General features: G+C 67.3%; 102 protein-coding genes and 2 pseudogenes (1 of these 104 only partly in view). 45 read left to right on the top strand and 59 right to left on the bottom strand.

Annotated elements, in window-relative coordinates:
- From ASD42_RS34815 to ASD42_RS32265, 4 genes and pseudogenes are all read left to right on the top strand, one after another.
- Positions 1 to 282, top strand: a pseudogene (locus ASD42_RS34815) (mammalian cell entry protein); the annotation flags it as partial.
- 8 nt (positions 283 to 290) lie between these two features.
- Complete coding sequence (locus tag ASD42_RS32275) at positions 291 to 1,379, top strand: MCE family protein (RefSeq protein ID WP_056824133.1); 1,089 nt, start codon at positions 291 to 293, stop codon at positions 1,377 to 1,379.
- On the top strand, positions 1,376 to 2,554 hold the full coding sequence (locus ASD42_RS32270) for an MlaD family protein (protein WP_056824130.1): 1,179 nt from the start codon (positions 1,376 to 1,378) through the stop codon (positions 2,552 to 2,554). Before ASD42_RS32275 ends, ASD42_RS32270 begins: the two co-directional genes overlap by 4 nt.
- A 129-nt stretch (positions 2,555 to 2,683) precedes the next feature.
- The gene (locus tag ASD42_RS32265) at positions 2,684 to 3,454 is read left to right on the top strand and encodes a hypothetical protein (RefSeq protein WP_056824127.1); all 771 of its coding nucleotides are present in this window, start codon (positions 2,684 to 2,686) and stop codon (positions 3,452 to 3,454) included.
- A gap of 92 nt (positions 3,455 to 3,546) precedes the next feature.
- On the opposite strand, the gene ASD42_RS32260 is transcribed toward ASD42_RS32265, so the two are convergent.
- The 6 genes from ASD42_RS32260 to ASD42_RS32235 all read right to left on the bottom strand — a co-directional run bounded on the left by ASD42_RS32260 (position 3,547) and on the right by ASD42_RS32235 (position 9,537).
- Positions 3,547 to 4,194 (bottom strand): ribonuclease H family protein, encoded by a 648-nt coding sequence (locus ASD42_RS32260; protein WP_084787392.1) that lies wholly within the window; start codon positions 4,192 to 4,194, stop codon positions 3,547 to 3,549.
- Positions 4,195 to 4,204: 10 nt separating this feature from the next.
- A complete protein-coding gene (locus tag ASD42_RS32255) occupies positions 4,205 to 4,678 on the bottom strand; it encodes an SRPBCC family protein (protein WP_056824125.1) in 474 nt (157 codons plus the stop codon).
- A gap of 71 nt (positions 4,679 to 4,749) precedes the next feature.
- Complete coding sequence (gene lhgO / locus ASD42_RS32250; RefSeq protein ID WP_056824122.1) at positions 4,750 to 5,970, bottom strand: L-2-hydroxyglutarate oxidase; 1,221 nt, start codon at positions 5,968 to 5,970, stop codon at positions 4,750 to 4,752.
- On the bottom strand, positions 5,967 to 6,683 hold the full coding sequence (locus ASD42_RS32245; RefSeq protein WP_131816808.1) for a hypothetical protein: 717 nt from the start codon (positions 6,681 to 6,683) through the stop codon (positions 5,967 to 5,969). The genes lhgO and ASD42_RS32245 overlap by 4 nt, the downstream gene beginning before the upstream one ends.
- A gap of 600 nt (positions 6,684 to 7,283) precedes the next feature.
- Positions 7,284 to 8,075 carry a TIGR03084 family metal-binding protein gene (locus tag ASD42_RS32240; protein ID WP_056824117.1) on the bottom strand — a complete coding sequence of 264 codons (792 nt, stop codon included), beginning with the start codon at positions 8,073 to 8,075 and terminating at the stop codon, positions 7,284 to 7,286.
- A 106-nt stretch (positions 8,076 to 8,181) separates the two neighbouring features.
- On the bottom strand, positions 8,182 to 9,537 hold the full coding sequence (locus tag ASD42_RS32235; RefSeq protein ID WP_056824112.1) for a hypothetical protein: 1,356 nt from the start codon (positions 9,535 to 9,537) through the stop codon (positions 8,182 to 8,184).
- 198 nt (positions 9,538 to 9,735) lie between these two features.
- Between ASD42_RS32235 and ASD42_RS32230 the strand changes: the two genes are divergently transcribed.
- Together ASD42_RS32230 and ASD42_RS32225 are read left to right on the top strand one after the other, a co-directional pair.
- A complete protein-coding gene (locus tag ASD42_RS32230) occupies positions 9,736 to 10,611 on the top strand; it encodes a 3-hydroxyacyl-CoA dehydrogenase family protein (RefSeq protein WP_056824110.1) in 876 nt (291 codons plus the stop codon).
- Between the two features lie 4 nt (positions 10,612 to 10,615).
- Positions 10,616 to 11,512 (top strand): hypothetical protein, encoded by an 897-nt coding sequence (locus ASD42_RS32225; RefSeq protein ID WP_056824107.1) that lies wholly within the window; start codon positions 10,616 to 10,618, stop codon positions 11,510 to 11,512.
- A 70-nt stretch (positions 11,513 to 11,582) separates the two neighbouring features.
- On the opposite strand, the gene ASD42_RS32220 is transcribed toward ASD42_RS32225, so the two are convergent.
- Positions 11,583 to 11,918, bottom strand: coding sequence for a hypothetical protein (locus tag ASD42_RS32220; RefSeq protein ID WP_056824104.1), 336 nt, complete (start codon positions 11,916 to 11,918; stop codon positions 11,583 to 11,585).
- Positions 11,919 to 12,038: 120 nt separating this feature from the next.
- Here ASD42_RS32220 and ASD42_RS32215 point away from each other — a divergent pair, with 120 nt between their 5' ends.
- The 4 genes from ASD42_RS32215 to ASD42_RS32200 all read left to right on the top strand — a co-directional run bounded on the left by ASD42_RS32215 (position 12,039) and on the right by ASD42_RS32200 (position 21,497).
- The gene (locus ASD42_RS32215) at positions 12,039 to 14,831 is read left to right on the top strand and encodes an ATP-binding protein (RefSeq protein ID WP_056824102.1); all 2,793 of its coding nucleotides are present in this window, start codon (positions 12,039 to 12,041) and stop codon (positions 14,829 to 14,831) included.
- A gap of 243 nt (positions 14,832 to 15,074) precedes the next feature.
- Positions 15,075 to 16,871: an HSP90 family protein gene (locus ASD42_RS32210; RefSeq protein ID WP_056824247.1), complete on the top strand. Its 1,797-nt coding sequence runs from the start codon at positions 15,075 to 15,077 to the stop codon at positions 16,869 to 16,871.
- Positions 16,871 to 19,705: a hypothetical protein gene (locus tag ASD42_RS32205; protein WP_056824099.1), complete on the top strand. Its 2,835-nt coding sequence runs from the start codon at positions 16,871 to 16,873 to the stop codon at positions 19,703 to 19,705. The genes ASD42_RS32210 and ASD42_RS32205 overlap by 1 nt, the downstream gene beginning before the upstream one ends.
- Positions 19,706 to 19,724: 19 nt before the next feature.
- Complete coding sequence (locus ASD42_RS32200) at positions 19,725 to 21,497, top strand: serine/threonine-protein kinase (RefSeq protein ID WP_056824096.1); 1,773 nt, start codon at positions 19,725 to 19,727, stop codon at positions 21,495 to 21,497.
- A gap of 317 nt (positions 21,498 to 21,814) precedes the next feature.
- Here the strand turns inward: ASD42_RS32200 and ASD42_RS32195 are convergent, their stop codons facing one another.
- The gene (locus tag ASD42_RS32195; protein WP_056824093.1) at positions 21,815 to 22,432 is read right to left on the bottom strand and encodes a TetR/AcrR family transcriptional regulator; all 618 of its coding nucleotides are present in this window, start codon (positions 22,430 to 22,432) and stop codon (positions 21,815 to 21,817) included.
- Positions 22,433 to 22,515: 83 nt separating this feature from the next.
- Here ASD42_RS32195 and ASD42_RS32190 point away from each other — a divergent pair, with 83 nt between their 5' ends.
- Genes ASD42_RS32190 through ASD42_RS32185 form a run of 3 tightly spaced genes read left to right on the top strand, consistent with a single transcriptional unit; the run spans position 22,516 to position 24,569 of the window.
- Positions 22,516 to 23,295 carry an Rv1157c family protein gene (locus tag ASD42_RS32190; protein WP_056824092.1) on the top strand — a complete coding sequence of 260 codons (780 nt, stop codon included), beginning with the start codon at positions 22,516 to 22,518 and terminating at the stop codon, positions 23,293 to 23,295.
- Between the two features lie 30 nt (positions 23,296 to 23,325).
- On the top strand, positions 23,326 to 23,496 hold the full coding sequence (locus ASD42_RS34135; protein ID WP_082844323.1) for a DUF2613 domain-containing protein: 171 nt from the start codon (positions 23,326 to 23,328) through the stop codon (positions 23,494 to 23,496).
- The gene (locus ASD42_RS32185; protein WP_056824089.1) at positions 23,493 to 24,569 is read left to right on the top strand and encodes a DUF3068 domain-containing protein; all 1,077 of its coding nucleotides are present in this window, start codon (positions 23,493 to 23,495) and stop codon (positions 24,567 to 24,569) included. Before ASD42_RS34135 ends, ASD42_RS32185 begins: the two co-directional genes overlap by 4 nt.
- A gap of 70 nt (positions 24,570 to 24,639) precedes the next feature.
- On the opposite strand, the gene ASD42_RS32180 is transcribed toward ASD42_RS32185, so the two are convergent.
- The 3 genes from ASD42_RS32180 to ASD42_RS32170 are packed head-to-tail and all read right to left on the bottom strand — an operon-like array spanning position 24,640 to position 27,202.
- Complete coding sequence (locus tag ASD42_RS32180) at positions 24,640 to 25,902, bottom strand: acyl-CoA dehydrogenase family protein (protein ID WP_056824086.1); 1,263 nt, start codon at positions 25,900 to 25,902, stop codon at positions 24,640 to 24,642.
- A gap of 8 nt (positions 25,903 to 25,910) precedes the next feature.
- Positions 25,911 to 26,915 carry a phosphotransferase gene (locus tag ASD42_RS32175; protein WP_056824084.1) on the bottom strand — a complete coding sequence of 335 codons (1,005 nt, stop codon included), beginning with the start codon at positions 26,913 to 26,915 and terminating at the stop codon, positions 25,911 to 25,913.
- The gene (locus tag ASD42_RS32170; protein WP_056824244.1) at positions 26,912 to 27,202 is read right to left on the bottom strand and encodes a DUF6285 domain-containing protein; all 291 of its coding nucleotides are present in this window, start codon (positions 27,200 to 27,202) and stop codon (positions 26,912 to 26,914) included. The genes ASD42_RS32175 and ASD42_RS32170 overlap by 4 nt, the downstream gene beginning before the upstream one ends.
- Positions 27,203 to 27,371: 169 nt before the next feature.
- Here ASD42_RS32170 and ASD42_RS32165 point away from each other — a divergent pair, with 169 nt between their 5' ends.
- Together ASD42_RS32165 and ASD42_RS32160 are read left to right on the top strand one after the other, a co-directional pair.
- Positions 27,372 to 28,661 carry a hypothetical protein gene (locus tag ASD42_RS32165; RefSeq protein ID WP_156677659.1) on the top strand — a complete coding sequence of 430 codons (1,290 nt, stop codon included), beginning with the start codon at positions 27,372 to 27,374 and terminating at the stop codon, positions 28,659 to 28,661.
- Positions 28,658 to 29,425 carry a hypothetical protein gene (locus ASD42_RS32160; protein ID WP_056824077.1) on the top strand — a complete coding sequence of 256 codons (768 nt, stop codon included), beginning with the start codon at positions 28,658 to 28,660 and terminating at the stop codon, positions 29,423 to 29,425. The genes ASD42_RS32165 and ASD42_RS32160 overlap by 4 nt, the downstream gene beginning before the upstream one ends.
- Positions 29,426 to 29,438: 13 nt before the next feature.
- On the opposite strand, the gene ASD42_RS32155 is transcribed toward ASD42_RS32160, so the two are convergent.
- From ASD42_RS32155 to ASD42_RS32145, 3 genes are read right to left on the bottom strand one after another with little or no spacing between them, the layout of a single operon-like run.
- A complete protein-coding gene (locus tag ASD42_RS32155; RefSeq protein WP_056824074.1) occupies positions 29,439 to 30,578 on the bottom strand; it encodes an RNA polymerase sigma factor in 1,140 nt (379 codons plus the stop codon).
- Complete coding sequence (locus ASD42_RS32150; protein ID WP_056824071.1) at positions 30,575 to 30,982, bottom strand: YciI family protein; 408 nt, start codon at positions 30,980 to 30,982, stop codon at positions 30,575 to 30,577. Before ASD42_RS32150 ends, ASD42_RS32155 begins: the two co-directional genes overlap by 4 nt.
- Positions 30,983 to 31,032: 50 nt before the next feature.
- A complete protein-coding gene (locus ASD42_RS32145) occupies positions 31,033 to 31,530 on the bottom strand; it encodes a pyridoxamine 5'-phosphate oxidase family protein (RefSeq protein WP_056824069.1) in 498 nt (165 codons plus the stop codon).
- A 196-nt stretch (positions 31,531 to 31,726) separates the two neighbouring features.
- On the opposite strand from ASD42_RS32145, the gene lon reads away from it, so the two are divergent.
- Complete coding sequence (gene lon, locus ASD42_RS32140; RefSeq protein ID WP_056824066.1) at positions 31,727 to 34,168, top strand: endopeptidase La; 2,442 nt, start codon at positions 31,727 to 31,729, stop codon at positions 34,166 to 34,168.
- Positions 34,169 to 34,410: 242 nt separating this feature from the next.
- Here lon and ASD42_RS32135 read toward each other — a convergent pair.
- A pseudogene (locus ASD42_RS32135) lies at positions 34,411 to 34,818 on the bottom strand (PaaI family thioesterase); the annotation flags it as partial.
- Positions 34,819 to 34,922: 104 nt separating this feature from the next.
- Here ASD42_RS32135 and ASD42_RS32130 point away from each other — a divergent pair.
- Together ASD42_RS32130 and ASD42_RS32125 are read left to right on the top strand one after the other, a co-directional pair.
- A complete protein-coding gene (locus ASD42_RS32130; protein ID WP_063057077.1) occupies positions 34,923 to 35,990 on the top strand; it encodes a DNA polymerase IV in 1,068 nt (355 codons plus the stop codon).
- Positions 35,991 to 36,042: 52 nt separating this feature from the next.
- Entirely contained in the window at positions 36,043 to 37,038 is a 996-nt protein-coding gene (locus ASD42_RS32125; protein WP_056824057.1) for an acrylyl-CoA reductase family protein, read from the top strand.
- 18 nt (positions 37,039 to 37,056) lie between these two features.
- On the opposite strand, the gene ASD42_RS32120 is transcribed toward ASD42_RS32125, so the two are convergent.
- Genes ASD42_RS32120 through ASD42_RS32090 form a run of 7 tightly spaced genes read right to left on the bottom strand, consistent with a single transcriptional unit; the run spans position 37,057 to position 45,086 of the window.
- Positions 37,057 to 38,523, bottom strand: coding sequence for a chlorohydrolase family protein (locus ASD42_RS32120; RefSeq protein ID WP_056824054.1), 1,467 nt, complete (start codon positions 38,521 to 38,523; stop codon positions 37,057 to 37,059).
- Between the two features lie 2 nt (positions 38,524 to 38,525).
- Complete coding sequence (locus ASD42_RS32115) at positions 38,526 to 39,779, bottom strand: amidohydrolase family protein (RefSeq protein ID WP_056824051.1); 1,254 nt, start codon at positions 39,777 to 39,779, stop codon at positions 38,526 to 38,528.
- A 4-nt stretch (positions 39,780 to 39,783) separates the two neighbouring features.
- Positions 39,784 to 41,313: an ABC transporter substrate-binding protein gene (locus ASD42_RS32110; protein WP_056824049.1), complete on the bottom strand. Its 1,530-nt coding sequence runs from the start codon at positions 41,311 to 41,313 to the stop codon at positions 39,784 to 39,786.
- Positions 41,313 to 42,308: an ABC transporter ATP-binding protein gene (locus ASD42_RS32105; protein ID WP_056824045.1), complete on the bottom strand. Its 996-nt coding sequence runs from the start codon at positions 42,306 to 42,308 to the stop codon at positions 41,313 to 41,315. Before ASD42_RS32105 ends, ASD42_RS32110 begins: the two co-directional genes overlap by 1 nt.
- Positions 42,305 to 43,300, bottom strand: coding sequence for an ABC transporter ATP-binding protein (locus tag ASD42_RS32100; RefSeq protein ID WP_056824042.1), 996 nt, complete (start codon positions 43,298 to 43,300; stop codon positions 42,305 to 42,307). Before ASD42_RS32100 ends, ASD42_RS32105 begins: the two co-directional genes overlap by 4 nt.
- Positions 43,297 to 44,169 (bottom strand): ABC transporter permease, encoded by an 873-nt coding sequence (locus tag ASD42_RS32095; RefSeq protein WP_056824039.1) that lies wholly within the window; start codon positions 44,167 to 44,169, stop codon positions 43,297 to 43,299. Before ASD42_RS32095 ends, ASD42_RS32100 begins: the two co-directional genes overlap by 4 nt.
- Positions 44,166 to 45,086, bottom strand: coding sequence for an ABC transporter permease (locus ASD42_RS32090; protein ID WP_063893795.1), 921 nt, complete (start codon positions 45,084 to 45,086; stop codon positions 44,166 to 44,168). Before ASD42_RS32090 ends, ASD42_RS32095 begins: the two co-directional genes overlap by 4 nt.
- 285 nt (positions 45,087 to 45,371) lie before the next feature.
- Here ASD42_RS32090 and ASD42_RS32085 point away from each other — a divergent pair, with 285 nt between their 5' ends.
- Positions 45,372 to 46,085 carry a GntR family transcriptional regulator gene (locus tag ASD42_RS32085; RefSeq protein WP_056824033.1) on the top strand — a complete coding sequence of 238 codons (714 nt, stop codon included), beginning with the start codon at positions 45,372 to 45,374 and terminating at the stop codon, positions 46,083 to 46,085.
- 80 nt (positions 46,086 to 46,165) lie between these two features.
- Here the strand turns inward: ASD42_RS32085 and ASD42_RS32080 are convergent, their stop codons facing one another.
- Entirely contained in the window at positions 46,166 to 48,049 is a 1,884-nt protein-coding gene (locus tag ASD42_RS32080; protein ID WP_056824029.1) for an ABC transporter ATP-binding protein, read from the bottom strand.
- A gap of 239 nt (positions 48,050 to 48,288) precedes the next feature.
- Here ASD42_RS32080 and ASD42_RS32075 point away from each other — a divergent pair, with 239 nt between their 5' ends.
- Together ASD42_RS32075 and ASD42_RS32070 are read left to right on the top strand one after the other, a co-directional pair.
- On the top strand, positions 48,289 to 51,081 hold the full coding sequence (locus tag ASD42_RS32075; RefSeq protein ID WP_056824241.1) for an FAD-binding and (Fe-S)-binding domain-containing protein: 2,793 nt from the start codon (positions 48,289 to 48,291) through the stop codon (positions 51,079 to 51,081).
- A gap of 27 nt (positions 51,082 to 51,108) precedes the next feature.
- On the top strand, positions 51,109 to 52,056 hold the full coding sequence (locus ASD42_RS32070) for a DNA-3-methyladenine glycosylase family protein (protein WP_056824026.1): 948 nt from the start codon (positions 51,109 to 51,111) through the stop codon (positions 52,054 to 52,056).
- Positions 52,057 to 52,116: 60 nt separating this feature from the next.
- Here the strand turns inward: ASD42_RS32070 and ASD42_RS32065 are convergent, their stop codons facing one another.
- Positions 52,117 to 52,323: a hypothetical protein gene (locus tag ASD42_RS32065; protein ID WP_056824023.1), complete on the bottom strand. Its 207-nt coding sequence runs from the start codon at positions 52,321 to 52,323 to the stop codon at positions 52,117 to 52,119.
- Between the two features lie 182 nt (positions 52,324 to 52,505).
- Between ASD42_RS32065 and ASD42_RS32060 the strand changes: the two genes are divergently transcribed.
- From ASD42_RS32060 to ASD42_RS32050, 3 genes are read left to right on the top strand one after another with little or no spacing between them, the layout of a single operon-like run.
- Positions 52,506 to 53,411, top strand: coding sequence for a helix-turn-helix domain-containing protein (locus ASD42_RS32060; RefSeq protein WP_056824020.1), 906 nt, complete (start codon positions 52,506 to 52,508; stop codon positions 53,409 to 53,411).
- A complete protein-coding gene (locus tag ASD42_RS32055) occupies positions 53,408 to 53,608 on the top strand; it encodes a DUF397 domain-containing protein (RefSeq protein ID WP_056824017.1) in 201 nt (66 codons plus the stop codon). Before ASD42_RS32060 ends, ASD42_RS32055 begins: the two co-directional genes overlap by 4 nt.
- Positions 53,605 to 53,814 carry a DUF397 domain-containing protein gene (locus tag ASD42_RS32050; RefSeq protein ID WP_056824014.1) on the top strand — a complete coding sequence of 70 codons (210 nt, stop codon included), beginning with the start codon at positions 53,605 to 53,607 and terminating at the stop codon, positions 53,812 to 53,814. Before ASD42_RS32055 ends, ASD42_RS32050 begins: the two co-directional genes overlap by 4 nt.
- Before the next feature lie 321 nt (positions 53,815 to 54,135).
- Here ASD42_RS32050 and ASD42_RS32040 read toward each other — a convergent pair whose 3' ends face one another.
- From ASD42_RS32040 to ASD42_RS32030, 3 genes are read right to left on the bottom strand one after another with little or no spacing between them, the layout of a single operon-like run.
- Complete coding sequence (locus ASD42_RS32040; RefSeq protein ID WP_056824009.1) at positions 54,136 to 54,882, bottom strand: succinate dehydrogenase/fumarate reductase iron-sulfur subunit; 747 nt, start codon at positions 54,880 to 54,882, stop codon at positions 54,136 to 54,138.
- Positions 54,883 to 54,884: 2 nt separating this feature from the next.
- Positions 54,885 to 56,807 (bottom strand): fumarate reductase/succinate dehydrogenase flavoprotein subunit, encoded by a 1,923-nt coding sequence (locus tag ASD42_RS32035; protein WP_056824007.1) that lies wholly within the window; start codon positions 56,805 to 56,807, stop codon positions 54,885 to 54,887.
- A gap of 30 nt (positions 56,808 to 56,837) precedes the next feature.
- Complete coding sequence (locus ASD42_RS32030; protein WP_200950551.1) at positions 56,838 to 57,677, bottom strand: hypothetical protein; 840 nt, start codon at positions 57,675 to 57,677, stop codon at positions 56,838 to 56,840.
- Between the two features lie 248 nt (positions 57,678 to 57,925).
- Between ASD42_RS32030 and ASD42_RS32025 the strand changes: the two genes are divergently transcribed.
- Positions 57,926 to 59,104, top strand: a complete 1,179-nt coding sequence (locus tag ASD42_RS32025; RefSeq protein WP_082844325.1) for an acetyl-CoA acetyltransferase — start codon at positions 57,926 to 57,928, stop codon at positions 59,102 to 59,104.
- Positions 59,105 to 59,292: 188 nt separating this feature from the next.
- Here the strand turns inward: ASD42_RS32025 and ASD42_RS32020 are convergent, their stop codons facing one another.
- The 3 genes from ASD42_RS32020 to ASD42_RS32010 all read right to left on the bottom strand — a co-directional run bounded on the left by ASD42_RS32020 (position 59,293) and on the right by ASD42_RS32010 (position 62,172).
- On the bottom strand, positions 59,293 to 59,583 hold the full coding sequence (locus ASD42_RS32020) for a hypothetical protein (protein ID WP_056824003.1): 291 nt from the start codon (positions 59,581 to 59,583) through the stop codon (positions 59,293 to 59,295).
- Positions 59,584 to 59,774: 191 nt separating this feature from the next.
- A complete protein-coding gene (locus ASD42_RS32015) occupies positions 59,775 to 60,725 on the bottom strand; it encodes an alpha/beta fold hydrolase (protein WP_056823999.1) in 951 nt (316 codons plus the stop codon).
- A 265-nt stretch (positions 60,726 to 60,990) separates the two neighbouring features.
- Entirely contained in the window at positions 60,991 to 62,172 is a 1,182-nt protein-coding gene (locus tag ASD42_RS32010; RefSeq protein ID WP_056823995.1) for an ATP-binding protein, read from the bottom strand.
- A 109-nt stretch (positions 62,173 to 62,281) separates the two neighbouring features.
- On the opposite strand from ASD42_RS32010, the gene ASD42_RS32005 reads away from it, so the two are divergent.
- The 4 genes from ASD42_RS32005 (at position 62,282) to ASD42_RS31990 (ending at position 64,853) form a co-directional block, all read left to right on the top strand.
- A complete protein-coding gene (locus ASD42_RS32005) occupies positions 62,282 to 62,533 on the top strand; it encodes a hypothetical protein (protein WP_056823993.1) in 252 nt (83 codons plus the stop codon).
- Between the two features lie 330 nt (positions 62,534 to 62,863).
- On the top strand, positions 62,864 to 63,430 hold the full coding sequence (locus ASD42_RS32000; protein WP_056823990.1) for a C40 family peptidase: 567 nt from the start codon (positions 62,864 to 62,866) through the stop codon (positions 63,428 to 63,430).
- Between the two features lie 3 nt (positions 63,431 to 63,433).
- A complete protein-coding gene (locus ASD42_RS31995; protein WP_056823987.1) occupies positions 63,434 to 63,820 on the top strand; it encodes an RNA-binding S4 domain-containing protein in 387 nt (128 codons plus the stop codon).
- Positions 63,821 to 63,911: 91 nt separating this feature from the next.
- The gene (locus tag ASD42_RS31990; protein WP_056823984.1) at positions 63,912 to 64,853 is read left to right on the top strand and encodes an MBL fold metallo-hydrolase; all 942 of its coding nucleotides are present in this window, start codon (positions 63,912 to 63,914) and stop codon (positions 64,851 to 64,853) included.
- A gap of 36 nt (positions 64,854 to 64,889) precedes the next feature.
- Here ASD42_RS31990 and ASD42_RS31985 read toward each other — a convergent pair whose 3' ends face one another.
- Positions 64,890 to 65,816 carry an NAD-dependent epimerase/dehydratase family protein gene (locus ASD42_RS31985; protein WP_056823982.1) on the bottom strand — a complete coding sequence of 309 codons (927 nt, stop codon included), beginning with the start codon at positions 65,814 to 65,816 and terminating at the stop codon, positions 64,890 to 64,892.
- 162 nt (positions 65,817 to 65,978) lie between these two features.
- Here ASD42_RS31985 and ASD42_RS31980 point away from each other — a divergent pair, with 162 nt between their 5' ends.
- A complete protein-coding gene (locus ASD42_RS31980; RefSeq protein WP_056824232.1) occupies positions 65,979 to 68,351 on the top strand; it encodes a lysylphosphatidylglycerol synthase transmembrane domain-containing protein in 2,373 nt (790 codons plus the stop codon).
- Positions 68,352 to 68,434: 83 nt separating this feature from the next.
- Here ASD42_RS31980 and ASD42_RS31975 read toward each other — a convergent pair whose 3' ends face one another.
- Positions 68,435 to 69,259, bottom strand: a complete 825-nt coding sequence (locus ASD42_RS31975) for a hypothetical protein (RefSeq protein ID WP_156677658.1) — start codon at positions 69,257 to 69,259, stop codon at positions 68,435 to 68,437.
- Between the two features lie 297 nt (positions 69,260 to 69,556).
- Here ASD42_RS31975 and ASD42_RS31970 point away from each other — a divergent pair, with 297 nt between their 5' ends.
- Positions 69,557 to 70,330 carry a GntR family transcriptional regulator gene (locus ASD42_RS31970; protein WP_056823973.1) on the top strand — a complete coding sequence of 258 codons (774 nt, stop codon included), beginning with the start codon at positions 69,557 to 69,559 and terminating at the stop codon, positions 70,328 to 70,330.
- 9 nt (positions 70,331 to 70,339) lie between these two features.
- Here ASD42_RS31970 and ASD42_RS31965 read toward each other — a convergent pair whose 3' ends face one another.
- The 5 genes from ASD42_RS31965 to ASD42_RS31945 all read right to left on the bottom strand — a co-directional run bounded on the left by ASD42_RS31965 (position 70,340) and on the right by ASD42_RS31945 (position 76,227).
- Positions 70,340 to 71,776 (bottom strand): threonine/serine ThrE exporter family protein, encoded by a 1,437-nt coding sequence (locus ASD42_RS31965; protein ID WP_056823970.1) that lies wholly within the window; start codon positions 71,774 to 71,776, stop codon positions 70,340 to 70,342.
- A gap of 262 nt (positions 71,777 to 72,038) precedes the next feature.
- Positions 72,039 to 73,157 (bottom strand): NAD(P)H-dependent flavin oxidoreductase, encoded by a 1,119-nt coding sequence (locus ASD42_RS31960; RefSeq protein ID WP_056823967.1) that lies wholly within the window; start codon positions 73,155 to 73,157, stop codon positions 72,039 to 72,041.
- A gap of 44 nt (positions 73,158 to 73,201) precedes the next feature.
- Entirely contained in the window at positions 73,202 to 74,554 is a 1,353-nt protein-coding gene (locus ASD42_RS31955; protein ID WP_056823964.1) for a WS/DGAT/MGAT family O-acyltransferase, read from the bottom strand.
- Positions 74,555 to 74,825: 271 nt separating this feature from the next.
- Complete coding sequence (locus ASD42_RS31950; RefSeq protein ID WP_056823962.1) at positions 74,826 to 75,710, bottom strand: hypothetical protein; 885 nt, start codon at positions 75,708 to 75,710, stop codon at positions 74,826 to 74,828.
- A gap of 67 nt (positions 75,711 to 75,777) precedes the next feature.
- Positions 75,778 to 76,227: a MarR family winged helix-turn-helix transcriptional regulator gene (locus ASD42_RS31945; RefSeq protein ID WP_056823959.1), complete on the bottom strand. Its 450-nt coding sequence runs from the start codon at positions 76,225 to 76,227 to the stop codon at positions 75,778 to 75,780.
- 106 nt (positions 76,228 to 76,333) lie between these two features.
- On the opposite strand from ASD42_RS31945, the gene ASD42_RS31940 reads away from it, so the two are divergent.
- On the top strand, positions 76,334 to 77,512 hold the full coding sequence (locus tag ASD42_RS31940) for an MFS transporter (protein ID WP_056823956.1): 1,179 nt from the start codon (positions 76,334 to 76,336) through the stop codon (positions 77,510 to 77,512).
- A 63-nt stretch (positions 77,513 to 77,575) separates the two neighbouring features.
- Here the strand turns inward: ASD42_RS31940 and ASD42_RS31935 are convergent, their stop codons facing one another.
- The 5 genes from ASD42_RS31935 to ASD42_RS31915 form a co-directional block, all read right to left on the bottom strand.
- The gene (locus ASD42_RS31935; RefSeq protein WP_056823953.1) at positions 77,576 to 79,267 is read right to left on the bottom strand and encodes a cutinase family protein; all 1,692 of its coding nucleotides are present in this window, start codon (positions 79,265 to 79,267) and stop codon (positions 77,576 to 77,578) included.
- A gap of 117 nt (positions 79,268 to 79,384) precedes the next feature.
- On the bottom strand, positions 79,385 to 80,530 hold the full coding sequence (locus tag ASD42_RS31930; protein WP_056823950.1) for a cation:proton antiporter: 1,146 nt from the start codon (positions 80,528 to 80,530) through the stop codon (positions 79,385 to 79,387).
- Entirely contained in the window at positions 80,527 to 80,904 is a 378-nt protein-coding gene (locus tag ASD42_RS31925) for a hypothetical protein (RefSeq protein ID WP_056824229.1), read from the bottom strand. The genes ASD42_RS31930 and ASD42_RS31925 overlap by 4 nt, the downstream gene beginning before the upstream one ends.
- Before the next feature lie 111 nt (positions 80,905 to 81,015).
- Positions 81,016 to 81,543: a hypothetical protein gene (locus tag ASD42_RS31920; RefSeq protein WP_056823948.1), complete on the bottom strand. Its 528-nt coding sequence runs from the start codon at positions 81,541 to 81,543 to the stop codon at positions 81,016 to 81,018.
- Positions 81,544 to 81,640: 97 nt separating this feature from the next.
- The gene (locus ASD42_RS31915; protein WP_131816811.1) at positions 81,641 to 82,576 is read right to left on the bottom strand and encodes a LysR family transcriptional regulator; all 936 of its coding nucleotides are present in this window, start codon (positions 82,574 to 82,576) and stop codon (positions 81,641 to 81,643) included.
- 110 nt (positions 82,577 to 82,686) lie between these two features.
- Here ASD42_RS31915 and ASD42_RS31910 point away from each other — a divergent pair, with 110 nt between their 5' ends.
- Positions 82,687 to 83,568: an NAD(P)H-binding protein gene (locus tag ASD42_RS31910; protein WP_056823942.1), complete on the top strand. Its 882-nt coding sequence runs from the start codon at positions 82,687 to 82,689 to the stop codon at positions 83,566 to 83,568.
- Between the two features lie 29 nt (positions 83,569 to 83,597).
- Positions 83,598 to 83,963 carry a darcynin family protein gene (locus ASD42_RS31905; RefSeq protein WP_056823939.1) on the top strand — a complete coding sequence of 122 codons (366 nt, stop codon included), beginning with the start codon at positions 83,598 to 83,600 and terminating at the stop codon, positions 83,961 to 83,963.
- Positions 83,964 to 83,970: 7 nt separating this feature from the next.
- Here the strand turns inward: ASD42_RS31905 and dnaB are convergent, their stop codons facing one another.
- From dnaB to rpsF, 5 genes are all read right to left on the bottom strand, one after another.
- Positions 83,971 to 85,353 (bottom strand): replicative DNA helicase, encoded by a 1,383-nt coding sequence (gene dnaB / locus ASD42_RS31900; RefSeq protein ID WP_174552012.1) that lies wholly within the window; start codon positions 85,351 to 85,353, stop codon positions 83,971 to 83,973.
- A gap of 584 nt (positions 85,354 to 85,937) precedes the next feature.
- Entirely contained in the window at positions 85,938 to 86,390 is a 453-nt protein-coding gene (gene rplI, locus ASD42_RS31895) for a 50S ribosomal protein L9 (RefSeq protein WP_056823936.1), read from the bottom strand.
- Between the two features lie 17 nt (positions 86,391 to 86,407).
- Positions 86,408 to 86,659, bottom strand: coding sequence for a 30S ribosomal protein S18 (gene rpsR, locus ASD42_RS31890; protein ID WP_056823934.1), 252 nt, complete (start codon positions 86,657 to 86,659; stop codon positions 86,408 to 86,410).
- 32 nt (positions 86,660 to 86,691) lie between these two features.
- Entirely contained in the window at positions 86,692 to 87,267 is a 576-nt protein-coding gene (locus tag ASD42_RS31885; protein WP_056823931.1) for a single-stranded DNA-binding protein, read from the bottom strand.
- 97 nt (positions 87,268 to 87,364) lie between these two features.
- Entirely contained in the window at positions 87,365 to 87,652 is a 288-nt protein-coding gene (rpsF, locus tag ASD42_RS31880; protein WP_056823926.1) for a 30S ribosomal protein S6, read from the bottom strand.
- A gap of 170 nt (positions 87,653 to 87,822) precedes the next feature.
- Between rpsF and ASD42_RS31875 the strand changes: the two genes are divergently transcribed.
- Entirely contained in the window at positions 87,823 to 89,199 is a 1,377-nt protein-coding gene (locus ASD42_RS31875) for a DUF2029 domain-containing protein (protein WP_056824221.1), read from the top strand.
- A 60-nt stretch (positions 89,200 to 89,259) separates the two neighbouring features.
- Here the strand turns inward: ASD42_RS31875 and ASD42_RS31870 are convergent, their stop codons facing one another.
- Positions 89,260 to 90,369 (bottom strand): DUF475 domain-containing protein, encoded by a 1,110-nt coding sequence (locus tag ASD42_RS31870; protein ID WP_056823923.1) that lies wholly within the window; start codon positions 90,367 to 90,369, stop codon positions 89,260 to 89,262.
- A gap of 69 nt (positions 90,370 to 90,438) precedes the next feature.
- A complete protein-coding gene (locus ASD42_RS31865; protein ID WP_056823921.1) occupies positions 90,439 to 91,014 on the bottom strand; it encodes a TerD family protein in 576 nt (191 codons plus the stop codon).
- Positions 91,015 to 91,301: 287 nt separating this feature from the next.
- Here ASD42_RS31865 and ASD42_RS31860 point away from each other — a divergent pair, with 287 nt between their 5' ends.
- Genes ASD42_RS31860 through ASD42_RS31845 form a run of 4 tightly spaced genes read left to right on the top strand, consistent with a single transcriptional unit; the run spans position 91,302 to position 97,021 of the window.
- The gene (locus ASD42_RS31860; protein ID WP_056823917.1) at positions 91,302 to 92,420 is read left to right on the top strand and encodes a hypothetical protein; all 1,119 of its coding nucleotides are present in this window, start codon (positions 91,302 to 91,304) and stop codon (positions 92,418 to 92,420) included.
- 34 nt (positions 92,421 to 92,454) lie between these two features.
- On the top strand, positions 92,455 to 93,666 hold the full coding sequence (locus ASD42_RS31855) for an HpcH/HpaI aldolase/citrate lyase family protein (RefSeq protein WP_082844328.1): 1,212 nt from the start codon (positions 92,455 to 92,457) through the stop codon (positions 93,664 to 93,666).
- Complete coding sequence (locus ASD42_RS31850; protein ID WP_084465868.1) at positions 93,663 to 96,185, top strand: phosphoribosyltransferase; 2,523 nt, start codon at positions 93,663 to 93,665, stop codon at positions 96,183 to 96,185. Before ASD42_RS31855 ends, ASD42_RS31850 begins: the two co-directional genes overlap by 4 nt.
- Positions 96,186 to 96,223: 38 nt before the next feature.
- Positions 96,224 to 97,021 carry a hypothetical protein gene (locus ASD42_RS31845; protein WP_056824213.1) on the top strand — a complete coding sequence of 266 codons (798 nt, stop codon included), beginning with the start codon at positions 96,224 to 96,226 and terminating at the stop codon, positions 97,019 to 97,021.
- A 45-nt stretch (positions 97,022 to 97,066) separates the two neighbouring features.
- On the opposite strand, the gene ASD42_RS31840 is transcribed toward ASD42_RS31845, so the two are convergent.
- Genes ASD42_RS31840 through ASD42_RS31830 form a run of 3 tightly spaced genes read right to left on the bottom strand, consistent with a single transcriptional unit; the run spans position 97,067 to position 99,169 of the window.
- Positions 97,067 to 97,831, bottom strand: a complete 765-nt coding sequence (locus tag ASD42_RS31840) for an AIM24 family protein (protein ID WP_056823915.1) — start codon at positions 97,829 to 97,831, stop codon at positions 97,067 to 97,069.
- Between the two features lie 4 nt (positions 97,832 to 97,835).
- Positions 97,836 to 98,537: an AIM24 family protein gene (locus ASD42_RS31835; RefSeq protein ID WP_056823912.1), complete on the bottom strand. Its 702-nt coding sequence runs from the start codon at positions 98,535 to 98,537 to the stop codon at positions 97,836 to 97,838.
- An 8-nt stretch (positions 98,538 to 98,545) separates the two neighbouring features.
- Positions 98,546 to 99,169, bottom strand: a complete 624-nt coding sequence (locus ASD42_RS31830) for an AIM24 family protein (RefSeq protein WP_056823909.1) — start codon at positions 99,167 to 99,169, stop codon at positions 98,546 to 98,548.
- Positions 99,170 to 99,374: 205 nt separating this feature from the next.
- On the opposite strand from ASD42_RS31830, the gene ASD42_RS31825 reads away from it, so the two are divergent.
- Both ASD42_RS31825 and ASD42_RS31820 read left to right on the top strand, forming a co-directional pair.
- Positions 99,375 to 100,730 (top strand): TerD family protein, encoded by a 1,356-nt coding sequence (locus tag ASD42_RS31825; protein WP_056823905.1) that lies wholly within the window; start codon positions 99,375 to 99,377, stop codon positions 100,728 to 100,730.
- A 27-nt stretch (positions 100,731 to 100,757) separates the two neighbouring features.
- Complete coding sequence (locus tag ASD42_RS31820; RefSeq protein WP_056823902.1) at positions 100,758 to 102,311, top strand: TerD family protein; 1,554 nt, start codon at positions 100,758 to 100,760, stop codon at positions 102,309 to 102,311.
- 29 nt (positions 102,312 to 102,340) lie between these two features.
- Here the strand turns inward: ASD42_RS31820 and ASD42_RS31815 are convergent, their stop codons facing one another.
- From ASD42_RS31815 to ASD42_RS31805, 3 genes are all read right to left on the bottom strand, one after another.
- On the bottom strand, positions 102,341 to 104,077 hold the full coding sequence (locus tag ASD42_RS31815; RefSeq protein WP_063893788.1) for a glycosyltransferase family 87 protein: 1,737 nt from the start codon (positions 104,075 to 104,077) through the stop codon (positions 102,341 to 102,343).
- A 21-nt stretch (positions 104,078 to 104,098) separates the two neighbouring features.
- A complete protein-coding gene (locus tag ASD42_RS31810; protein ID WP_082844403.1) occupies positions 104,099 to 106,276 on the bottom strand; it encodes a transglycosylase domain-containing protein in 2,178 nt (725 codons plus the stop codon).
- 924 nt (positions 106,277 to 107,200) lie between these two features.
- Positions 107,201 to 107,617, bottom strand: coding sequence for a DUF5318 domain-containing protein (locus ASD42_RS31805; protein WP_170112103.1), 417 nt, complete (start codon positions 107,615 to 107,617; stop codon positions 107,201 to 107,203).
- Positions 107,618 to 107,740: 123 nt separating this feature from the next.
- Between ASD42_RS31805 and ASD42_RS31800 the strand changes: the two genes are divergently transcribed.
- From ASD42_RS31800 to ASD42_RS31785, 4 genes are all read left to right on the top strand, one after another.
- Entirely contained in the window at positions 107,741 to 108,811 is a 1,071-nt protein-coding gene (locus tag ASD42_RS31800) for a DUF1707 SHOCT-like domain-containing protein (protein ID WP_056823896.1), read from the top strand.
- 7 nt (positions 108,812 to 108,818) lie between these two features.
- A complete protein-coding gene (locus ASD42_RS31795) occupies positions 108,819 to 109,610 on the top strand; it encodes a DUF1707 SHOCT-like domain-containing protein (protein WP_056823893.1) in 792 nt (263 codons plus the stop codon).
- A gap of 154 nt (positions 109,611 to 109,764) precedes the next feature.
- Positions 109,765 to 110,322 (top strand): PadR family transcriptional regulator, encoded by a 558-nt coding sequence (locus ASD42_RS31790; protein ID WP_056823890.1) that lies wholly within the window; start codon positions 109,765 to 109,767, stop codon positions 110,320 to 110,322.
- On the top strand, positions 110,315 to 111,424 hold the full coding sequence (locus ASD42_RS31785; RefSeq protein ID WP_056823887.1) for an inositol-3-phosphate synthase: 1,110 nt from the start codon (positions 110,315 to 110,317) through the stop codon (positions 111,422 to 111,424). The genes ASD42_RS31790 and ASD42_RS31785 overlap by 8 nt, the downstream gene beginning before the upstream one ends.
- A 92-nt stretch (positions 111,425 to 111,516) precedes the next feature.
- Here the strand turns inward: ASD42_RS31785 and ASD42_RS31780 are convergent, their stop codons facing one another.
- From ASD42_RS31780 to ASD42_RS31765, 4 genes are all read right to left on the bottom strand, one after another.
- The gene (locus ASD42_RS31780; RefSeq protein WP_235569908.1) at positions 111,517 to 111,948 is read right to left on the bottom strand and encodes a GyrI-like domain-containing protein; all 432 of its coding nucleotides are present in this window, start codon (positions 111,946 to 111,948) and stop codon (positions 111,517 to 111,519) included.
- Complete coding sequence (locus ASD42_RS31775) at positions 111,948 to 112,403, bottom strand: GyrI-like domain-containing protein (RefSeq protein ID WP_056823884.1); 456 nt, start codon at positions 112,401 to 112,403, stop codon at positions 111,948 to 111,950. Before ASD42_RS31775 ends, ASD42_RS31780 begins: the two co-directional genes overlap by 1 nt.
- Positions 112,404 to 112,580: 177 nt before the next feature.
- Positions 112,581 to 114,902, bottom strand: coding sequence for a transglycosylase domain-containing protein (locus ASD42_RS31770; RefSeq protein ID WP_056823882.1), 2,322 nt, complete (start codon positions 114,900 to 114,902; stop codon positions 112,581 to 112,583).
- Between the two features lie 97 nt (positions 114,903 to 114,999).
- A protein-coding gene (locus tag ASD42_RS31765; RefSeq protein WP_235569907.1) for a carbohydrate ABC transporter permease crosses the window boundary here: on the bottom strand, positions 115,000 to 115,269 show its end. 618 nt of this gene lie beyond the right edge of the window; the window shows 270 of its 888 coding nt (coding positions 619-888); the start codon falls outside the window, past its right edge; its stop codon occupies positions 115,000 to 115,002.

Here is a 115,269-nt window from a genome sequence, read left to right as displayed (position 1 = left end):
CTGACCACGGTCACCAACCAGTTGCGTGCCAACTCGGGCGCGATGATCGAGATCGTCGACGTGGTGCCGCTGCTCATGGAGAACATCGACGGCGCCATCAACAAGGAAAAGGGCTTCGTCCGCCTGCAGGGCCTGGTCGGTACCGCTCTCTCGGGCGAGATCGTCAGCGTGTTCTGTGAGCGGATCCAGATGCGGCCCGATGGTTGCCGCACCACCGGGAACGTCCAGGACTTCGGCCCCGACTACGGGCTCACCGCCGCACTGCTCGGACTGACGAAATGAACCGACGAATGACGATGAAGGCCCGCCGCGCGCTGCTCTCCGCAGCCGCATTGGCCACGGTCGCGATCACGACCGGCTGTGGCTTCACCGTGGAGGATCTGCCGTTGCCCAAGCCGGGCACCGGCGGCGAGACCTACACCCTGCACGCGAAGTTCGAGAACGCCCTGAACCTGCCCGATCAGGCCAAGGTGAAGGTCGGTGGTTCCGATGTCGGCGTCGTGTCGGCGATCACGACCAAGAACTTCGAGGCCATGGTCGACATGGAGATCAACGTCGATTACAAGCTGCCGAAGGGCAGCACCGCGGAGTTGCGCCAGGCCACTCCCCTCGGCGACGTCTTCATCGCGCTGAGCAGCCCGAAGAACGCCGCGGGCGGGCCCGACATGGCCGCGGGTGACACGTTCACCCTGGAAGCCACCTCGGCCGGCGCCACGGTGGAAGAGCTGCTGGTCTCGGTGTCGATGCTGTTCAACGGCGGCGGCGTCGCCAGCCTGAGCAGGCTCGGTACCGAACTCGGCTCGATCCTCAACGGGCACGGCGGTGAACTCGGCCACCTGATCTACGAGATGACAGGCGTCATCGGCGAGTTGAACAACAACAGCGCCAAGGTCGACTCGGTACTGACGGAGTTCAACACCCTCGCCAACACCATCGAGGCCAACAAGGGCCAGCTCGGCCAGGTGGCCGACACGCTGCCCCAGGCCATCGGCGCGATCGCCGAGAACAACAAGGCGATCGGTGACCTGCTCACCAAGCTGGCCACGGCTACCGCCGCCCTCGGCGACTACTCCAACACCACCGGTGATCAGCTCTCCGACCTGCTCACCAATCTCGACAATCTGATGAACGCGCTGGCCGCGACCGGCAACGACTTCGGATATGTGATGGATCAGTTGCACGCGATCCGTCCCGGCGCCAACCAGACGTTCCTCGGTAAGGGTCTGGCGCCGTACGCGACGCTGACCAACCTCGATGTGGGCGCGCTGACCGACCCGGCGAACAGCAAGCTCTGGGACATGAAAGATGTGAACGATTTCGTCGGCAGCTTCATCCAGGTGCTGCAGATCGTTCAGGGCCGAGTGGGAGGCCACCGATGAGCAGGCTGAAGAAGTTCGCCGGCAGCAAGATCCTGCTGGCCAACAGCGCGCTCGTAGTCGTGCTGTTGCTCGGCGGGACGTACCTGCTGGTCAACGTGATGCGGGTCAATCCGCTGCGATCCGAGTACGACGTCACCGTGAACCTGGACCGCTCCGGTGGTCTGCAGCCGGGCAACGACGTGACCATGCGTGGTTTCCGGATCGGCAAGGTCACCTCGATCGAACTGATCAACGACGGCGAGGCGATCGCCGCCAAGACGCAGATCGACAAGGATTTCAAGATCCCGGTCGACACCATGATCCAGGTGGCGGCGCTGTCGGCGGCGGGTGAGCAGTACATCGACTTCCGTCCGAAGAGCGATGTCGGCCCGTTCCTCAGCGACGGCGCGGTGATCAAGTACAGCCCGGAGCAGATCCAGACGCCGGTTCCGGTGTGGGCCGTGCTCGATGACACGAGCGCGCTGATCGCCCAGGTGGATCCGAAGCAGTTCGACGTGATCCTCGACGAGCTCGATATCGCGCTCGGTGCCGGTCCCGACCAGCTGCGCAGCATGATCAACGGCGTCAGCCTGGTGGTCGCCGGTCTGGACAACCTGCTTCCGCAGACGGTGAACCTCATCGCCAACCTGCGGGTGATCGCCGAGACCACCTCGAACGCTCAGCCGGATCTGCAGACGCTCACCCGTAATTCGGGCGCGCTGCTCACCCAGTTCAACAACGCCAACGCCGAGCTGCAGGGCGTGCTCGACAACGCGCCCGCGCAGTTCGAAACCCTCGGTGCGGTGCTGGACTCGACGGCTGATCCGATCAGCTCGCTGGCGGCCAACTTCGTGGCCATCACCAAGGCGGCGCAGTTGCGTCAGCCCGCCCTGCGACTGCTGTTCCCGTCGCTGGCGCTGGGCCTCGGGTCGATCGGCGCCCCGGCGCACGAAGGCGAATTCCACACCATCATCGATATCTGGCCACGTCCGACGTGTAACTACGACACCGAGTACCGGCGCAACGAAGAGGTCCAGGACGGCAGCATTCCGAAGTGGAATTACTGCACCAACCCGACCTCTGACCTGCAGATCCGTGGTTCGGCCAACGCCCCGCGCCCGAACGTGCCCAATAACGGCGCGCAGATGCCGCCCGGTGTCGACCCGAAGGAGCGGACACCTATTCCCGCCAAGTGAGATGGTGCCCGGCCAGGCTGTTCACAGCTTGACCGGGCATACTCGCGGGGAAGAAGTGTGGCCCGGCTCACGGACCACAATCGGAAATCGGTGCGATCATGTGCGCCGGGAAAGAGCAGGATTGATTCGATGACCAGCGACGATGCCCAGAGCAAGTCCGATGCTGCCGCGGCAGACAAGCCCGATCTGGCGAAGACCGACGACACCGTGAAGGGTGCGGCGGCCACTCCCGAGGTCGATCAGCCGACTGTCAAGGCGCAAACCGTGACCGAGGCGCCGGCTCCGGCCGCTGCCCCGACCGCGACATCGAGCTCGACGGGCTGGATCGCCGCAGGTGTGGCCGGTGTGGTCGCAGTCGGCGCGATCACCGCGGGTGTGGTGTTCTTCCTGCAGAACAACAACAAGGCCGAAAAGCTCGACGCTATCGCCGAGTCCACCAAGGCAGCCTGCGATTACGGCGCCATCCTGGCCAACTACGACTACTCCAAGGATCTCGACGGCTATATCGCGTCGATGAAGGCGGGCGCCACCGGCGACTACCTCAAGGAGTTCAGCGATGCCAGCGAGGCGCTCAAGGGCGCGATGGTGCAGGCCCAGGTCAAGTCGACCGGCGAAGACGTGCAGTGCGCCTACATGTCGGGCAGCACCGACGACGTCAAGGCCATGGTCACCATGACCCAGTACCGCACCAACTTCACCCAGACCCAGCCCGATCGGATGATGTTCGCGATCGAGATGAGCCTCGAGCGCTCCGGCGACAAGTGGCTGGTCAGCAAGCTGGACTCGCCGCTGCTCAAGAACGGCGGCGGCGCCGCGGCCGGTGGCGGCGGCACGGCTCCCGGTCAGGCGGTTCCGGCACCGGCTCCCGCTCCGGCGCCCGCCCCGACACCTGGGAACTGAGCACGTCAGGAAACTGAGCCAACCGAAACGCCGCGGGCAGATTCATCGCCCGCGGCGTTTCGTTGTCCGGTCCCACTCCGGTCGCACCGCACCTAGAACAGGGTGAGAGTCCCTGCCACCGGCGCGTCAGCTGCGACCGACTTCCCTGTGGAGACCGTATTATTTGCGGCTGGTGCCGCGGGTTCTCGGCCCCGAAGCCTCGATTCTTCCCTCCCGCCGGGCACTCCTTCGTCGCACCCTCTGGTCAGTCCAGAATCAAGGCGGCCGAGAACCGGGTCCGGGGCGGCTGGCGCCGCAGGTATCAGTACACCGTCGCGGACTGCCCGCGCGGCCTCGCCTGCCAGTTTGTCGGCTTCTTCGTTGAAGTAGTTGCCCACGTGCCCGCGCACCCAGCGGAAACGCACCGGCCCTTCGCGGCCGGTGATGGCCCGGTCGATCTGCTTGATGATCTCTACGTTCTTCACCGCGCCGCCGGTGGAGGTGCGCCAGCCGTTGCGTCGCCAGCTGGTGATCCATTCCGAGGCGCACTTGATGGCGTACTGGGAGTCGCTCTCGATGAGCATCGGCTCGGCGCCGGGGTGGGCGAGGATGGCTTCCAGCACGCCGCGGAGCTCGGCGATCTGGTTGGTGCCGCTGGCGGCACCGCCGCTGTCGGCGGGCCCGGAATGATTCACCCATGCCCAGCCGATGGCACCACCGGGATTACGCAGGCAGGACCCGTCGGTGCTCACGATGATCATGACCGCCACCCTAGGCGATGCGGCCGACAAGATCGGTACCGTGGAATGCCTCTATCTCCCTTCGCAACCGCGATTCCGTTCGGCGCAGTGCCGATTTCGCGGCCGCGTCGACGAGGCCGTGGCACAGGCGGCCGAACATGCCGCGTGGTGGTGGATAGTCGGCTTCGGAGGTCAGTACCGACCGTTCGTAGCCGAGTGGATCGAAGCGTAGGGTAACGGTTCCGTATACCCGCCCACGCAGGGTATACCCGATAACGGCATTGCGCCGATATTCGGTGATCTCCACCGATGATCGCAGCGGAATCACTCCGAACAACCGGACTTTCACCGCGAAAGCGGCACCGAGCCCCTGATCCGGTTCGCCGAGCGGCGTCACTTCGGTGACGCCGAACATCCACTGCTGCCCGTGGCGGAAATCCTCGGTATAGGCGAAGGCGGCGTCTACCGTCGCGCCGACGTCACTCGCAAACCTGATGTGGCCCATCGGCCCTCCCTGATCCGGATGGGTTTCCTCGCCCACGCGTACAGGAGCCAAAAGTACTACAAATCTCCGGTTTATTTAGCGGAATAGACTTGTTCGACCAGGTATTCCGCGATCGGCATCGCCGACGTGGCGGCCGGGGAGGGCGCGTTGAGTACGTGGATCGAGCGGGGCGTGCGTTCGATGAGGAAGTCGTGCACCAGGGTGCCGTCGCGGAGCACCGCCTGGGCCCGGATACCCGCGCGGTGAGCGAGCAGGTCGTCGGTGGTGAGTTCGGGGCAGTATTTGCGGCATTCGGCGAGGTAGCCGCGCTTGAACACCGAATTGCGGAGCTCGCGCACCCCCGTGGCGAGATGGTCGCGGGCCACCCGGCGCACGCCGGCGAAGCTCAGCACGTCGATGGCGTCGCGTCGGTTCACGCTGCCCTTGCGGTAGCCCTCCCGCGACAGGCCGAGTACCGCGTTCGGGCCGACGGTGAGTTCGCCGTCGATGGTGGGACTCAGGTGTACGCCGAGGAACGGCAGCGCGGGGTCGGGCACCGGGTAGATCAGCGTGCGTACCAGGTCCGATCGCTCAGCGGGGAGTCGGTAGTACTCGCCGCGGAACGGCACGATACGAAAATCGGTGTCTATCCCGGCCTTTCGCGCCATCCGGTCGGCTTGCAAGCCCGCGCAGACGATCAGCGTGCCCGCGGTGACCGAGCCCCTCGGACCCGAAACCGTGACAGCTGAGGCGCTCTCGGTGATCGCGTCGACAGCGGTGCCGAGCAGGATCTCCCCGCCCATCGCCTCGACCTCGACGGCGAGCGCGGCGGTGATCTTCGTGTAGTCGATGATGCCGGTGGCAGGCACGAACAGCGCGCCGACGCCGCTGATCCGTGGTTCGCGCCGCCTCAGCTCGGCCGCATCGATCGCCTCGACCTCCACACCGTTGGCGATCGAGCGCTCGTAGAGCGCGAGCATCCGCTCGTGTTCGGCGGAATCGGTGGCTACCAGCAACTTTCCGCATTCACGGAACGGAATGTCGTGGGCCGCGGCGAATTCCTTCGTCCACCGCGCACCGGCCCGGCACAGCCGCGCCTTCAAACTGTCCGGGGGGTAATAGATCCCGGAGTGGATGACGCCGCTGTTGTGCCCGGTCTGATGCGCGCCGAGCGCGGCTTCCTTCTCGATGAGGACCAGGCTCGCATCGGCATACTCGGTCAGCAGCCGATGCGCGGTGGCCACGCCGACGATGCCGCCGCCGACCACGCAGAAGTCGTACGCACCGCTCGAGGTGCCGTGAGGAGGAGTCACACGCCGACGGTAGCCGGGGTGTCCTCGATCGAGGACCGCGGTGCTTCGGCGTCGCCGTCGTCGTCGCCCGATTCCGTAGTAGTGCCGGGGGTCTCGGCGCTGGGGGTCTCGGCTGGTTCGGTGCCCGTTCCCTCGACCCGCAGCGTGTGGCTGCCGAGGCCGGGGTCCGACAATACGAACACCAATTCCCCACGGCGCGCGTCGAATTCGGTGTGCAATGCGGTCACAGCAGCCGGATCCGGGGTCAGGCCGAGGTATTTCGCCGCCACCGTCACGAGGTTCGTGTCCACGGTGAACGACACGCTGTCGCTGCGCGGCGGCGCCACCTGCGCGCCGACATAGGTGCCGCCGATACCCACCCGTCCGGTCAGCGGCGAATTGGCCGGTCGCGCACCGACTCCGGACTGCTGGGCAGTGATCGGCGTGCGCGTGGCGGCGGGTTCCGAGCGCTCGGTGGTCAGCGTCGGCGCCCCGAAAGACATGGCCAGCTCGACGCCGGCGTGTGGTGCGGAGTCCTCGAGCGAGAAGGGGCGATGAGGGCCGGGGTTCGGCGTCGCGGTCGGTTCCGCCTGATCGTGCGCGGGTGGCGGGCCGAGCTCCGGCATGTGATTGACGATGTAGGCGCCCGCGGCGAAGGTGAGGCAGAGGCTGGCTGCGCCGGAGATCACGATCGCGGACAGGCGCACGATCTGAGCAGGCCGATGTGCGGTCACGATGCGGTTCCCTCCTGTGGCTGTGGGTATACCCGAGTTGAACGGGCCCGCATCGTTGAAAGCCACGTGCTGATTCCACGTTACGTGTTGAGCCGCACAGTAACCGCTCCACCGCAGTGAGATCAGAGCCACATCCGAAACGATGCCGTATCACTCCTAGTCGGGGCGGATTTTCGCATGGGCAAGTGTTTCTCACACCGCGTATCGGGTATCTGATGGAAGCAGGCGAGCGTCATTCACGACTGCCACGGTGGTCACCCCCGGCCAATGAAGTCCGGGGCAGTCGGCACGAATGGCGCTCAGGGACTGGCGCTCGCCTGTTCGGGGGATGGGTGGGCGTGACGGCGAGTCAGGTGTTCGGTAGTCCAGGACGGTTTGACGCTGTGTTTGTTGGCGCGCTGGCGCGCGCGTGTCCGCGGCCACCACGGGCCGCCGGTTAGACGCCGTTGCTTGCTCCTTCGTCGCGTACGCAACGGCGTCTAACCGGCGACCCGGCCGCGGACCGGCCACTTCGTGGCCGCCGCTCCCTAGGGGTCGCGGGTGCGGGGCTGGGAGTGCGGTCATGGCGGATTTGGGGTTTGCCGACGTGGGGTTCGGTGGTTAGGCGAACTGGCCTGCTTCGCGGCCTTGGCCGGGCGGGCCTGCGAAGGCTTGGGCGATGCCGAGCCAGTGGTCGGCGTCGGGGCCTTCGGTGATCAGGGCGGTGTCTTCGCGGTGGCGGCGTTGGGTGGCCACGAGGCAGAAGTCGAGGGCGGGGCCGGTGACGCGCTGGGGGGCGTTTTCGGGGCCCCAGGTCCAGGGGGTGCCGTCGGGGGCGGTGAGTTCTACGCGGAATTCTTCGGTGGGGCCGGATTCGCCGTTGACCAGGTAGGCGTAGTTCCTGGCGCGCACGCTGATGTGGGCGACGGTGCGCAGGCGGGCCGTGGGGACTCGGGTTACCTCGAGGGCGTCGGCGACGTCCTGGCCGTGGGCCCAGGTTTCCATGATGCGGGCCGAGATCATCGACGCGGCGCTCATCGGCGGGCCGAACCACGGCAGTTTGGTGCCGGGAGGCACGGCGGCCAGTGCGGCGATAAGCTGCTCGCGGCCTGCGCGCCAGCGGACCAGCAGCTCGGCGGGTGGTGTCTGCGCGATTTCCTCGGCGCCTTCGTCGACGAGGGTGAATGCTCGCGACGCGGCCTCGGTGAGGAACGCGGTGAAGGCATCGGCGTCGGTCGCGGCCAGCACCGACACCTCGTCGGTCCAGGTCAGATGGGCGATCTGGGTGGCGATGTCCCAGCGTGGCGCGGGCGTCGGCGTCTTCCACCGCTCGGGGGTCAGTGGTGCGACCAGGTTTTCCAGATCCGCGCATTCGGCGGCGAAATCGTCGAGCAGCGCTGCGAGGTCAGCCATGGAGTTCCCTTGCCGATCATGGCGCGACCCGGTAGCGGCGCGCCGTCGTCACCAAGAGTCGCAGCGACCGCCAAAAAATGCAAGCACGCGTGCTTGTTATTGAGAACTACCAACCGAAGGTGACGAGGTGGAGTGCGCCGACACCGATACCCAGCGCCCCACCGTGCAGATACAGCAACCACGCGTCCTGTTCGACCGACGCGTAGAACATCTCCATGAACTCGCCGGGCGTCAGAGTCCGCAGCTTGCGCGCCGCGAAGTCGTCGATCTTCTTCGCCTGTTCCAGCACGAACTGTTCGTCCTCGATCATCGTGCGCGCCGAGAGCACCCCGGCACCGGCGCCGGAGACCGCCAGGTTCTCGAACTGCTTCTTGCCGAGCGCGGCACGCACCACGAACGCGGTCGCACCGAGCTGCTTGTGGATCTCCTCCGACACCACCCGCTCGATGAGCTGACGGGTCTTGTCCCCGTTCGGCCCTTCCAAGAGCTCGACCGACAGGTTCTCCACGGTCAGCACCTGGTAGGCCAGGATGTGCGCGAGGTCGGTGGCGGCCTGGGGCTGACGCTTGGCCAGCAGCGCCTGGCGCCACAGGTACTTGTAGCGCGGCTGCGGATCGCCGGGTTCGAACACCATCTTGATCGCGATCACGTTCACCGTCACGCCGATCATGGCCGAGGCGAACAGCACGATCACCCAGGCCGGGATCGCGCCGAAGTAGGGGATCTTCGAGTGCACGTGCAGGTACAGCGCCAGAATCAGGCCGAACGGCGCGCCGAGCAGGCCGATCCGCGCCATGAACTTGAGCTCGGGCGCGGCGATGGTGGTGGTCAGGTCCTTGAGGATGGCCGGGTTCTTCTCCAGATACCGGATCACGAAGTTCTTCACGTCGAGCAGCTGGTCGATATTGTCACCGAGAGTCTCGAACGCGCGCCGGCACAGCGCGGGCAACTGCCGGTCGATCCGCTGGTAGATGGCCTGTTTCACCGGTCGAGGCAGCGAGCGCCACAGGTCGGGGTTCTCCCGGGACATGATCTCGTCGACGATCGGCTGCACCTGATCGCGCGCCCGTTCGGCGAGATAGTCGCCGATCCCGTCGAGGTCGAGTTCGTGGATGAAGTCGCGCGGGCTGCCGATCCGCAACAGCGCCGAGTCCACGCAGATGCTCGCCATCTTCTCCGCGCGTGCCGGGATGAAGCCCTGGAAGCCGAGCTGGCGCCCGTCACCGGAGAACGTGGGCAACACCTGCACGCGCCGAGGTAGGTAGGGATACAGCACGTGCAGCAGCGGGACCCGGAAGCCCTTGAAGTACAGCGGCCAGAACAACATCAGCACGCCGGTCCAGTTGGTGAGCCAGCCTGCGAGCGCGCTGAAGATCGGAAAACTGATCAGCTCCACGACGAACTTCGACTGCCCCGTCAGCTCTTCCCAATCGATGAACAGTCCGGAGGCCAGTGTGGTCATCGAAGAGCCCCCTAGTGCTGACGCGCGAAATACGTGAAGAACGTGAGGATAAGGCAACCACATTCTGCCCGGTGGTGACGGGGTGTCACGCAAGCGGGTGCGTCCCACAGCCTGGTGATCCGCTGTCGGCGCTAGGCTGGCAAGGCTGTCGTATGCGTCACCGAGTTCATCCCCGTCGCCTGTGCAAAGGGAGTCGCCGTGAGCATTGTTCCGAAGAATCATTTCGCGCGTCCGGTCGCTGTGATCGGCGGTGGCACGCTGGGCAGACGGATCGCCCTGATGTTCGCCACCAGGGGCGGCGAGGTCCGCATCATCGATCCCGACGGCGAGGTCGGCAACGCGGCCGTGGCCTTCGTGGAGAAACAGCTGCCCGAGGTGGCCGCCACGGTGCCCGACGGCAAGCCGGGCACCGCCGAGTACGTGCCGGATCAGGCCATCGGCGTGAAGGGCGCGTGGCTGGTGGTCGAGGCCGTTCCGGAGAACCTCGATCTGAAGAAGAAGGTCTTCGCCCAGCTCGATGCCGACGCCGACGCCGACGCGATCGTCGCCTCGAACTCCTCGTCGTACGCGAGCCGACTGTTCACCGAGGGCTTGAAGACCAACGACCGCATGCTCAACACCCACTTCTACATGCCGCCGCAGTCGACGGTGCTCGACGTGATGTCGGACGGCAAGACGTCCGAGGAAATTCTCGACTTCGTCCTGAAGACCTTCCCGGAATACGGCGTGCACCCGTTCCTGGTGCACAAGGAGTCGACCGGCTTCATCTTCAACCGCATCTGGGCCGCCATCAAGCGTGAGTCGCTCGAGGTGGTCTACGAGGGTGTGTCGACACCGCACGACGTCGACGAGATGTTCGCGCGCAACTTCGGAACGAAGGCGGGTCCGTTCCGGATGATGGACCAGGTGGGTCTGGATGTGGTGCTCGATATCGAGGAGCACTACGAGCAGGAGAATCCGAATCTGCCGAAGGGTCCGGTCGAGCTGCTGAAGAAATATGTCGACGCGGGCAAACTCGGCGTGAAAACCGGTGCGGGTTTCTACGACGATTACCCGAAGCCGAAGCAGGGCTGAGTCGATGACCGAAATAGTGGCGCTGGATCTCGAAGCGGCGGCGATGCACGCTATTTCACTCGACGGTAAACAGGTGCGCACCGTGGTCGACGGCCTCGATCGGTTTCCCGACGGTGTTGTCGTCGACAAACTGCGCGGCCATATCTATTGGACCAATATGGGCACACCCGACGCGCGACCCGAGCGCGGCGTCGAGCCGGAGTTCTTCTCCCGCAACGGTTCCATCGAGCGGGTCGACCTCGACGGCGGCAATCGCACCACGATCGTCCCGATCGGCGCCTTCACCACCGGCAAGCAACTCGCCGCCGATTTCGAAGCGGGACGGTTGTATTGGTGTGATCGCGAAGGGATGCAGGTCCTCACCTGCGACCTGCGCGGGGACGACCTGCACGCCCTCGTGATCACCGGCAAGGGCGAGGTCGACGCCGATATCGCCCGCAACTGGTGCGTCGGCATCTGTCTCGACCTCGACCGCCGCCTGCTCTACTGGACCCAGAAGGGCGCGGCCAAAGCCGGCGACGGCCGGATCTTCCGCGTTCCCATGGACCTGCCGCCCGGCGCGGATCCCGCCGCCCGCACCGATATCGAACTGCTCTGGGAGAACCTGCCGGAGCCGATCGATGTCGAACTCCACGGTGTCGGCGATCTCGTCTGGACCGACCGCGGCGCCGCGCCCCACGGCAACGCGCTCTACGCGGCCAAGGTCCAGCCGGAGGTGGGGACCCCGACGATCATCTCCACCGGCTACCACGAGGCGATCGGCGTGACCGGTTTCGATTCCCGCTTCTATGTGAGCGATCTCGCCGGCACGATCCGCCTGGTCCACGTCGGCACCGGCTTCGATACCGACCTGGTCCGGATCGGCAGCCCGCTCACGGGCATCGCGCTGGCCGACCTGTAGCGCAGGACGGCTTGCACGGCCAGGCCCACACACCGGCCGATCGGCATCCGGCCACCCAGCACGATCAGGTTCATGACATGGCCCCCTCCGCGTAGATGGCGGCGCGGTCGCGATGGGTGAGCACCGGGCAGATCTCCACCCGGTCGGGGCCGGGCAGCAAGGCGGGGTCCTCCCCCGGCAGCAGTTCGGTGGCCAGGATCGCCTCGCGCACCGCGTGCAGCGCCTCCTCGGTCTCGGCGATGCCGATCACCAGGCCGGAACCGTCGGCGCGGCGCAGTTCGTAGAAGTCGAGCAGGCCCGGCACGGTGGCGACGGCGGGCTCGATGCGGTTGGCATCGGCGAAGTCGACGGCGGCCAGTTCGGCGGCAGTGCGTGGCTGGTCGAACCAAATGAGGTGTGCGTACATGATTTCAGCTCCTGACCTGGTGAATCGGACAGATCAAGCCTCGCGCCGATCGGCGGCGCGCGGATCAGTGCCGGTACGTATTCGCAGTACTGAACTCACGTCCGCGCGCGATACTTAGGCGTGCAGACTCCGGCCGTCGGACGGCATGAGGAGCTCGCCCGCCTGCGCGCCGCGGTGGTGGCCGCGGCCTCGGGTGCGGGCCGGTTCGTGCTGGTCAGCGGTCCGGCGGGGATCGGCAAATCCTGGTTGGCCGAGTGTGTCGCCACGCTGGCGGTCGAGGCGGGCTTGCGGGTCGCCCGCGGCAACGCCCTCGACGACGCGGGGATGCCACCGCTGTGGCCGTGGCGCCGCGCGGCCCGCGAGCTCCCCGAACTGGCCGCCGCCCTCGACACCGTCACCGAACCGGGCGGTGGGCCCGCCGCCCAGCGTTTCCGCATGTTCACCGAGGTCGCCGATGTCCTCACCGCGGCTGCCGCGCCGTCGGGGCTGCTGCTGGTCCTCGAGGATCTGCACTGGTCCGACCCCACCTCGCTGGCCCTGCTCACCCATGTGGCCACCGAGACGCCGCGCACCAAGGTGCTCATCGTTGGCACCGCTCGCGAACCGATGGGCGAGACCCTGCTCGCCGACCAGCCCGATTGGCTGCGCCTGCCTCACTTCCAATCCTTGCCGGTACCAGGACTTTCCGAACACGAGGTTCGCTACTGGCTCGAACAGCGTGGCCGCACGACCGATCTCGCACAGCGCGTGCACGAGCGCACCGACGGCACTCCCCTGCTCGTTCGCCTCGTCATCGAATCCGGCACGGATCTCGGAGACGACCCCTTGCTCTCGGTCCCCGGAATCCGCCGCCTGATCCTCGCGCGGCTCGACCGCTTCGACCCTGCCGAGGTCGAGATCCTCGGTGCGGCCAGTGTTCTCGGCGAGCGTATCGATGCCGATCTACTCGCGCGGGTGTACACCTCGGTGTCGGAGCACGCCCCGAGCAGTGATGATCAGGTGTCGAAGGCGCTCGATACGGCGACCACGGCGGGCATTGTTCGTCGCTTCGCCGACGAGACAACGGGTTTCACGCACGCCTTGGTGCGCGATGCCGTGTACGCCGATCTCGTCCCCTCGCGGCGAGCCGCCTACCACCGCGCGGCGGCCGAGGCATTGGCCGCGCGCGGTGGACCGGATTCGGCAGTGGCGGGCGCGATCGCGACCCACTGGCGCCACGCCTGCGCCCGCGCCGACTCGCCGCAGGCCCGCCACTGGTCACGTCGAGCCGCGCGGTCGGCGCGGGCGAGCGCCGCGTACGCCGAGGCAATTCGATTCGGCCAGTGGGCAATCGACGCCGCGGGTACCGCCACGTCCGATGCCGAACGCGCACAGTTGCTGATCGAACTGGCCCGTGACGAGTTCGCCGCGGGCCGGGTCGCCACCAGCCTCGACCACTGTGTCGAGGCGGGCGCCCTCGCTGAACGGGCCGATCGCCCTGACCTTCTCGCCGAGGCGGGCCTCGTCGTCCAGGGCGTCACCACCCCGGCGGTGATGACGCAATTGGACCTGCTCTGCGGCAAGGCATTACGCCTGCTCGACCCCGACGAATATCCCGACTCGATCGCCCGGATTCTCGCCCAGCGCGCCCTGTCCGCCGCCGACCGAGGCGCGGGTATCCAGGCCAGAGAACTCTCCGACCAGGCCATGCGCGCCGCCGAACGGTCCACCGACCCCGATGTCGTCCTCGACGCGATCCACGCCCGCCATCTCTCCCTTGCCGCCCTCGAGTTCCTCACCGAGCGCAGCGAGCTCGCGGCACAGGCGATCGAGATCGCGGTCGACGCCGAACAGCCACTCGCGCAACTCTGGGGATACGTGTGGACAACTGACGCGTCCCTGCAACGCGGCGACCTGTCCGCCTTCGACGACGCCCTCGACCACATCGAGCTCCTCGCCGATCGCCGCCGCCTGCCGATCGCCCGCTGGCATCTGCTGCGCCTTCGTGCCACTCGCGCGGCGCTGATCGGCGACTTCCCCGCCGCCCTCGACTTCGACACCGCCGCCTACGAGCTGGCAGCCGGCATCGGTGACTACTCCCTCGCGGGCCTGCACCATGCCTTCCGCGGCATGCACGCCGTGATCGTCGGACACATCGACCGCGAGGAGCTCACCGCGGCGCTGGCTTCGCTGGCCTTCGCCCCGAAGATCACGATCGCCCAGCTGTTCGCGCCGATGATGCACGCCTTGGCTGGCGATCTCGACGAGGCAAGGGCGCTGTTCGCGCCGTTCCGCCTGCTGCCCGACACCCTCGAGATCGGCCCGCGCTGGTCCGGCACCGTGTATTCGGTGGGCGTCGTGGCCGAGCTCCTCGACGACGCCGAGACCGCCGACCGCGTCTACCGCGCCTTCGACGGCCGCGAGCACCACTATGCCGCCGACGGCACCGGCGCGCTCTTCTGCGTCGGCTCGATCGCCCGCATCCGCGCCGACAACGCCCGCGTGGCAGGCCACCTCGAGGCCGCAGTCGACCTCTACCGCCAGGGCCTGGCCATGGACACCGAGATCGGCGCCCGCCCCGCCATCGCCCTCGGCCACCTCGGCCTGGCCCGTACCCTCCTCGCCCGTGGCGATCTCCGTGCCGCCCGCACCGCCGCCGAACAAGCCGCCACCGCTTTCCGCCGCCTCGACATGCCATACCGCCTGCGATCCGCCGACGCTCTGCTCGCCGAGATCACCACGGCCACCCGCACCGCCGACCCGCTCACCCGCCGCGAACGCGAAGTACACGACCTCGTCGCCACCGGCCTGACCAACCGGGAAATAGCGACCCACCTGGTCCTTTCCGAACGCACGGTGGAAACCCACGTCCGCAACATCCTCGCCAAACTCGCCATCACCAACCGCACCGAGATCACCCGAGGCCCCCGCTGACCCGAACCCCGTCGCTGTCTTTCCGCCAGTCCTGATCAGCAGTCTCCGTGTTCTCGGCGCGCCTCCGCCGATGGACTGACCGAAGGGTGCGACGAAGGAGTGCCCGTAGGGAGGGAAGAGGTGGAGTCAAGCGCCGAGAACTGCGGCGCCAGCCGCATATAGACACAGAGAACTGCGACGCCAGCCGCCGCAGATCCAGTTACAGTGACCCAGCAGAAGGTCAGCTTTTGGGAGGGAAACCCGGTGGAGCAGGTATTTCAGGTCGACTTGCGGGGCATCGTCGACCTGCTCAGTCATCACCTGTACGGCAGTCCACGGGTCTACGTCCGCGAGTTGCTGCAGAACGCGGTCGACGCCATCACCGCCCGCCGCGCCCTCGACCCGCAGGCACGCGCACAGGTCAGGATCGAGACGCCCGCGAGTACCGGTGACGGCACCATTCGCGTCCACGACAGCGGTGTCGGCCTGACCGAGACCGAGGTGCACACCTTCCTCGCCACGATCGGCCGCAGCGGCAAGCGCGACGACCTCGGCTTCGCCCGGCACGAGTTCCTCGGCCAGTTCGGCATCGGTCTGCTGTCGTGCTTCCTCGTCGCCGACGAGGCCCAGGTGCTCACCCGGTCGGCCCGCGGCGGCCCGACCGTGCGCTGGACCGGTTTCGCCGACGGTCGCTACCGCGTCGAGCCCGCCGCGCAGGAACGCGACGAACCAGGCACCACCGTGATTCTCGCGCCCCGCCGCGGCGCCGAGCAGTGGCTCACCCCGACTACCGTCGTCGAGCTGGCACGGCTGTTCGGTAGCTTGCTGCCCGTCGAGGTCACCGTCGACGGGCAGTCGATCACCGAGCCCGAAGTACCGTGGCGCGCCACCCATCCCACTCCCGCCGACCGCTCGACCGCGCTCGCCGCCTACGCCGAGGACACCTTCGGGTTCACCCCCTTCGCCACCTTCGATCTCGCCAGTGCCGAATCCGGCGTCACCGGTGTGGCTTTCGTGCTCCCGCAACCGGTGAACCCGGCGGCCAAGGCGGGCCATCGCGTGTATTTGAAGCGAATGCTGCTGGCGGAGAGCGTCACCGGGCTGCTGCCCGACTGGGCCTTCTTCGTCCGCTGCGTCGTCGACACCACCGAACTGCGCCCGACCGCGAGCCGCGAAGCCCTCTACGAGGACGACCTGCTGGAGAGCACAAGGGAAGCGCTCGGCGCCCGGATCAGGGACTGGCTGGTGGAACTGTCCACCTCCGATCCGGCCGCGCTGCACCGCTTCCTGCGCATTCACGACCTCGGTGTGAAGGCCCTCGCCCTGCACGACGACGACATGTTGCGCTTGGTGGACCGCTGGTTGCCGGTGGAGACCAATGCGGGCCAGATCCCGCTGGCCGAATTCCGCCGTCGCTTCGGCGTCGTCCGCTACACCCCGTCGGTGGAGGAGTTCCGTCAGCTCGCCGCGGTGGCGAGTGCCGCGGGCATCGGCCTGGTGAACGGCGGCTACTCCTATATCACCGATATTCTCGAGCGCCTGCCCGCGATCGATCCCGAAATCCGGGTGCTCCGTTTGGATCCCGCCGAGCTGGCCACCCATTTCGACCTCGTTGACCCGGCCACCGAACTCGCACTTCGGCCCTTCCTCACCACCGCCCAGCGCGTGCTCGACCGCCTCGAATGCGAAGTGGTGCTGCGTACTTTCGACCCACCGTCGCTGGCCGCGCTGTATCTGCTCGACCGCGATGCCCAGCACCGCGCCGAACTGCGCGCCACCCGCGAGGTCGCCGACGAACTGTGGGCCGATGTCCTCGGCGCCTTCGACACCGAGCAGGCGGGCGACCGTCCGCAGTTGGTCCTCAACTACCGCAACCCGTTGGTACGCCGTATCACCGGGCTCGCGGATGCTCGCTTGGTGACGACGGCGGTCGAGGCGCTCTACAGCCAGGCGCTGCTGCTCGGCCAGCACCCGATGCGCCCGGTCGACACCGCGCTGCTGAACAAATCATTCGTCGGGTTGCTCGACTGGGCGGTTCACGATCCCCGGGGAGAGCTCTGATGTCGGAAGCCGCCAACACCCCCGACGACCTACAGCGGCTGCTGTTCCAGGCCTACGATCTGCCCTACGGTGACGCCAAAGACGCACTGCTGGAACAGGTCCTGCGCCACGCCGAGGCGGGCGGGCACACTCAGCTCGCGTTCCACATCCGGATGGCGATGATCGACGCGTACGGCCACGGGATGAGCCCGGCCAAGTTGTTCGTCCCGTTCGCCCGTTGCCTGGCCGAATACGATCGCGACCCCGGCGCCCACGAGTCGTGGGTGGCGCCGTCGCTGCGGTGGAAGTTCAAGACCGCGGTGGGCGCGATGACGAAATTCCCCGAGGTGCCCAAGGATCGGGCGCTGGCGGCGCTCGATCAGATGGAACGGCGCTACCGGGTCGAGGGCCAGAGCTTGAACGCGGTCTACGGCCGCAGGCACCGGGTGGCCGAACACATCGGCGACCTCGCTGCGGCCGCCGAATGGTACGAAAGATGGTGCACCACACCGCGCGACGAGAATTCGGACTGTGAGGGCTGCGATCCGACCAACCGCGTGGCCTGGCTCGCGAGCCAGGGCCGCGACGTCGAAGCCGTGGAGCTGGCCGCCCCGGTCCTCGGCGGTGAACTCGGCTGTTCCGAGCAACCGCAGCTGATCCTCACCGAACTCCTGCTGCCCTACCTGCGTACGGGGCAACTCGACGAGGCGCGCAGCGCGCATCGTCGCTCCTACCGCCTGCTGCGCACCAAACCCCAGGACCTCGCCGCGATCGGCGACCACCTCGAGTTCTGCGCCCTGTCCGGCAATCAGGTGCGCGGCCTGGAACTGCTCGACCGCCACTTCTCCTGGCTCGATCGCGCGCCGAGTCCGAAAGACGCGCTCACCTTCCTCTCCTCCGCGGCACTGCTCCTGCGCACCCTCGTCGACAAGGGTCACGGTGACACCGAGCTGCGACGCCCTGCCAACGCCGACCGGCCCGCCGTCGAATCGAACGCGCGCGCACTGCAAGTGGAGCTCACCGACGAGGCACTCGCCATCGCCGCCCGCTTCGACCGGCGCAACGGCACCGACCACCAGACCGCGTTGGTCCACGCGAAGCTGGCGAGCACGCCGATTGTCGACTACCTGCCGTTGTCCGCGGCCACCGCGCACCGGGTGCCGGTCGAGCCGGGTGCGACAGCAGCGGCGGTCGAGATCCCCCAGCTCACCACCATCGAACTGATCGAACGCGCCGAGCACGCGAACAAGCAGCACGCCTTCGCCGAATTGCGGGCGTTGGCACAGCGGCTGGCAGACGAGCCCGAGCCGAACGAGCCGAGCCTGGCAGGCAGACGCCTCTCCGCGATGGCAGGCAGTTCCTTGCAGACGACTGATCGCATCGGCGCGGAATCGCTATTGCGTCGGGCGGCAGAGCATTTCGCCGCAGCAGGTGAGGAAGACCGTCGCCAGACCGATCTGGGTCGCCTCGGCCTGTTACTCAGTAGGCACGGCGACGCGACGGAAGCCGTTGGGCTGCTTCGAGATTCTCTGTCTCACCTGGAGAGCTCGTCCGAACCGCACATCAGAGCGACTGCGACGCTACGGCTTTCCGGCGGTCTGCTCGCACTGTTCGATCGAGGCGAGCTGTCGAGTGACGATGCTGCCGAGCTGCCGAGCTTGCTCGATCGGGCCGCGGTCGACGCCGCCGAGGCAGCCGAGGACAGCTTGCTCGGCGATGTGGCCAGGCACCGAATGTATCTGCACCAGAACAACGCTGAACTCGCCGAGGCCGCGACGGCCGGACACGCGGCGGTCGCGGCGTATCGCCGGGCCGGTCGGGCGTGGCGGGTGGCCGATGCGGCCCAATACCTTTCCGGAATTCTCAGTGACGCAGGCGATGCGGCCGCGGCGCTGGAAATGATCGATGAGGCAGTGGGTCTGGTCGACGCCGACCTTCCCGACAGCTTGCGCCTTGTCGTACACGCGCGGCGCGGCGCCCTGCTCATCCACCTGGGCAGGCACGAGGAGGCGGTCAGCGAGCTGCTCACCGCGATCGCGATCGGCACCGCGGCAGGTAGTGCGCAAGTGCCGTACGTGCAGTGGGATCTGGCTGTCGCCTACCGCGCCATCGGCCAATTCCTCGACGCCGCCGACCAGGCCGAAGACACCATCGCCGGGCTGGAGCGGGCAGGGGCCGACGAGCAAGCCCGGAACTGCCGCTTCCTGCTGGTCGGTCTGCATCGCGAGCTGGACGAGGACGAAGCAGCACTCACCGTCCTCGACGAGATCATCGAATTCGATCGCGCCACCGGCAATCTCGTCGGCGAGTCCTATTCTCTCGTCGAGACCGCCGATCTACTCGACACGCTCGATCGCGACGCCGAGGCCGCCGAGCGCTACGCGCTGGCCGCCGAGACCGCCGAGCGGCACGGCGACCCGATCCGCGTCGCCTACTCCCGCTACAGCGCCGCGCTGTCACTGCACTGGACCGGCGACTCCGCCGCCGCGGTCGCGGCCATCGCGGCGGCCGACGCGGCGATCGCGCAGCTCGCCACCGCCCACCCCGACACCGAACTCCTCACCTGGCACACGGCCCGGCACAACCACAATGCCGCCCGAATCCTGCGCCGTGCCGAACGTTGCGCCGAGGCGCTCCCGCGCGCCGAGGCCGCTGCCATCGGCTTCCGCGCCATCGATGCCACCGACCAAGCCACCCGCGCCGACTACGAGCGTGCCGTGCTCCTGATCGACCTGAACCGCCCGACCGAAGCCGAGAAGATCCTCACCGAGGCCGTCGCCGCACTGGCCGAGGATCACGCGGCCAGACCGATGCTGTCGGAGCTACTGGCCGAAACCCGAGCCCAGCTCACCTGATTCGAAGGAACCACCCGCGATGCAACCGCTCGACCCGAACGATCCTCGGCGGATCGGCGACTACCGACTGCTGGGCGTGCTCGGTGCCGGGGGCATGGGCAAGGTGTATCTGGGCCGGAATCCGGGTGGGCGCACCGTCGCGGTGAAGGTGATCCGACCGGATCTGATCGATCACGAGTTTCGCGCGAGATTCCGTCGCGAGGTCGCCGCCGCCCAACGCGTCGGCGGCGCCTTCACCGCACCGGTTCTCGACGCCGATGTCGACGCCGAGGCGCCGTGGCTGGCCACCGGCTACGTCGCCGGGATCTCGTTGACCGACGCGGTCACCCAGTTCGGGCCGTTCGCCGAGCCCGCGCTGCTGGCGCTGGCGCACGGGCTCGCCGAAGCGCTCGTCGCGGTGCACGCGGCGGGCATCGTGCACCGCGACCTGAAACCGTCGAACGTGATGCTCGCGATCGACGGACCCAAGGTGATCGACTTCGGCATCGCCAGGGTGATCGCGGATTCGGCTCTCACCACGACCGGAAAGTTCCTCGGCTCACCGGGTTTCATGTGCCCGGAGCAGGTGAGCGGCGAAACCCTCAGTCCCGCGTGCGATGTCTTCGCGCTCGGCGGCGTCCTCACCTTCGCCGCCGCGGGCCACGGCCCCTTCGGCACGGCCGAGGTGATGCAGATGCTCTGGCGCATCGTCTACGAGGAACCCCGCATCGAGGCCCTGCCCCCGGCCCTTCGCCCGCTCGTCTCGTCCTGCTTGGCCAAGGATCCCGCCGCCAGACCGACACCGGAACAGGTCCTTTCGGAGCTGGACGGCATCGGCGCCCCTGAACGCTCCGGTTGGCTGCCGCCACAAGTGGTCGCGCACATCAGTACCGCCGCCGTCCGTCTACTCGACCTGGATCACGGCCCCGCCGACTTACCCGGCGCATTGCGTCCCGACGTCGGCGCGACCTCCGCACCGGGCTGGTCGACGGCCACTTCGGTGCCGAACCTGCCAACCGCGAACCCGACGCGTACCTCGCCGACCGGCTCGTCGAGACCGTACGGGCCGACCGCCACCAGCGGATCAGCACCGACTCCCTATAGCCAGTCCGGTGGATTCACCTCGGGTTCCGCCGAGGCGCCCCGGCAACCGGCCACTCACCCGGGACCGTATTCCGCGGTGATGAGCAGCGAATTCACCCCGCGGCCCTTTGTAGCCGCGCACAAGTCCGCCGACACGTTCACCGGCCGCCCGCCGCCCGCTACCGCGTCGCGGCGAACCCGGACTCTGCTGATCGCCGCCTCCGCGACGGTCGCGGTGGCGGTCGCGGGCGGTGCCTATCTGATCGGCACCCAACTGAACGCCCAGCCCACCGGCGGCACCGGAACCAGCACCGCCCTCGCCGAGACCTCCGTCGCTGTCAGTCCGACCACCGCTCCACCCAGTTCGACCGCCACCGGATCGGGCGCGACCACCGTCCCGACCGAGTTCGTCGGCACCTGGAAGGGCCGCGCCGCCGACGGCCCTGTCCAGTTCGACATCGAACTCACCATCGCCGAGGGCGCCGTCGGTGAGGAACTGGCCACCTCGGCCAACACCGGCACGCTGTCCCACGACCGCTGCGCCCGCGCGGAAACCCTCACCGAGGCCACCACCGACCGTCTCACCTTCCGCGCCAGGCTCACCGCCGGGAGCGGATGCATGGACCAGGGCGCCACCTCGACGGTCACCCTGCAATCCGACGGCACGCTCGCCTACCGAACACCCGGCTACCTCGGCGGCACCATCGCCGGCTCTCTCCGCAAAGGCTGACGATGCACCCCCACCGAACTGGAACAGGTTGCCGCTGGATTGCCCACGGCTGCCACTGCGCGGGCAAAGCCGGTCATTTGTCCAGGAGTGCTCGCCCGCGTCGGCCCCTGTGTGGGCTGCTGAGCGATGGCTGCCGTCATGGCATCACCCCAGGTGACACCGGTCTCAGAAATTCCGGCATTGCGATCTGGGTCACTAATATGTCAAACTCTCGCCCACACTGTGAAGCCGATCGGTCTCACATTGTCCGGAAAGGGAGTCGATTGAGCAGGCGGCAGGTGAGCGTTGTTGCCACCATCCCGAAGGCTGCCCTGATGTCAGTCGAAAGTGACCAGCGCCAGGGCCGCACCGGTGAGCAGATCGACCAGCTCGTCGACGGGCGGGCGCGACTCGCGCAGCAGCCACTCGTGCGCCACGCCGGTGACCGCGCCCGTGATCAACGCGGTGGTCAGCTCGGCATCGCCACGCAGTCGCACGCCGACCTGGACCAGCGCCCCCTCGATCAGTGCCGACCAGGCGTGCCTGCGGGTCCGGCGATGGGTCTCCATCCGATCGCTCACCCCGACCACCTCGATCACCGCCACCTGCGCGCGATACGGGTCGGAGCCGAGCGACTCCAGGTACGCGCCGAAACCGGCCCGCAGCGCGAGCTTCGGATCGGTGGAACCGAGCGCGACCAGCGCGGTGCCCACCGCGGCCGCCGCGTCGTCCTGGATCCGGTCGTAGGCCGCCACCAGCACGTCTTCTCGGGTCTCGAACTCCTCGTAGAACTGCCGCTTGGACAGCCCGGCCGCCGCGCACACCTCGGCGAGCGAGCACGTGGCGTACCCGCGTTCCGCGAAAATTCGCGTCGCTGCTTCCAGGAATCGCAGTCGTCGTTCGGCTTTACGCGCGACGACCGTACGACCCCCATACCGCCTGTCCGCTGTAGTCACCTCTCCAAAGTATCTGAAACCCGGAATAACACTGACCTTTCCGGATCGCTTCATCTATCCACCGAACAAAGGACGGCCGACCAGTGCTGAGCACCCGAGCATCGCGGACCGCATTGTCCGCCCTCGTACTAGCGGCGGGTGCGGCACTCGTGGCACCCACGCCGACGATGGCTGCCCCGCAGTCCGCCGCGACACAGCCCAGCGTCCCTGCCATCGCGGAGAACGTCCCCTCCGAGACTTTGGCCGCGCTGGCACCGACGATCGTAGGCGCGATTTCCGCCCCCGGCCCCATCGCCGACGGCGGGCAGGCCGCGATTCTGGCCCAGGCCCGCGTGCTGTTGGCCACGCCCGGTATCCCCGCGCAGGTCAAGGCCACTCTCGAAAAGGTCATCACCTTCCTCGACGGCAGCGGTGGCGGCGGTCCCGAACTGCCGCCTTCGGAGGGTCCGCGCATCGCGCAGTTCCTGTACCCCACCATCGGCAAGGGCTGCATCGGCCCGACGTCGGATTCCGTCGGCACCGCGCTGGCCGTCCCCGGCCCCGCCGAGCTGCCGCCGCCCGGACCGGCCGCGGGCCAGACCGGTTTCGTCTTCACCGCACTCGGCACGAAAACCGCCACGGTCGTGCAGAATCCGCCGATGACGGTGCAGTGGGTCAACCTCGACAACCGTCGCACCGGCACCCAGCCGCTCACCACCGAGGCCGGCATCAACGCCGACGGCCCGGCCACTCTCACCGCTATCGCCGACACCGGTCCCGGCCGGGTCGCGGCAGTGATCACCGGATCGCTCACCACGGCCACCGCCGATGGTGACCGCACCTGCTCGTTCGCCCCGACCCTCGGTTTCTTCTCCGTCGGCTGAGTCTCGCACCACGCAATTGGAGTTCGATTTATGAAGTTTGTCGTCCCCGGCCTGGTCAGCGGCCTGGCCGGCGCGGTCATCGGGGTGATTGCCGTTCTCGGCATCACCGCAGGCGCGCAACAGAATTCGATCCCGGCGCCCGAGGAGTCCGGTGATCCGGGCTCGTCGCTGCTCGGCAACGTGCAGTACGGCTCGCGATGAGCAACGTACGCAGGCTCATCGCCTGCATCCTCGTCGGTCTCGGCGCGCTGCTGCTCGCGGCCGCCGTCATGATCCCCACCTACACGGTCGACAAGGTCGCCAAGACCCCGCTCGATCTGCGCATCACCACGGTCGCCAAGAGCGTGCCCGGCGAGGAAAGCCTTGTGCTGGACTCGAAGTCGCTCACCGCGACCGAGGGCGCGGCCACGGTGAACACCAATGTGCCGCTCGTTTCGCAGCGCTTCCTGACGGTCGAGGAGCCCTCGGACGCCGAGGAGATGACCGTCCAGGCCGGTCAGACCCTGCGTCGTGACGACCGGGATCCCAAGGAGGGCCTGCTCACCGCTTCGGTCGACCGCGTCACCCTCGACCGCGTCACCGGCGCGCCGATCGACGCTTCGCCCAACGGTTCGATCGCCGTCGCCGCCGACCCCAAGTCGGGCGCCGCGATCCCCGTCGAGCAGCAGCGCCGCGGCCTGCAGTACCGCTTCCCGATCGGCACCGAGAAGAAGTCGTACCCGTACTTCGACCTCAACGCCCGCGCCACCTACGACATCGATTTCATCGAGGAGTCGGAGATCAACGGCGTGCCGGTCTACCACTTCCGCCAGGACATCCCGGTGACGAACATGTGGGACGTCGTCAAGCACCCCTCCCACCAGCTCGCCCTGCCCGCCGCCAAGTGGGGCCTCGAGGGCACCGAGCCGGTCACCATGACCCGCTTCTACACCAACACCCGCGACGTGTGGGTGGAGCCGAGGACCGGCGCGGTCCTCAAGGGTGGCGAGAAGATCCACATGTACTACGGCCGTAGCGCCAACCAGGTCGACGTCTCGGTGCTGAAGTCGCACCTCGTCTTCGACGAGGAGACCATCGAGGCCCAGATGGCCGTCACCCAGGAGAGTCTCGACAAGCTCGACCTCTTCGGCAAGACCCTGCCGATCATCCTGGGCATCGTCGGCGCCATCGCCCTGATCGCGGGAGCCGTCCTCGGCTTCCTCAGCAGTGGCGGCTCCAACTCCCGCCGCACGATCGACCCGCCGACCGAGCGGATTCGTCCCTCGAACCTCTAGACCGCCTGTCCCAACGCCCTCGGCCTCCCCGGTCCTCAACCCGGGGAGGCCGAGGTCGTTATCTGCGGACTCACACCCCTTTGACCGCGGTTCGGTCCATGAACCCGAACAGATACCCGGCCACCCGCCGCATCTGAATCTCCTCCGCCCCCTCGGTGATCCGGTAGCGCCGATGGTGCCGATAGATGTGCTCGAACGGCTTGTGCCGCGAGTAGCCGAGACCGCCGTGCACCTGCATGGCCCGGTCGGCGGCTTCACAGCACAGCCGGTTGGCCCAGTAGTTGCACATCGAAACCTGTTCGGAGGCGGCGAAAGTGCCGTAGGTGTCCATGGACCAGGCGGTCTTGTGGATGAGCGCGCGCAGCATCTCGCACTGTGTGTGCAGTTCCACAAGTGGGAATTGGATGGCCTGGTTCACTGCCAGCGGCTTGCCGAAAGGCTTGCGCTCCTTGGCGTAGGCCACGGACTGGTCGATGCAGTACTGCGCCGCACCGAGACTGGAGGCCGCTTGGCGGATCCGGTTCTCGTTGAAGAAATGCTGGACGACGCCGAGTCCGAGACCTTCCTGTCCGAAGATCGCCGAACTCGGGACCCGCACCTCGGTCAGCGAGATGCGCGCGTGGTCGGTGGGCATGTTGAAGGTCCAGAGGTACTCCTCGACGCGGAAGCCGGGCGCGTCTGTCGGCACCAGGAACGCGGTGATGCCGTGTCCGTCGCCGGGTTGCCCCGCAGTGCGGGCGAAGATCAGATCGGCGTCGGCGATGTGGACTCCGGTGTTCCAGGTCTTGGCCCCGTTGATGATCCAGTCGTCGCCCGCCCGGACAGCGGTGGTCGCCATGTGGGTGGCGTCGGAACCGTGATCGGGCTCGGTGATGCCGAAGGCGAAGAACTCGGTGCCCGCGGCCAGCCCGTCCACCCACTCGGCTCGCTGGGCCGGGGTGCCGTACTCGAGCATCAGCAGCAGACCCACATTGTTGGCGACGATGGCGTGCTCGTTCTGCAGGTCGCAATGCAGACCGAGCCCCCGTCCGGCCAGATGCTCGCGAATCACGGCCATACCGAGATTGGTGCCGTCGCGCCCGCCGAACTCGCGCGGGAAGGCATAGCGGTAGTGGCCCGCGGCATCGGCACGACGACGCGCTTCGGCCAGTAATTGCTCCCACTGCGCGGTCGGCAGGCCGCCACGGTCCCAGTCGGTGCGGGCGTCCTCACGGCGGTGGTCGAAGAAACGAATGTTGTCGGCCTGCTGCTCGAGCGGGATGATCTCGGCCTCGATGAAAGCGTCCAGCTCGGTCAGATATCCGGCCAGATCTTCGGGCAGTTCGAAATCCACTGTCTCTCCTAAACTTTCGCCTCGGGGCGAATCTGCATGAGCAGATCCCACTCGATTTCCGAAACACGACGTCCGCTGGCGGCCATGACGATGTCGCGCACACTGCCGTCTACGTGCGCGGCGGCCTGAGCGGCCAGCCCGACGCCCCAGGCCAGCGTGCCCATCACCTTCCACCAGCGGAATCTGTCGAGATCGAAGTCACCGCCCGCGGCCCGGTAGCCGCGCAGGAAGCTCGCGCGGTCGGCGAAACCGCCGAACTCCCGTTCGTCCGCACCGAAGCGCCACATCCGCAGTGCGGGCCAGGCCACGTCACGCATCGGGTCGCCGAAACGCTGAGTGCCCTCCCAGTCCAGCACGGCCCGCAAACCGTCCGCGGCGACGACGATATTGCCGTTGCGCAGGTCGGTATGCAGCAGCGCGGTGCGCGGCGGCGGGCCCGGGAGCCGCTGTTCGAGCCAGCGCAGCGCCAGCGTGAACACCGGCCGGTCGCCGAGCAGCGCACGCACGTCCGCCTCGGCCACGGCGAAAAGGGCGGCGGCCGGATCGGCGCCCGCGGCGGGCACGGTGCGCGGAGCGGCGGCCGGATCGATGGCGTGCAGCCTGCCCATCGCCTCGCCCCACTCGCGGGCCACCGTCTCGGCGTTGCCCGCGGCCGCGATGAGGCGTAATACCCTGCGCGGGACGGTCTCCCCGGACACATGCTCGCTGACAACGAACGGCTCGCCCACCACGACTGGATCCGCGCAGACCGCTACCACCGCGGGCACCGCCACTCCGTTCGTGCGCGCCAGCTCGCGCACCGCCGCCTCGTCCTCGACCGACATGATCTGCACGGCGGCAGGCACGAGCGTGGCGACCAGCTTGCGGGCGCGCTCCCCCTCGACGTGCGCGGTGAAGCCCACGTTGCGCCGACGCGCGCCTGCCGAGAGGTACTCCAGCTCGTCTACTCGCGTGGGCGCGGCCAGGGTTCGGGTCAGGAACTCGGTCAGACCTGCGACGAGATCGGTGGTCACTCCCCCTTCCAGCTGTCGTAACCGGGTTTGGCGATCGCCAGGTCGGCGCGCACCACCTCGACAAGTGCCTGCCACAAGGCGCGCTCGTCGTCGGCCGCGCCCAGCAGTTCGTGTTCATGTCGCGTCGCCGCAGGCGCGAGATCGATCTCGCGCCGCACGATCCTGGCCAGATTCGCGCCCACCCGCGCACGGTGCCGCAGAGCGGGCGGCAAGGCCGGCAGCAGTGTGCTCTCCAGTAGTTCGGCCAGGGACTCCAGCAGCTCGGCTGCGGGTGGTTGATTCTGCACAGTGACACCTCTGGCGCTGTCGCCATCGTGAGAGACCTTCAACGAAATCAGCGTATTGACTCGAAGGGGAAGCTACGGCAGATCGCGCAACGAGACAATAAGAGAATCAAAGCCCATATATCTCACGGCTCGGCGTGTTAGAAATACCGCCAACGGCAAGGAGGCGGTTGTGACACGTCCGTATCGGCTGATCATCTGGGGCCCCGGCGACATGGGCGGGCGGGCACTGCGCACGGCGCTGGCATCCCCCGATTTCGAGGTTGTCGGGGTCAAGGTGTTCAGCCCGCACAAGCACGGCAAGGACATCGGCGAACTGGTCGGGCTGGCGCCGGTGGGCATCACGGCGACCACGTCCAAGGCGGAAATCCTTGCGCTGAAAGCGGATTGCGTTGTGCACACGCCGACGACACCGTCGCTGGTGCAGGGCGCGGACGCCGATGTGCTGGACCTGCTCGAGTCCGGCAAGAACGTGGTGTCCGCGGCGTCCTATCACAATCCGGCCATGCCCACCTGGCTGTCCGAATCGCGTTCGCCGCTGGAGGTATTGCGCACTGTCGCGCAGATGCGGGTGACCGGAGGCGCCTTCGGGCCGCAGTTGCCCAAGGCACTGTCGGCGCTGAAAGCGCTGATGCGCGTGGCGGATTCGGGCCCGCTTCGGTTCACCGGCCCCGTCCTGGAGCGTCTGGCCGCGCCGGTGGTGGACCGGGCGATCCCACGCCGGGCCACAGGCGAGCGACTTCAGGCCGCCTGCCTGCGAGGCGGGGTATCGCTGCACGGCACGGGCCTGCACCCCGGACTCATGGTGGAGCAACTGCTGCTACGCCTGGCCGGGCTGCTCGACGAGGTGCGCGAGGTGAAATTCCTGGAGGTCGGCGATCTTTCGGCCGCACCGGACGGCATGTGGGGCGGGCTGGCCAGCCTCGGGTTCGGGATGCCGCTGAGCGCGGTCGACTCCGACCACGCCATCGCGCTCATGCAGCACTTCTACTTCGACGCGGTGCTCGCCAACGTCGCACACACGCTGTTCGGTGCCCGCGCCGAGGACGTTCGGGTGGAACGGCACGTCTATCCCGTGCCTGCGCGGACCCGGGTGCGGGCCGGCGGCAGTGTGATCGAGCCGGGCACGGTCGGCGCCATCCACATGAGCTATCGCGGCTACCTCGGCGACCGGTTGTTCATGACCAACGCCGAATGCTGGCACGTCGGCCCGGGCAACGCCCACCTCGGGCCGGATCATCCGCGCAGCCTCGCCGGCGGGCACGTGATCACGCTGGACGGCAGCCCCGCCCGGATCGAGATGCGCAACGAACTCGACGACGAGTCGTACGAGGGCGATTGGTCCGCGGTCACCGACATCTCGGTCAAGGCGATGCTCGACGTCATCCCGGAACTGTGCGCGGCGCCGGCCGGTGTCGCGACGCCCGATCTGAGCCCCCGATACCGTCTGGAGACAGCATGACCTCCCCGCTTCCGGTCGCGGTGCTCGGCGCCGGGCCGCTCGCCGACCGGATCGCCGCGCATCCCGATATCTCCGTCGCGCCGCCTTCCTCGGCCGCGGTGGTTATCCACCTGACGGCCGACGTCGATGCGGCGGTCGCCCAGCTCGGCGCGGGTCGCGACGTGGTGACCGCACTGCCCCTCGAAGCCCTCCCCCTGGACGAGGTGCGGGATGCCTGCCGCACCGGATCGTCCACCCTGCACGCCACCGGCGGCTTCCAATCGGCGGTGGCGGCCCGGCTCACCCGCTCGCTCGCCGCGGCGACGCGGGAGATCACCAGCATCGAACTGATCGAGGAGCTCGAGCTACCCGACGAGGGCGTGTATCCGTGGAACACGGTGCCGGACGAGATCGTGCCCGGTTACTACTTCTCCGGTCTGCGCGTACTGGAAGACGCCGCCTTCACCGGCGCACGCTCCGATACTCCCGAGCAGAACGGTGCGGTCTACACCCTGGGTGACCGGATCACCTACCGTTCGATCCGCACCCGAGGCACCGGCGCGGTTCCGCTGCGCTATCGCCTGGTCACCACCACTGCAGCTGGAACTGCTACGGCCACAGTCGATTTCCACCACACCGACGGCGTTCACCCGGCTGATCATCTGACGTCGGTGGATCTGGTGAAGGCGCTCGGTCCGGTTCACGCGAGCGAGCCCGGCATCGTCCTGCGCGATCTCGGCATCACCTATCTGGTCGCGGACGATCGGCTGCCGCGGTCCACTTAGCGCCGAAGGCGACTCAGGACAGCAGCTGCCGTACCCGGGCCGCCTCGTGGGTGAGGTGGTCGCGCTCGGGCACGGTGGTGGCGGCGTGTGCGGCCTCGGAATACAGGGTGGCGGCCTGCGCGAGGTCGCCCGCCCGTTCGAGCAGGTAGGCACGGGATGCGGTGTAGCGCGGCAGTTCTGGGTCCAGGTCGGCCAGTGCGGCCAGGCCCGCTCGGGGTCCGTCGGCCTCGCCGAGCGCGACCGCGCGGTTCAGGCGCACCACCGGGCTGTCGGTGAGAAGCAGCAGTTCGTCGTACCACTCCACGATCTGTACCCAGTCCGTTTCGGCGGTGCTCGGGGCGTCCGCGTGCAGAGCGGCGATCGCGGCTTGGGCTTGGTATTCGCCCAGCCGGTCACGGGCCAAGGCGGCCTGCAGAATGGTCACCCCTTCGGCGATAAGTCTTGTGTCCCAGTGTGTTCGGTTCTGCTCCGCGAGCGGCACCAGACGGGCGCCCTCGGTGCGTGAGGCACGGCGAGCGTGGTGCAGCAGCATCAGCGCGAGCAGTCCCGAGACCTCGGGTTCGTCGGTCGAGGCGGCGAGCTGGCGGGTGAGTCGGATGGCTTCGGCCGCCAGATCGACGTCGCCGCTGTAGCCCTCGTTGAAGACGAGGTAGAGCACGCGCAGCACGGTCGCCGGATCGCTGGGACGGTCGAGCGGTAAGCCGGTGATCCGCTTCTTCGCCCGGCTGATCCGTTGCGCCATAGTCGCTTCCGGAACCAGGTATGCCGTCGCGATCTGTCGGGTCGTCAGGCCGCCGACCGCGCGCAGGGTCAACGCGACGGCCGAGCCGGGAGACAGCGAAGGGTGCGCGCACAGGAAATACAGCCACAATGTGTCGTCCGTGGCGGGCACCGGCCCGGCCTCGGGCTCGGCATCCACCACGAATTCCCGACCCCGCCGTGATGTTTCGGCCCGTGTCGCATCGATGAACTTTCGCCATGCGACGGCGACGAGCCAGCCTTTCGCATCGCGCGGTGGATCGTCGGGCCAGGTTTCCAGCGCCCGGATCAGCGCCTCCTGTACCGCGTCCTCGGCCGCGGCGAACTCGGCCCCGCGTCGGACGAGGATCCCGATCACCGCGGGGACGAGCGCGCGCACCAGCGCTTCGTTCATTCGGTCACCGTGGGCAATTCCGCGTAGAACGGCCGCAGTTCGAGCCACTCCTGGACCGGCTTCCCGCCCGCGCCCGGCGCCGCCGACAGCTCACCGGCCAGTTCGAGGGCCCGGTCATAGGTGTCGACGTCGATGATCATCCAGCCCGCGATCAGGTCCTTGGTCTCCGCGAACGGCCCGTCGGTGACCGGCGGGCGTCCCTCGCCGTCGGAGCGGACGAAGGTGCCCTGCGTGGTCAGCGCCTGACTGTCGACGTATTCGCCGGTCGATCGCAGCCGTGCGGCGAAATCCTCCATGTATCGCACGTGCGCGGTCACTTCCTCCGGCGTCCACCGATCCATCGGCACGTCGTTCACCGAGGCGGGAGCGCCGCGGTAGTGCTTGAGCAGCAGGTACTTGGCCATGATGTTCTCCTCGATTCGTTTCGGCCCATTCTGGCCGGGACAGGTCGGTTTCAGGCGTTCTGACGTTCGGCCCGCTGCTGGATGAGTTCCTCGACAGCGGACGGCAGGGTGGTCTCGAAGTCGATGAGCTTGACCCAGGTCGGCGTGATGACGATCCGGACCATGCCCTCGTAGAGCGAATGGACCTCGGCCTCCCACACGACGCGCTGCTCGGCGGTCATCTCGTAGCTGCCGTTCATCTCCAGGTATTCCGCCGGGATGCCGTGCACCACATCCAACTCCGCCCGCCCGCGGATCAGCAGCATCTTCGGCGGGTGCACCTCGGTGTCGATCGTCAGCGCGACCGCGGGGTTGTGGCGCAGGGAAGGCAGCTTCGGTGCGTTCGTCGACGTGCAGACGACGATCTCCGCGCCGTTCCAGGCGAAACCGACCGGGACATTGCGCGGCGTGCCGTCCTTGGCGACGTAGGCCATGCGGAGCAGGTCGCGGGCCAGCAGTTCCTGGCTGTGCGGGCGGTTCAGGATCTCGGTGATCTCGTGCTGTTCCATGGCGGTCGCTCCTTCGATGTCGTCGAGGCCCGTTCGGCTGCTCGTACCCCTGGGACGGAGCCGCCCGCGCGTTCTCGACATCCCCGACGAAAGAATTTCGGAGAACTTTTTCGCCGTGAGTGAACGGCGCCACCTGCAGGAACAAACCACCGGGGGTCCATGTTGAGTCAGCGAAGCTCAACTTGGAAGGGTCGACATGACTTCAGCTCAGAACCTGCCGGTGCTGTTCCTGACCGATCCGATCGTGCTGCCGGGCATGGTCGTGCCCATCGAACTGGACGAATCCGCGCAGGCCGCCATCGACGCGGCGCAGGCCGCAAAAACCGGCTCGGTGCTGGTCGCACCGCGTCTGGACGAGGGGTACGCCTCCTACGGCGTCGTCGCCACCATCGAACAGGTCGGCCGGATGCGCGGCGGCGCGCCCGCGGCCGTGTTGAAGGCCGAGCGCAGGGCGCGGATCGGGCACGGGGTCACCGGGCCGGGCGCCGCGCTGTGGGTCGAGGCCGAACTCGTCGAGGCGGTCGAGCCCGACGAGCACACCATCGCGCTGGCCGCCGAGTACAAGAAGCTGGTCGTCGCCGTGCTCCAGCGGCGTGAGGCCTGGCAGATCATCGACATCGTCAACCAGCTCGCCGACGCCGAGGCCATCGCCGACACCGCGGGCTACGCGCCGTACCTGTCCGATGACCAGAAGCGCGAGCTGCTCGAGACCCCCGATGTCGCCGTGCGGCTGACCAAGCAGATCGACTGGATCAGAGACCACATCGCCGAGGTCGAGGTCACCGACAAGATCTCCGAAGACGTTCGCGACGGCATGGAGAAGAGCCAGCGCGAATTCCTGCTGCGCCAGCAGCTCAACGCCATCCGCAAGGAACTAGGCGAGGACGAACCCGACGGCGCCGACGACTACCGCACCCGCGTCGAGAACGCCGACCTGCCCGAGAACGTGCGCGCCGAGGCGCTGCGCGAGGTCGGCCGGTTGGAGCGCGCCAGCGACCAGAGCCCGGAATCGGGCTGGATCCGTACCTGGCTCGACACCGTGCTCGAACTGCCGTGGACGGTGAAAACCGAAGACAGCACCGATGTTTCGGCCGCCCGCGCGGTACTCGACGCCGATCACCACGGCCTCGAAGAGGTCAAGGACCGCATGGTCGAGTACCTGGCGGTGCGTTCGCGGCGGGCCGCTCGTGGTCTCGAGGTCGTCGGTGGACGTGGCTCCGGCGCGGTGCTCGTGCTGGTCGGTCCGCCCGGCGTCGGTAAGACCTCGCTGGGTGAGTCGGTCGCAAAGGCTCTCGGCCGCAAGTTCGTTCGCGTCGCCCTCGGCGGCGTGCGCGACGAAGCCGAGATCCGTGGCCACCGCCGCACCTACGTCGGCGCGCTGCCCGGCCGGATCGTGCGTGCGGTGAAGGAGGCGGGGTCGATGAATCCCGTTGTCCTGCTGGACGAGATCGACAAGGTCGGGTCCGACTTCCGTGGTGATCCGGCGGCGGCCCTGCTCGAGGTCCTCGACCCCGCGCAGAACCACACCTTCCGCGATCACTACCTCGACCTGGACCTCGACCTGTCGAACGTCCTGTTCATCGCGACCGCCAATGTCATGGACACCATTCCCGGTCCCCTGCTGGACCGCATGGAGCTCATCACCGTCGACGGCTACACCGAGGCCGACAAGGTGGCCATCGCCCGCGACTTCCTGGTCCCCCGCCAGCTGGAGCGCAATGCGCTGACCGCGCAGGAGGTGTCGATCACCGACTCGGCGTTGCGCGAGATCGCGGCGAACTACACCCGCGAGGCCGGTGTTCGTCAGATGGAGCGTTTGGTGGCAAAAGCCCTGCGCAAGGCGGCGACTCGCCTCGTCACCGGTGACGCAGCCGCTCGCGACGAGGACGCCGCGCTCGGTTACGACCCGACGCTCGGCTACGACAATGTCATCGACCTCGAATCGGGTGCGCGGCCGGCGGGAGCGGTGACGTCGCTGGTCGTAGATATCGACAACCTGACCGACTACCTCGGCCGCCCCCGCTTCACCCCGGATTCGATGGAACGTACCTCGGTCCCCGGTGTGGCGACGGGCCTCGCGGTGACCGGTGCCGGCGGCGATGTGCTCTACATCGAGGCCAACGGCGCCGAGGGCGAACGCTCCCTCACGCTCACCGGCCAACTCGGCGATGTCATGAAGGAGTCCGCGCAGATCGCCCTCACCTACGTGCGCTCGCACCTGGAGGAAATCGGCATCGAACCCAAGGTTCTCGACCGCAATATCCACATCCACTTCCCCGCGGGCGCTGTCCCGAAGGACGGCCCGTCGGCGGGCGTCACCATGGTCACCGCGCTGGTGTCGCTGGCCCTCGGCCGCCCGGTCCGCGGCGATGTGGGCATGACCGGCGAGGTCACCCTCAACGGCAGCGTCCTGCCCATCGGCGGCGTGAAACAGAAGCTCCTCGCCGCCCAGCGAGCCGGGTTGAAGACCGTCTTCATCCCCGCCCGCAACGAACCGGACCTCGACGAGGTCCCGGCCGAGGTCCTCGCCGCACTGAACGTCCGCCCCGTCGCCGACGTGGCAGACATCCTGGCCTACGCCATCGAACCCATCGCCGAACCCGCCGCCGACGGCAAGACCTTCGCCGTCAGCGCCTGATCCGAACCGTCGACGGGCCGTGCGCAGTCATCTGCGCGCGGCCCGTTCTTCGTATCCGCAGCCCGCTAGCGGCTCACGGTCGGCGGCAGTACCGGGCCGTCGACGATGACCACTGCCAGTTGGTCGGTGTCGTAGTTGTCCTGGTCGTCGTCGAACTCGACATCGTCGTCGAATTCGACATCGTCGTCGAATTCGACGTCCTCCTCGGCGGAGGGGGCGAGGTCCTTTTCGACGCGGCGGGTGGTGCCCTGGGCGACCGCGCAGAGGATGGGTTCCTCACCCTCGGTTTCGGCGTACACGTCGCAGTGGGTGACGGCCTGGCGGCGGGTGGCGCCGAGGACGGTGGCGTGCACCCGCAGGCGTTCGCCCTGGGCGGGGCGCAGGTAGGTGATGGTGAAGCCGCCGGTGAGGACGTTGGGGCCCAGGACGGTGCCCGCGGCGAAGGTGAGGGCGTTGTCGGCGGCGTAGGCGAGCACCCCGCCGTGCACGAAGCCGAACTGCTGACCGTGTTCGGGCTGGATATCGATGACGAGCGTGGCCGCGCCATCACCGAATTCGGTGAGCTCGGTGCCGACCAGACGGGCGAAAGGCTGCGCGGCGAGCACCTGGCGCGCCAGGTCGAGGTCGAGGGTGGTGGCTTCGGTCGGCATCGGGTGTTCCGTTCTTCGAGCTCAGTCGTGATCGGTTGGCGCGCTACGGATATTGCCACGCCCGGTTACGCCGGATTGTCGGTGCCATGGGGTATGACAGAACCGTGCCCCGGTGGCTCCTGCATGTCGATCTCGACCAATTCCAGGCGGCGGTGGAATTCCGGCGTCGCCCTGAGTTGCGCGGTCAGCCCGTCATCGTCGGTGGTGAGGGCGATCCAGATCAGCCCCGCAAGGTCGTGACCTGCGCTTCCTATCCCGCGAGGGCCTTCGGCGTGCGTGCTGGGATGGCGCTGAAGATGGCGCAACGCAAGTGCCCCGAGGGCGTTTTCCTGCCGGTCGACATGGCCGTCTACGAGGTGGCCTCCGAGGAGATCATGGCGACACTCGGCCAGGTGGCCGGTGCCGTCGAGGTCTGGGGCATGGACGAAGCCTTCGTCGCCACCGATGCCGATCCATGGCAGCTCGCCGCCGAAATCCGCACCGCCATCATCGAACTCGGACTCACCTGCGCGGTCGGCATCGGCGACAACAAGCTCACCGCGAAACTCGCCACCGGCTTCGCCAAATCCACCGGCAAGACCTCCGCCGAACCCGAACACGACGAGGGCGCCGCCGCGGGCATCTTCGAACTGACCGCCGCCAACTGGACCGAACTCATGGGCCACCGCCCCACCGACGCACTCTGGGGCGTCGGCGCCCGCATCGCCAAACGCATGGCCGACCTCGACATCACCACGGTCGCCGACCTCATGTCCGCCGACCGCGCCCGCCTGGCCGCCGAATTCGGCCCGAGCACCGGCCCCTACCTCTGGGTCCTCGGCCACGGCAAGGGCGACACCGAACTCTCGACGACCCCACGAATCCCGGTAGGCCGCAGCAAGTCCGAAACCTTCCCCCACGACCTCACCGAACCCGAGGAAATCCACCGCGAGGTAGCCCGCCTGGCCACCGAAGTCGCCGAGGAAATGCGCGAACACCACCGAACGAGCACCCGAGTCTCGGTCACCGTCCGCACCAAAACCTTCTACACCCGCAGCAAACAACAAAAGCTCCCCACCCCCACCGACGACATCCCCACCATCGTCGACACCGCCCTCGCCATAATCGCCCGCTTCGACCTGGACCGCCCCGTCCGCCTCCTCGGCGTCCGCCTGGAACTACTTCCACCCTGACCTCGGTCACGGGCCCCTCCATATCGGGGCTGCGAACTCGTATGCTCGGGCGATGGAGTTCTCAGCGATGGTTGCCCGTGAATCCGACGGTGGGATCGTGCTCGCCCGCGAAACGGTGGGGGACGACTTCCTCGGCGTCGGCGACGTGACGATCAAGGTCCATTACTCGAGCGCGAATTACAAGGATCTGCTGGCGATCACGCCGCGCGGCGGGGTGGTTCGCAACTATCCGATCGTGCCGGGCATCGACCTCACCGGCGAGGTGGTCTCCTCGGATACCGATGACTTCGCCCCCGGCGATCAGGTGATCGCGCATGGCTACGAACTGGGCGTTTCCCGCAACGGCGGCTTCGCCGAATACACCAGGGTGCCTGCCGAGTGGGTGGTGAAGCTCGATGGCCTCGACACCCGTGACGCCGCCACCATCGGCACCGCGGGCTTCACCGCCGCCATGAGCGTGCAGGCCCTGCTCGACCACGGATTCACTCCCGACGACGGCGCCGTCCTGGTCACCGGCGCGACCGGCGGTGTAGGCACCGTCGCCATCGACATCCTCTCCGGCCTCGGCTTCGAGGTCATCGCCTCCACCGGCAAGACCGACGCGAGCGACCTGCTCGCCGAACTCGGCGCCAACGAGGTGATCGGCCGACTCCCCCTCGACCCCGACGCCAAGCCGCGCCCGCTCAACAAGGCCAACTGGGCGTCGGCGGTCGACAGCGTCGGCGGCGCCTCGCTCGCCCACGTTCTCAGCGCCATCGGCTATGGCGGCGCGGTCGCGGCGAGCGGTCTCACCGGCGGCGCCGAACTTCCCACCACCGTGCTCCCCTTCATCCTGCGCGGTGTCAGCCTGCTCGGCATCGACTCGGTCCAGTTGCCGATCGACAAGCGCCGCGCCCTGTGGACCGCGCTGGGCAAACAGCTTCGCCCGCAGCACCTCTCGACGATCGAGTCCTTCACCCCGATCACCGAAGTCGGTACCGTCCTGCAGTCGATCAAGGACGGTACCCACTCCGGCCGCACCGTGATCGGCGTAGCCAACGAGTTCTGAATCCAGTCCGGGAACTGACTACTTCGCAGGGAAGGACGGCGGAAACAGTTCACCGGCGGGGCGGCGTAGGTAGTCGCGTTCGGTGTAGGCCTCGCGCATCCGGTCGAACAGTGACTGCGCGCGCCGAGTCATGGTAAGCAGATCGATGCCGGGAATCACTCCGTCGCGCAAGGTGATTCGGCCTGCGATCATCGAGAAATCCGCGGCGCGCCCGGTGCTGTTCATGCACAGGGTGCGGATCGGATCGTCGAGGACTCCGTCGCGGGGGTCGTCGAGCCGGAAGGCGACCAGGTCGGCGGTCGCCCCTGCCGCCAGCTTGCCCAGGTCCGGTCGGTGAAGTGCCTCGGCCCCGCCGAGCGTGGCGGCTGATACGTAGTCGCTGTAGGTCGCCGCGTCGAGTCGAGAGGCGAGCACCTTGGCCAAGGTGACGCCGATATCCATGCCGCGCAGCAGATCCGGTGGGAACGAGTCGGTGCCGAGGGCGATCCGCACGCCCGCCGCACGGTACCGACCGAAACTGTCGAGCGCCGATCCGTGCCTGGCCGAGGTGAGCGGACAGTGCACGATGGACGCTCCCGATGCCGCGAGCGTCCCGAGATCGTCATCGGTATCGGCGTCGACGTGGGGATTCGAATCGATGTAGATCCCGTGCGGGATGAGCAGATTCGGTCCCAGTAAGCCGGTCTGCTCGAGTACCGCCAGCGGTGGCACCCCGAACCGCTCGATCACGAACGCTCGCTCGTGCAACCCTTGCAGGGCGTGCAGGCGGACCAGCACGCCGGTCTCCGCGGCCAGCGCCGCGGTTCGGTGCAGCAGATCCTCGGACAACGTCTCGATCCGGCAGGGCAGCAAGGTCGGGTGGATGAGATCGGTGTCCTGCGCCGCGGCCCACTCCAGGAACCGCGCCGCGCCATCGAATCCGTCGAGTCCGAGTTCGTCGTTCCAGTAGATGGACCGCGAGCCGTCGGCGTCGACCACGTTGACCCCGGACCGGTACGCGGGCCCGAGATAGACCCGCAGGCCCAGCCGCCGCGCGGATTCGGCCATCGCCACGGCGTCGGCGAAGGTCTCCGCCCAATCGCTGTGCACCTCCGACGCGATCGGCATCGCCGTCGTCACTCCGTGCAACAGCAATTGGACGAACCCGTACTCCCGGATGAACGCCCGCTCCTCGGCATCGAACACCGCTCGCCGTCGATGTGTCGCGTAGTCACGCGACCATTGCAGGCCGAGCCCCAACTCGCGTGACTGCCACGAATCCAAGATGGTGTGGTCGATATCGGTCAGCGCGTCGAGGTCGATGAGGCCGGGCGTCAGCACCGCGTCCCCGAGCTCGATCACCTCGTCGACGAGCTCCGAGCCGCGTGGACCGACGGCGACGATGTGCGAGTCCTCCACCACCACTTCGGCATCGGTGAGCAGGACCTGCGCCTCCGATGCCGTTGCATACGCGAGCACGTGGCGAGCACGGATACTGCGACGCATCCTCAGCTCCTCTCCCCGCCCCAGCGACCGGGAATCTCGAATCCATCCAGTGCGGTGTCGACGGAAATCATGTGGCCCCTGTGGATTACGGTGCGTTCGGCCGGTCGATCCATGACGGCCGCCGCCGGGCTCACCGCGTCGACCAGGAAGAATTCGGCCGGGTCGCCGACCGCGAAACCCGGATGCGCGTTGCTGCCGTCGAGCGGGCGCAGGGTCCGGTCGATGACGCTCGCCCCGCCCCAGGTCGCGACGCCGAGCGCGTGTTCGACGTGCTCGTCGGACCCGTACCCGTTGACGAACGCGAGTTGCCACGCGCGGTCGAGCATGTCGCCGTTGCCATAGGGCGACCAGTAATCCCGCTGCCCATCCATACCCACCCCGACGCGCACACCGGCCGCGGCCAGGTCGAGCAACGGCAGCGCCCAGCCCTGCGCGCCTGCCGCGTGAGTGAGGGCGATGTCGAACTCCGACAGCCGCTCGATCGCCGCGGGCACGTCGGGCAGCCCACTGGCCAGACAGCGGGCATGCGAAATGGTCGCCAGGCCCGACATCCCCAGCGCCTGTACGCGTTCGACGATCAGCGACAAGGTGAACAGTCCCAGCTCACCCGCTTCGTGCAGGTGGATATCGACGCCGACCTGATGTTTCGCGGCCAACCCGAACACCGCGTCGAGATGCCGCACCGGATCGCGGTCGAGTTCACACGGGTCCATCCCGCCGACCAGGTCGGCTCCGGCCGACAGCGCCGCGTCCATGAGATCGATGACACCGGGCTCCAGCAGGAGTCCGACCTGCGGGAACGCCACGATCTCCACATCGCATACGCCGTTGTAGCGTTCCCGCGCCGCGAGTTCGCCTTCGAGCTTGGTGAGTCCGGTGTCGGCGTCGACCTGCGCGTGACTGCGAATTCTGGTGGCGCCGTTGGCTACCGCGACCGCGAGGGTGAACGAGGCCCGCTCGGCTACGGAACGTTCCGCTGATCGCCAGTGCTCGCGATCGTTCATGATCCGGCCCCACCGACCCGGCATCCCGGTCTGGGCACGGAAGGGCAGTCCGAGCCTGCTCGAGTCGAGGTGCAGGTGCACATCCGACAGCGCGGGCAGGATCAACCGGCCCGCACCGTCGACATGCTCACCGGCAGGCGCCGCCGAGTCGGCGGCCGCGGAGATCGCGGCCACCGTCCCGTTTTCGATCAGTAGGTCCACCGGCGGGCCACCCCAGGGGCGGACATCGGTGACGAGAAGCGAATCACCCACGCGCTCAGTCCTTGCCGAAGGTCGCGGCGTCGACGGTGATCATCCCGTCCGCCCGTGGTTTCCAGTTCAACGCGGGATCCACCGCGTAGCTGGCATCGGGTGTGTAGAGGCCGAGCAGCAGCGCCTTCGAATCGTTGAGGGTGAACAGGTCGCGGTAGACATCGATCCTGGCCTGGCCGGCGACGGTGCGGGTCTTGGCGACCAGCGCCTGAGTTTCCGGCAGCATCGCGTAGTCGTTCCACTGCCCGCCGAACATCGAGGCGATCGGCGCGTCACCGTCCATGGTCGACGGCGCGTAGGTATTGAGGTAGATGCCGGTGGCGGCCTTCTTGGTGTAGATCATCTGGGACAGACTGCTCTGATCGGTGCCCTGCAGACTGATGGTGATCCCGACTTCTGCCAGGTTGGCCTGGATCGACTGGGCGATCTCCGAACTCAGCGGAATGCGCCCGTTCGTGGCGTACTGGAACGGGATCGGCGTGCCGTTGTAACCCGCTGCGGCCAGCAGTTGCTTGGCCTTGGCCGTATCACGCACCGGAGCGGGATATTTGGGGTCGTAACCCCCGACATTCTTGGCGACCAGCTGGTTGTCGACCGTCGCACGGCCCGCGAGCAAGCTCTTGACGATGCCGTCCCGATCGATCGACAGCGCGATCGCCTCACGCACCCGTTGGTCGGCCAGCGGGCCCGCCGTGGCGTTCATGCCGAGGAAGGTGACGCCATTGGAGACCCGCGACTCGATGTGCACATTCTTGGAACCATCGACGGCCGCGACCTGATTCGGCGCCACCAGCGCCACATCGAGGCTGCCGGATTGAACGCCGTTGAGGCGGGCGTCGGCGTCGGCCACCGTCTTGAAGGTCACGGTCTCGAGCGTGGCCTTGTCGCCCCAGTAGTCCGGATTGCGCTTGACGACGTATTCGACGCCGCGCGTGTAGTGGTCGAAGACGAACGGCCCGGAGCCGACAGGCGCGGCCGCGAATCCGGCGGAACCCAGCGCGGTGTAGACGGATTCGGGCACGATCGAGACGCCGGTGGTGATCGTCGGCCACGCGGAGAAGGGGGCGTTGAGGCTGAACACCACCGTGTTGTCCGGTCCGACGGCCGCCGAGGCGAACATCTCCATGTAGGTGGCCGGATCGCCAGTGGGAGTGGCTTTGATCTTGTTGTAGGTGAACGCCACATCGGAGGCCTTCACCGGTTCGCCGTTGTGGAATTTCACGTCGTCGCGAATCGTGAAGGTCCACTGGGTGAAGTCGGCGTTGTGCTCCCACTCGGTCGCCAGTTTCGGCCCGATCACACCTTCGCTGTCGAACCTGGCGAGCTGGTCGAATGTCGCGAAGTAGTAGTTGTAGCCGGCCAGCGACCCGTCGGTGATCGGGTCCGGCACGTCCGTCGGTTCGGTGACCGCACCGACGACCAGCGTCTTCGTCGACGCGGTTTCGGTGCCCGCCGGTGCGCAGGCGCTGAGGGTGAAGGTGGAGAACGCGAGGACAGCGAGTCCTGTTGCCACACTGCGGGTGATCGGTTTCATCAGTTTCCTTTCGAAGGGCGTGCGAGCGGGTGCAGGCAGGCCGCGACATGGTCGGCGGGACCTTGTGGTTCGAGTTCCGGGATGCGTGTCGCACATTCGTCCGTCGCCAGTGGGCAACGGGTGCGGAAGGTGCAGCCGCTCGGAGGGTTCGCCGCATCGGGGAGTTCACCGCGCACCAGCGTGGAGGTGTCGCGACGCCGTTGGTGCGGGTCTGGGACGGGGGCCGACGCGATCAGTGCCCGCGTGTACGGATGCCGGGGCCCGGTGAACACGTCTTCGGTAGCGCCGATCTCGACGAGCTTGCCCAGATGCATCACCGCGACCCGGTCCGACAGGTGCCGGACCACCGAAAGGTCGTGTGCGATGAACAGATACGACAGCCCGAGTTGTGCCTGCAGGTCTTGCAACAGGTTGATCACCTGCGCCTGTACCGAGGCGTCGAGCGCGGAGACCGGCTCGTCGAGCACCAGCACCTCCGGTCGCGGCGCGAGCGCCCTGGCGATGCCGAGCCGCTGCCGCTGCCCACCGGAGAACTCGGCGGGACGCCGGTCGAGCGCGTCCTGGCCGAGGCCGACCTGTTCGAGCAGTTCCACGACGCGTGCGCGGGAGTAACCGCCCGCGATCTGTAGCGGTTCGGCGACGATGTCGTGCGCTGTCATTCGGGGGTCGAGCGAGGAATAGGGGTCTTGGAACACCAGCTGCACCCTGTTGCGCAGCGCCCGGCTCGCGGCGGGCCGCAGAGTGGCCAGGTCTCGGCCGAGAATGCGCACCGAACCGGCGGTGGGAGTGTTGATCCCGAAGATTGTGCGTACCAAGGTCGACTTGCCGCCGCCGGATTCGCCTACGAGGCCGAAGGTTTCACCGCGCCGGACTCCGAAACTGACGCCGTCGAGAGCACGTAGCCTGCGTTTGCCGGTGAGGCCGCGGCGGCTGGTGAAGCTGACCTCCAGTCCGTCGACGCGGATCACTTCCTCGGCGGTGTCGATCGCGGTCATGCCGAAAGGTCCTGTCGGAGAGGGGTAGTGAGCACCGGCGGGCAGGCGAGGTCGCGTCCGTCGCCGAAGTCGACGAGAGCTGGGGTGGCGGTGTCGCATTCGCCGTTCTTGCCCACGAACTCGCAGCGGGGAGCGAAGCCGCAGCCGGGCGGTCGCTTAGTGGGGGAGGGGGGCGAGCCGGGAATGGCGTAGGCGCGGCCCGCGCCCGCCTGCCCGAGCAGGCTGCGCTGCAAACCACGGGTGTAGGGATGGGCCGCGGCGTCGAAGATCTGCCAGACCGTCCCGGTTTCGACGACCCGGCCCGCGTACATGATCGCCACCCGATCGGCATGCTGGGCGACCAGTCCGAGATCGTGGGTGATCAGCACCATTGCCGCGCCGCTGCGCGCCCTCGCCTGCGCGAGCACCTCCATGAGCTGGGCCTGGATGGTCACATCGAGGGCAGTGGTCGGCTCGTCGGCGATGAGTACCGCCGGCTCGTTGGCCATGGCCATGGCGATCACCGCGCGCTGACGCATACCGCCCGACCACTGATGGGGATAGGCGCGCGCCCGGTGCGCGGGTTGTGGAATGCCGACGGAGGCGAGCAGTTCGATCACCCGGCGTTTGCGAGCCTTGGCATCGAGCCGTTGATGGACCGCCAGCGCACGGCCGATCTGGGCGCCGACCCGGCGCACGGGGTTGAGCGTGGTCATCGGATCCTGGAAGACCATGCCGAGCTGCGCACCGCGCAGCCGCCGCAGGGTTTCGTCGTCGGCGCCGACGAGTTCATCGCCGCGGAAGCGCACGCTGCCCGAGAAGATCGTCAACGGCGGCGGGAGCAGGCCGAGGACGGCGAGCATCGTCACCGACTTACCCGACCCGGATTCGCCGACGAGACAGAGCACTTCGCCCTCGTCGAGGCGCAGACTCACCGAGTCGACGAGCACGACCCGCTGACCCGCGGTCTCGTAACCCACTGTGAGATCTGTGATTTCCAAGAGCGCGTTCATGCCATTACCTCTTTCGCGAGGGCGCCGCGGCGGGCACGTGGCGCTCGCCGGACCCGGCGTAGCCCTTGGCCCTCATCGGTGAATCGCCTACTGGCCAGCAAGGTGCCGCCGATCACCAGCAGCAACGCGACAGCGGGCACGATCGTCAGATACGGGGCCTGGCGCAGGTACTTCTGCCCGTCGGTGATCATCAAGCCCCAGCTCGGGGTCGGTGGCTGTACGCCGAGCCCGAGATAGTCGAACGACGAGATCATGATCAGCACATTGCCGAGATCGGCGGTGGCCAGAATCAGCACCGGCACGGTGACGTGCCCGACCACGTGCTTGCGCATCACCCAGCCCGAGCGCGCGCCGAGCAGCTTCGGCGCGATCACGAAATCTCGGCCCGACAGACCGAGTGCGACCGAGCGGGCCACCCTGGCATAGCCGACCCAGAAGGTGACGCCGAGGATCGTCGCCATCAGCGCGGTACTCGGGCCGCGAATCGCCGACACCGCCATGATCACCAAGGTCATCGGGACGGCGAGTTGCACATCGGCGACGCCCATCAAGACGTTGTCGACGATCCCGCGGAAGTAGCCGGACACTGTCCCGATCGTCATCCCGATCAGTGCGTTGACCACCACGATCACCAGGACGAGCCCGAGCGTGATCCGTCCGGCCAGCGCCAGCCTGCTCGCCAGGTCACGACCGAGGGAATCGGTGCCGAGCGGATAGTGCCCGTCGGTGAACGGCCGGACGAACGCCGACGCGAGTTGCTGCGCGTACGGGTCATAGCCGGGCAGGAGGGGATAGAGCAGAGAGAACAGCACGACCGTGAGGATCATCGCGACGCCGAAGATCGTGGCGGGATTGCGGGGACGGCTCAACGGAGTCTCGCTCTCGGATCGATGACGCCGTAGAGGACGTCGATGCCGAAGTTGACGATCACGAAGATGGTCGCGATCACGATCAATCCGGACTGGACTACCGGAAAGTCCCTGTTGAACACCGCATCCAGCATCAGCTGGCCCAATCCAGGCCAGGCAAAGACGTTTTCGACGATCACCAGGCCACCGAGCAAGGTGCCCAGCGTGATTCCCGAGATGGTGAGCACCGGTAGCAGCGCGTTGGGCAGCACCTCACGCAGCAGCACCGACGACCGCCGCTCGCCGCGCGAATACGCGGTGCGCACGTAGTCCTGGGAGCTTTCGGCCACCAGTGAGTTGTCCAGAAGGCGTGAGTAGACGACGAACTGTGCCGTCGCGATGGTCACGGCGGGCATGACGATCGCGAGTGGATCGGCGCCGGCCAGCGACGGCAACCAGCCGAGCGTCACCGAGAACACCAGCACCAGCAGCAATCCGAACAGGAAGTCCGGCACCGCGAGTCGTGCCGCGCCGACCCCGAGCGCCACCCCGCGCAGCGACCAGCGGCCGCTGAGATGGATGGCCAGCACGACCGCCACGGCCAGTGCGAGGCCGATCGTGAAACCGGCGGCACCCAACTGCAGTGACGCGGGTAGGCGCTGGAGGACCAGCGTCATCGACGAGGTGCCGGACTGCTGGTACGAGTCCCCGAAGTCGCCGGTCAGTATCCCGGTCAGGTAGTCGAGGTACTGCGTCAGCGGTGGTTTGTCGAAGCCGAGTTCGGCTTCGAGCGCCGCGATGTCGGCTTCGCTCGCCGTTTCCGGCAGGAGGGAAGCCACGGGACTGCCGGTGAGTCTGCCGAGCAGGAACGCCAGGGAGATGACGGCGAACACGGTGATCACCGCCTGGGCGAGGCGGCGGATCAGATAGACGGCCAACACTGATCCTCTCTGTGGGCCGAGAATGTCATTCGGTATACAGAATTGGTTTTCCGTGTATCCCCGTTGTGTTCTGAAAGTTTCGGGTCCGTGAATGATTCAACGCTGGCAACCGGCGGTAATATAGGCGTCAAGCCCAGTTTTCGACCGTTTCAGCATGCTTGCGCGCAGGTCATTACAGAAGCCAAAGATATATTTGGTCTACCGAATGGAATTTCGCGTGATCGTCGCTACACTGCGCGACGGTCGTCCGCCGACGCCTGTACGCCTTCGTAGACTGACCGAGTGGCCCGAAACCTACGTCCGGCGGTAGCAGCCGTCGACGACACTTCCCAGACGCGCCGGATCTACGACGATCTGCGTCGCGCGATCATCACGGGGGAGTACCGAGAAGGTGAGAAGCTGCCGGAGGCGCGCCTGGCCGCCATGCTCGGCACTTCCCGTCTTCCGGTGCGAGAGGCCCTGGCACTACTCGAATTCGACGGCATCGTCAGCGCGTTGCCGCGGCGCAGCGCGGTCGTGCGTTCCTGGGATGCCACTGCGGTGGAAGAACTCTTCGATGTCCGCATCGGCTTGGAACCGCTTGCCGCCCGCCTGGCCGCCGCCCGCATCAGGCAGGGCCACGACAGCTTCCCGTTGCAGGCCGCGTTGGGAGAAGCGCAGGTAGCCACCGAGTCTCGTGATCCGCTGCGCATCGCCGAAGCGAACGCGAAGCTGCACGGCGCCATCGTGGAACTGTCCGGCAACTCCTTACTCACCCAGCTGATGCGCACGATCCTCGCGCGCATGGCCTGGCTGTTCTTCCTCACCACCGAACGCAACACCGAGGAACAGCGTGACGAACACCAACACCTCATCGACGCGATCACCTCGGGCGACGAACGCCTGGCCGAATACGCCATGCTCAGCCACACCGAGGCAGGCCGCACCCCCACCTTGGCCATCGTCACCGCCCTACGGCACGCGGACCTAGGAAACAGTCCGGACGCCGACGGTTAGCCCAGCTCCCGCGACCGGGTCGTCCGGACCTCTGTCTCGGTCGACTGGTCGTTGGGAGCTGGGCTGAACAGGTCTTTCGCTCAGACGACGGCCGGGGCTACCGGGTCGTCGGCGAACTGGGTTCGGTAGAGCTCGGCGTAGCGCCCGTCGGCGTTGAGCAGGGTGGCGTGGGTGCCTCGTTCGACGATACGGCCGTCTTCGAGGACCAGGATCTGGTCGGCGGCGCGGATCGTGGAGAGACGGTGCGCGATGACCAGGGCGGTGCGGCCGATCAGGGCCTCGGTGAGAGCCTCCTGAACGGCTGCTTCGGAGGTGGAGTCGAGGGAGGCGGTCGCCTCGTCGAGGATCACCACCCGTGGTTGCTTGAGGAGCAGGCGGGCGATGGTGAGGCGTTGGCGTTCGCCGCCGGAGAGGCGGTAGCCACGCTCGCCGACCACGGTGTCCAGACCATCGGACAGTGAGTCGACCAGGTCGCGCAGGCGGGCGCGATCGAGGGCGTCCCACAGCTGTTCCTCGGTGGCTTCCGGCCGGGCGAGCAGGAGATTCGCGCGGATGGTGTCGTGGAAGAGGTGGCCGTCCTGGGTGACCAGGCCGACGGTGCGCTGGATGGATTCGGTGGTCAGATCGCGCACGTCGGAGCCGTTGAGCCGGACCGCGCCGGAGTCGACATCGTAGAGACGTGAAACCAGCTGGGCGATCGTGGATTTGCCCGCACCGGAGGAGCCGACCAGGGCGATGAGCTGGCCGGGTTCGGCGCGCAGCGACACCTCGTGCAGCACCTCGACGCCGCCACGGCTGTCCAAGGTCGCGACGTCTTCCAGTGAAGCGAGCGAGACCTTGTCGGCCGAGGGGTAACCGAAGTTCACCGCGTCCAGTTCCACCGCGACCGGGCCGTCGGGCACCGGGGTGGCGTGCGGGGCGTCCTCGATCAGCGGCTTCAGATCGAGCACCTCGAAGACGCGCTCGAAACTCACCAGCGCCGACATGATCTCCAGGCGGGCGCTGGCCAGCGCGGTGAGCGGGGTGTAGAGGCGGGTGAGCAGCAGCGAGAGCGCGACGACCGAGCCCGCGTCGAGGCTGCCCGTCAGCGCGTACCAGCCGCCGAGGCCGTAGACCAGGGCGAGCGCGAGCGCGGAGACCAGCGTGAGCGAGGTGACGAAGGTGGTCTGCAGCATGGCGGTGCGCACACCGATGTCGCGCACCCGGGTGGCGCGCTCCGCGAACTCCGACGATTCCTGGTTCGGCCTGCCGAACAGCTTCACCAGGGTGGCGCCGGGTGCGGAGAAACGCTCGGTCATCTGGGTGCTCATGGCGGCGTTGAGCTGGGCGGCTTCACGCTGCATGCCGGCGAGCTTGTCGCCTGCGCGCCGGGCCGGGATGACGAAGACGGGCAGCAGCACGAGCGCGAGCAGGGTGATCTGCCAGGAGATGCTGAGCATGACGGCGAGGGTGAGCACCAGGGTGACCAGGTTGGTGACAACGCCGGAGAGGGTGTCACTGAAGGCCCGCTGCGCGCCGATCACATCGCTGTTCAGTCGGCTCACCAGCGCGCCGGTACGGGTCCGGGTGAAGAACGCGACGGGCATCTTCTGCACGTGATCGAACACCGCGGTACGCAGATCCAGGATCAGACCCTCGCCGATCCGGGCCGACAGCCAGCGGATAGCGATACCGAGCCCAGCGTCGAGGATCGCCAACCCCGCGATAGCGAGCGCCAGCAGCACCACCGTTCGTGGCGCCGAACCGTCGACGATCCCGTTGACAACGTGCCCCGCCAGCACCGGGGTAGCCACCCCGAGCACCGCGGCCACCACGCTGAGCAGCAGGAACCCGCCGATCCGCCGCCGATGATGCTCAGCGAACCGCACGATCCGCCGCGCCGTCACCATGCTGAACGGGCGCTTTTCCTCCGGCGCGTTCACGCGTCGGTACATCTGGCTGTAGGCCACTGATTCGATACTCACTGCCACTCTCCTCGAGGCTCCCCACCCATTGAACTCCTGCCCTCTGACACTAAAACCTCAACAAAGGTTGACAGCAAATACTTTCCGTCGGCACCGGATTGCGCGCAGAGCGAAACCGGCCACCGAATCGCGCCTCGGCCATCTGGAACCGGCCCGTCGCGCCCACGACGGACGAGCACGGAACCACAGCCCGGCGACCCGAATAGGCTGGTCGGGTGGACGACGACCGGAGCGCGGAAATGCTGGCCGATGCCCTGCGCACGCGGGTCGACTGCACGGTCGACGCGTCGGTGCGCAGGCGCGTCGAGTATTCGTCCGACGCCTCGAACTACCGCGTCCGCCCGGTCATGGTGGTGTTCGTACGTGCCGAGGACGACGTCGCCGCCACGGTGGACTTCGCACGCGAGAACGGGCTCTCGGTCACCGCTCGCGGCGCGGGCACCTCGGTCGCGGGCAATGCCATCGGACCCGGCATCGTGCTGGATTTCAGCAGACACATGAACACGGTGCGCGCGGTCGACGTCGAGGCGCGAACGGCGAGAGTGCAGCCGGGGGTGGTGCTGTCGGATCTGCAACGGCGGCTGCGGCAGCACGGGTTGCGGTTCGGGCCGGATCCGTCGACGCAGGACCGCTGCACGCTCGGCGGAATGATCGGCAACAATGCCTGCGGACCGCACGCGCTGGCCTGGGGTCGAACCTCCGATACCATCCTTGAGCTGCGCATTCTCGATGGTGCGGGGGCGCGAAGAACGCTAGGCGCCGACTTGACGGCGGTGCCGGGCTTGGCGGAATTCACCACGGCGAACCTGGCTGTGCTGCGCACCGAACTGGGACGGTTCGATCGTCAGGCATCCGGCTACGGTCTGGAACATCTGCTGCCGGAACGTGGTTCGTCGGCCGCGAAGGCATTCGTCGGCTCCGAAGGAACCTGTGGACTACTCCTGGAAGCGGAGGTCGCGCTCACGCCGGTGCCCGCCGCGACCGTGCTCACCGTGCTCGGTTATCCCGATATCGCGTCGGCCGCGGACGATATCGCCGCGGTGACCGGATGCGCGCCGATCGCGGTGGAGGGTATCGATGCCGGACTCGTCGATGTGGTCCGCGCGCATCGTGGGACGGTGCCCGAGTTGCCGCGAGGTCGCGGATGGCTGTTCGTCGAAACCGCGGGAGCTAGCCCGGCGGAGGCACTGGCTACGGCCCAGCGACTGTGCACGGTGAGCAATGCCGATGACCACCGGATCGTCACCGATCCCGCTGCCACAGCGGCACTCTGGCGTATCCGTGCCGACGGGGCAGGTCTGGCCGGAAGAACTCCCGAGGGGAATCCGGCGTGGCCCGGTTGGGAAGATGCCGCTGTCCCGCCGGAGAATCTAGGCGCATACCTGCGCGAATTCGCCACGCTCACCGCCGAATACGACGTGAGCGGCCTGCTGTATGGACATATCGGCGACGGCTGCATCCACGTCCGCCTCGACTTCCCGATCGCCGACGCCCCCCGGCGATTCCGGACCTTCCTCTTCGACGCCGCCGAACTCGTGGTGCGACACGGCGGATCGCTGTCGGGCGAACACGGCGACGGCCGCGCCAGATCCGAACTGCTCGAAGTCATGTACTCACCGGCCGCCCGTGCGGCCTTCGCGGGCTTCAAGTCCCTGTTCGACCCCGACGACATCCTCAACCCCGGTGTCCTCGTCGCCCCGAAACCCGTCGACGCCGACCTGCGAGTAGTCGCGCTCACGCCGGTTCCAGCACGCGGCTTCGCCCTGTCCACAGACTCCGGCGATTTATCCACAGCTGTGCACAGATGTGTAGGAATCGGCAAGTGCCGCGCGGACACCGGGGGTTCCGGCGGTTTCATGTGCCCCTCGTATCTGGCCACCGCCGACGAGAAGGACACCACGCGGGCGCGGGCCAGAGTGCTCCAGGAAGTGGTCCGCGGCGAACTCGACTGGCGCGCACCGGCAGTCGAAGAGTCCCTCGACCTCTGCCTGTCCTGTAAGGCCTGCGCCTCCGACTGCCCCGCGGGCGTCGACATGGCCACCTACAAATCCGAGGCACTGTATCGCCGCTACCGAGGACGCCTACGCCCCCTGGATCACTATGTCCTCGGCCGACTCCCCCGCTGGCTCGCCATCGCCCAGCACTTCCCGCGCCTCGCCAACGCCGTCGTCGCCCGCCCCCGCCTCCGCCGTGCGGGCATGCGGCTGGCCGGCATCGATCCCAGGCGAGAAGCGCCACGACTCGCCCCGAAGTCGTTGCGTCGCCGCTGGTCCGACGACAACGAACGAACCGGTGCCGACGAGTCGGCGGCTACTGAAGTCATGCTGTGGATCGACACCTTCACAAACAGTTTCGACCCCGAGAACGCGATCGCCGCCAGACAACTGATCGAACAACTCGGCTACCGCGTCCGCATCCCGGAAGCGCGTGTCTGCTGCGGCCTCACCTGGATCAGCACCGGCCAACTCGACGGCGCCCGCACCCGATTGCGCGCCACCCTCGACGCACTAGCCGACCACGCGGCGGCGGGTGGCCTGATCATCGGCCTCGAACCCTCCTGCACCGCGACCCTGCGCGCCGACCTCCCCGAACTACTCCCCGACGATCCACGAGCGAAACAGGTCGCCGCCGCCGTCCGAACCCTTGCCGAATTCCTCCTCGCGCACCCCGCCTGGCAACCACCCCGGCGGCCGCGGGACACCGTCGTGGTCCAACCGCACTGTCACCAGCACGCCGTCGGCGGCTTCGACGCCGAACGCCGAATCCTGGCCGCGATGGGCGTCACCGTCCAGGAACTGGCCGGCTGCTGCGGCCTGGCGGGCAACTTCGGCATGCAGAACGGCCACTACGACGTCTCGGTGGCGGTCGCCGAGAACACTCTGCTCCCGGCGCTCAGAAACGCGGCACCGAACGCCGTGTTCCTGGCCGACGGCTTCTCGTGCCGAACACAAGCCGACCAACTCGCGCGCACCCCCGGCCTGCATCTGGCCAGGTACCTGCTCGATTGCTCGACCGGACCGGCTATCGGTTGACCCCGATCACAGGCGCACAATGGTCGGATGCGTGATCAGACCCTGGACCAGCACCTGGCTTCGGCCGGGCTGTCCAGGACCGTCCGGTCGAGCAGGCCCTTCGACGTCGGCATCACCGTGGCACCACTGCGCCGCGGCGGCGGCGACCCCTGTCACCACGTCGGCCCCGACGGCTCCCACTGGCACGCCTCACGACTGCCCACCGGCGTGGTGACCTACCGCCTGACCCAGGACGGCCGCGACGGCGCCACCGCCCGCGCCTGGGGCCCCGGCGCCGAGGAATTCCTGGCCGGTCTCGACCGCATGCTCTGCCTCGAGGAAGACCTCGACGACTTCACCCCGGAACATCCCAAGCTGGTCGAGGCCCATCGCACGGTTCCGGGCCTGCGCATGCTGAAGACCGGCCTGGTGATGGAGTCGCTGATCCCGGCCGTCCTCGAACAGAAGGTGCACACGAAATCCTCGTTCGCGGCCTGGCGCACCCTGGTTCGCGAGTTCGGGACGAGGGCACCCGGCCCGGCGCCGATCGGCCTGATGGTGGCGCCGGACGCCGACACCTGGCGGCTGATCCCGTCGTGGAAATACCACCGGGCCAATGTCGGCCCGCAGCGCGCACAGACCATCGTGCGCGCCGCCAGAGTCGCCGACTCGATCGAACGCACCGCCACCCTCGACCCGGTCGAGGCCGCGCGACGTTTGCGCAGCCTGCCCGGCATCGGGGTATGGACGGTGGCCGAGACCGCGCAACGCGCCTTCGGCGATGCCGATGCCCTCTCGGTCGGTGACTACCACCTCGCCGCCGTCGTCGGCTGGAGCCTGCTCGGTCACCCGATCGACGACGACGCGATGGTCGAATACCTGCGACCGCTACAACCGCACCGCTACCGCGCGGTGCGGTTGCTCGGGCTGAGCGGGCAGGCGCACAAACCGAAGTTCGGCCCGCGCGACCCGCTCACCGACCATCGTCACCACTGAGTTGGGACACTGCTGAGTGGGGCCGACACTGGGCCGGGTTACCCCTGATGCGGGCCACCGCTAGCGCGTCGCGCGCGCGTCCAGTACGCAGCGGCCCGCTTCGACGAGGGTATTACGCGCCCGCCTGCGCACACGACACTCTTCGACGGTGCAGTCGAGGTGCAATTGCATTGCGGCATGGGCTTGTTCGGGCTCCATCGGACCCGGATCGGTGGAGCAACTCAGCAGTGCTGTGGCGACGCGCATGTTCACTTCGCTCAATTGCATGGCCCAAGCACAGCACGCAAATACCCGGCTAACGGTGAGTACACGCCCGATCGGCTAGATTTAGCACGAATTCCCAGCACAAGATCCAAGGGGGAGTGCAGGATTCCCCACAGTGGACGAATTCCACCGTCACCGCGGGGCTCGGAGCGGATGGCGGCGTGCGACACAGAAGGAGTGGGGCTGTGGCATCGAACGGAACAGACGGGCAGGCAGGCGTCTCCTCGACCCTGCCGCGTCGCCAACTCGGTCGCTACCTGCGCGACTGGCGCACCCAGGCCGGGCTCACCATCGCCGAGGCCGCCCGGCTGATGGAGTGGGGCGCCAGCACCCTGCAGCGGCTGGAAAAGGGGCAGGCCGACCGCATCCGCACTATCGATGTACACGAACTGTGCCGGATCTACGGCATTCCCGACCATCTCGCCGGCGGTCTCACCGGCCTCGCGCAGCAGGCTGCCGTCAAAAGTTGGTGGCACGCCTACGGGGATCTGATTCCCGAGAATTTCGATATCTATGTGGGTCTGGAGGCATCGGCGCACCGGTTGCGCGCCTATCAATCCGAACTGGTTCCCGGTCTGCTACAGACGGCGGAATACGCACGGGCACTGAATCATCTCGGCTTTCCCAAGGATTCGGTCGACGAGCTCGATCGCCGGGTCGCACTGCGGATGCAACGTCAGGCGTTGATCACCCGCAAGCATTCACCCGCCGAGATCGATGTGGTTCTGCACGAATCGGTATTGCGTACCATCGTCGGTGATGCGAAGGTGATGGCTGCGCAGTTGCGACACCTCGCCGACGCGAGTTCCCGAAGTAATGTCGCATTGCGCATCCTGCCGTTTGCCGCCGGAGTTCCACTCGGAGTCTCGACCGGACCTTTCACGGTTCTCGAGTTCGGTACCGACAGCAAGGGGCAACCGGTCGAACCGCCGGTGGTGTACGCCGAAGGCTTTACCGGCGACCTCTACCTGGAACGACGCGCGGATGTTCGAAGGTACGACCGGGCTCACGAATGCCTCCAGCGCCATGCGCTGGATATCCCACCGAGTAGAGACCTGCTACGGCAGGTCGCGAAGGAGTATGTGGCATGAGTTTCGATCTTGTTGACGCACACTGGTTCAAGAGCACTCGGAGTGGTGCAGGCAAGGATTGCGTCGAAGTAGCTTTCCTGTTCGGCGGGCACGTCGGGGTGCGCGACAGCAAGAATCCCGCGGGTCCCGCTCTGGTGTTCGACGGCGCGAGCTGGGACGACTTCACCCGTGGCATCGACACCGGCGCGTTCGCGTGAACACCAAGCGCGACATCGACACCACCGGCGCCACCTGGTTGCGGGCAGGCACCGGTGACGGGAGCGTGGAGGTCGCCATGCTGGCAGAGGGGCATGTGGCCCTGCGCGACAGCAAGAATCCCGAGGGTCCGGTGCTGATCTTCACCCCGAGTGAATGGACCGCCTTCACCGCGGGCGTGCACGACGGTGAGTTCGATCGTCCTTGATCACGCTAGATCACAGAACGATAGATATTCGGCATAGGCCGAGGTTTGATGCGACGCTCGGTCGGGTAACCCGGGTATATGGACCGAGGGTTGAAGAAAATGCCACCCCGGTACCGGAGGCTAGCGCCTGAGGACGGGGTGGAACGCCTGATCGTGATCCTGCTGTTCGCGGTATCGGCGATCGGAATCTACGTTCTCACCAGCTCTTTGCTGTCGGCGTTGTTCATCGGATTACTGGTCGGATTAGTCGCTGTAGGGACTGTCGCTGTCTTGTAGGCAGCCGTCGCTGCGGGGCTTCGCACCCCGCAGCGACAACAGTACCTACCGTCTGAACAATTTATTGCCGAGCCAGACAATAGGGTCGAATTGTCGATCCACGACCCGTTCTTTCAGTGGAATCAACGCGTTGTCGGTGATTTTGATGTGCTCGGGGCACACGTCGGTGCAGCACTTGGTGATATTGCAATAGCCCAAACCTGCTTCCTCCTGGGCCATTTCGCGTCGATCGCGGGTATCGAGCGGGTGCATCTCCAACTCCGCGATGCGCATCAGGTAGCGCGGGCCCGCGAAGGCGGGCTTGTTCTCCTCGTGATCACGCACCACATGGCAGGTGTCCTGGCACAGGAAGCACTCGATGCACTTGCGGAACTCCTGGGAGCGCTCCACATCGACCTGCTTCATCCGGTAGTCACCCGCCGCGAGACCGGGCGGCGGAGTGAACGAGGGGATCTCCCGTGCCTTCTCGTAGTTGAACGAGACGTCGGTGACCAGGTCCTTGATGATCGGGAAGGTCCGCATCGGCGTGACGGTGATGACCTCGTCCTGGGTGAACGTCGACATTCGCGTCATACACAGCAGACGCGGGCGCCCGTTCACCTCCGCCGAACACGAACCGCACTTGCCCGCTTTGCAATTCCAGCGCACCGCGAGGTCGGGAGTCTGGGTGGCCTGGAGGCGATGGATGATGTCGAGCACCACCTCGCCCTCGTTCACCGCCACCGTGTAGTCCTCGAGGCTGCCGCCCTCGATGTCGCCGCGCCAGACCCGGAACCGGGCGTCGTATCCCATGGTTACGCCTTTCCCTCGGCTGCCGGGTGCTCAGCCAATTCTTGCTCGGTGTAGTACTTTTCGAGCTCGCTCAGTTCGAACAGGGCGAGTAGGTCTTCGCGCATCGGCGTCTGGTCGGCCCGGGTGACGGTGACGTCGGGGATCTGGGCATCGGACGACGGATCGACCGCGCAGACCAGCAACGTGTTGCGCCAATCCGGGTTCATGCCGGGGTGATCGTCGCGGGTGTGGCCGCCACGACTCTCGGTACGCAACAGCGCTGCCTGCGCGACACATTCGCTGACGATCAGCATGTTGGCCAGGTCGAGGGCCAGATGCCAGCCGGGGTTGAACGGCCGCTTGCCCTGCACCGCCACGTTGGCGTAGCGGGCGCGCAACTCGGCGAGTTTGTCGATCGCCGCGCGCACCTCGTGTTCCTTGCGGATGATGCCGACCAGGTCGTTCATCGTCTGCTGGAGTTCGGAGTGCAGGGTGTACGGGTTCTCGCCGGAGCCGTCCGCGCGCGAGTCGAACGGCGCCAGTGCGGTGTTCGTGGCCGCTTCGATGTCGGCTTCGGCGGGCGTCGGCTTGTCGGAGAGCTGCTGCACGTAGGCCGACGCGCCGAGCCCTGCCCTGCGGCCGAACACCAGCAGGTCCGACAGCGAGTTGCCGCCGAGCCGGTTCGAGCCGTGCATGCCTCCGGAACACTCACCGGCGGCGAACAATCCGGGGACGAGCGCCGCGCCGGAATCGGGGTTCACCTCGATCCCGCCCATCACGTAGTGGCAGGTGGGGCCGACTTCCATCGGCTCGGCCGTGATGTCGACATCGGCCAGTTCCTTGAACTGGTGGTGCATCGACGGCAGCCTGCGCACGATCTCGTCGGCGGGCATCCGGGAGGCGATGTCGAGGTAGACGCCGCCGTGTTCGGTGCCGCGGCCCGCCTTCACCTCCTCGTTGATCGCCCTGGCGACCTCGTCGCGGGGGAGCAGGTCGGGAGTGCGGCGCGCGGAGTCGTTGTCGCGCAACCACTGATCGGCTTCTTCCTCGGTCTCGGCGTACTGACCCTTGAAGACCGGCGGGATGTAGTCGAACATGAACCGCTTGCCGTCGGAGTTCTTCAGCACGCCGCCGTCGCCGCGCACACCCTCGGTGACGAGGATGCCCTTCACGCTCGGCGGCCAGACCATGCCGGTGGGGTGGAACTGGAGGAACTCCATATTGATCAGCGTCGCGCCCGAGCGCAGTGCCAGCGCGTGGCCGTCGCCGGTGTACTCCCATGAGTTCGATGTCACCGTGTAGGACTTGCCGATTCCGCCGGTGGCCAGCACGACCGCGGGCGCCTTGAACAGCACGAAGCCGCCCGATTCCCGCCAGTAGCCGAACGCGCCGGCGATCGCCCCGCCGTCGGTGAGCAATTCGGTGATCGTGCATTCGGCGAAGACCTTGATCCTGGCCTCGTAGTCGCCGGTCGCCGCGAAGTCCTCCTGCTGCAGCGAGACGATCTTCTGCTGCATCGTGCGGATCAGTTCGAGGCCGGTCCGGTCGCCGACATGGGCGAGGCGGGGGTAGGTGTGGCCGCCGAAGTTGCGCTGGCTGATCCGCCCGTCGGCCGTGCGGTCGAACAGCGCCCCATAGGTTTCCAGCTCCCACACCCGGTCGGGCGCCTCCTGCGCGTGCAGTTCGGCCATGCGCCAGTTGTTGAGGAACTTGCCGCCGCGCATGGTGTCTTTGAAGTGCGTCTGCCAGTTGTCCTTCTCATTGGCGTTGCCCATCGACGCCGCGCAACCACCCTCGGCCATCACGGTATGCGCCTTGCCGAACAACGACTTACACACCACCGCCACCGAAAGACCTTGTTCGCGTGCCTCGATCACGGCTCGCAGACCCGCGCCGCCCGCCCCGATCACCACGACGTCGTAGTCGTGCCGTTCCACGTCTGGCATTGAAATACAAGCTCCTCGCGTTGTCGCGGCTCAGTTGACGAACCGCAGGTCCGAAATGGTCTGGCTCGCAACCAACATCACGTAGAAGTCGGCGAGCACGAGGGTGCCGAGGGTGGTCCAGGCCAGCGCCATGTGGCGGGTGTTGAGCTTGGAGATCTGGGTCCAGTACCAGTACCGCACCGGATGGGCGGAGAAGTTCTTGAGCCGCCCGCCCACGATGTGCCTGCACGAATGGCACGACAGGGTGTAGGCCCACAGCAGGATCACGTTGACCAGCAGGACGATATTGCCGAGGCCGAAACCGAAACCGCCACTGCTGCCGTGGAACGCGGTGATCGCGTCGTAGGTGTTGATCAGCGAGACCACCAGCGCCACGTAGAAGAAGTAGCGGTGCGCGTTCTGGATGATCAACGGCAGCCGCGACTCACCGGTGTAGCGCGCGTGCGGTTCGGCCACCGCACAGGCGGGCGGTGAGAACCACACCGAGCGGTAGTAGGCCTTGCGGTAGTAGTAGCAGGTCAGCCGGAAGCCGAGCAGGAACGGCAGCACCACGAAACCCAGCGGGATCCACATCGGCAGCTCGGGGAACGGGGTACCGAAATGCGCCGATCCCGGTACGCACGAGTCGCTCAGGCACGGGGAGTAGAACGGCGTCAGATAGTGGAACTCGGGCACCCAATAGGCGGTCCGCACAAAGGATCTGATCGTCGCGTAGGTGACGAACGCGGCGAGCCCGAGCGCGGTGAACAGCGGCGGTAGCCACCAGCGGTCGGTGCGGAGGGTGCGCGCGGAAATGCGGGCGCGCGTTCTGCTGAAGACGCCGGTGCCCGCGGAGTGGGAAGCGGGGGAAGCGGTCGGTGCGGCACTCACGGTGGATGCCTCGCTGATCTTCGGGTCTGCGGCAGTGATCATTACCCACCGCGATGGATTGTGATGTGGAGCACCATACGCCTCTGTTCATGCCGCTCGCGGTGGGTCTCATGCACTCGGTCACCACACATGGCGGTGATCTCGATCACAGGCGTGAAGGTCGTGACGACCCGTCATGCCTGCGCAACAAACCTGTGGTGCCCTGTGACAGGTATTCCCCCGTGCCGGGGAGAGGAGCGTGACGCGCAATGAGAAGAGCCGCGATCGTGGCGCCCGTCCGCACGCCCAGTGGCGTGGAGGGCGGTGCGTTGTCGGGGATGCCCGCCGAGTGGCTGGCGACCACGGTGTTGTCCGCCGTGATCGAACGCTCGGGGATCGACCCGCTACGCATCGACGATGTGGCCATGGCCTGTATCGATGGTGGCCTCTCCGATGTGCCCGCGGTCGGTTCGCTCGCCGCTCGCGGTGCCGGATTACCTTTCGCAGTACCCGGTTTCGTCACCGACAAACACGGCGGTAGCGGACTACAGGCGGTGATCACCGCGGCGATGATGGTCCAGACCGGCGCCGCGGATGTGGTGGTCGCGGGCGGGGTGGAATGCGCGACGACCCATGCGGGGCTGCCCGGTGGGACCGCGGGATTGCACAACGCCGAGCGGTTGGCGCACTACTACGGGATCGACCGCAATGCCGCCGACGAGTTCGCGGTGGCCAGTCATCGCAAGGCGGCTCGTGCCTGGCGGCAGGGCGCGTTCGCGGCCGAGGTCGTCGGGGTGGCCGCCGGGTTCGGCGATCACCAGATCACCCGTGACGAGGGCGTGCGCGACGACCTGTCGACCCACACGCTTGCCGGTTTGCGCCCGCTGCTGCGCGAGGGCGTGGTGACAGTCGGAAACATGAGTTCGCATCGGCTCGGGGCGTCGGCGTGCCTGGTCGTCGCCGAGGACCGGCTCGGCGAGCTCGGGGTGACGCCGATGGCGTTTCTCGCGGGCTGGGCCGCGGCCGGGTGTGACAACGCGGGTCCCGGACTGGGGGCAGCGCCCGCGGTCTCGAAGCTGCTCGGGCGAGCCGGGTGCTCGCTGGACGAGATCGATCTGCTCGAAATCAACGAGGGCTACGCGGTGGAGGTGCTCGCACTGGCCACCGAATGGGAACTCGACCCACTCGACCGGCTCAATGTGAACGGCTCCGACATCGCGCTCGGGCACCCGGTCGGGGCCACGGGCCTGCGGATCATGACCACGATGCTGCACGAACTGGGCCGCACCGGCGGTCGCTACGGACTGGAGGCCATCGCGCTCGGCCACGATCACGGGATCGCGGCCCTGTTCGAATCGGCCGAGGCCGACGAACCGACCGAAGCCCCACGAGGCGCCCGCTTCCACGGCTCTCGAACCCGCAAACTGGGCCGACACCGAGCGGGGTAGTCCTGATGTGTCTCTACCCGAAAGGGGCCCGCCCCGATCTGGACTGACCGAAGGGTGCGACGAAGGAGTGCCCGTAGGGAGGGAAGATCGGGGGCCCGAAGGGCCCCGCTCGAGCGCGCCAGCGCTCCAAAGATACTGGTCGGCGCGACGACCCTGTAGGCAGGGCCGTCGCGCCGGTGATCAGGTTCTTACTTCGTTCTGGGGCGGGAGTGGAAGCCGAGGCCTTCGTCCTGGGCGCCCATCCATGCTGCTTCGTCGGACTTGCTGTCGGGGACGTAGATCGGCTCCGACCTGCGTGGGACGGCGAGTTCCGGCGGTGGTGCCTGCTCGAAGTCCTCGGCGTCGATGACGAGCCGCTCGAGGTCGTTCTCCAGACGACGGATGGTGGCCGCGTCGCCGTAGTTGGAGCGCAGTGCGCCGATCGATTGCCGGAGTTGGCCGACCGCGTAGCGCAGTTCCGCGATATCGCTGCGTGTCATCGTTACCTCCTGTGTATATGGCGGGCATACCGACTCGCCGGATCACGGGTACGCCCGAAAAGTCCCGGGCCGCACTGCACCGAGCCGTGTGACTCACCACACAACGTGATCTCCACCACAATAACGGATCTTTTCGGTTTACGCCCGATGTTGTGGGAGAACACAGGATTGCCGTCCGGTAACTGTTGCGCTCACCCAGCGACGGCGTAGCCCGTGCGCGCGCCGATCCTCGCCCGGTCGACCAGCGTGGTGATCGAGTGGGCGACGTCCTCGGCGTGTTCGAGGATCACGCTGTGACCGGCGCCTTCGATCCGTACCAACTCGGCGCCCGCCAGCTGTGAGGCCAGCACCACCGAGTGGGTGAACGGCACCATGAGATCGGCCGAGCCCGCCAGGACGAGAGCGGGTAGATCGCCGAAGCGGGCGAGGGTGTTCGCCTCGTCGAAGTCGAGCAGTGAGCTCAGGAAGCCGGACATGGTCAGCAGCGCGGTCTCGTTGAGCACCGCGGTGGCGATGGCCGCGACGCGCGGGTTCAGGCGCCGGGTGCCCGTGCTCGCCTCGCGGATCAGCGGACCGAAGATCCAGCGGGAGAAGCGCTTCGACGCCTGCATCACCCTGGGCGCGGCCACGACCGCGCGCTGCAGCGAGGCCACAGCGTGCCGATTGAGGAGTCTGCCGAGGCCGACCTCGGTGATGCCGCCCGCGGCGCCCGCGATCAGGCCGATCCCGGCGACCCGGTGACCGATGGCCGCCGGGTAGATGCGGGCGTAGGCCAGCACCACCATCGCGCCCATCGAATGTCCGACGAGTACCACGGGCCCGGCCGGTACGACCGCGCGCAGCACCGCGTCGAGATCGGTGGCGAGCTGGTCGATCGTGTAGGTGGCGTGGTGGGCGTGCCCGGATTCGCCGTGGCCGCGATGGTCGTAGAAGACCATGCGGGCGTCGGCGGCCCAATCCCGCAGCAGATGGTCGCGCAGGAACGACCAGGATTCGGTGTGCAGGCAGTGGCCGTGGACGAAAACGACGGTCAGGGCCGCGTCATTGTCGCCGAAGCTGCGGACCGCGATGGGCACACCGTCATCGGCGACGACAGTGCAGCGGCGACCGCCGGTGCCGGTGATAGGGAAGGTCTTCGACATTGCGGCCTCCTCCGTCTGCGGCGGGACGCCCTTAGGAATATGCGTTCCTGCCTGGTGTTTCGGAGAAGGTTTCCAGTGTGTTAACCGGTCAACCCTCGCGTTATCCACTCGATGCGCAAACGATTCCGGGTGGGCGCGCATCGTTACTCAGGACAATCTTCGGAGATCTAGCACTTTCACTAGAAATTTGTAGACGGCTGTCGAGACGTAGCTCCGCAGGGAATTCTTCGTATCTCTAGGTTAATTACTAGAAACCCGAAGACGCTCATACGCTCCGGAGGTAGCGGCCGAAGTGGGGGACCGTGAAGCCGATCGTGCCGCGTTCGGCCGAGTAGATGAGGCCCTTCTTGATCAGGCCGTCACGCGCGGGGGAGACCGAGGCCGGCTTGCGGCCGAGCTCGGCGGCCACCGCCGAGGTGGCGACCGGGGCGTCGTCGCCCGCCAGGTCGGCCATGGCGCGCATGTACTCGCGTTCGGCGGGGGTCGCGCGTTCGTAGCGGGAGCCGAAGAAGCCGACCGCCAGTTCCTCTTCGGCCGCGGGGGAGGCCACCGCGACGTCCTCGGCGGTGATCGGGCTCTCGGGTGCCTGATCCCAGGCGGCCTTGCCGTAGGCCTGGACGAAATACGGGTAGCCGTCAGCTCTTCGGTAGAGCGAATCGAGCGCGGTTTCGGTGAACTTCACCTCCTCGCGTTCGGCGGGCGCGATGAGGGCGAGGTCGGCCGACTGGCGGTCGAGGCGATCGATGCGGTGGTAGCTGAAGAGTCGCTCCGAGTAGCTTTTCGAGGCCGAGAGCACTGCGGGCAGATGGGGCAGGCCCGCGCCGACGACGATCAACGGGGCGCCGTCCTGGCTCAGCTCGTGGCAGGCGCCGCAGATCGCGGACACGTCGGCGGGGCCGAGGTCTTGCATTTCGTCGATGAAAATGCCGATGCCGACCCCGATATCGGCGGCGAGGGCGGCCGCCTCTTTGAACAGTTCGATCAGATCGATCTCGATATCGCCCGAGTCGGCGCGGCCGGTCACAGCGGGCACATCGATACCGGGCTGCCACCGTTCGCGCATGCCCTTGTCCGCGGTGGCGCGCAACGCGAAGGCCTTGAGGATGCCGAGGAAATCGTCGACGCGCTCGGGATTGCGGTGCGACATCGCGATCGCGCGCACCGCCATGTGCAAAGCCGAGGACAGTGGCCTGCGCAGATCCTGGTCGGGCCGTGCCTCGATCTTGCCGGTGCCCCAGCCGCGCGAGATGGCGGCGGAGCGAAGTTGATTGAGCAGCACGGTCTTCCCGACACCGCGCAGGCCCGTGAGCATCACACTGCGTTCCGGTCGGCCGCGGGCGATGCGCTCGAGCACGATGTCGAACGCCGCGAGTTGTTTGTCGCGCCCGGCCAATTCGGGTGGACGCTGGCCGGCGCCGGGTGCATACGGATTGCGCACGGGGTCCATGCCGGATAACCGTAGCGCGTGGGCACGGGAGAATCTCGGTAACTCTCGGCTGTGTCCTAGATACTGCTAGCGAAACCGAGAACTGCCGTCGAATCCGGAATGGAGCCCGATGTCCTCCGAACCTCAGACCACCGCGGAGATCGTGGCGAGCTGGCCGCTGCCGCAGGGCGCGCACCTGGTCGACACGATCCGGCGCGGCCTGCTGGCCACGATCGGCGCGGGCTACGACGATCCGGATCCGCAGGTGGTGGCCGATCTGGCGATCGGGCCGCTGATGATCATGTTGGGCAGGCTGGAGGTCGACCTGGCCGACGCCAGGACGCGCATCGACGAACTCGAGCGCGCGCTACGCGATCGGTAACGCGCCGCGCGGCGGTGACGATGAAATCGTTACTCGCGCCGACACGCCGGTGCCGTAGCCCTTGTTCTGGGCTTTTCCGGTCGGAGGAAAACAACTTGCGTGCTTCGCTGGACAGCGCTCATCACAGGCCGTAATCTTCTCGTGACTTAGTGGAGTCTGTCGGTTCGTCAGAGAAGCGGCGCCACTGGGTCACCGCCGAATAGTCATGATCGCCAAGCGATTCGCGACGAAGCGGCGGGAGAGTAGCAAGATCGGAGACTCGTCTCGGTGGGTAAACACAGCTTGCAGCGGGATTCTCGACTGCCGAATTCCGTCAAGGGTGCCCTCGTCATGGGCGCGGTGGCCGCTACAACCGGTGCGATGCCCGCGATTTCGCAGGCCGCCACGATCAACATCCCCGGTCTGGGTAACTTCGATCTGCCGCCAGAGCTCGAGCAGCCGGCACAGCAGGTCGAGAAGCAGCTGCAGGCGATGGTCGCCCCTCAGGGCCAGGCCGCACCGCAGCTCCCGAGCGTGAACTTCGAGAACCCGTTCTCCCAGCCGCAGCAGCAGACCGCAGGCAACGTCGCCCTCGATGCCGCTCGCGGCAAGCTGGGCGCCCAGTACAACTGGGGTGCCGCGGGCCCGCAGAGCTTCGACTGCTCCGGCCTCGTGCAGTGGGCATACCGCCAGGCCGGTGTCGAACTGCCGCGCACCAGCTTCGAGCAGTCGCACGTCGGCGCTCCCGTCTCGTTCGACAACCTGCAGGCCGGTGACATCGTCATCACCAACGGTGGCGGCCACGTCGGTATCTACGCGGGCAACGGTCAGCTCCTCAACGCCGTGCAGTCGGGCACCCCGGTGTCCTACACCCACCTCAGCGCAGACGACGTCGTCACGGCTCGCCGTATCGTCTAAGGGGTGACCCCCCAGCACTCCGATACCCAGGCCCGCGTCGACGCGTGGACCTGGGCAGTGCGCCTGTTCAAAACACGCTCGGCCGCGGCAGAAGCTTGCCGCGCCGGGCATGTCCGCGTTAATGGGGTAACGGCGAAACCGGCGCTGACCGTCCGCCCGGGTGACGAGATCAGAGTCCGTCATGCCGGCCTCGAGCGCATCGTCGTCGTCGAGCGGATCATCCACAAGCGCGTCGGTCCGCCCGTCGCCGCCCAGTGCCTGATCGATCGCAGCCCGCCGCCGCCTCCGAAAGAAGTCCTCGCCACCCTGCCGCAGCGCGAGCGTGGTGCGGGTCGGCCCACGAAACGTGAACGACGCGAAACAGATCGGTTGATGGGCCGCACCGACTAGACGCCGAATGTTATCGGGCGTTGGCCGCTGACAACAGCGGCTCGACCTGGCCCGGTGGTCGGGGTGTGGGCGATCGCCTACGGTGGCACATATGGGTGAGCGCACGACGATGTTATCGACTGTTCTCGCTTGCTGGGTCGGTGTCGTCACCACGGGTCCACGGCTGCTCTGGCCGCGCGGCGCCGACACCGCATTTCTCGACGGGCTGGAGTGCGTTCCCGTCCCTCCCGCGCACAACACCGTAGGTCTGACCGCGCTCGTGCAGGCGGAGCTGTCCGCGCCGACGGCGATCGTCGCCGAGGGTGTGCGGACCCTGCGGTCCACGCAGCTGACCATGTCGACGTTCCTGGTCCGCCACCCGGAGGCCACCTTCCTGGTCGACCCGGCGATCTGCGCGGGCGTGCACCAGCGAGTGCTGCCCGAGCTGCCCTTTCCCGTGCCGCTGCTGGTCGCCCCCGACAGCCCGGTGCACGGGCTGAGCGAGGTACTGGCCGCTCACGACCTCACCGGCAACGATATCGACTTCGTGCTGCCGACACATCTGCACTGGGACCACGTCGCGGGGCTGTACGAACTGCCCGGCCTGGTCCCGATCCGCGTGCCCGATATCGAGTACCGGTGGGCCATGGCCGGTGCGCAGGTGCCGCTCGGCGTCGCCCGAGGGCCGCTGCGCGGGCGCGCCTTCGACCTCTACGAACTCGACGGCCCGCCGGTACTCACCTTCGCCCGTAGTCACGACCTGTTCGGTGACGGCTCCGTCCTGATCGTGGACCTGGCAGGCCACACTCCCGGCAGTGTCGGCATCCTGCTCGCCGTGGACGACGGCTCCCGCGTCCTGCTCGCGGGCGACGCGGTCTGGAGCACCCTGCAGATCGACCTCATCCGGGAAAAGGCTCCGCTCCTGGGCGAACTACTCGACGCCACCCGCGACCGGGCCTTCGAAACCATTCACCGACTGCACGCCCTCCCGGCCGATATCGAAGTGATCCCCGGCCACGACCGCGCCGCTGTCATGGCGAGAGCGGCGCACTGACCCGCGTAGCGCATCCGGAAGCGGTGGATCGATCCGTCAGGCGGCGAGACCGGCGGAAACGCTGGAATATCGAGGACTCCAACCCAATTCGTCGTTGGCCAGCCGACTCGAGATCCGCATCGAGGTATCCGACATGAGCGCGCCGATATAGGGCACGGCCAGTCGGATCATCCACGCGGGCAAGCGGATCGGGCGTGGAGTCCGGTGGCTGCGGGCGACCTCCGCGAAGAATTCCTGCCAGGTGATCGGGTTGTCGTCGGCGATGTTGTAGGCGCGACCGGGTGCACCGCGTTCGAGTGCGGCGACGGTCGCGGCGGCCGCGTCGTCGACATGGACCCAGGTATTGACTCCACCGGAACCCAACGGCCCGACCGGCGCGTGCTTGCGCATCATGTCCGCGAACAGATCACTGAACGCTCCCGGACCGTAGAAGAGCCCGTACCGCAACGCGATTCCGTCGACACCGGGCGCGTCGAAGACCTGGCTCTCGCCGGAAACGCACGCGCGGACCACCTCGTCGGCCACCCCACCGTCGTACACCCCGAACCGGTCGCGCTCGGTGACGAGCCGGTCGCCGTGATCGTGGTACCCGTAGCCGAGGATCAGCGACTGGGTGACGAACCGCCCGGCGCCCACCACCGACGCGGCCGCGAGCAGGTTGGCCGTGCCGGCCGTCCGCAGCAGCCCGGTCGGATCGTCGGCCGGAATCCGGCGTTGCACCTTGGCATCGCGCAAGGCGGTGGCCTGATGGATCACGGCGTCGGCGCGCAGACCGTCGACAGCGTGTAGGAGTGCCTCGCGGTCGAGCACATCGGCGGTGACCGGGGTGGCGCCGAGCTCGCGCACGAGCGGGTTCGCGTTCGGATTGCGGACGAGCGCGGAAACTGTGTGCCCGTTCGCGGACAACGCGCGGATCAGGGGGCGGCCGATGGCGCCGGTGGCACCTGCGAGCAGAACCTGCATGATCGTTCCTTCCGGCTGAGTGGAGGTTTTCCTACTTCCTGGACGGGGTAACGCCAGTGTTTGTGACGGCCTGTGATCGGCTTCACGGCACGCGGGAACGACCGTGCTGGTTGGGTGATGTCCCGGCGGGTCTGCGGCGTGTCGGTGTGTATCGTGCGGCTCATGCGAGTCGACGGTCGGGAGATCCCGGTCACGGGGAAACTCCTGCAACCGCTGATCCGGCGTACCAGTGACATCGTCCGGGTGGTGCTGGCGGGGATAGGTGTAGCCGTGGTGGTCGCGGGCTCGCTGATCACCCGGCCGGAGTGGCTGGCGCTGGAACGCTCGGTCGCCAGGATCGTGGACTTTCTCAGCCAGGACCAGGCGACCATGGTCTACCTGATCTACGGAATGCTCATCCTGGCACTGCCGTTCGCCATCTTCATCGAACTCGTGTTGCGCAGGCAGTGGAAGCTGCTGGCCGGGTACGGGGCGGCGGGCCTGTTCGCGGTGCTCGCCCTGTCGATCACCGGCGCGGGCATCTCCACGCCGAAATGGCACATGCCGGTCCCTGACCGCTTCGACACCTTCCTTTCCCAGTTCCTCGACGATCCACGCTGGATCGCGATGCTCGCGGCCATGCTCACCGTGTCGAGCCCGTGGCTGCCGGTGCGGCCCCGGCGCTGGATGTGGTTTCTGCTGTTGATGTTCGCGCCGATCCACCTGGTGGTGAGCTCGGTGGTGCCCGCGCGGGCGATGCTCGGCTTGGCGGTCGGCTGGCTGGTCGGCGCGGTGATCGTCTGGCTGGTCGGCACGCCCGCGCTCGAGGTGCCCCTCGACGCCGCGGTCCGGGTGCTCGCCGGGCGGGGCCATACCGTGAAAGCCTTCCGGGTCGATCGGCCGGCCGGGCGCGGACCGTTGCTGCTCGCCACCGAGGTCGACGGGCCCGAAGACGAGATCGTCGTCGAGCTGTACGGCAAGAACCAGCGCAGCTTCGGCGCGATCCGGCAGGTGTGGCGCTGGATCACCTTCCGCTCCAGCGAGACCGCACCGCTACACGGATCGATGCACCGTGCGGTGGAACATCGGGCGCTGCTCGGCATCGCGATCGGTGACCTCGGGATGGCCGACAGCCATCAGGTCGTGGTGGCGGGCCTGAGTCGCGGCTGGATGCTGTACGCGCACACCATGCCTCGCGGTACGCCGATCGCGACCTTGTCGGCGCAGGTGCTGCCCGGGGTGTGGCGTTCGCTGCTTCGCCTGCACGACAACCAGATCAGCCTCGGCGATCTGCAACCCGACTTCGTGCGAGTCAGCCAGGGCGACACCCTGTTCGGCGGTTTCGCCGCCGCCGAATTCGGTTCGGCCGAGTCGCAACGTCAGACCGACATCGCCCAGTTGCTGGTGACCACCACCTCGCTCTACGGCAAACACGAGGCGGTCTCGGCGGCGATCGAGGCACTCGGCGAGGACAAGGTCGCCGTCGCGGCCCGGCGCCTGACGAAATCGGCCATGTCGATCGGCATCCGAAAGTCGGTGCCGCAGTGGACCAAAGTGATGTCCACCGCCCGCGAGGAGGTGCGAAGGCAAACCGGCCACGACCGCATCCAGTCCGAGCAGATCACCCGTTTCTCCCGCAACCAGCTCATCCAGCTCGTCCTACTGGTCGCGCTGGTCTACGTGGCGTATCCGTTCTTCAGCCAGGTGCCGACGTTCTTCAGTCAGCTGCGCACGCTCAACTGGTGGTGGGCGCTCGCGGGTCTCGCCGTGTCGGGGTTGACCTACGTCGGCGCCGCCGCCGCGCTCGGTGCCTGTGCGGACGGCCTGATCAAGATGCGCTATCTGCTCGTGGAGCAGCTGGCCAACACCTTCGTGGCGACGACCACCCCCGCCGGTGTCGGCGGGTTGGCGCTGAGCGTGCGGTTCCTGCAGAAGGCGGGCATGTCCACGCTGCGGGCTACGGCCGCGGTGGCGATGCAGCAGTCGATGCAGGTGCTCACCCACCTGGTGCTGCTCGTGGTGTTCAGTGTGGTGGCCGGAACGTCGAGCAACCTGGCCCACATCGTGCCCGACGCGACGGTGCTGTATCTGGCCGCGGGCGTGGGTGTGGGACTGATCGGCGCGTTCATGTTCGTGCCGACGCTGCGTCGCTGGGTGAATCATTCGGTGCGCCCGCAGGTCAAGGAAGTGTTCGGCGAACTCGTCGACCTCGCGAAGGACCCGAAGCGATTCATCGTCATCGTCGGCGGCTGCGGCATGATCACCCTCGGGCAGGCGCTGGCGCTGTGGACGAGCGTCGAAGCCTTCGGTGGTGGCACGGATTTCGTGGCCGTCACCATCGTCACCATGATCGGCGGCACGCTGGCCTCGGCCGCGCCGACACCCGGTGGCGTCGGCGCGGTCGAGGCGGCGCTGATCGGTGGTCTCGCGGCCTTCGGCGTCCCGGCCGAGATCGCAGTCCCCGCCGTACTGCTCTACCGCGTGCTGACCTGCTGGATTCCGGTCGGTCTCGGCTGGCCCGTCATGGGCTGGCTGGACAAAAAAGACATGATCTGAATTGTTGGAGCGCTGGCGCGCTCGAGTCGCGGCCCTTCGGTCAGTCCAGAATCGGGCGGGCCGCGAAGACGAGACTTCCAGGATCAGGTCGCTCGGAGGGCGATCACGAGGCCGTCCTTCGAACACACCTGCGGGACCTGGGTATCGGGCTGGGAATTGCACTGCCAGCCTTCGACGACGACCGAATCGGACGGGGCGATCGTGGTGACGTAGGTGGTGGCCACGTTGATCGCCTCGGTGCAACCGGGACGGCCGTCGGCGGTGCCGATCGCGATCACGGTGCGGGTGGCGCCGCCCGCGTCGGTGACCGGTCCGCAGTTCACGTCGTCGACGACGGGCGGCGGGACGGGCGGGACGCTGCTGGTGGTCGTCACCGGGGGCATAGTCGGGTCGACCGTGCGGACCGGGCTCGGGGCGGGCGGCGGCGGACTGGCCGGTGCCGCGTTGCCGCGCAGGCCGATGGTCAGGCCCTGGTTGACGCAGATATGCGGCACCGTGGTGTCGGGCTGCGGTTCGCAGGTCCAGCCGTCGACGGCCGCGGCGTCACCGGTGCGCGGGACACCGAGGTAATCGGAGACGACATTGATCGCCTCGGTACAGCCGGCCCGGCCCGCGTCGGAGGCGAACACGATGACCTCGGCGGTGGCGCCGTTTCCACCGGTGACCTGGCCGCAGTTCACGTCCTGGAGGGCGGGCTGCGGTGGATGGGTCGGACTCGGCGGTGGCAGCGGGGCGGCCGAACTACCGGTCAGCTTCGTCGCGGTGGTGGCCGCGGCGGAGGTCGTCGGCGTCGCGGTGGTGCTCGACGCGTGCGCTGAGTGATCCTCTTTGTCGTTGCTGCAGCCGGACAAGCCTGCGATCACGGCGAGTACGGCAACCGCGCTCGCGGCGAGCCGAGTTGTTCTCACAATTCCTCCCAAGATGTTTAGCTGCCCTGTTGCCTGCGTATTCAATCACGGTGTCGCACAGTGCTGTCTGATCCAGCGGCGCGCGTTGCCCGGCGAACGATCTGCGGTTCGGGTATCGCGTGCCGCGGTATCGGCCGGGTTGCCCACCGATTGCCGAACAAGCTGTTCGGTCGGTTCCAAGCAATGAACAGCTGGGTGACGTGAACCGCCCCACAGCGCAGGCAGGTGGGTGCGGGGTCGGGTTCCAGCGCCTAAACTGTCTGGGACGTAGCCGGATGATGACCGAAAGGTGTTTCGATGGGATCCCGGACGGTGGTCGCCGACGTTGCCGATGAGTTGGCGCGCCGGGTAGCCACCGGCGAGTACCGCCCCGGCCAGCTGATGCCGTCGGTGCGTCAGGTCGCCGACGAGTTCGGGATGAACCGCGCCACCGCCCAGCTCATCCTCGGCAGGCTCGAGTCCTACGGATTCGTCGAGGCCAGGCGCGGCAAGGGATTCACCATCCGCGATGTGCGGGTGGAGGGCGGCATGGACGTCTACCGGCACCTGTTCCGGTTCTCGATCACCGCGCCCGCGGTCGCCGCCGAGATGTTCACCGACATCGTCGAGGTGGAGCGCGGGATCGTCGGCGAGGCGCTGCTCGCCTACACCGCGGGGGAGAAGGTGCTCGATCCGGCCGAGCTCGCCGCCGCCGTCGACGAGTTGGAGGCGATGGCGCGCCACGCCGTGCCCGACCACGCGCGCATCATCGCCGCCGAGATCGCGTTGGTGCGCAAGCTCCTCGGCGTGCTCGAGATGAGTATGCAACGCGCGGTGCTGAATTCGATCGCCGATATGGTCGTGGAGGTGCCGGAGGCGATCGCCGCCTACTTCGCCGTCGCCCCCGATCTGCACGTGCTCGTCTGGCGGGCGCTGCTCGCGGTATGGGACGCCGACTCCCCGCCGAGCGAGGCGCAACTCGCGCTGTTCGAGGACCTGTTCGCGCTGTACCACGAGAAGGTGATCGCCCGCTTCGGCCAGCTCGTCGGCGAGACGCCGATCCACACGGTGCCACTGAGCTCGGCCGTCTGAACCGAACGGCTAGCTGTCTGAGTCGGGTTTCTTCGACGTGCCCGCGGTGTGTATCCAGGGCAGATGGTGTGGCACCACCGTGTCGATGAGGGTGCTGACACGCGGCGTGTGCGCGGTGGCAAGACCCGAGCCGACCATCACACCGAGCGCGATCGACATCACCGAGAGCAGCGCCGACACCAACACCTCCAGCCCGCCGCTCGACACACCCGACAGGGAATGCGTGACCAGGTCGGAGATCCCGGTGTAACTGATCCCGCCGGGCACCAGCATCCAGAACGCGGGCAGGAACGCCACCTGCGTCGGTGGCGCGTGCTTGCGGCTCTGGATCAGATACGCGGCGTTCACGGCGACGAGCCCGCCGAGGAATGTGCCCGTCAGCGGACCGGACACGTGCTTGCCGAGGACCTGGGCCGCGTAGGTGACATAGAGGACAAGCAACAGCCAGCCCACCGTGTTCTGCGGCGCGCTCGACCGCCACGAATGCCCGTAGCCGATCAGCAGCACCCCGAGCAGCGGTGCCCACCAACCCAATTGGGCAGTGCTCACCGGCGGATCCGACAGCGGTCCGAGCAGGCTGATCCCCACGTAGGAACCCAGCGCCAGCAGGAACAGCATGTTGATGCCGTAGACGACCCGGCTGGCACCGGCCACCATCGATCCGGTCGCCAACTCGATCGTGCCGTTGGTGAGCATCGCGCCGGGTAGCAGCGTCGCGACCGCGGGAATCAGCAACTGCTGCGGTTGCCCACCGGCGAGCGCGCCGGGAAAGCCGTACGCGAGCGCCGCGACCACCGCCGAAGCGACCACCGGCAACGCCATCGACAGCAGCCGCACCTTGTCGGCGAGCTGGGTCAGCGCGCCGACAACGAGGCCGAGCACCACATAGCCGACCAGCGCCCGCGCGCCCGGGTTGAGCATCATCCCGATGCCGACGGTCAGTACCACCTGCCCGAGCAGGATCAGCCACGGCGGACTGCCGGGCTTCTGGGTGAGGATCTTGTCGAGATCCATCGACGCCTGGCTCGGCGGCGGCGCGTCCTGCTCGATCTGGTCGATGAGCCGGTAGAGGCCGTCGATCTGGTCGAGCGGCAGGGTGCCGACGCGGGCGTCGAGCATGTCGATCGCGGAGCTTTCGTCGGTGCGTACCCGGACGAAGACCGCGGTGGGCAACACCATGAAATGGATGTTGTCGGTGCCGTAGCGCCGGGACAACTTGTCGAGGATGACCTGCACCCGTGCGGAGGTCTCGCCCGCGCCGACCAGTGCCACGCCGATGCGGCACAGCAGATTCAGCAGATCGGCGGGTACCGGCGGGTCGACGGGTTCGTGCTCGGTGGGCCGTGGCGTGGCCTTCGCGTATTCCTCGCGAATCTTGGCGATGGCGTGGGCGACTCGGGTCCTGGCCACTTTCCAGGTCTTGCTCGGGTACTCCTCCGAAGCCATGTCACCGCCGTCCGCAACCGTAGGGCAATGCTGCGGGGCGGTGTGCTGAACACCGCCCCACAGGTCAGATGCGCCGAGTGTAGTGGTAGCCCGCACAGTGAGCGGTCCCAGCAACCGATGGAATCGCACCGGTTCCCGAGATCTCGCAAGCACATGGGTAACTCATCGGGTACGGGCTGACCGGCTCGGCTCCGAAGCTTGCCGCGTCGCCGGCTTTCCCCGCACCTGAGTCTGGCTGAAGTTCTCGGGGAGGCGGACGAGCTCAGCCGTTGAGTCGGGTGAGGCGGTCGTAGGCGGTGACGTACTCCTCTACGAGGCGGTTGACCACGTCGGCGCTGCGTTCGACCTTGTTCATCATGCCGACGACCTGCCCGACCGGGTTGAAGTTCACGTCCTTGGCGGCCTCGGGGTAGCGGTGTCCGCGTTTGACGCCGTCGAGGGCGACCATCATCTGCAGCGGCATGGGCAGCGGGTCGGGGGTCTCGGTGGATTCCCAGGCGTCGGTCCAGTCGTTGCGCAGCATGCGGCACGGCTTGCCGGTCCAGGAACGCGAGCGGATGGTGTCGTGGCTGGTTGCCTCGAGGTAGGTGTCCATCTGGGCTGGCGGCACATTGGCCTCTTCGACGGTGAGCCACAGCGACCCGGTCCACGCGCCCGCCGCGCCCATCGCCAGGGCCGCCGCGACCTGCGCGCCGTTGCCGATGCCACCGGCGGCCAGCACCGGCACATCGCCGATCGCATCGATCACCTGCGGCCACAGCACCAGCGAGGACACCTCGCCGCAGTGTCCGCCGCCTTCGGTGCCCTGACACACGACGAAGTCGAGGCCGGCTGCCTTGTGGTTCATCGCGTGCTTGACCGAGCCGCACAGCGCGCCGATCACCCGGCCGGAATCCTGGATGCGCTTGACGACGTCGTCGGGCGGGGTGCCGAGCGCGTTGGCCACGAGCTTGGCCTTGGGGTGGTTCAGGATCACGTCGACCTGCGGACCCGCGGTGGTCGCGGTCCAGCCGAGCAACTCGTTGTGGTGCTCACCGTCGGGCAGCGCGGGCACGTTGTGGTCGGTGAGGATCTGCTGGGCGAAGTCGCGATGGCCCTGCGGAACCATCTGCGCCAGCTGCTTTTCCAGCTGCTCGGGGGAGAGCCCGTCGACGCCCTTGCCCTCGTATTTCGACGGGATCACCAGGTCGACGCCGTAGATGCCGGTGACGTGTTCGTCGAGCCAGGCCAGCTCCACCTCGAGCTGTTCAGCGGTGAAGCCGACCGCGCCGAGTACCCCCAACCCGCCCGCGTTGCTCACCGCCGCTACGACGTCGCGGCAGTGGGTGAAGGCGAAGATGGGGAACTCGATGCCGAGCTGTTCGCAGAATTCGGTACGCATACCGAACTGTAACACGTTCTATTTTAGTCGAAAATGGTTAATTTCTAGAGCGCGGCATCCTCCAGCGCGACCAGGGAATCCTCGAGGTGATCGAGCAGTCGATGCAGGTCGGGCAGTGTGCGGCGGCAGCCGACGAGGCCGAAATCGAGGTTGTTGCCGCTGGAGGTGAGGGTGATGTTCACGGCCTGCCCGTCGAGCGGGATCGACAGCGGATACGTGGCGTCCAGGCGCGAGCCGTTCCAGTACAGCGACTCGTTCGAACCGGGCACATTCGAGATGACGATGTTGAACGGCGGCGTCGCCACCGAGGCGAACCCGGGCAACAGCATCGCCGCCAGCGGACTCAACATCACCCCGGCCATCGCCAGCGTCTGCATCGGCGTGAGCGAGCGGTACACCTCTTTGTTGCGACGCGTCGATTCGCTCACCACCCGAAGACGTTCCAGCGGATCCGCGATATCGGTACCCAGGTTGCACAGCAGCGCCGCGACCTTCACGCCTTGGCTGTCGACATCGTCTTCCTCGCGCAACGACATCGGCACCAGCGCGATCATGGGCTTGTCCGGAAGAGCGTCGCGCTCCAGCAGATAGGCCCGCAACGCACCCGCCGACATCGTCAGCACCACATCGTTGAGCGTGGCGCCGGTGGCCTTCTTCACCTGCTTGACCCGATCCATCGACCAACTGCGCACCGCGCACTTGCGGGCGCCGCCGATCGGCACGTTGAACAGCGTGCGCGGAGCCTCGAACGGCAGGGTGAGCTGCTGCTGCAACAGGCCGGTGCGGGTCGCCTTCATCAACGCGGTGGTCGACGAGCGCGCCGAGGTGACGGTGTCGATCAGCCCGCCGAGCCGCGACTTGCCGGGGCGGGCCGGGCCGACCTTGCGCGGCAGGTTCCACGGCCGCATGAGCTCGGTCGCGAACGGATCGGTGCTCAGCGTGCGGCGCATGAGGCGCTGGGCCGAAACCCCGTCCACCAGTGCGTGATGCACCTTCCAATAGAGCGCGAAACGTCCGTCGGCCAGGCCCTCGACGAAGTGCACCTCCCACATCGGCCGGTGCCGGTCGAGCAGGCCGCTGTGCAAGGTCGACGCGTGGTCGAGCAGTTGGTCTATCTTGCCCGGTCCGGGCAGGGCGCTGCGCTGCACGTGATAGTCCAGGTCGACGTGGTCGTCCTGGGTCCATGCCATCTGCGGTGCGCCCAGCCAGGTGGCGGGCCGCTTACTGAACGTGGGCCGAACGTTCTTGTCGGCCAACAAGGTGTCGCGGAACTCGCGCAGATATTCGGGACCGGCGTCTTCCGGCGGTTCGAACAACTGCAGTGATCCGACGTGCATCGGGTGCTCACGAGATTCCGCGAGCAGGAACAGCGCATCCAACGGCGCGATGAAATCCATGAGAGATCGCCCCCTGACGAGAGTGGTTCGGTGAAAAGTCTTCAGACGATCGACCACGCTGTCGGGTATGGCACCCCTGCGTGCCATATATCCACGCTACCCGGCCCTATGGTGTCGCGTCAGCTGAACGCTCAGACCATCACGAACTCTATGCTGTTCGCCGGATGTTCATTCGGCGGAACGCTACTGGATGCTCGAGCTGTTCGAAAACGAGGTGTTCGAGCCGCTACCGCGATGAGCATCCGGCCGGGCCGGCTTGCATTCGTCGAGGTCAGACCTTGACGGTCTGTGCTTCGCGCGGGTCGACGGCGTCGCGCGGATCATCTTGCTGCGACGCCTCATTCGCGCGCTCCGGCTCGACCGACTGCTGTGGCTCGACGACCTGCTGTGGCTCGACGACCTGCTCCGGCTCGAGGGGCTGCTCCGGCTCGGCTGTTCTCTCCGGTTCGGTGGGCCGTTCCCCGGTGACTTCCTCGAAGGCGACTTCTTCCGAACGGGTTTCGGTGGTCGCCGGTTGAGGCACCGGAACAGGCTCTACCCCCGTGCCTTTCGACGCGATCTCGATGCCGAGTTCGATGCGCGTCGTCTCGACCAGCGCCCGCTCCTGCTCGGCCGCGTGGCGCATCGCCTTCTGCCACAGCGAGGCCATCTCCTCGAGCTCCTCGACGGTCGCCTCCACGTCGATGTGCAGTTTCAGCCGCTGCATCGTGATGTGCTGGGCGGCGGTGAGGGTGCGTAGCAGGTCTTCGCACTTGTTGGGAATCCGGCGATGCGCCACCACCCGCAGGCGAGTCAGCATGCTGCCGGGGCGATCCCAGATCACCTTGTGAATCTGCGCGCCGACACCGTCGATCTCGTCGGCCGTGACCAGATCCCACTCGCCGCAGGTGGTGAGATCGGAGCGCACCGAGGCCGAGGTCTCCAGGATCGAGGCGACCGCGGCGAGCACCGCCTCGCGGCGCCACGCTTCGTGATCGCGCTGGTCGCCCACCATATTCGACAGCTCGACATTGCGCTGCGCGGCGTCGAGTGCCTGCCTGCCGCGCTCATCGGCGGCCGCGATTCCTTCGCGGTGGGTTCGGTTGTTGGCGATGAGGCCGACCAGAACTGCGCCGGCGACCGGGAGCGAGCCGAGGAGTGGAAGCCACTGAGTCACCAAGCGATCATTGCACCGGTACCCGAAACAGTCACCATGATCGGCGCGTTGGCATCGATGTCGCGTGTCAGCTCGGCGCCGGAACCCCGTGCAGAAAACCGATGAGGGGGGCCAGTTCCGGGATCTGCTCAGCGTCGGCGAGTGCGGTTTCGAGTGCTCGATCGTGGGTCGGTTTCGCCATTTCGTAGGCGGCTCGGCCGGTTTCGGTGAGTTCGGTGTAGATGCCGCGGCGGTCGTCGGCGCACAGCACGCGCACCAGGAAGCCACGGTCTTCCAGTCGGTTGACCAGTCGGGTCGTCGCACTCGCCGAGAGTGCGGCGGCGCGGGCGAGCTGCGAGATCCGCATGTGCCAGCCGTCCTGGCGGGCCAGTGCGTCGAGCACGGTGAACTCGACGATCGACAGCTCGTGCTCGCGCACCAGCTCGCGTTCGAGCGCGGTCTCGATGTGCGCGTGTAGCGCGGCCAGGGTGCGCCAGCCGGTCGCCCGCACCTCGATGGCGTCATCAGCAATACCCATGTGACGAGTATAGCTGGCGGTTGCAATATAGCGCGTGTGCAACTAACGTCGTCTAGAGTTAGTTGCACACGCGGGTAATCGGCTCTTGTTGGAAGGAAGCGTTCACATGCCACTCGGTCTCATCGCTCTCGCGCTCGGGGGCTTCGGCATCGGACTCACCGAATTCGTCATCGCGGGGTTGCTCTCCCCGGTGGCGGCCGACCTGGGCGTCTCGGTGCCCACCGCCGGCTATCTCATCTCCGGTTACGCGCTGGCCGTCGTCATCGGCGCGCTCGCGCTCACGCCGCTCGTCAATCGCTGGCAACCCAAGCGCGCCTTGCAGCTGCTCATGGTGCTGTTCGTTGTCGGCAACGCGGCCTCGGTACTGGCTCCCGGCTACGCGGCACTGCTCGGCGGACGGATCCTCGCGGCCCTCGCGCACGGTGCGTTCTTCGGCATCGGGGCGGTGCTAGCGTCCTCGCTCGTCGCGCCGGAGAAGAAGGCGGGCGCCATCTCGATCATGTTCGGCGGGCTCACCGTCGCCAATGTTCTCGGCGTCCCGCTGGGGACGTTCATCGGACAGCAGTGGGGCTGGCGAGCCACGTTCGTGGTGATCACTGTCGTCGGGCTGGTCGCGCTGGCAGGTATCACCGCGCTCGTCCCCGACGCACCGACCACCCGCGAACGGCCGGACCTGCGGGCCGAACTGTCGGTATTCCGCAACACCCAGGTCTGGTACTCGCTGGTCATGACCGTGCTGGTGTTCGGTGGCATGTTCGGTGCGTTCATGTATATCGAGCCGCTACTCACCCGTGTCACCGGGTTCTCCGAGGGCGTGGTGCCCTGGCTGCTCGTGTTGTTCGGTGTCGGGCTGTTCTTCGGCAATCTGCTCGGCGGCCGCTGGGCCGACCGCGCACTCACCCGTACCCTGCTGGCGCTCGCGCTGGCCCTCGGGATCTCGCTGGCGGCGTTCGCGCTGCTCGCCGATCACAAGATCGCGGCGCTGCTGCTCCTGCCCGCCATGGGCTTTTTCGGCTTCGGCGCGACCCCTGGCCTGCAGATGCGGGTGCTCGACCATGCCGGTGCCGCACCGACTCTCGCCTCGTCGGCCAATATCGCGGCCTTCAACGTGGGCAACTTCCTCGGCGTGTGGCTGTCCGGGCTGGCGATCAGTGCCGGGTTCGGCTGGGTCTCGCCGCTGTGGGTCGGGATGGGGTTCGCGGTGACCGGCCTGGTGGTGTTGATCGCGGCTACTCGCGGCGAGCGTGCCGTTGGGCCCCCGGTCGCCGAACCTGTGGCGGCCTAGACAGACGAAAATCCCCGGTGCGCAGCGGTTATCGCTGCCCACCGGGGATTTCGTCGTCGGTGACTAGTTGGCTGGCGTGGTGGTTGTCGGGGCCACCGTGGTGGTCGGCTCGACAGTCGTGGTCGGAGCCACCGTCGTGGTCGGTGCCACGGTCGTGGTGGGATCCACGGTCGTGGTCGGGGCGGGTGCGGCGGCCTGGTTGGTCGCCGGTTCCGGCGTGGTGGTCGACGGCGTGGTGGTCGGGGGCACTGTCGTGGACGGTGCCGTGGTGCTGGTGTCCGTCTTCGACGTGGTGGTCGACTTGGGGCTGGTCGTCGTCGACTTCGAGGTGGTCGACTTCGACGTGCTGGTCGGCGCGGTGGTGGTCGTCGCCGGCTTCGTCGGAGCTGCCAGCGCGGCTGTCACCGAGGAGTCGTCCGGTGCGGCCTTGGTGTTCACCGTCTCGCCCGCCTGTGCCTGCTTGGCCAGGTGCGTGAGCCATGCCGCGGCGTACTCCGCCGAGGTGAGCGGCTTGCCGTTCGCGGAGTCGGAATCACGCCAGTAGTCGAAGTGGTGACCGGTGCCGTTCGGGCCGAGGGTGAGCTGGTACGGATCGCTCATCGCCACCGGGATCGTGTTCTGGTTCGTCACGATCAGCCCGACGATCTCGTTGAAGATCTTCTGCGGCAGGTACGCCAGCGGCGAGAGCTGCTCACCGGCGATCACGTCGGCCTTCGCCGGGGTGGTGGTGGGATGACCCGGCTTGTAATCCGGGTCGGAGACCTTCAGCAGCACGTCGAGGAAGGTTTCGTCGCTGGCCATCCAGTTCGGGTTCGAGCCGATGTCGGAGAACGCGGCCATCGCGATCCGGCCCAGCGTGAAGGCCATGTCCTGGCCGGTGGCCGGAGTGAGCCCGTCGCGCTGCAGGTCGTCGATATTGATCTGGCGACCCACATTGGCGGCCAACTGCAGCAGCGAGATGTTCTCCGGCGCCGCGCAGGTGAGGTCACCCTCGGAGCAGAACGAGGCGATCTTGCCGTTGAGCGCGCCGAAGTCGTTGCCCGTGGTCACGCCCTGACCCGAGATCGGCTTGGTGCCGTTCTGGTACTTCTGGTCGAAGTTGTCGGGGTTGGCGAACGGGTCCTCGGCACCGAGGAACGTGCCGTCGCCGGCCTTGCGCCCGGGATCGGCGAACATCACCACACCGAGCACGTCGTCCGGATTCACGGTCGCGTATCCGTCTGCGGGATCGTCGTTGCCGATGCCCTCGGCCACGCGGCGCACCACGTCGGCGCCCTCGCTGTAGCCGACGATGGAGAACTTGGTGTCCGGGCAGGCCGCCGAGATCTCGCGCATCACCTGCTGGGTGTTGGCGACACCCGCGTTGACCGCGTCCTCATAGGTCGACATATCGGCCGGGTAGGCGATGTACACCGCCGCGTACTCGCCCTCGGCCAGATCGTCACGTGGTGCGTTCACCACCGGATCCACCCAGACGCTGCTGTGATCGCCCGACAGCGCCGCGGGCAGCGGGTTTCCGTTGGCGTCGAGCAGCATCGCCGTGGTGCCCTCGACCGGGGTGTCGTTGCGACCGGCCACCGAGATGGTCACCATCTCGCGGCATTCGGTCACCGACGTGGTCAGCTCGTAGCTCGGTGAAGCAGGCTGCGACGTCACCGCGAACGAAGCGGCCACGATCGCCGCGACTCCCAACGCCGCAGGCGCGGCGACAGCCGAAGCAAGGCGATGTTTCGCAAGAAACTCACGCAGATTCATATGTGATCCCGTTCGAATGACCTACAGGTGGGCAGGCCCCCCGACGGGCCGCATGTCACGAACATTGTCGTGACCACCAGCAAGATCGTTACTGACGCGAACAGGAATTGATCGGGCTCACAGGTCGACCGCGGGAGCGGTGGCCTTCGCCGCGAGTCGTCCGGCCGCTATCGCCGCCACCACAATGGTGCACAGCGTCGCCAACATGATCGCCGAGCCCTCGCCCGGCACGAGCACCCCCAACTGACTACCGACGGTCACCGCCGCGACGGGCACCCCGATCTGGGCCGCGGCCAGCGTGCCGTAGGCCACCGGCTGGCCGAGCAGTCGCGCCGCGCAGTGCACGGCAACCGCACCGAAGCCGAGGGCGAGGCCGAGCAGGATGAACCGAGGATGCTCCCCGAACTCCCGGAGATCGAGCCGAGCGCCGAGCCAGACGAAGAACAGGGGAGCGAGCAGGCCGTCGCTGATCGCGAACACCTGCTTGGCCACCCGCCGTGGTTCGCCGACCCCGGCCACCGCCAGGCCGGCAGCGAACCCGCCGAGCATGATCGAGACGTGCATCGCGCTCGCCACCCCGCACAGCGCGAACACCAGGACCAGACTCACCCGCAGTTCGAGCGTGAACTTCCGGTCCTCGGACACCTCGTGCACCTGGCGCTGTGCACCCGTCTTCTGTAGGTAGCGCAGGACGAAGAACATCACCACCGCGCAGAGTGCGACGGCTACCGCGCCGATCGCGGCTCTGAGGGCGTTCGCCGGATCGATCACCAGCGGCAGCGCGACGATGCACGCGGTGTCGGCGATGGCCACCTGTGCGGTGAGCGACAGGACCGGCGGCCCGCTCAACCGCATCGAGTCGATGATCGGCAACGCCATCGCCGCCGACGACGACGCCATCAGCACCGCGTAGACGGCCGCGTGCCCGATGTCGAACGCCTGCGCCACCGCCCAGCCCGCGACCGCCGCCACCACGCCGACCAGCACGGCCCGCGCCGCACCGCTGCCGAGCGCGGTGCGCACCTGCGGATCACGCACGGGAACGTGGGTCCCCGCGGCGAACATCACCAGCGCGAAACCCATATCCGCGAGGAAGACGAAGATCGGATCGGTGGGGTCGAGGATGCCGAAACCAGTGGTGCCGAAGATGATTCCCGCGACCATCTCGCCGAGCAGCACCGGCAGGTACAGCTTCTTGGGCAAAGCCAGCAGCGGCCCGATCAACCCGAGCGCGACCACCAGCGCCAGGGTCGCGAAGGTCATGGCATCGCGGCGATCTTGGCCGGTACTTCGATGTTCTCGTCGGCCCAGTACAGCGCGCACACCCGGTGGTAGCCGTCCGCGATCAGCATCGGCACGTTCCGGCGACAGTCACCGCGCACCAGCAGGATCGGCGAGAGCTTCTTGCCCTCGGTCACCTTGAGCAGGTCTCTGCGCACATGCGGGTTGTCCGGGGTGAGGGCATTGAGCTGGGAGGCCCGCAGAATGTCCTTCACCTTCTTGACGACCACCGGCGCGGCCCTGAGCTCGGCCACGATCGCGTCTACCAGGGCCTTGTCGCCGAGTAGCTCGATATAGTCGGCGGCAGCCGGATAGTCGTGGTCTTCCGGGGCGGACTTCCACTTCACCTGCAGGATCGCTTCGGTCATCGACTCATCATCCGCCCCCTCCAACGGGTTTGCCGAGGGGTCGCCACATGTTGTAGATCGGTTGCGCGATCGGTATCGGGCCGTGGTCGGCGTAGCCACCTACCAGATGTCGACCCATTGCGGTCGCTGCGGCACATCGAATCCCGCGGCGCGTCCGCGCACCAGCATCGGCAGCTCGGCGTCCGGCGGAAACCGGTGCGCGAGCCGTTTCGCGGCCGCCCGCCGGAACTCCGCGAACGCGAACTCCTTCTTCATCCGGTGTTCGGTTCCTGTCTCGGGATGGGTGAACACCACGTCGATCTTCACCCTGTGTGTGACGAAGATCCGTCCGGCCCGTCGATGCACGTGGTGACCGGACTCGACCACCGTCGCCGCAACGGGGACCGCGGACTTCCTCAGATACGCCCGGCGCGCACGCCACCCCACCGCGAGCACGAACGGCCACGTCACCAGGCCGAACACCAGACCGATCGGCAACATCAGCGTCATCGCGACGTCGCTGCCCGACCACTGCGCCAACCGCATCCCCACATGGAGGACGCCGAGGAAATACAGCACCGCGCCAACCGCCGATACCGCCCAATACACCGGCACCACCGGATTGACCGGCGCCGTACTCTTCCCCACCCTGATTCCGATCTCATCGCGGCGTTGCCGCAGGCGATGCGCCGTGCGGTCGTCCGCTGAACCGTAGCGTGGCCGCTCCGGCTCAGCGATGCGGCGATCAGGGCTCAGGTGATGTGAGGGTGCGGCGGATGGCGTCGCGCAGCCAGTGGTGGGCTCCGTCGGCGGTGTGGCGGGGGTGCCAGGCCATGCCGATGGTCACCGGGGGCAGTGCGAGGGGGATGTCGAGGAGGTGCAGTCCGAGGGCGGTCGCGTCGTCGGTGAGGGGTGACGGGTCGGCGCCGGCTAGCGCGGCGGGGACGAGGCAGACGATATCGCTGCGGGCGGCGAGGGTCATGGCGGCCAGGTGGCTGGGGAGGACGACCCTGACCCGTCGTCGAAGGTTCTGCTCGGCCAGCGCGGCATCGAGTGGTCCGGTGAACCGGCCGCGTCGGCTGACCGCGACGTGCTCGGCGGCAGCGAATCGCGCTGGGGTCAGGGGTTCCTCGGTGAGGTAGTGGCCGGGCCGGACCGCCGCCACCATCCGCAGGCGGACCAACTCTTCGACCTGAGTCTCAGGATCTATGTGGTCGATGGACCCGATCTCCAGGTCGATCCGGCCGTCGCGAAGCGCGGATCCGGCCTCCAACTCCTCGGCCAGCAGCCGGAACGAGACGCCCGGCGCCTCCTGCTCGGCCAGCTGCAGCAGTCGGGGCGCCAGCGCCGCGCCGACCAGGTCGGCGGCTTGCAGGGTGAAGGTGCTGATCAGACCCGCGGGGTCGACGCCGGTGCCGGGGCTGAGCAGCGCACCCAGGCTGCGCACCACCGCGGCGGCTTCCTCGCGCAGGGCCTCGGCACGCGGGGTGGGAACCATCACTTGTCCGGCCCGGACCAGGAGCGGATCGCCGAGGATGCGCCGCAGACGGGCGAGGGTGCGGCTCATCGCGGCGGGTGAGGTGTGCAGGCGGGCGGCGGCGCGCGTGACGCTGTGCTCGGCCAACAGGGCGTTCAGCGCGATGGCCAGATTGGCATCGATGACCGGATCGTGGCTGTTCACCAGCGTTATTCCATTTCAGTCAATAATTCAGTGCTGAGATTCCCATTGTGGCAATGCGTGGTTGTTCGCAGGATTGCGGGTGTACCGATCCAACGAACTGCGAGGCCCTCATGATCGTTATCACCGCTCCTACCGGGAACATCGGCCGCCCACTGCTCGCCCAGCTCATGGAGTCCGATGAGCAGCTGCGGGTGATCGTGCGTGATCCCGCGCGGCTCCCGGACGTCGTGCACGAACGGGTCGAAGTGATCACCGGCTCGCACGGCGACGCCCACGTCCTCGACCGGGCCCTCGACGGCGCGGATGCCGTCTTCTGGCTCGTTCCCCCGGACGCCTCCCGGTCCCCGCACGACGGCTGGAGCGGCTTCACCCGCCCCGCCGCTGAGGCGCTCGCTGTCCACGGCGTCGGCCATGTAGTCGGGGTCTCCGCGCTCGGCCGAGGTACCCCGGTCGCCGACCGCGCGGGCCTGGTCACCGCCTCCTTCGCCATGGACGACCTCATCGCGGGTTCCGGCGTGGCCTACCGAGCCTTGGCCAACCCGTCCTTCTTCGAGAACCTCCTGGAGGACGTCGACTCGATCCGCGACAAGGGGGTGTTCGTCGATGTTGTCGACGCCGACCGCAAAGCCCCGCTCGTCGCCGTCGCCGATATCGCGGCCGTCGCCGCAGGCCTGCTGCTCGACTGTTCGTGGACCGGCACCGCCGAGGTCCCGGTCCTCGGGCCGCACGACCTGTCGCCCGATGACATGGCCCGCATCATGACCCAACAGCTCGGCCGCCCGGTCCGCTACGAACGCCAGTCGTTCGACGAACTGCGCACCGAGCTGGTCGGCTATGGCCTCGACGAGGCCTTCGCCCAGGGTGTCGTCGACATGAAGCGGGCCAAAGACCACGGCCTCGACGCCGGAGTCACCCGCACCCCGAAAACCGCGTCCCCCACCACCTTCGAGCAGTGGTGCGCCCACACGCTCGCCCCCGCCGTCCGCGCTTGAGACCTACCGACACCTTGGGAGACACCCCGATGCCCGCTCGGAAAACCGAACCACCGGTCACCGCGTTCATGCTCGTCAAGACGACACCCGAATGGCTCGCACTGACCGTCCGGGAACGCGTGAACGCCTTCACCACCCAGGTCCTACCCGCTATCGAGGCAAAGACCACCGGCGTACGGTCACGCTTCTACGACACCGAGTTCTACTCCGCCCGCGTCACCGACGTCTGGGTATGGGAAGCCGATGACCACCACGCCTACCAACTCCTCGTCGACGCCCTACGCGAAACCCCGTTCTGGGACCGCTATTTCGAGGTCGTCGATCTCCTCGTCGGCACCGAAAACGGCTACGCCCGCACCTACGGCCTCGAACCCGTAGCCACCATCACCACCTGAGCGTGGATCAGCCCCTCGCCATATCCACGAACCGGCTGAGGTGCAGCTGGTGGGCGACGGTGATCGTGGCGGTGGGGCCGTTACGGTGTTTGCCGACGATGAGGTCGGCCTCGCCGCCGCGAGGGTCGTCGCGTTCGATGGCGTCGGGGCGGTGCAACAGGATGACCATATCGGCGTCCTGCTCGAGCGAGCCGGACTCGCGAAGGTCGGAGACCATGGGCCGCTTGTCGGTTCGCTGTTCCGGACCACGGTTCAGCTGCGAGATCGCGATCACCGGAACCTCGAGTTCCTTGGCGAGCAGTTTGAGGTGTCGCGAGAATTCCGAGACTTCTTGCTGACGCGATTCGACCTTCTTACCGGAGCTCATCAGCTGCAGGTAGTCCACCACAACGAGTTTCAGATCATGACGCTGCTTGAGCCGCCGAGCTTTCGCCCGAATCTCCATCATGGTCAAGTTCGGCGAATCGTCGACGAACAACGGCGCCTCACTGATCTCACTCATCCGGCGAGCCAGCTTGGTCCAGTCGTCATCGCTCATCCGCCCGGACCGCATATCACCGAGCTTGATCTTCGCCTCGGCCGAAAGCAGACGCATCACGATCTCGGTGCGGCTCATTTCGAGCGAGAAAATGACGCTCGCCATGCCGTGCTTGATCGAGCAGCTCCGCATGAAATCCATTCCCAGGGTCGATTTGCCGACGCCAGGTCTGGCGGCCACAATAATCATCTGACCTGGGTGAAGACCGTTGGTGAGTTCGTCGAGTTCGGTGAAGCCGGTGGGGACGCCGAGGGAGATGCCGCCTCGGGAGGCGATGGAGTCGATCTCGTCCATCGTGGGCTGGAGGAGTTCTTCCAGCGGGGTGAAGTCCTCGGTGGTGCGGCGTTCGGTGACTTCGTAGATTTCGGCTTGGGCGCGGTCGACCACCTCGGCGACGTCCTGGCCGTCGGCGCCCGCGTAGCCGAACTGGACGATGCGGGTGCCCGCTTCGACGAGGCGGCGCAGGATGGCCTTCTCGGCGACGATCTCGGCGTAGAAGCCGGCGTTGGCCGCGGTGGGGACGGTCTGGGTGAGGGTGACCAGGTAGGGCGGGCCGCCGATGCGCTTGAGTTCGCCGCGGCGGTCGAGGCCCGCGGAGACGGTGACGGGGTCGGCGGGTTCGCCGCGGCCGTAGAGGTCGAGGATGGTGTCGTAGACGGCCTGGTGCGCGGGGCGGTAGAAGTCTCCGGGGCGCAGCACCTCCACCACATCGGCGATGGCGTCCTTGCTCAGCAGCATGCCGCCGAGGACGGACTGCTCAGCGGCCATGTCGTGCGGAGGCTGACGGCCGAAGTCCTCGCCGGGCGGCTCAGGCGTGAACTCGGTTTGCGCGCGGTCACCGGTGGTTGTCACCAGGGGAGTCCTCTCTGCCCGCAGAACCGGGGGTTACACATCGATGTACTCGTTGTACTCCCGGACACCGACACGGATGTCAGCAATCGGTTGCCTGCGTGATTCCGGGGGCCGCAAGCGGGGCAATGCGACGAACCTAGGCGACGTTTTCGGGACTCGCCAACCCGACATGTGCACACAACTGTGGATAACTTGGGGGTAGTTCACCTGTTGTTGTGCAGCGCCTGTGGAAAACATGGGGAAAACCCAGGTCAATACGGTAAAACGCCCTGCTAGAACCCGGTTTGTCCAACCTGGGCCCTGTGGATGAAAGAAGTTCCGGCGTGTCGGTAAAGGTGAACAGCCGGGCGTGTTGGGTAAACAGCGATGGTGCAGGCTATGACGAGAGTCACAAATCTGCCGGTCGGTTTCCACAGTCATCCACAGGGTGAATAACTGGAGGTCACGCGGTTACCGACCGTGAGCCGAGTAACACGGCTCGCACCGGCCGCAACATCGGCTACTGATCAGTTATCGCAAAAACAGCCTGAAAAAGGCAAGCAGAAACCACCCCTATGCACGCACAGGGGTGGTTTCCAGCGAACTCAGTTCGCAGCAACCTCGAGGTTGAACTTCGCAACCACATCGGGGTGCAGGTGCACCACGATGCCGTGCTTACCGGTCGCCTTGATGTGCGACTTCGGCAGCTCGATGCTGCGCTTGTCGACCACGGGGCCACCAGCGGCCTTGATGGCCGAAGCCACGTCGGTGGTGGTGACCGAACCGAACAGCTTGCCGCTGTCGGCGGTCTTCACGGCCAGCGAAACCGCGGCGAGGCCCTCGATGGCCTGCTTCAGCTCGTTGGCGTGATCCAGGTCGCGCACCTTGCGGGCGTCCTGGGCGCGACGGATTCCGTCGACCTGCTTCTGGGCGCCACGGGTGGCCTGGATGGCCAGACCGCGGGGCAGCAGGAAGTTACGGCCGTAGCCGTCCTTGACCTCGACAAGGTCGCCGGGGGCGCCGAGGTTGTCGACATCAGCGGTGAGGATGAGCTTCATCTGTGTGACTCCCTTTCTCAGCGAGCGGTCGACACGTAAGGAAGCAGAGCCACCTCACGCGAGTTCTTGACGGCGACAGCGATGTCACGCTGGTGCTGCACGCAGTTGCCGGTGACGCGGCGAGCGCGGATCTTGCCGCGATCGCTGACGTACTTACGCAGCAGCGTGGTGTCCTTGTAATCGATATTGACGATTCCGGACTTTGCTTCCTTGCAGAAAGCACAGGCCTTCTTCTTCAGTACCTTTTCGCGCGCGGGCGCTTTAGGCATGGTTTTCTCTCCGTACTATGAGTGCCGTTCGATCAGAACGGCGGTTCGTCATCCATGCGGCCGCCGCCCCCGAAGGAGCCGGCCGCGGGCGCGCTACCCCACGGATCGTCTTCGCCACCGGCATTGCTGCCACCGGCCGGACGTCCGCCGCCATTGTTGGCGTTGTAGCCGCCTGCGCTAGATCCACCACCGGCATTGCCGGAACCACCACCACTGAAGCCGCCACCGCCGCCTCCGCCACCGCGACCGGCCTTGGAGACCTTCGCGGTCGCGTAGCGCAGCGAGGGACCGACTTCGTCGACCTCGAGCTCGACCACAGTGCGCTTCTCACCCTCGCGGGTTTCGTAGGAGCGCTGCTTGAGCCGACCACTCACGATGACGCGAGCGCCTCGGGTCAGACTTTCGGCGACGTTCTCCGCTGCTTCACGCCAGATATTGCAGCGCAGGAACAGAGCCTCGCCGTCTTTCCATTCGTTCGAATTGCGATCGAACACACGGGGAGTCGACGCGACGGTGAAATTTGCCACCGCTGCGCCTGCGGGCGTGAAACGAAGCTCCGGGTCTGCCGTCAAGTTTCCGATGACGGTAATGACCGTGTCGCCTGCCATGGGGTTCCTCCTGCTCGGGGTGCAGTATCCACGCATCTCGGGATTTGCGCTCGAGCCTAAAGCTAGGCTCTGACATCAAATTCGAGAAGGGTGCGGACTACTTGTCGTTGCGCAGAACCTTGGTGCGCAGCACCGTCTCGTTCAGGCCCAGCTGGCGGTCGAGTTCGCTCACGGTGGCCGGTGTCGCGGTCAGGTTGACGATCGCGTAAATGCCTTCGGCCTGCTTGGCGATTTCGTAGGCGAGCCGGCGGCGGCCCCAGATGTCGACCTTGTCGACGTTGCCGCCCTCGGTCTTGACGACCGTGAGCAGGGTATCCAGGGACTGCCCGACGATGCGCTCGTCCAGGCTCGGGTCGAGGATGACCATTACTTCATATTGACGCACGGACCAATCACCTCCTGTGGACTAGGAAACGGCCATGGACTCTCCATGGCAGGAGGGTTCGTTGCGTCAGCAACCCGCCAAGGCTACATGAGCGGGTAGTGACCAGCGAAATCGATGCCTGCCGCGGGTGTACCCCGGTGATCGCGGCGTCGCCGCATAATGTGGTCGCCATGACCACAGTCGGCCCGCGGCAGCGCGCAGCACGGCGCGGCGCGACGTGGGCCGCGGCCTTGAGCATCGTGGTGATGCTGCTGTGTGGGCTCACCCTCGCGCTGGCCTACGCCAACAAAGCCCGGTGCGCGGGCGGCGCGATCGATGAATCCGGTCGCAGTCTGGTATTCGAGGAGCGCAAGGATTCGGATGTCTGCTATTCCGACATCCAGTTCCTGTGGCTCGGCCGCGATATCGACAATCACGTCTTCCCGTATGTCGACGGCGCGATCACCGACGACGGTGCGCTGACCGGCGGCGCGGTGGAATACCCGGTGCTCAGCGGCGTGCTGATGTGGGCAGGCGCCATCGGGGTGGACAACGACGCCGACTTCCTGTGGCATTCGGCGCTGTTGCTCGCGCCGTTCGCCCTGCTCACGGCCTGGATGCTGGCCAGAATCGCCGGCCCGGCGGCGCTGCTGTGGGCGATCGGCCCGCCGCTGGTGTTCTACGCCTTCCACAACTGGGAACTGCCGGTGGTGTGCACGGCGGTGGCGGCGGTCTACGTGATGACGATGCTGACCGGTCTGTCCGTGCGCACCCGCGGAATCATCGCCGCGGTGCTGCTCGCGCTGGGTTTCTGTCTCAAGCTCTATCCGGGAATCTTCGTGCTCCCGCTCGCGGTTTTCGTGCTCACCGAGGGCGCCCCGCGCGATCGACGCCGGATCGGCGAGCTCGATGTGGCAGGCGCCGCGCAGACCCTGCTGGCCGCGATGGGCACGGTCGTGGCGGTGAACCTGCCGTTCGTGCTGGCCGGGGTGGAGGGCTGGCGCGCCTCGATCACCTTCCAGCAGTTGCGTCAGGCCGACATCACCACCAACTCGATCTGGTACTGGGGTCACCAGCTCCTGTTCGGCCGCGCGGCGGAGACGACACAGACCTGGCACGACGCCGTGGCGGTCGCCTCGCCCGCCCTGATCTTCGGCGGGTTCGCGCTGGCCATGTGGCTTGGCTGGCGGCGCTGGACCCCCAGTTCGGCGTACCCGTGGGTGGGCGTGAGCGCGGCGATGCTGGCCGCCTTCATGCTTTTCCACAAGGTGCATTCACCCCAGTACACCCTGTGGATAATTCCGTTCCTGGTGTTGCTCGAGGTGCCGTGGTCGCTGGTCGCGGCCTATCTGGTGGCCGACGCGGCGGTGGGCGTCGGGGTGTTCCGGTACTTCGCCGCGCTGGGTGAGGGCGAGAGCGTCGAACTGATGGAAGGGATCGTCCAGTTCGGCGTGTGGTTGCGCACCGCCCTGTTGATCACCCTGTTCTTCCTCTTTCTGCGGGCGAGGATGCGTGGCAGGCGCCTCGAACCGAGCACAGCACCGGGCCGCCAACTGCAACCCGCGTGAACGACAGCGGCGGCGAATCCCGGAAGGGACTCGCCGCCGCTGTGACTCTTCGGCCGTGGATCAGCTGACCGGAGTGGATTCCTTGGCGTCCGCCACAGCGTCGGGCTCGGACTTGCGGTTGCGCAAGACGCTGGAGACGAGCGCCGCGCCGATGAACGCCACGCCGACCAGACCCGTGATGAGCTCGTTGATGTGCACGCCGATCGAGACGAGCAGGATCGCCGCCAGCGCGCCGATCGCCCAGTGGGCGCCGTGCTCGAGGTACACGTAGTCCGACAGCGTGCCCTGGCGAACCAGGTACACCGTGATCGACCGGACGAACATCGCACCGATCAGGCCGAGGCCGAGCGCGATGATGATCGGGTCGGAGGTGATGGCGAACGCGCCGATGACGCCGTCGAAGGAGAACGACGCGTCGAGCACTTCCAGGTAGAGGAACAGGAAGAACGCGGCCTTACCGGTCGCCTTGACCAGCGTGGACGGGCCACCCTGTGGTCCCTCTTCGAATTCCTCGGTGTGGAACATCGAGCCGAGTCCGTCGACCAGGATGTAGACGATCATGCCGAGCAGCCCGGAGACCAGCACGGTCGAGCGGTCGTCGGCGTCGGCGAGGAACTCCGCGACCAGCACCAGACCGGTGCCGGCGACGACCACCGACAGCATGTCGAGCTTGCCCGCCTTGGCCAGCGGCTTCTCGAGCCAGCTGAGCCAGGTGGTGTCACGCTCTTCGAAGATGAAGTTCAGGAACAGCAGCGCCAGGAACATGCCACCGAACGCCGCGATCTGCGGGTGCGCGTCGGTGAGCAGGGTCTCGTAGCTCGGGCTGCCGTCGGGGAAGTAGGCGGCGTCGTCCGCCGGCGGGTTCAGCGCCAAATCGAAGGCCTCGACCGGGCTCAGTCCGGCAGTGACCCACACGATGGCCAGCGGGAAGATCAGACGCATACCGAACACGGCGATCAGCACGCCGACAGTCAGGAAGATCCGCTGCCAGAATTCGCTCATCCGTTCCAGGACGGTGGCGTTGATGACGGCGTTGTCGAACGACAGCGACACCTCGAGAATGCCGAGGATCGCGCACAGTGCGAGAGCGGTCATGCCACCGTAGAGGTAGGCCACGACCAGCGAGACCACCGTGATGACGATGGACAGGCCGAAGATGCGCGTTATCACGCGGAGGGACCTTTCTGTTTCGCACGAACAGGGGACCCGATGTGCCGAGCCCCCTGTTCGCGATGGTGACTAGACGTTGACGCCGTAGTCGCGAGCGATGCCGGACAGGCCGGAGGCGTAGCCCTGACCGACGGCGCGGAACTTCCATTCGGCACCGTTGCGGTACAGCTCGCCGAAGACCATAGCGGTCTCGGTCGAGGCGTCCTCGGACAGGTCGTAGCGGGCGAGCTCGGTGCCGTTGGCGCGATCGACCACGCGAATGTAGGCGTTGCGCACCTGACCGAACGACTGTGAGCGGGTCTCGGCATCGTAGATCGATACCGGGAAGAAGATGCTCTCGATCGTCGGCGGGGTGTTGGCGAGGTCGACGTTGATGACCTCGTCGTCGCCTTCGCCTTCACCGGTGGTGTTGTCGCCTGCGTGCTCGATGGCGCCTTCGGGCGACTTCAGGTTGTTGAAGAAGACGAAGTGCTTGTCGGAGACGACCTTCTTGTCGGCGCCGGTCGCGATGGCGCTGGCGTCGAGGTCGAAGTCGGTGCCGGTGGTGGTGCGCACGTCCCAGCCGAGGCCGACCGAAACTGCGGTCAGGTTCGGAGCCTCTTTGGTCAGCGAAACGTTGCCGCCCTTGGACAGACTGACACCCATGCGGGAATCCCTTCGGTTAGTCCGGTGTGTCGTTTCCCAGCATGTCCGAATCGCCGGGTACCGCTACGACAGTAATAGGTTTCGCAGATCTTGCGTAGGAACCGTCTGCAGCCCAGGTTAACGGGGGGAATCTCCTACCATCGACGGCAGTGAGCGGGCGGGCCGCATGCGTGGTTCGGAAAGGGGATGTGCCGGTGACACCTCGCAGACGCGGATGGTTCAGATCGGGGGCGGATCATGAGTGGATCAGCGGGGCGCGGGCCGCGACGTCGGCCGCCTTTCTGGATATGGACAGCAGGCAGTCGGCAGCGGAGGCGGGCGTGGTGGCCAGTGGGCAGGTCTTTCCCGAGCGCCGGATCGCCGCCGTCTGGGAGCCGGTGCGCGCGCGGTGCTACGCCGCGGCGGGCGCGTACCTGAGCTTCACCGACGAGCTCGACGCCGCCGAGGCCGCGGGCACCGCGGTGCCCGATGGTCCGGGGCGGGCCGATGCGTTGGTCAGGCAGCTGAACGACGCCGCCCGAGGGGTCGACGAGTTCTACAACGCGAACCGCGCCGGTCTGGCCGAGGCCGCGACCGTGCGGGCGTCGGTGCCACAGCTGCTGACGCATGTGCGTGCCGAGGCCGAGCAGGTGCTGGCCGCCGCGGCGTCGTCCGGATTCACGAATTACCCCTCGATCTCCGCGGGTGTAAGGAGACTGAATGAGGCTCTGATCACAGCCTCTTCGGTCGATCCCGGCACGGCGGTCGCGGGCGCGCGCGAGGCAGCGGCACAGGTGGAACAGGCGACCACGGAATTGTCGAATGCGTTGGCGCAGGCACCTTCTCGCGCTTCGGCCGCCGCGAACGCGATCGCGTCGGTGACCACCCGGCTGGCCGCGGTCCGTAATCGCGCCGGTGCGCTCGGGCCCGCGTACTCCGCGCTGTTGCGTGAGTTCAGTGCTGCGAGTTCGGCGGACTTGACCAACAATGAGCGGGAAAGCCGTCGTGGCATGGATGCCGCCGACGAGGCGCTGGTCGGCGCGCGCGTCGCGGCAGCCGATCGTGATCCGGAGACCGCCCTTGATGTGACCGCCACCGCACGCGAGTACCTCGCCGAGGCCGAGCAGTTGGTCGACGCCGTCACCCGGCGCCTCGAATTGCTCCGTGAGGTACGTGCCGATCCCGAAGCTCAGGCCCGCACCGTACGATTTCGGCTGCGGGACGCGCAGATGCTCGCGGTCGACCGAGGACTGGTCGCCGAGTGGGGCTCGGTTCTCGATGCACAAGCAGAACGCCTCGACCGCATCACCGCTGGACTTATTGGTCGCCATCCGGACTATTGGGCGTATGTTACCGAACTGGGTACCGTCGCTGAGTTCATCGCGGGCGTAGTCGAGCGGATCAGAAAACACGCAGCCGAAAAGTAGAAATGACAATGGGTCGACAGATGAGGTGGGGGGAATGACCGCGGGCTACGCCATCGCACCGGAAGTTTGCTTGCGTAAGCAGATACCGCTGCGCCATTTCCAGCAGTTGCAGGGTCCCCGCAGACGGGAGTTGTTCCTGGTCGAACCGGAGCCGATTCAGGGCCCCGACGACCGGGAGCTGTTGGCGACCGCGCTCGGCGCGACCCTCTACGTGCCCGCGACCCGCCCTGATCTCGCCGCGACGATCCGCCGACGTGCCGCGCGCGGGGTGTGCTCGATGGTGATCGACCTCGAGGACGCCGTCGCAGATCACGAGGTGGAGGCCGCCAAACAGCACGCGGTGGACACCCTCGACCTGCTCGCCAGGGGCGAAGACGCCAATCCGATGCTGTTCATCCGGGTGCGTGACGCGGCCTCGGTCGGCGAGCTGGTCGCCGCGCTCGGGCGGGGCGCCGACGTGCTCACCGGATTCGTCTTTCCCAAGTTCGACGCCGTCAGCGGGCCCGCCTACCTGGCCGCGCTCGACGATGCCAACCGCAGCCTCGGCCGTCCGGTCTACGCGATGCCGGTGCTCGAATCGGCGAACCTGGTGCACCGCCAGACCCGCGACGAGCAGCTCGCCCGCATCGCCGAGCTGCTCGCCGGACACCGTGAGCAGCTGCTGGCCGTGCGGATCGGCGCCACCGACATGTGCTCGACCTTCGGCATCCGTCGCGACCGCGACCTCACGATCTACGACGTGCGAGTGGTCGCCGACGTGATCGCCGACATCGTCAACTACCTCGGGCGCGTCGACGGCACCGGTTTCATCATCACCGGACCGGTGTGGGAGTACTTCGCCGACCACGAGCGGATGTTCCGGCCGCAGCTGCGCAGCGCGCCCTTCGAGGAATCCGACGCGGTGAAGTTCCGCCAGTACCTGGTGAGCCGCGACCTCGACGGCCTGCTGCGCGAGATCACTCTCGACCGCGCCAACGGAATCCAGGGCAAAACGGTGATCCACCCCTCGCACGTGGCCGTGGTGCACGCGCTGTCGGTGGTGACCCACGAGGAGTACGCCGACGCGCTGGACATCATGGCCGCCGATGTCGGTGGCGTCGCGGCCTCGGAATACCGCAACAAGATGAACGAGATGCGCCCCCACCGCAGTTGGGCCCGCCAGACGCTGGTTCGGGCCCGTGCGTTCGGGGTGGCGAACAAGGGAGTGTCTTTCGTGGACTTGCTGACAGCGATGATCGCCGAATGAGTGCGTTCGAAACGCCATGGGCAACAGTGAATCTCGGCATCGAGCTGCATCACGGCGAGTCCTTCGCCGCGCGCTCGGCCGAGGATGGGTTGCCGGGTGAGACGTCTGCCGAGGGCGTGCCGGCTGACGGCGGGTCTGTCGCGTTGTCCGCTGAAAGCGTGCTGACGGGTGCACTGTCGATCGGTGCGCTGGTGCAGCCGGGTCTGCGCCGCAATCCGCGCCGGGCGCATCTGCTGGTGTCCACCGTGCTCGGCAAGCACCTGCCGACCGACCCGCGTGTGGTGATCGGCGCGGGCAATCGGCTGGGCGATCTCGTGCGCGAAGTGCTCGGTGATCGCGAAGCCGTCGTGCTCGGATTCGCCGAGACGGCAACAGGTCTGGGTCACTGCGTGGCCGCGCGGATCGACGCGGGTTGCTACCTGCACTCCACCCGCAGGCACGAGTCGCGAGCCACCACGCTCACCGGGTTCGAAGAGGGCCATTCGCACGCCACTTCACACCTGCTCCAGCCCGCGCCCGCCGCCATCTTCGCCAACGATCTCCCGCTGGTGCTGGTCGACGACGAGATATCCACCGGCGACACCGCCATCGACGCGGTGCGAGCGCTGCACGCTTTCGCTCCCCGCTCGCACTACGTGCTCGCCTCGCTGGTCGACCTGCGCACACCTGCCGACCGGGCCAAATTCGAAGCCGCCGCAGCCCAACTCGGTGCGCGCATCGACACGGTCTGCCTGGCGTCCGGTCGTACCGAGCTGCCTGCCGGGCTGATCGACACCGTCACGGCGCTGCCTGATCCGCAGCTGAATCCGGTCGCAACACAATCGGGTTCGTACGGTCGCATCGAATTGACCTGGCCCGCAGACGTTCCCGAGGGCGGCAGGCACGGGATCCTGCGCTCGGATGCCGCCGCGTTCGACATCGCGTTGAAATCCATCGCCGACGAGGTGAACACCCGCCTCGACGCCGAGTTCGTCGGCCGCCCGGTCATCGTCATCGGCCACGAAGAACTCATGTACCTGCCCCTACGCTTGGCCGCCGAACTGGCCGACGCGGGCACTCCCACCCGCTTCCAAACCACTACCCGCTCACCGGCATACGTCCTCGACGAACCCGGCTATCCCCTCCGCCGCGGCTTCCGCTTCACCGCCCCGGAACCGGATCCCACCGCTCAGCGCTACCTGTACAACGCGCAGTGGCCCGATGGCGACGCCGTCCTCCTGGTCGTCATCGATCCCCCCGCCGACACCCCGGAGTTGGTCGCTCCCGGCGGCCTGGTCGACGCCCTCACGGCATCAGGTGCCGACGTCCTGATCGCTGTGCTCCCCGGCGCGGATCCCCGTGCGCTGCACGCGGACCGGACCGCTGAGCCGATGGCCGTCTCTGTGTCGCACGACGCGCTTCCCGTTGCCCTGCACGGCCCGGAGTTCGGTTCCTATGCGCCCGAAGATGTTTCGTGGCTGCTGAAGGATCTCTCGGATGCGGATCTGGAGGCCGATGTGACCGAACGCGAGCAGCGCATCCAGGCCGGAGTTGCCCATTACGCCGAGTCCTTGCCGGTGGAGTTCCAGCCCGACGCCGAATATCGCGAGCTCTTCGACCGCGTGCTGGCCGATAGTGCCGAGCGGTTGGCGCTGGCGGTCGCGACCGTGGCCGAACTCGTTGTGGCCGAACGCGGTGAGAACATCGTTGTGGTCTCATTGGCCAGGGCGGGCACTCCCGTCGGCGTGCTGATGCGACGGTGGCTCGTCAGCGGTATCGGCCGCGAGCCACTCACCGTCCCGCACTACGCGGTCTCGATCGTGCGTGACCGCGGCATCGACGCGGTGGCACTGGACTATCTCGCCCGCCACCACGATCCGTCCTCGATCGTCTTCGTCGACGGCTGGACCGGCAAGGGCGCGATCACCCACGAGCTCACCGCCGCGCTCGACGCGTATCACGCTGCCGGTGGCGCTCGGTTCGACGACGAGCTCGTCGTCCTGGCCGATCCCGCGAATTGTGTGCGGACCTACGGCACCCGCGACGACTTCCTCATCGCCTCCGCCTGCCTGAATTCAACAGTGTCAGGGCTGGTTTCCCGCACGGTCCTCAACAGCACCCTGATCGGACCCGGCGAGTTCCACGGTGCCAAGTTCTACCGCGATCTGATCGACGCCGATGTCTCGAATCAGCTGATCGACACCGTCACAGCGGCTTTCGACGCGATCCGCGACAAGGTTCCGGCCGCCGTCGCCGCGATCCGGGATTCCGACCGCACTCCCGACTGGTCCGGGTGGGCCTCGGTGGAGAAGGTTCGCGCCGAATACGGCATCAGCACAGTCAATTACGTAAAGCCCGGCGTCGGCGAGACCACTCGCGTGCTCTTGCGCCGGGTACCGTGGCGAGTGCTGGTCCGCGAGGCAGACGCACCGGAGCACGCCCACATCCGCCTGCTCGCCGCGGCGCGCAATGTCCCGGTGGAAGTGGTCCCCGACCTGGCCTATTCCTGTATGGGCCTGATCAAGGAGCTACCCCGGTGACCGCCGAGTCCCTCTTCGCGACCGATCTGGATCGCACGATGATCTTCTCCCGCAACGGTTTCGGTGGCGCCGAAACCGTTGCGAAGGAGTGTGTCGAGTACTACGAGGGTGGACCGCTCTCCTACATGACCATCGCCGCCGTCGCCGCGCTGCGCGAACTCGCGGGCATCGCCCCGGTGATCCCCACGACCACCCGCACGATCGAACAGTTCCAGCGCATCACGCTGCCCGGCGCACCGTGGCGCTACGCCATCACCAGCAACGGCGGCAACATCCTCGTCGACGGCATCCCCGACCCCGCGTGGCGCGTCGCCATCGACGACCAGGTCAACGCGTCCGGAGCTACCCTCGCCGATGTCGGCGCCGAATTACGTTCCCGCATAGACGATTCCTGGGTCACCAAGTACCGCGAGGCCGACGAGTTGTTCTGCTACCTGGTGGTCCGCCCCGATCAGGTGCCCACCGGCTTTCTCGCCGAATGGGATACCTGGTGCCGCGCCAATGGCTGGTCGGCGTCCCAGCAGGGGCGCAAGATCTACACGATGCCCGACGCCGTCTGCAAGAGTCTCGCCGTCGCCGAGGTCCGCAAGAGGTTGACCGAAGCGGGCGAATTGGCCAGCAGCGCAACCTTGTTCACCGCTGGTGACGGCGCACTCGACGCGGAGATGCTGAAAGCCGCCGACGCCGCGATCCGTCCACGCCACGGCGAGCTCGAAGAACTGAGCTTCACCGCCCCCAACCTCACGATCACCACCGCGGCGGGAATCCTGGCGGGCGAGGAAATCCTCGAGTGGTTTCACGCCGCGGCGCAGCGCAGCACCGTGCCGGTCGGCTGACCGGCACGAACCCGGGCGCCGAAACGGGCCCCGGGTTCGAAGCGCTCAGTAGTGCTGCTGCTGACCAGCCAGCTGCTGGGCGATCACACCCTGGATGCGCTGTAGACCACCGACCGTCACACCGCTCTGGAGCTGACCCTCGATCGTGCGGACCAGCGCGTTGTCGCTCATGATCTTCTCGGTCGACTGGATCAGGACAGTGCCCGCGCCGGTGAAATCGAACTGACGTTCCTCGCCGGAGTTGGCGCCCATCCTGGCCGCACCCGCCGCGAGGAAGCTGCCGATCCACCCCTGGTCGTAGTGGTGACTCGGCGACGGGCAATCAGCCCAGCCGACAAGGGATTCGGGGTCGACGCGCAGCGGCGGTTCGGCGAACATCACCGGCCCGTTCGACGACGCGAGGAACTTACCGGTACCGATCAGCGTGAGGAACCCGGGCACGATCGACTGCTTGAGGGCCAGTCCCGGCTCGAAGGCCAGCAGGTTCGCACCACGGATGGTGAGGTTGCCTTCTTCGAGATCGTAGGAATTGATGTCGTACCCGCGGTCGCCGATGATCAGCTTGCCCTGGCCCTGCGCCACCACGTAGTCACCCGCGAACAGCGGCGCCGAGAACTGGCTGCTCACCATGTGCATCAGGCCGCCCTGCAACCCGTGGGTGAGCATCTGGAACTCGATCTGGCCGTAGTAGGCGATCATCGCGCCCTTGCGCATGAACCACGGTCCGGTCAGGTCGATGCAGTAGGCGTAGCTGTTGCCCGGAATGTTGTCGCTGGCACCGAGATTCATCGGTGAGAGGATTTCGCTCATCGGTTCACAACTTCTCTTCGGAGGCCTGCACGAACACCACACCTTGTCCGTGGCAATGCAGCTGCATCGCCTCGCCAGCGCCGCGACCCACCGCGTCGCGCCAGCTCATCGCGGACTTCAATTCGGTCTGCACATTGCCGTAGGCGGCGACGAACGCCTGTGGGTCGACAACGATCGGATTCGGTCCGCCCACCTGCAGTTCCAGGAATCCGCCGTGCGCGAGCAGCGCCGCCGAACCCTGTCCGCTGAGCTGGGTGGTGAACATGCCCGTGCCGGTCGCGACACCCGCGGCAGCGCCGCGCAGCGCGCCCATCAGACCGCCGCCGCCACCGCCGCCGCCGCCCGAACTGGCCACGGACACCACGGAAGCCTGCAAACCGGCCGACTGCGCGAGCAGTCGCGACGCCTCGGCTCGCAACACCGCACCCGGCTGCATCTGCACCACGTGCACCTCGAGCCCGGCGAATCCGTAATGGACTTCGCCGTTGCCCTGCGCCAGCATGGTCCGCTCGTGCTCACCGGCCATCATCTGCCCGGCCATCCGCATCAAACCGCCACCGCCCATGCCCTGACCGGCGCCGGGAATCTGATGCGGCGCGAACGCCACCTGACCCGTGTAGAACAGCATCGCGCCGGAGCGGGCGACGACGCCGCCCGCCTGTCCGACGTTGACCTTGACGACCTTGCTGTTGACCTTCTCGAACATCGCCTGCCCTACCGTTCCGCCGGCTGGATCAGCACGACACCCTGGCCGTCGAACCGCAGCGAGAACGCCTCGCCCGCATCCTGACCGACCATGCTCCGCCAGGAGACGTCGGTGACGAACGACTGATTGAGATTGCCGCGCGAGGCGACGAACGCGTCGGGATCCACGATGAGCGGATACTGCGGCGACACCTCCAGGTGGATCAGCGGCCCACCGGCCGACAGCAGCGCCACCTGACCCTGTCCGCTGACCGTGGTGGTGAACAGCCCGCTGCCCGCCGACATCCCGCCGACCCCGGCGAACCGCACATCGGTGCGCAGATTGCCCGCGAAGGCCAGCAGCTGCTGCGACTCCACCTGCAACGTCTCGTTGTTGAGATTCACCACGGTGACGTTCTGACCGTTCACCGCGAGGAAAACGCGACCGTTGCCGTTGCATTCCATCAGTGACAGTTTCTCGCCGGTGGCGCGGCGCTTGAGGCCGTTGAGCACGCCCTCGCCGCCGCCGAACCCGGCCGATTTGAACTGCACATTGCCTTCGTAGGCCACCATCGAGCCTGCGATCGCGCGGATGCTCGTCCCCGCGAGCTGCGCCTCGATCACCTTCTTCGACTGTTCGAACAATTGCGCCATGACAGGCTCCGCTGTCCCCTCTGAATAGGCGGGCGAACCGCCGTCGTCCGACTGCGTCGTCACCCTAACCGATCAGGCGAAACTCCGCCCGCGACGCCGAACAATGTGGGTGAGCGGCGAAGAGCCCGGACGTGTGTGCCCGGTTTCTCGTAGAGTGGCAAGCGAGTTCCGTCGACACCCACCAACGACAAGCGAAGGGTCGAACTTGTCTGCAACACTCGCCAAGGGCCAGAACGGCCCGGTGGCCGTCAGTGACGTGGTGATCTCGCTCCAGGTCACCGCACCGGCCGACCTGTCCGCGCTGCTCGTAACCGAGCAGGGCAAGGTCCGCACCGACGCTGATTTCGTCTTCTACAACCAGCCGAGTGGACCGGGTGTCGATCTCCGGCCCGGCCCGGCGGGTCAGCCTGCCTCGCTTGCGGTTTCGCTGCCCTCGGTGCCCGCCGACATCGATCAGATCCGCGCGGTGATCACCCTCGACGACGCGAACAGCAACTTCGGCCGCTTCGCCCCGCCCACCGCCATCGTCTCCGACGCGTCGGGCAACCAGCTGTTCAGCTACCAGATCGATGGTCTGAACGCCGAGTCGATCGTGATCGCGCTCGAGTTGTACCGCCGTCAGGGCAGCTGGAAGGTCCGCGCGGTCGGCCAGGGCTACGCGGGCGGTTTCGCGGCACTGGTCACCGATCACGGTGTGCAGGTCGATGATTCGCCCGCCCAGGCCGCCCCGCAGCAGGCCGCGCCCCCGCCGCCCCCGCCGCAGCAGGCCCCGCCCGCGTACCCGGCGCAGTCCGCGCCCGGCTACCCGCAGCAGCCCGCGCCCGCTTATGCCCCGCCCGGTGGTGGCTACCCGCCCCCGCCCGGCCCGGCCCAGCAGCCCCCCGGCGGCGGCTACCCGCCGCCGCCCGGACAGGGCTACCCGCCGCCCGCGCAGGGTGCGCCGCAGCAGCCGCCCGGCGAGATCAGTTTGAGCAAGGATCGCCCGGTCAGCCTGCAGAAGGGCCAGCGGGTCACGCTGCGCAAGGAGGGCGGCGCCGCGCTGACCTTCGTGAAGATGGGTCTGGGTTGGGACCCGGTGCGCACGCGCGGAATGTTCGGCAACCGCACCGTCGACATCGACCTCGACGCCTCGGTCTGCCTGTTCGCCGACCAGAACCTCGTCGACGTGGCCTACTACGGCCAGCTGTCGTCGAAGGACGGTTCGGTGCGCCACCAGGGTGACAACCTCACCGGCGAGGGCGACGGCGACGACGAGATGATCCTCGTCGACCTCACCAGGATCCCGGCGCACATCACCACGCTGCTGTTCATCGTCACCTCGTACAAGGGCCATTCCTTCGAGCAGGTGCAGAACGCGTTCAGCCGCCTCATCGACGGCACCACCAACGGCGAGCTGGCGCGCTACACCCTCGCGGGCGGCATGCCGTTCACCGCGATGGCGATGGCGAAGGTGTACCGCGCAGGGGGCGACTGGAAGATGCAGGCGCTCGGCGAGGGCTTCAACGCCAAGCACCCCGGTGAGGCCGTGCCGCAGTTGGGCCGATTCCTCGGCGGCAACTGAACCAAGCGACAGAGCAGGGCAGACACCGTGATTCACCTGAAAGCGGGGCAGAACACTGCTCTGACCGCTGATTCCGTGCGCTTCACCGCGCAGACCACCGGCACCGTCGAACTCGGTGCGCTGGTGGTCGGCGAGGATCTGCGGGTTCGCGACGTGCACGATCACGTGTGCGCGTCGCGGCCCGCGGCGCCAGGGGTGAGCTTCGCCGGGGCGGCGGTGGATCTGACGCTGTCGCAGCTCAGGTCCGATGCGCACGCGGTGCTGCTGTTCGTCGCGGGCGGGCGGACGCTCGGTGCGGTGACCGCGTCGCTGTACGAAAACGGTAGTCCCACCGCTGAATTCGTCATCGCTCCGACAGCGGGCGAGAGCGCGCTGATCTGCCTCGAGGTGTACCGCCGTGGCGGTGGCTGGAAGTTGCGGGCGCTCGGTCAGGGTTACGCGGGCGGCACGGCACAGTTGCTCACCGCGCACGGCGTGACCGCGCCGGAGCCCGCACCCGCCCAGGCCTGGCAGCCGCAACCACTCGCGCCGCCGAGCGCTCCCACCGAGACGGTCGCGAGACCCGTTCCCGCGTCGGGTATTCCACTCGAAGTCGACCACGGGCTGCAACGCATGTGGATGATCTTCGAAGACGCCGCCCGCTCGGCCGCCGCGCTGGTCTCGGCCCGCGACTACGCGACCAAGCGTTTGGATCAAGAACTCTCCGAAGCGGTGTCGAACCCGGCGACCCGCAATACCCCCGCCGCCGACGCGGCCCGCGCGCAAGCACAACGTCGGCACGACGACCTGGTCGCCTCGGCCGACGCCGACCACCGTCGCGACAGCGACCAGCTCGGCCAAGAGATCGCCGAAGCCGACGCCGCCATGCCCGCCGCGCTGGCCTCATGGCTCGCTCCGGCGTGGACCACCCGCGCCGCCCGCGCCGACGGCATCCGGCTCGGCGAGCTCTACGCCCTCGACCGCGGCGGCCTGCGTGTGCCGTATTGCGTTCCGGTGCCGCTGAATCGGCCGCTGTGGGTCGACACCGAATCCACCGCCGCGGCCTCACGAGTGGTCGGCGCCCTGGTGGCCCGCCTCGTCGCCGCGATCCCCGACAAGCCGACCAAGGTCGACCTGATCGACCTCACCGGCGGCCTGCGCACCCTCGCCGCCCCCCTCGCGCCACTGTTGGCAGGCCCGGTCATCGCCGACCACGGCGACATCTCCGCCCGCCTCGCCGAACTCGCCCACGCGGCCGAACTCGCCGATATCGCTTACAACAGTGGACAAGCCGTACCCCCCACAGAACACCGCATCCTCGTTGCCGCCGACTTCCCCCACGGCTATCAGGGCAGCGACGTAGTGCGCCTGGGTCAACTGATGGTGCGCGGCGACCTGATCGGCCTGTCCCTGGTCATCGTCGGCAGCGGCAGCGGCGAATTCGGCGACGGCCCAGTAGATCTCCTCGCCCAGTCGTGCAGGCACCTCCCCACCATGCCCGGCACCCCCCTGTTCGACCCATGGACCGGCAACGCCTGGGAACTCGACCTCGACATGCTCCCCGCCGAACCCGAACTCCAGGCCCGCTACCTACGGATGTAGTGCGGGAGTGTTCGTCGGACCCGCTCCGGTCAGTTCAGAACCGATACCGGTCGCGAGCTGACCGTGGCCTGCCTTGGGCGCAGGAATTCCGGGAGCCAGGGGAGTAGCGGGTCGAGGGCGCGGTCGAGGACGCCGCCGGCGGGGTCGTCGACGAAATCGCGGCGGACCACGTCGTGCTGTGGGCGCAGGATCTCGTAGACGATCAGGGCGCACAGGCCGAGCACTGCCAGGTCGCGCAGGACGACGGTGCCGGTGAACCACTGTTCGGGCAGGCCCTTGTTGTCCTCACCGAGGTAGTAGTACATGCGCGGCACCCAGACCAGCGCGTCGATCGTCATCCAGGCCAGCAGGATTCGCCGATGTGGCAGCGCGAGTACCGCCAGCGGCACCAGCCACAGCGAGTACTGCGGGCTCCACACCTTGTTCGTCAGCAGGAAGGCCGCGACGACGAGGAAGCACAGCTGGGTCAGACGGGGGCGGCGTGGCGCGGTGAGGGCCAGGTAGGCGATGCCCGCGCAGGCGGCGACGAAGGCCAGCAGCGAGACGGTGTTCAGGATCGTCGGCGGCTCGCCGTGTCCGAGCTGCCCGTCGAAGCCCGGCCAGCCGGTGAACGAGGTGATCACGTTATAGATCGAATCGGGGTCGGCGTGGCGAGTCGTGTTGAGGCGGAAGAACTCTCGCCAACCCTCTGGATACAGCGCCGCGATCGGCAGGTTCACCGCGGCCCAGGTGCCCGCCGCGGCGAGCACCGTGAGGGTGGCCGCGCCGAGCGGACGCAACGCGAAAAGGTGCGTCCTCGCCGGTGTTTCACGCAACCAAGTTCGGGCGGTCTCGAGACTGTCGACATCGCGCAACCGCAGCGCGGCCCGCGCGGCGGGCTGACGCTGCATCGGATCGATCCGCATGCACAGCACCACGATCGGTCCGAGCAGCAACAGCGGATACAACTTCGCCGCCCCGCCGAGTCCGAGCAGGATGCCCGCGAGCACCGGCTTACGCCGCGCCCACGCCAACAGTCCGGTGGCCGCGAAAGCCGTTGCCAGCGCATCGAAATTCGTGAACATATGCACGATCACCAACGGCGACACCGCGATCAACGCGGCGTCCCACACCCGTCGCCCGGCTAATCGCGACGAGGCCCAAACCGTGATCAACCAGCCGACCGAAAGGCCGAGCGCGACAACGTTGAAATACACCACCACCGACATCGCGCCGGGCAGTGGCAGGTGGTCCCAGACATTGCCGATCTGCATCGCCGCGTACTGGTACAGGCCCGAAAGCACCGGATACTCCATGTATCTGGTCTCGGTGCCACCGTCGGGCGTCGATTCGGTCCAGGATTTCTTGTACGGGAACGCGCCCTCGTTGAGCCGTTCGGCGCCGTAGAGCGGCACCGTGTCGGAGTAGCACATGGCCACGTACTGGCGACCGTTGTTCCAGTCCAGCATCAGACCGCCGTCGCCGTCGCTCGTCTGCTGGATGCAGCCCGCTTTGGCAGTCCAGCCCAGCGCCAGGAAGATCACCGTGAAGGCGAACATCACCCGCAGCGGGGTCCAGAACCGCACCCGCCCGATCAGCGCGTGATCGCCGACCGGGCCGCCGATCACGGTGGAGAGTTGCGCCGTGAGTGAGTCGTTGCGGCTGGGCCGGTCCCGCGCATCGATCGAGCGCAGGTCGGGCGCCAGCGGGGCGGGCGCCACGTAACCCTCGCGGCCCAGCCGGGTACCACTCGACGCCGGCTGGTCCGCGAGTTGCTGATCGGTCACGACATCCGAGGCTACCGGTGGTTACCGGGATCGGGTCGGCGTGGTTCCCGCGTCGCTCTCGTTGTCGTTACCTGTGGCGCCGTTGCTCGGTCTGTTCGACCCGCCGTTGCCGTTTCCTGGCGTCGCGGGCGAGCCCTCGGGTCCGGCCGTCGGCTGACCGGGCAGCGGGCCCGCGCCGGTCTCAGCGGGGGTCTGCTGCGACTGCGGCACCGCGGGCTGCTGCACCCCGGGCACCGGAATCCGGATGCCGGGCAGGATCTCGACCTGCGAGGGCACGATCACCGGCGGCACGATCGCGGGCACGGTGGTGGACGGCGCGGTGTAGGGCGCCGACCATTCCGGCACACCGGCCTGGCCCTTGATCGGGGCGGGCTTGGGGAACGACTCGTTCGACGTACCCGACAGCGCGCCGTCCATCGTCGCCTTCCAGATGTCGGAAGGCAGACCGGAACCGTAGATGCTGCCGCCGCCGTAGTTCTTGAGCGGGTCGCCCTGCTCGGTGCCGACCCACACCGCGGTCGACAGCGACGGGGTGTAACCGACCATCCAGGCGTCGCGGTTGTTGCCGGTGTCGCCGAGCTGGTGGGTACCGGTCTTGGCCGCGGACTCGCGGCCACCGGCCAGGTTGTGGTTGCGCGAGTAGGCCGCGATCGGCTTCATCGCCGCGGTGACGTTGTCGGCCACGGCCGCGCTCACCCGCTGCTCGCCGGCGGGCTCGCCGCGATCGAGCAGCACCTGTCCGTCGGCGGTGACGACCTTCTGCACGAAGTGCGGTGCGTGGTAGACGCCCGACGCCGCGAGGGTGGCGTAGGCCGAGGCCATGTCGAGCGGGCGCGACTGGTACTGGCCGAGCACGATGCCGTTGTTGGGGCCGACGCCGCCGGGCTCGGTCAGCGTCTCGCCGATGCCGGGCAGCTCGGTGGCGATACCGAGCTTGTGGCCCATATCGGCGATCTTCTGCGGACCGTTCTGCATGTCCAGCTGCATTCGGTAGAAGCTGGTGTTCAGCGAACGCTTGAGCGCCTCGGCGATGGTGCACATACCGCAGCCCTCGCCCTCGACATTGCCGATCTTGATGCCGTTGACGGTGATCGGCGAGCTGTCGTAGAGCTGCGAGAGCGGAACGCCCTGTTCGAGATTGGCGGCAAGGCCGATCGCCTTGAACGAGGAGCCCGTCGGCAGACCGGCATTGGCGAAGTCGAAGCCCTGACCGTCGCTGCCGCCGTAGTAGGCGCGGACCGCGCCGGTGCGCGGGTCGATCGAGACCACGGCGGTGCGCAGGTTCTCCGGCTCGCCTTCGAGCTTGCCCTGCGCGGCCTTGATCGCGGCGTCCTGTGCCTTCTGATCGATCGTGGTGGTGATCTGCAGACCCTCGGTGTTGAGCTGCTGCTCACTGATGCCCGCGGTCGAGAGCTCCTTGAGCACCTGGTTCTTCACCAGGCCCTCGGGACCACCGTCGTTGTTCTTGTCGCCCAGCGATTCCAGCGTGACCACCTGCGGGTACTGCATCCCCTGACGCTCCGTCGCGGGCAGGTTGTTCTCCGCGACCATGCCGTCGAGCACGTAGTTCCAGCGCGAGCGCGCGCCGTCGGGGTTCTTCTCCGGGTCCAGCATCGAGGGCAGCTGGATCGTCGCGGCCAGGACCGCGCCCTCGGCCACGGTCAGCTCCTGCACCGGCTTGCCGAAGTACGCCTTGGACGCGGCGTCGATGCCGTACGCGCCACGACCGAAGTAGATCGTGTTCAGGTAGGCGGCGAGGATGTCTTCCTTGCTCCACTGGCGCGCCATCTTGGCCGAGATCACCAGTTCGTGCATCTTGCGCGTCATCGACCGCTCGTCACCGACCAGCGCGTTCTTCACGTACTGCTGGGTGATCGTGGAACCACCACCGGCGCTTTCCTTGCCGAGGACGTTGTCGCGGGCGGCGCGGGCGAAGCCCGAGACCGAGAAGCCGGGGTTGGTGTAGAAGTCACGGTCCTCGGCGGCGATCACGGCATTGCGCACGTGCGGCGGGATCTGATCGATCGAGACCTCGGTGCGGTTGCCCTGCGGCGGGACCACCTTGCTGATCTCGGTGGTGCCGTCGCTGGCGAAGATCGTCGCTACCTGGTTGGTCTCCAGATCGCCCGGCTTCGGCACCGAAACCGCCGTGTAGGCGACCAGGAACACCGCGCTCGGCACGACGATGGCCAGGGCCATCAGTACGTAGAGCGTGCGGCGAACGATTCGCCACGGCGATTTCTTCACCGCGCCATCACTACCCGAGCCGTCGTCGCCCCCGCTGCCGTCGCGGCGGTTGCGCGGACCCGTCGGCGGTGGTGTACCGCCCGCGGCCCGACGTTCACCGGTGGTCGGGCCCGCGGTGGCGCGCCGTTCACCGGAGATGGGGCCACCGGGGCGTTGGCCCGCTCCGGCACGTGCGGCCGCGGCGGCGCCGCCCGCGCGGGCGGGCCGGGCCAGATCGTCGTTCGCGCCGCGCACGGTCCGGGGCTGACCGGGACGCACAGTCGACTCGTCGAGGGCGCCGGGATGCGGCAACTTCTGCGTGGCGCCGGCGGCCGGCGTGCCGGGACGACCCGGCTGCACCGGCCGACCCTGCGGCGGCCTGCCCTGACCGGGCGCGCCTTGCGGAACCGGTCCACCCTGCGGTCCACCCGGACGCTGCGGAGGCTGACCCGGCCGACGCGGCGGCATCCCACTGGGCGGCGGCCCCTGCTGACGATTCGGCGGCGGCCCCTGCGGACCACGTCCACCGGGCACCGGGCCACCCTGCGGGCGCCCGCCCTGCGGGGGACCACCGGGCGCACCCTGCGGGCGCGGTCCGGCGGGCGGCATCGGCCGACGCGGCGGGGGACCGCCGGGACGATCACCCGACTGCGGGGGGAGACCCGATTGCGCACCCCGAGCCGGACGACCGCCGCGCGGATCATCGCCGTGGGGGGAGGACTCGTAGGGCGAACTCACTGACCAGATCTCCATAACTTGTAAGGTTCGGACACACAACATCCGCGCCGGAGTACCGGCGCGGAGAGGGTGCACCCCGAACAGCGGCGCATCACGCGGTGGCCACCATTACTTGTGCGGGCAGCCCGTTACTCGGCAGCCCTGTCGCTCGACAAGCCATCATTCGGCAGCAGAGCGCCGGGCTCGCGAACTCGTCCGTCGCCTGGCTGGCGCGGGAGCCGTGCCGAGCACGTACGACTGCACCAGATGATTCCAGCTGCACGAGCGGCATACCTCGACGACATGCACCGAGAATTCTTCGTTCGACTCGGCCATCCGAATCAGTTCCTCGGGCGTCCGCGCCGACCCGGCCGCTTGGCCGAGCCCATCGCCGAACACCCACGAAACCAACGTCAGCTGCTCTTTTCGACAGATCGGACAGGTCGCCTCGCTGCCTCGGCCATGGAACTTCGCGGCCCTGAGCAGATAGGGATTCGCATCGCACACCTCGGCGACGCCGACCCGCCCCGCGTAGACATCGGCCAGCAGGGACCTGCGCCGAAGCGCATAGTCCACCACCTGCCGCTGAATTCGCACGATCACCAGAGTAGCGGGGTTCGGATTCACGTGCCCACGGCATCGTTTGATCCGACTTTGCCGATTAAACTCCCGATACCGGGGTTCATCCGGATGTTTTCGCAGGTGAGGTGACCCACGGCCATGGCTGATTCCGGGCAGCGACGGGCCGCCGTCGATTCGGTGCTGCGCGCACGTGACATCGATCGCGCACAGGTGTCGACCGTGCTTGACGCGGCCTACGCCGAGGGCCAACTCGGCGCGCAGGAGTACCACGACCGCGTCGCGTCGGCGAGCAGCGCGCGCACCGTCGGCGAGCTCGCCCGCCTGACCGCCGACCTGCAATCACCTGCGGTTTTCGGCGAAGATGCCCCGGCCGAACGCCCCCGCCGCCGTGCCCCCGACCAGTACCCGGCCCGCACCAGAGCCAGGTCGACCGACCGCGCGACGACCGTCGCCGCCCTCGACACCGCCCACGCCGACGGCCAACTGGATTCCGACGAACACGCCGCAATGGTCGAATTAGCCGCAGAAGCACGAACATTGGGCGATTTGTCCACCTTGGTGGCCGAACTCCACCAGCGCCCGGCCGCACCGGCCAAACCTCGCGCCCGCCGAGACCGCACACGGTCGGCGGTCATCGCACTCGCCGCGGTCACCGCCATCGCCGGATTCGTGTGGACGGTCCGCGACGACGAGCCCGCGCCCGCCGCAGCCGCGACGGTGGCAGTCGACTACGACGCGGCATCACCGCTGGTGATTCCCACGCCGATGCTCAATACCCTCGCTGGTTTCGTCCAGTTTCGCGACGATTACCGCGCCATCTTCGGCGACACTGTGGTCGACGAGGCGGTTCTGCACGACGAGCACGCCTCCGCTGTGCGGCGCGTGCCCGGCAATGCGAAATCAACCGCCGATTACACCTATCGCGGTGGCTTCGCGCGGACGAGTTCGCAGATCAACACCCGTCGGCGCGATGCTGTCGACATCGATCTGGCGCAGGTGAACGTCGAGGCGCTCGGCGCGGCGCTCGCGAAGGCGGCGGCCACCGTGCGGGTACCCAACGGCGCGGTCACCCACTTCCGGATCGCGAACGACAGCTGGGCCGGAGGGCCGGGGATCACGATCTTCGTGCGGAACGAAGTCGCCCAATCGGGCCATTTCGTCCTCGCGCTGTCGGGGGACGTGCTGAAGACCTACCCGTACGAAGGATGACCCAGCGATGAAGCCTCCGTCTCCGACGAACAACCTGCGCGCTCGCGACACCGACCGCGCCGACGTGTGCTCGGTGCTCGATGCCGCTCTTTCCGACGGCCAGCTCAGCGCCGCAGAGCACGAGACCCGCACCGCCACCGCGATGCGTGCCGAGAACTTCGCCGCCCTCGACCGTCTCGTCGACGATCTACAGGTCCCGGCCGAACTCGCCGCCACTCCCGTGGCGCGTGGCGTCGCCCGCGCACCCCGCCGCTGGTGGATTCCGGTAGGTGCGATCGTCCTCGCCGGGCTGCTCGGCGCGGGTGTGGGGCTGCTCGGCCGCACTGTCGGTGACGCCGTCCTCGGCGATCCGCTACCCGACCTCACCACCGGCAACGGATTGGCCCACTTCGTCGCGGACTACCGCGCCGAATACGGCACCACGATCGCCGACGAGCTGACCCTGTATCCGGAATACGCCCTGGTGGAACGTGATTCCGGCAAACCTGGCAAGCAGGACGAGCTGAAGTACCGCGGCGACTTCGAAAAATGGGGTTCATCAGGCTCTCGTCCACCCGACACTCGCTCGTTCGACCTCGCCACCATCGACCTGGCCCGCTATGCCCGCCTCATGTCAGGCGCAGCCGGAACAACCCGCGTCCCCAACGGCTGGGTCTCGCACGTTCTGGTCAGGTACCCGCCCGGCGGCGGCAAAGACGCCGAACTGGAAATCAGCATCTACGTCAAGAACGAAGCCGAGCAGAGCGGATACCTCAAAATCCGTCCCAATGGCGAACCCATCGCGGTGTACCCCGCCTAGCGCTGCAACTCTCCCTCTCCCTGACCTGCGTCGATGACGCATGCGTCACATTCGACTGTGCGTAGATGTATCGCTCCGATATAGTTGGAACTCGCATCCACGGTTAGGTCCGTTCGGCCTGTCAGGTCGACATAGTCAGGGAGTGAGGTCGGCAGTGCTCGAATTGGCGATTCTCGGCCTGCTCCTCGACGCGCCCATGCACGGTTACGAGCTGCGCAAGCGGTTGACGGGCCTGCTCGGAGCGTTCCGGGCCTTCTCCTACGGTTCGCTCTACCCGACGCTGCGCAGAATGCAGGCCGACGGGTTGATCGCCGAGGAGCTTCCGGACGGCGCGCTCGCGCGTCGTGCGCGCCGCGTCTACCGGCTCACACCGGTAGGCCGGGAACGGTTCTCCGAACTCCTTGCCGACACCGGTCCGCAGAACTACACCGATGACGGCTTCGGCGTTCACCTCGCCTTCTTCAGCCGCACTCCCGCCGAGGCGAGAATGCGGATCCTGGAGGGCAGGCGTCGTCAGGTCGAGGAGCGCCGAGAGGGTCTGCGGGAAGCGATCAAGAAGGCCAGCGGGTCACTGGATCGCTATACCAAGCAGCTCCACCAGCTCGGATTGGAATCAAGCGAGCGCGAAGTGCGCTGGCTCAACGAGTTGATTGCGGCGGAGCAATCGACGAAGGCGGCACCACAGAAAGAGGGAAAGAGCGGCCATGAGTGATGTCAACAAGGTTGGATCCGGCGAAGTTCGCGTCGCGATCGTCGGTGTGGGCAACTGCGCATCGTCGCTGGTGCAGGGCGTGCAGTACTACAAGGATGCCGACGAGAACCAGGTCGTTCCCGGCCTCATGCACGTCAAGTTCGGTACCTATCACGTACGCGACGTGAAGTTCGTGGCCGCGTTCGATGTCGACGCCAAGAAGGTCGGCTTCGACCTGGCCGAGGCCATCTTCGCCAGCGAGAACAACACCATCAAGATCTCCGACGTGCCGCCGACCGATGTGACGGTCCTGCGTGGCCCGACCCTCGACGGCATCGGCAAGTACTACGCCGAGACCATCGAGCAGTCCGAGGCGCCCGCGGTCGACGTGGTCAAGGCGCTCAAGGATGCCGAGGTCGACGTGCTGGTCTCGTACCTGCCCGTCGGTTCCGAAGAGGCCGACAAGTTCTACGCGCAGTGCGCGATCGACGCGAACGTCGCCTTCGTCAACGCGCTGCCGGTCTTCATCGCCTCCGACCCGGTCTGGGCGCAGAAGTTCGTCGACGCCGGTGTGCCGATCGTCGGCGACGACATCAAGTCGCAGGTCGGCGCGACCATCACCCACCGGGTGATGGCCAAGCTGTTCGAAGACCGCGGCGTGGTGCTCGACCGCACCTACCAGCTCAATGTCGGCGGCAACATGGACTTCAAGAACATGCTCGAGCGTGAGCGTCTGGAGTCGAAGAAGGTCTCCAAGACCCAGGCCGTCACGTCGAACCTCACCGGTGCGCTCGCGGGCAAGGTCCACGACCGCAACGTCCACATCGGTCCCTCGGACTACGTGGAGTGGCTCGACGACCGCAAGTGGGCCTACGTGCGTCTCGAGGGTCGTGCGTTCGGCGATGCTCCGCTGAACCTGGAGTACAAGCTCGAGGTGTGGGACTCGCCGAACTCGGCGGGCATCATCATCGACGCTGTCCGCGCGGCGAAGATCGCCAAGGACCGCGGCATCGGCGGACCCGTCATCCCGGCCTCGGCCTACCTGATGAAGTCCCCGCCGGTGCAGATCGCCGACGATGTCGCGCGCACTCAGCTCGAGGCGTTCATCATCGGTGCCGATTAATCACTGAACGAACAGAGCCGGTGCGCACGAACTCTCGTGCACACCGGCTCTGTTTCATTTGCGGCTGGTGCCGCAGTTCTCGGCGCGCCCTTCTAATCCAGGGAGACGTAGACCTCGACCGAGGTCGGACCGGTGTAGCGCTCCAACTCCGCCGTGTGCGAGCGGGTGATGGTGCCCGCGTTCTCGGCTTTGATCACCTGTGCCCACGCGGTGCGCAGCAGATCGTAGGGCTTGTCCGAGACCACGAACTTGGCGTAGCGGCCCGCGGGGATGCGGGTGAGTACGTCACCTTCGTCGATGTCCTCCAGCCCGGCCACCTCGTAGCCGAGCACGGCCACCGCGTGATCGTTCTGGCCGATATAGGCAGCCGCGCGGGGAACCGTCTTCTCCCGCGACAGATACCGATCCCAGGTGAAATTCACCAGATCAAGATCACGAGCGGTCACCTCACGGCCGGCCAACGGCACGGTGAGACCCGCGACCAAGCCGTCGTCGAGGGTGACGATTTCGAAATCCACGGCCATCAGCTGTCCTTCTCCTCGGTCAGCGAAACGAAGATCTCGACCGTGCGCTCGTCGGGATACTGCTCGCAATCGCCGGTATAGGCGCGCACGAATTCACCCGCGGCCTCCGCGTCCCACACCTGGCGCCACAGCCCGACGATGGTGTCGCCGAGGTTGTCGCCGCTGGCCACGAATCGCGCGTAGCGCCCCGCCGGAATCCGGCCGAGCACGTCGCCTGGCTGCAGGTCGGCGAGGGTTTTGCACTCGTATCCGACGATGTGAGTCAGGTAGGAGTTGATCTCCGGCGCGAAATCGACATAGCCCGTCGCGACCGGCCCCGGTAACGTCCTCGCCCGCAGGTGCGCCCACGCCTCGACCACTTTGGCGCGGCGCGGCCCCTCGACGGCGAGCGCCGGGCTGCGAAGCACCGTGCCCGCGATCAGCGTCTCGGGACGGTCAACGACATTGAAATCCACCTGCGTAGCCCCTATGTCTAGTGTCGTCGCATGTCGGTACCGACCGCACATCCTCCCGTATCGGTCCGACAGGTTCCGCGCCGGGATCATTCGACCCCTGGTCGGGCGGTTCGCGCTCTGGGCAACGATGTTGCCATGTCGCCAGGGTAGTCGGGTCCGGGTGCGCCAACTCGTGATCTAGCGCGGCCCTTCGCCACCGAGCCCGGGGAACAATTCACCCGGTGTCGACGGGTTCGGCGCGGGCGGAATGACGATCAACGGCGGCGGCGCGGGGCGCGGTGAGCTCGTCGGCGGACCGAAGATGTCGAAGCCGCCGCCCGGCGTCGGCGCCACACCGGTACCCGGGGTCGGTATCAGCGGCGGATTGGACAGCGGTGGCACCTCGAATTGTTCGACCGGCGTTCCGGCCAGCGCCGTGTCCATCGTCTGCTTCCAGATGTCGGCGGGCAGGCCCGAACCCCAGACGGCCCCACCGCGTCCCGTGCGCAACGGCTGTGGGTGCTCGGTGCCCACCCACACCGCGGTGGACAGGGAGGGCGTGTACCCGACCATCCACGCGTCCTTGTTGTCCTTGCTCTCGCCGAGCTGAGTGGTTCCCGTCTTGCTCGCCGACTGCCTGCCGCCAGCGAGCCCGTGGCCGTTGGAGTAATTGGCGATCGGCACCATCGCCGACGTAGTCGCATCGGCGATCTCGGCGGAGATCCGCTGCTCGGGCTCTGAATGTCTCTTGCCCGTCGCGGTTTCCCAGCTGCGGTCGAGCAACACCCGCCCGTCCCCGGTGCTCACCTTCTGCACGAAGTACGGCTGGTGATAGACCCCGGACGCGGCCAGCGTCGCGTACGCCGACGCCATGTCGAGGGGGCGCACCAGATACTGGCCGAGCACGATGCCGTTGAGCGGATAACCGTCCGGCTCCGCGAGGCTCACGCCGTCGACGCCGGGAATGTACTCGGGGATGCCGGCCAGGTGCGCGGCCTCGGCGATCGAGCGCGGACCGTCGGCCATCGTCATGGTGAGCCGGTAGAAGCTGGTGTTCAGTGAGCGTTTGAGTGCCTCGGCGAGCGAGCACCGCCCGCACGAGTCGCCCTCGACATTGGTGATCTCGGTTCCGCGGTCGGTGATGGGCGCGCTGTCGATCGCCCGCGAGATCGGAATGCCTTGCAATTGGGCGGCGACGAGGGCGAAAACCTTGAACGCGGAGCCTGTCTGGAGCGGTGCCTGCGCGAAATCGAACCCGGTCCCGTCCTCGCCGCCGTAATAGGCGCGCACCGCCCCGCTGCGCGGATCGATCGACACCACCGCGGAGCGCAGTTCCGGCGGCTGCCACGACAACCGCTCACGCACCGAATCCACCGCGCCCGCCTGCGCCGCGGCGTCGATGGTGGTGGTGATCTGCAGTGCGCCCGTATTGATGTCGGCGTCGTCGAGACCGGCGGCGCGCAATTCGCGCAGTACCTGGGTGCGGATATGCCCTTCCGGTCCGAGCACGACGGCTTCGGCGGGCACATCGTCGAGCGGGATGATCGCCGGGAACTCCGTCGCGTCGCGGTCGCCCGGCGCGAGCGCGGTCATCTCGACCATCCCGTTGAGGACGTACTGCCAGCGCGCCCGCAACTGATCGAGATGGTTCTCCGGATCCAGCACCGAGGGTGAGCGGATCACCGCCGCGAGCACCGCGCCCTCGGCGAGGGTCAACTCCGGCACCGGTTTGTCGAAATAGGCCTTCGACGCGGCGGCGATCCCGTATGCCCCACGCCCGAAGTAGATGGTGTTGAGATAGGCGGACAGGATCTCGTCCTTGCTCCACTGCCGTGCCATCTTGGCCGCGATGATCAGCTCGCGCATCTTGCGGGTGACGGTGCGTTCGGAGCTGAGGAAGGCGTTCTTCACGTACTGCTGGGTGATCGTCGAGCCGCCGCCCGCGTTGTCCTGTCCGCTCACATTGTCGCGAGCGGCACGCAGGAAGCCGCTGGTCGAGTACCCGGCATTGGTATAGAAGGTGCGGTCTTCGGCCGCCAGCACGGCGTCGCGCACCGGATACGGCACATCGGTGAGCGGAATGGGAATCCGATTGCCCTGTGGCGGAATGAATTTCGTCAGCACCGTGGTGCCGTCGGCGGCCAGCACGGTGGCGGGCTGCTCGACCGCGACCTCGGCCGGTTCGGGGATCTCCGAACTCCAGTACACCGCGACGAACAGCAGCGCGGGCACACACACGAAGATCACGAACAACGCGAGCAGCAGCCGCCGGATGCGTTGACCCCTGGTGCGCGGCTTACGTTCCGAGGGCTGTTCGTCGGTGCCGAGCCGGGCGGCCTGTTCCCGTCGTGCGCGACCCTTGTCGGGGGGCCCATCGGTGGCGGCCAGTCGTGCCGCCTGTGCCCGTCGCGCCGCACCCTTGCTCGGCTTCTGGTCCTTCGCCAGTGGATCGCGGAACCCGGCTATCGAGGTATACGGCACGTCATCATCGGAACGCCCGCGCCCGCGCTGGGAGGCCACACCATCTCCTTTCGGAGCGAGGACAAGAACTCACCTGCACCGATGTCGATATCGGTGCAGGCGACTCTACCCGGCGGTGGCGGCAGAACCCGGCAGGTCAGCTCTTGACGCCGCCCGCGGTGAGACCGGAGATGATGCGACGCTGGAAAATCAGCACCATGATCACCAGCGGCACGGTGACGATCACGCCCGCCGCCATGATGGCCGCGTACGGCTGCACCAGCGGGTCGTTGCCCGAGAAGCTCGCGATCGCGACCGTCACCGGTTTGGTGTCGTCGCCCGACAGCAACCTGGCCAGCAGATACTCGTTGATCGAGGCGATGAACGCCAGGATCGCCGTGGTGAACACCGCGGGCGCGGCCAGCGG

It is taken from the genome of Nocardia sp. Root136, assembly GCF_001427185.1.
Taxonomy (GTDB): Bacteria; Actinomycetota; Actinomycetes; order Mycobacteriales; family Mycobacteriaceae; genus Nocardia; species Nocardia salmonicida.
This window is presented reverse-complemented; position numbering and strand designations above follow the sequence as displayed.

Bases quoted from the DNA above. Each gene is read 5' to 3' on its own strand.
- ASD42_RS32275 (WP_056824133.1), top strand. From the start codon at position 291: ATGACGATGAAGGCCCGCCGCGCGCTGCTCTCCGCAGCCGCATTGGCC.
- ASD42_RS32270 (WP_056824130.1), top strand. From the start codon at position 1,376: ATGAGCAGGCTGAAGAAGTTCGCCGGCAGCAAGATCCTGCTGGCCAAC.
- ASD42_RS32265 (WP_056824127.1), top strand. From the start codon at position 2,684: ATGACCAGCGACGATGCCCAGAGCAAGTCCGATGCTGCCGCGGCAGAC.
- ASD42_RS32260 (WP_084787392.1), bottom strand. From the start codon at position 4,194: ATGATCATCGTGAGCACCGACGGGTCCTGCCTGCGTAATCCCGGTGGT.
- ASD42_RS32255 (WP_056824125.1), bottom strand. From the start codon at position 4,678: ATGGGCCACATCAGGTTTGCGAGTGACGTCGGCGCGACGGTAGACGCC.
- ASD42_RS32240 (WP_056824117.1), bottom strand. From the start codon at position 8,075: ATGGCTGACCTCGCAGCGCTGCTCGACGATTTCGCCGCCGAATGCGCG.
- ASD42_RS32235 (WP_056824112.1), bottom strand. From the start codon at position 9,537: ATGACCACACTGGCCTCCGGACTGTTCATCGATTGGGAAGAGCTGACG.
- ASD42_RS32225 (WP_056824107.1), top strand. From the start codon at position 10,616: ATGACCGAAATAGTGGCGCTGGATCTCGAAGCGGCGGCGATGCACGCT.
- ASD42_RS32220 (WP_056824104.1), bottom strand. From the start codon at position 11,918: ATGTACGCACACCTCATTTGGTTCGACCAGCCACGCACTGCCGCCGAA.
- ASD42_RS32205 (WP_056824099.1), top strand. From the start codon at position 16,871: ATGTCGGAAGCCGCCAACACCCCCGACGACCTACAGCGGCTGCTGTTC.
- ASD42_RS32200 (WP_056824096.1), top strand. From the start codon at position 19,725: ATGCAACCGCTCGACCCGAACGATCCTCGGCGGATCGGCGACTACCGA.
- ASD42_RS34135 (WP_082844323.1), top strand. From the start codon at position 23,326: ATGAAGTTTGTCGTCCCCGGCCTGGTCAGCGGCCTGGCCGGCGCGGTC.
- ASD42_RS32185 (WP_056824089.1), top strand. From the start codon at position 23,493: ATGAGCAACGTACGCAGGCTCATCGCCTGCATCCTCGTCGGTCTCGGC.
- ASD42_RS32160 (WP_056824077.1), top strand. From the start codon at position 28,658: ATGACCTCCCCGCTTCCGGTCGCGGTGCTCGGCGCCGGGCCGCTCGCC.
- ASD42_RS32155 (WP_056824074.1), bottom strand. From the start codon at position 30,578: ATGAACGAAGCGCTGGTGCGCGCGCTCGTCCCCGCGGTGATCGGGATC.
- ASD42_RS32150 (WP_056824071.1), bottom strand. From the start codon at position 30,982: ATGGCCAAGTACCTGCTGCTCAAGCACTACCGCGGCGCTCCCGCCTCG.
- ASD42_RS32145 (WP_056824069.1), bottom strand. From the start codon at position 31,530: ATGGAACAGCACGAGATCACCGAGATCCTGAACCGCCCGCACAGCCAG.
- lon (WP_056824066.1), top strand. From the start codon at position 31,727: ATGACTTCAGCTCAGAACCTGCCGGTGCTGTTCCTGACCGATCCGATC.
- ASD42_RS32125 (WP_056824057.1), top strand. From the start codon at position 36,043: ATGGAGTTCTCAGCGATGGTTGCCCGTGAATCCGACGGTGGGATCGTG.
- ASD42_RS32120 (WP_056824054.1), bottom strand. From the start codon at position 38,523: ATGCGTCGCAGTATCCGTGCTCGCCACGTGCTCGCGTATGCAACGGCA.
- ASD42_RS32110 (WP_056824049.1), bottom strand. From the start codon at position 41,313: ATGAAACCGATCACCCGCAGTGTGGCAACAGGACTCGCTGTCCTCGCG.
- ASD42_RS32105 (WP_056824045.1), bottom strand. From the start codon at position 42,308: ATGACCGCGATCGACACCGCCGAGGAAGTGATCCGCGTCGACGGACTG.
- ASD42_RS32100 (WP_056824042.1), bottom strand. From the start codon at position 43,300: ATGAACGCGCTCTTGGAAATCACAGATCTCACAGTGGGTTACGAGACC.
- ASD42_RS32075 (WP_056824241.1), top strand. From the start codon at position 48,289: ATGCTGGCCGATGCCCTGCGCACGCGGGTCGACTGCACGGTCGACGCG.
- ASD42_RS32070 (WP_056824026.1), top strand. From the start codon at position 51,109: ATGCGTGATCAGACCCTGGACCAGCACCTGGCTTCGGCCGGGCTGTCC.
- ASD42_RS32065 (WP_056824023.1), bottom strand. From the start codon at position 52,323: ATGCAATTGAGCGAAGTGAACATGCGCGTCGCCACAGCACTGCTGAGT.
- ASD42_RS32055 (WP_056824017.1), top strand. From the start codon at position 53,408: ATGAGTTTCGATCTTGTTGACGCACACTGGTTCAAGAGCACTCGGAGT.
- ASD42_RS32040 (WP_056824009.1), bottom strand. From the start codon at position 54,882: ATGGGATACGACGCCCGGTTCCGGGTCTGGCGCGGCGACATCGAGGGC.
- ASD42_RS32035 (WP_056824007.1), bottom strand. From the start codon at position 56,807: ATGCCAGACGTGGAACGGCACGACTACGACGTCGTGGTGATCGGGGCG.
- ASD42_RS32025 (WP_082844325.1), top strand. From the start codon at position 57,926: ATGAGAAGAGCCGCGATCGTGGCGCCCGTCCGCACGCCCAGTGGCGTG.
- ASD42_RS32020 (WP_056824003.1), bottom strand. From the start codon at position 59,583: ATGACACGCAGCGATATCGCGGAACTGCGCTACGCGGTCGGCCAACTC.
- ASD42_RS32015 (WP_056823999.1), bottom strand. From the start codon at position 60,725: ATGTCGAAGACCTTCCCTATCACCGGCACCGGCGGTCGCCGCTGCACT.
- ASD42_RS32010 (WP_056823995.1), bottom strand. From the start codon at position 62,172: ATGGACCCCGTGCGCAATCCGTATGCACCCGGCGCCGGCCAGCGTCCA.
- ASD42_RS32005 (WP_056823993.1), top strand. From the start codon at position 62,282: ATGTCCTCCGAACCTCAGACCACCGCGGAGATCGTGGCGAGCTGGCCG.
- ASD42_RS32000 (WP_056823990.1), top strand. From the start codon at position 62,864: ATGGGCGCGGTGGCCGCTACAACCGGTGCGATGCCCGCGATTTCGCAG.
- ASD42_RS31990 (WP_056823984.1), top strand. From the start codon at position 63,912: ATGGGTGAGCGCACGACGATGTTATCGACTGTTCTCGCTTGCTGGGTC.
- ASD42_RS31985 (WP_056823982.1), bottom strand. From the start codon at position 65,816: ATGCAGGTTCTGCTCGCAGGTGCCACCGGCGCCATCGGCCGCCCCCTG.
- ASD42_RS31980 (WP_056824232.1), top strand. From the start codon at position 65,979: ATGCGAGTCGACGGTCGGGAGATCCCGGTCACGGGGAAACTCCTGCAA.
- ASD42_RS31970 (WP_056823973.1), top strand. From the start codon at position 69,557: ATGGGATCCCGGACGGTGGTCGCCGACGTTGCCGATGAGTTGGCGCGC.
- ASD42_RS31965 (WP_056823970.1), bottom strand. From the start codon at position 71,776: ATGGCTTCGGAGGAGTACCCGAGCAAGACCTGGAAAGTGGCCAGGACC.
- ASD42_RS31960 (WP_056823967.1), bottom strand. From the start codon at position 73,157: ATGCGTACCGAATTCTGCGAACAGCTCGGCATCGAGTTCCCCATCTTC.
- ASD42_RS31955 (WP_056823964.1), bottom strand. From the start codon at position 74,554: ATGGATTTCATCGCGCCGTTGGATGCGCTGTTCCTGCTCGCGGAATCT.
- ASD42_RS31945 (WP_056823959.1), bottom strand. From the start codon at position 76,227: ATGGGTATTGCTGATGACGCCATCGAGGTGCGGGCGACCGGCTGGCGC.
- ASD42_RS31940 (WP_056823956.1), top strand. From the start codon at position 76,334: ATGCCACTCGGTCTCATCGCTCTCGCGCTCGGGGGCTTCGGCATCGGA.
- ASD42_RS31935 (WP_056823953.1), bottom strand. From the start codon at position 79,267: ATGAATCTGCGTGAGTTTCTTGCGAAACATCGCCTTGCTTCGGCTGTC.
- ASD42_RS31930 (WP_056823950.1), bottom strand. From the start codon at position 80,530: ATGACCTTCGCGACCCTGGCGCTGGTGGTCGCGCTCGGGTTGATCGGG.
- ASD42_RS31910 (WP_056823942.1), top strand. From the start codon at position 82,687: ATGATCGTTATCACCGCTCCTACCGGGAACATCGGCCGCCCACTGCTC.
- ASD42_RS31905 (WP_056823939.1), top strand. From the start codon at position 83,598: ATGCCCGCTCGGAAAACCGAACCACCGGTCACCGCGTTCATGCTCGTC.
- rplI (WP_056823936.1), bottom strand. From the start codon at position 86,390: ATGAAGCTCATCCTCACCGCTGATGTCGACAACCTCGGCGCCCCCGGC.
- rpsR (WP_056823934.1), bottom strand. From the start codon at position 86,659: ATGCCTAAAGCGCCCGCGCGCGAAAAGGTACTGAAGAAGAAGGCCTGT.
- ASD42_RS31885 (WP_056823931.1), bottom strand. From the start codon at position 87,267: ATGGCAGGCGACACGGTCATTACCGTCATCGGAAACTTGACGGCAGAC.
- ASD42_RS31875 (WP_056824221.1), top strand. From the start codon at position 87,823: ATGACCACAGTCGGCCCGCGGCAGCGCGCAGCACGGCGCGGCGCGACG.
- ASD42_RS31865 (WP_056823921.1), bottom strand. From the start codon at position 91,014: ATGGGTGTCAGTCTGTCCAAGGGCGGCAACGTTTCGCTGACCAAAGAG.
- ASD42_RS31860 (WP_056823917.1), top strand. From the start codon at position 91,302: ATGGACAGCAGGCAGTCGGCAGCGGAGGCGGGCGTGGTGGCCAGTGGG.
- ASD42_RS31855 (WP_082844328.1), top strand. From the start codon at position 92,455: ATGACCGCGGGCTACGCCATCGCACCGGAAGTTTGCTTGCGTAAGCAG.
- ASD42_RS31850 (WP_084465868.1), top strand. From the start codon at position 93,663: ATGAGTGCGTTCGAAACGCCATGGGCAACAGTGAATCTCGGCATCGAG.
- ASD42_RS31845 (WP_056824213.1), top strand. From the start codon at position 96,224: ATGATCTTCTCCCGCAACGGTTTCGGTGGCGCCGAAACCGTTGCGAAG.
- ASD42_RS31840 (WP_056823915.1), bottom strand. From the start codon at position 97,831: ATGAGCGAAATCCTCTCACCGATGAATCTCGGTGCCAGCGACAACATT.
- ASD42_RS31835 (WP_056823912.1), bottom strand. From the start codon at position 98,537: ATGTTCGAGAAGGTCAACAGCAAGGTCGTCAAGGTCAACGTCGGACAG.
- ASD42_RS31830 (WP_056823909.1), bottom strand. From the start codon at position 99,169: ATGGCGCAATTGTTCGAACAGTCGAAGAAGGTGATCGAGGCGCAGCTC.
- ASD42_RS31810 (WP_082844403.1), bottom strand. From the start codon at position 106,276: ATGGCCCTGGCCATCGTCGTGCCGAGCGCGGTGTTCCTGGTCGCCTAC.
- ASD42_RS31800 (WP_056823896.1), top strand. From the start codon at position 107,741: ATGGCTGATTCCGGGCAGCGACGGGCCGCCGTCGATTCGGTGCTGCGC.
- ASD42_RS31795 (WP_056823893.1), top strand. From the start codon at position 108,819: ATGAAGCCTCCGTCTCCGACGAACAACCTGCGCGCTCGCGACACCGAC.
- ASD42_RS31785 (WP_056823887.1), top strand. From the start codon at position 110,315: ATGAGTGATGTCAACAAGGTTGGATCCGGCGAAGTTCGCGTCGCGATC.
- ASD42_RS31780 (WP_235569908.1), bottom strand. From the start codon at position 111,948: ATGGCCGTGGATTTCGAAATCGTCACCCTCGACGACGGCTTGGTCGCG.